The organism is Yinghuangia aomiensis (assembly GCF_039542225.1).
Classification (GTDB): Bacteria; Actinomycetota; Actinomycetes; order Streptomycetales; family Streptomycetaceae; genus Yinghuangia; species Yinghuangia aomiensis.
Map to the genome: position 1 here is coordinate 169965 of NZ_BAABHS010000004.1, position 115343 is coordinate 285307.

At 72.2% G+C, this 115343-nt stretch carries 93 protein-coding genes and 1 tRNA gene; 20 read left to right on the forward strand and 74 right to left on the reverse strand.

From position 1 onward, the window contains the following. Positions 1–18: 18 nt before the first annotated feature. The 4 genes from pgfA to polA all read right to left on the reverse strand — a co-directional run bounded on the left by pgfA (position 19) and on the right by polA (position 6892). Positions 19–1215: a cell envelope lipid trafficking protein PgfA gene (gene pgfA, locus ABEA93_RS07075; protein ID WP_345674440.1), complete on the reverse strand. Its 1197-nt coding sequence runs from the start codon at positions 1213–1215 to the stop codon at positions 19–21. Between the two features lie 170 nt (positions 1216–1385). Continuing rightward, positions 1386–1523, reverse strand: coding sequence for a hypothetical protein (locus tag ABEA93_RS07080; RefSeq protein ID WP_345674441.1), 138 nt, complete (start codon positions 1521–1523; stop codon positions 1386–1388). A 220-nt stretch (positions 1524–1743) separates the two neighbouring features. Further along, on the reverse strand, positions 1744–3930 hold the full coding sequence (locus tag ABEA93_RS07085) for a lytic transglycosylase domain-containing protein (protein WP_345674442.1): 2187 nt from the start codon (positions 3928–3930) through the stop codon (positions 1744–1746). Between the two features lie 169 nt (positions 3931–4099). Then, positions 4100–6892 carry a DNA polymerase I gene (gene polA / locus ABEA93_RS07090; protein ID WP_425584854.1) on the reverse strand — a complete coding sequence of 931 codons (2793 nt, stop codon included), beginning with the start codon at positions 6890–6892 and terminating at the stop codon, positions 4100–4102. Positions 6893–6980: 88 nt separating this feature from the next. On the opposite strand from polA, the gene ABEA93_RS07095 reads away from it, so the two are divergent. Further along, a complete protein-coding gene (locus ABEA93_RS07095; protein ID WP_345674443.1) occupies positions 6981–7421 on the forward strand; it encodes a PaaI family thioesterase in 441 nt (146 codons plus the stop codon). Positions 7422–7443: 22 nt separating this feature from the next. Then, positions 7444–7989: a hypothetical protein gene (locus ABEA93_RS07100; protein ID WP_345674444.1), complete on the forward strand. Its 546-nt coding sequence runs from the start codon at positions 7444–7446 to the stop codon at positions 7987–7989. Positions 7990–8071: 82 nt separating this feature from the next. Here the strand turns inward: ABEA93_RS07100 and ABEA93_RS07105 are convergent, their stop codons facing one another. The 6 genes from ABEA93_RS07105 to ABEA93_RS07130 all read right to left on the reverse strand — a co-directional run bounded on the left by ABEA93_RS07105 (position 8072) and on the right by ABEA93_RS07130 (position 14262). Next, the gene (locus tag ABEA93_RS07105) at positions 8072–8848 is read right to left on the reverse strand and encodes an ABC transporter ATP-binding protein (RefSeq protein ID WP_425584855.1); all 777 of its coding nucleotides are present in this window, start codon (positions 8846–8848) and stop codon (positions 8072–8074) included. Then, on the reverse strand, positions 8845–9747 hold the full coding sequence (locus ABEA93_RS07110) for an ABC transporter ATP-binding protein (RefSeq protein ID WP_345674446.1): 903 nt from the start codon (positions 9745–9747) through the stop codon (positions 8845–8847). The genes ABEA93_RS07105 and ABEA93_RS07110 overlap by 4 nt, the downstream gene beginning before the upstream one ends. Beyond that, positions 9744–11144 (reverse strand): branched-chain amino acid ABC transporter permease, encoded by a 1401-nt coding sequence (locus ABEA93_RS07115; RefSeq protein ID WP_345674447.1) that lies wholly within the window; start codon positions 11142–11144, stop codon positions 9744–9746. The genes ABEA93_RS07110 and ABEA93_RS07115 overlap by 4 nt, the downstream gene beginning before the upstream one ends. Further along, positions 11141–12061, reverse strand: coding sequence for a branched-chain amino acid ABC transporter permease (locus tag ABEA93_RS07120; RefSeq protein ID WP_345674448.1), 921 nt, complete (start codon positions 12059–12061; stop codon positions 11141–11143). The genes ABEA93_RS07115 and ABEA93_RS07120 overlap by 4 nt, the downstream gene beginning before the upstream one ends. Positions 12062–12192: 131 nt before the next feature. Beyond that, positions 12193–13326: a branched-chain amino acid ABC transporter substrate-binding protein gene (locus ABEA93_RS07125; RefSeq protein ID WP_345674449.1), complete on the reverse strand. Its 1134-nt coding sequence runs from the start codon at positions 13324–13326 to the stop codon at positions 12193–12195. Positions 13327–13653: 327 nt separating this feature from the next. Then, on the reverse strand, positions 13654–14262 hold the full coding sequence (locus tag ABEA93_RS07130) for an ANTAR domain-containing response regulator (RefSeq protein WP_345674450.1): 609 nt from the start codon (positions 14260–14262) through the stop codon (positions 13654–13656). A 112-nt stretch (positions 14263–14374) separates the two neighbouring features. On the opposite strand from ABEA93_RS07130, the gene ABEA93_RS07135 reads away from it, so the two are divergent. Together ABEA93_RS07135 and ABEA93_RS07140 are read left to right on the forward strand one after the other, a co-directional pair. After that, positions 14375–14450 (forward strand) — tRNA-Leu (locus tag ABEA93_RS07135). An 80-nt stretch (positions 14451–14530) separates the two neighbouring features. After that, on the forward strand, positions 14531–15286 hold the full coding sequence (locus ABEA93_RS07140; RefSeq protein ID WP_345674451.1) for a terminase gpP N-terminus-related DNA-binding protein: 756 nt from the start codon (positions 14531–14533) through the stop codon (positions 15284–15286). Positions 15287–15358: 72 nt separating this feature from the next. On the opposite strand, the gene pyk is transcribed toward ABEA93_RS07140, so the two are convergent. The 13 genes from pyk to ABEA93_RS07205 all read right to left on the reverse strand — a co-directional run bounded on the left by pyk (position 15359) and on the right by ABEA93_RS07205 (position 31859). After that, entirely contained in the window at positions 15359–16783 is a 1425-nt protein-coding gene (pyk, locus tag ABEA93_RS07145; RefSeq protein ID WP_345674452.1) for a pyruvate kinase, read from the reverse strand. 293 nt (positions 16784–17076) lie between these two features. Beyond that, a complete protein-coding gene (locus tag ABEA93_RS07150) occupies positions 17077–18537 on the reverse strand; it encodes a glutamate synthase subunit beta (RefSeq protein ID WP_345674453.1) in 1461 nt (486 codons plus the stop codon). Further along, positions 18530–23089, reverse strand: coding sequence for a glutamate synthase large subunit (gene gltB / locus ABEA93_RS07155; protein WP_345674454.1), 4560 nt, complete (start codon positions 23087–23089; stop codon positions 18530–18532). Before gltB ends, ABEA93_RS07150 begins: the two co-directional genes overlap by 8 nt. 379 nt (positions 23090–23468) lie before the next feature. Then, positions 23469–24155 (reverse strand): VIT1/CCC1 transporter family protein, encoded by a 687-nt coding sequence (locus ABEA93_RS07160; RefSeq protein WP_345674618.1) that lies wholly within the window; start codon positions 24153–24155, stop codon positions 23469–23471. A 308-nt stretch (positions 24156–24463) separates the two neighbouring features. Further along, positions 24464–25549, reverse strand: a complete 1086-nt coding sequence (lgt, locus tag ABEA93_RS07165; RefSeq protein WP_345674455.1) for a prolipoprotein diacylglyceryl transferase — start codon at positions 25547–25549, stop codon at positions 24464–24466. A gap of 97 nt (positions 25550–25646) precedes the next feature. After that, the gene (locus tag ABEA93_RS07170) at positions 25647–26492 is read right to left on the reverse strand and encodes a DsbA family protein (protein WP_345674456.1); all 846 of its coding nucleotides are present in this window, start codon (positions 26490–26492) and stop codon (positions 25647–25649) included. A 98-nt stretch (positions 26493–26590) separates the two neighbouring features. Then, complete coding sequence (locus ABEA93_RS07175; protein ID WP_345674457.1) at positions 26591–27100, reverse strand: MauE/DoxX family redox-associated membrane protein; 510 nt, start codon at positions 27098–27100, stop codon at positions 26591–26593. A 211-nt stretch (positions 27101–27311) separates the two neighbouring features. Next, positions 27312–28112 (reverse strand): tryptophan synthase subunit alpha, encoded by an 801-nt coding sequence (gene trpA / locus ABEA93_RS07180; RefSeq protein ID WP_345674458.1) that lies wholly within the window; start codon positions 28110–28112, stop codon positions 27312–27314. Continuing rightward, on the reverse strand, positions 28109–29335 hold the full coding sequence (trpB, locus tag ABEA93_RS07185; RefSeq protein WP_345674459.1) for a tryptophan synthase subunit beta: 1227 nt from the start codon (positions 29333–29335) through the stop codon (positions 28109–28111). Before trpB ends, trpA begins: the two co-directional genes overlap by 4 nt. A 105-nt stretch (positions 29336–29440) precedes the next feature. Beyond that, a complete protein-coding gene (trpM, locus tag ABEA93_RS07190; RefSeq protein ID WP_345674460.1) occupies positions 29441–29593 on the reverse strand; it encodes a tryptophan biosynthesis modulator TrpM in 153 nt (50 codons plus the stop codon). Positions 29594–29606: 13 nt separating this feature from the next. Next, complete coding sequence (gene trpC / locus ABEA93_RS07195; protein WP_345674461.1) at positions 29607–30413, reverse strand: indole-3-glycerol phosphate synthase TrpC; 807 nt, start codon at positions 30411–30413, stop codon at positions 29607–29609. Between the two features lie 237 nt (positions 30414–30650). Further along, positions 30651–31208, reverse strand: a complete 558-nt coding sequence (locus tag ABEA93_RS07200) for a DUF2752 domain-containing protein (protein WP_345674462.1) — start codon at positions 31206–31208, stop codon at positions 30651–30653. Between the two features lie 96 nt (positions 31209–31304). Then, positions 31305–31859 (reverse strand): CD225/dispanin family protein, encoded by a 555-nt coding sequence (locus ABEA93_RS07205; RefSeq protein WP_345674463.1) that lies wholly within the window; start codon positions 31857–31859, stop codon positions 31305–31307. 117 nt (positions 31860–31976) lie between these two features. On the opposite strand from ABEA93_RS07205, the gene ABEA93_RS07210 reads away from it, so the two are divergent. Continuing rightward, the gene (locus ABEA93_RS07210; protein WP_425584856.1) at positions 31977–32891 is read left to right on the forward strand and encodes a pentapeptide repeat-containing protein; all 915 of its coding nucleotides are present in this window, start codon (positions 31977–31979) and stop codon (positions 32889–32891) included. Between the two features lie 136 nt (positions 32892–33027). Here ABEA93_RS07210 and ABEA93_RS07215 read toward each other — a convergent pair whose 3' ends face one another. The 4 genes from ABEA93_RS07215 to hisI all read right to left on the reverse strand — a co-directional run bounded on the left by ABEA93_RS07215 (position 33028) and on the right by hisI (position 36099). After that, positions 33028–33234: an HGxxPAAW family protein gene (locus ABEA93_RS07215; RefSeq protein ID WP_345674465.1), complete on the reverse strand. Its 207-nt coding sequence runs from the start codon at positions 33232–33234 to the stop codon at positions 33028–33030. A gap of 131 nt (positions 33235–33365) precedes the next feature. Continuing rightward, positions 33366–34085: a TIGR02234 family membrane protein gene (locus ABEA93_RS07220; RefSeq protein WP_345674466.1), complete on the reverse strand. Its 720-nt coding sequence runs from the start codon at positions 34083–34085 to the stop codon at positions 33366–33368. Beyond that, the gene (locus ABEA93_RS07225) at positions 34082–35623 is read right to left on the reverse strand and encodes an anthranilate synthase component I (RefSeq protein WP_345674467.1); all 1542 of its coding nucleotides are present in this window, start codon (positions 35621–35623) and stop codon (positions 34082–34084) included. The genes ABEA93_RS07220 and ABEA93_RS07225 overlap by 4 nt, the downstream gene beginning before the upstream one ends. An 86-nt stretch (positions 35624–35709) precedes the next feature. Next, complete coding sequence (gene hisI, locus ABEA93_RS07230; RefSeq protein ID WP_345674468.1) at positions 35710–36099, reverse strand: phosphoribosyl-AMP cyclohydrolase; 390 nt, start codon at positions 36097–36099, stop codon at positions 35710–35712. Positions 36100–36238: 139 nt separating this feature from the next. Between hisI and ABEA93_RS07235 the strand changes: the two genes are divergently transcribed. Both ABEA93_RS07235 and ABEA93_RS07240 read left to right on the forward strand, forming a co-directional pair. Next, positions 36239–37120: a septum formation family protein gene (locus tag ABEA93_RS07235; protein ID WP_345674469.1), complete on the forward strand. Its 882-nt coding sequence runs from the start codon at positions 36239–36241 to the stop codon at positions 37118–37120. 103 nt (positions 37121–37223) lie between these two features. Next, positions 37224–38096: a septum formation family protein gene (locus ABEA93_RS07240; RefSeq protein ID WP_345674470.1), complete on the forward strand. Its 873-nt coding sequence runs from the start codon at positions 37224–37226 to the stop codon at positions 38094–38096. A 103-nt stretch (positions 38097–38199) separates the two neighbouring features. Here ABEA93_RS07240 and ABEA93_RS07245 read toward each other — a convergent pair whose 3' ends face one another. Then, positions 38200–40029: an ABC transporter ATP-binding protein gene (locus tag ABEA93_RS07245; RefSeq protein ID WP_345674471.1), complete on the reverse strand. Its 1830-nt coding sequence runs from the start codon at positions 40027–40029 to the stop codon at positions 38200–38202. Further along, on the reverse strand, positions 40026–41873 hold the full coding sequence (locus tag ABEA93_RS07250; protein WP_345674472.1) for an ABC transporter ATP-binding protein: 1848 nt from the start codon (positions 41871–41873) through the stop codon (positions 40026–40028). The genes ABEA93_RS07245 and ABEA93_RS07250 overlap by 4 nt, the downstream gene beginning before the upstream one ends. A gap of 488 nt (positions 41874–42361) precedes the next feature. Between ABEA93_RS07250 and ABEA93_RS07255 the strand changes: the two genes are divergently transcribed. Then, positions 42362–43594 carry an alpha/beta hydrolase gene (locus tag ABEA93_RS07255; protein ID WP_345674473.1) on the forward strand — a complete coding sequence of 411 codons (1233 nt, stop codon included), beginning with the start codon at positions 42362–42364 and terminating at the stop codon, positions 43592–43594. Positions 43595–43691: 97 nt separating this feature from the next. Next, entirely contained in the window at positions 43692–44336 is a 645-nt protein-coding gene (locus tag ABEA93_RS07260; RefSeq protein ID WP_345674474.1) for a TIGR03085 family metal-binding protein, read from the forward strand. 93 nt (positions 44337–44429) lie between these two features. On the opposite strand, the gene ABEA93_RS07265 is transcribed toward ABEA93_RS07260, so the two are convergent. Together ABEA93_RS07265 and ABEA93_RS07270 are read right to left on the reverse strand one after the other, a co-directional pair. Further along, on the reverse strand, positions 44430–45827 hold the full coding sequence (locus ABEA93_RS07265) for an MFS transporter (protein WP_345674475.1): 1398 nt from the start codon (positions 45825–45827) through the stop codon (positions 44430–44432). 42 nt (positions 45828–45869) lie between these two features. Next, complete coding sequence (locus ABEA93_RS07270) at positions 45870–46454, reverse strand: helix-turn-helix domain-containing protein (protein ID WP_345674476.1); 585 nt, start codon at positions 46452–46454, stop codon at positions 45870–45872. Positions 46455–46605: 151 nt separating this feature from the next. Between ABEA93_RS07270 and ABEA93_RS07275 the strand changes: the two genes are divergently transcribed. Next, on the forward strand, positions 46606–47514 hold the full coding sequence (locus ABEA93_RS07275) for an undecaprenyl-diphosphate phosphatase (RefSeq protein ID WP_345674477.1): 909 nt from the start codon (positions 46606–46608) through the stop codon (positions 47512–47514). 75 nt (positions 47515–47589) lie between these two features. Here ABEA93_RS07275 and ABEA93_RS07280 read toward each other — a convergent pair whose 3' ends face one another. From ABEA93_RS07280 to hisD, 10 genes are all read right to left on the reverse strand, one after another. After that, entirely contained in the window at positions 47590–47958 is a 369-nt protein-coding gene (locus ABEA93_RS07280; protein WP_345674478.1) for a YbjQ family protein, read from the reverse strand. Positions 47959–48052: 94 nt separating this feature from the next. Next, positions 48053–48823: an imidazole glycerol phosphate synthase subunit HisF gene (hisF, locus tag ABEA93_RS07285; protein WP_345674479.1), complete on the reverse strand. Its 771-nt coding sequence runs from the start codon at positions 48821–48823 to the stop codon at positions 48053–48055. Next, positions 48820–49215 (reverse strand): RidA family protein, encoded by a 396-nt coding sequence (locus tag ABEA93_RS07290; RefSeq protein ID WP_345674480.1) that lies wholly within the window; start codon positions 49213–49215, stop codon positions 48820–48822. The genes hisF and ABEA93_RS07290 overlap by 4 nt, the downstream gene beginning before the upstream one ends. Beyond that, positions 49212–49946, reverse strand: coding sequence for a bifunctional 1-(5-phosphoribosyl)-5-((5-phosphoribosylamino)methylideneamino)imidazole-4-carboxamide isomerase/phosphoribosylanthranilate isomerase PriA (gene priA, locus ABEA93_RS07295; RefSeq protein WP_345674481.1), 735 nt, complete (start codon positions 49944–49946; stop codon positions 49212–49214). Before priA ends, ABEA93_RS07290 begins: the two co-directional genes overlap by 4 nt. A 47-nt stretch (positions 49947–49993) precedes the next feature. Further along, complete coding sequence (gene hisH, locus ABEA93_RS07300; RefSeq protein WP_345674482.1) at positions 49994–50623, reverse strand: imidazole glycerol phosphate synthase subunit HisH; 630 nt, start codon at positions 50621–50623, stop codon at positions 49994–49996. Positions 50624–50655: 32 nt separating this feature from the next. Further along, positions 50656–50808 carry a hypothetical protein gene (locus ABEA93_RS07305; RefSeq protein ID WP_345674483.1) on the reverse strand — a complete coding sequence of 51 codons (153 nt, stop codon included), beginning with the start codon at positions 50806–50808 and terminating at the stop codon, positions 50656–50658. Next, on the reverse strand, positions 50805–51575 hold the full coding sequence (locus tag ABEA93_RS07310; protein WP_345674484.1) for a hypothetical protein: 771 nt from the start codon (positions 51573–51575) through the stop codon (positions 50805–50807). The genes ABEA93_RS07305 and ABEA93_RS07310 overlap by 4 nt, the downstream gene beginning before the upstream one ends. Before the next feature lie 2 nt (positions 51576–51577). Then, a complete protein-coding gene (gene hisB, locus ABEA93_RS07315; RefSeq protein WP_345674485.1) occupies positions 51578–52174 on the reverse strand; it encodes an imidazoleglycerol-phosphate dehydratase HisB in 597 nt (198 codons plus the stop codon). Continuing rightward, complete coding sequence (locus tag ABEA93_RS07320) at positions 52175–53278, reverse strand: histidinol-phosphate transaminase (protein ID WP_345674486.1); 1104 nt, start codon at positions 53276–53278, stop codon at positions 52175–52177. It abuts the gene before it with no gap. After that, entirely contained in the window at positions 53275–54603 is a 1329-nt protein-coding gene (gene hisD, locus ABEA93_RS07325) for a histidinol dehydrogenase (RefSeq protein ID WP_345674487.1), read from the reverse strand. The genes ABEA93_RS07320 and hisD overlap by 4 nt, the downstream gene beginning before the upstream one ends. A 104-nt stretch (positions 54604–54707) precedes the next feature. On the opposite strand from hisD, the gene ABEA93_RS07330 reads away from it, so the two are divergent. The 3 genes from ABEA93_RS07330 (at position 54708) to ybaK (ending at position 57575) form a co-directional block, all read left to right on the forward strand. Beyond that, entirely contained in the window at positions 54708–56249 is a 1542-nt protein-coding gene (locus ABEA93_RS07330; RefSeq protein ID WP_345674488.1) for an oxidoreductase, read from the forward strand. Between the two features lie 81 nt (positions 56250–56330). Beyond that, entirely contained in the window at positions 56331–57011 is a 681-nt protein-coding gene (locus ABEA93_RS07335; RefSeq protein WP_345674489.1) for an LON peptidase substrate-binding domain-containing protein, read from the forward strand. A 63-nt stretch (positions 57012–57074) separates the two neighbouring features. Then, positions 57075–57575, forward strand: a complete 501-nt coding sequence (gene ybaK, locus ABEA93_RS07340) for a Cys-tRNA(Pro) deacylase (protein WP_345674490.1) — start codon at positions 57075–57077, stop codon at positions 57573–57575. Positions 57576–57595: 20 nt separating this feature from the next. Here the strand turns inward: ybaK and ABEA93_RS07345 are convergent, their stop codons facing one another. The 4 genes from ABEA93_RS07345 to dnaE all read right to left on the reverse strand — a co-directional run bounded on the left by ABEA93_RS07345 (position 57596) and on the right by dnaE (position 64438). After that, positions 57596–58330: a hypothetical protein gene (locus tag ABEA93_RS07345; RefSeq protein WP_345674491.1), complete on the reverse strand. Its 735-nt coding sequence runs from the start codon at positions 58328–58330 to the stop codon at positions 57596–57598. Between the two features lie 78 nt (positions 58331–58408). After that, on the reverse strand, positions 58409–59254 hold the full coding sequence (locus ABEA93_RS07350; protein WP_345674492.1) for an ABC transporter permease: 846 nt from the start codon (positions 59252–59254) through the stop codon (positions 58409–58411). Continuing rightward, positions 59251–60270, reverse strand: coding sequence for an ABC transporter ATP-binding protein (locus tag ABEA93_RS07355; protein ID WP_345674619.1), 1020 nt, complete (start codon positions 60268–60270; stop codon positions 59251–59253). Before ABEA93_RS07355 ends, ABEA93_RS07350 begins: the two co-directional genes overlap by 4 nt. Positions 60271–60907: 637 nt before the next feature. Continuing rightward, positions 60908–64438, reverse strand: coding sequence for a DNA polymerase III subunit alpha (dnaE, locus tag ABEA93_RS07360; RefSeq protein ID WP_345674620.1), 3531 nt, complete (start codon positions 64436–64438; stop codon positions 60908–60910). Positions 64439–64813: 375 nt separating this feature from the next. On the opposite strand from dnaE, the gene ABEA93_RS07365 reads away from it, so the two are divergent. Then, the gene (locus tag ABEA93_RS07365; protein ID WP_345674493.1) at positions 64814–65980 is read left to right on the forward strand and encodes a mechanosensitive ion channel family protein; all 1167 of its coding nucleotides are present in this window, start codon (positions 64814–64816) and stop codon (positions 65978–65980) included. Between the two features lie 23 nt (positions 65981–66003). Here the strand turns inward: ABEA93_RS07365 and ABEA93_RS07370 are convergent, their stop codons facing one another. The 6 genes from ABEA93_RS07370 to ABEA93_RS07395 form a co-directional block, all read right to left on the reverse strand. Beyond that, positions 66004–66477, reverse strand: a complete 474-nt coding sequence (locus tag ABEA93_RS07370; RefSeq protein WP_345674494.1) for a DUF4240 domain-containing protein — start codon at positions 66475–66477, stop codon at positions 66004–66006. A gap of 96 nt (positions 66478–66573) precedes the next feature. Next, the gene (locus ABEA93_RS07375) at positions 66574–67152 is read right to left on the reverse strand and encodes a dienelactone hydrolase family protein (RefSeq protein WP_345674495.1); all 579 of its coding nucleotides are present in this window, start codon (positions 67150–67152) and stop codon (positions 66574–66576) included. An 84-nt stretch (positions 67153–67236) separates the two neighbouring features. After that, complete coding sequence (locus tag ABEA93_RS07380) at positions 67237–68841, reverse strand: Na+/H+ antiporter (protein ID WP_345674496.1); 1605 nt, start codon at positions 68839–68841, stop codon at positions 67237–67239. Between the two features lie 95 nt (positions 68842–68936). Beyond that, complete coding sequence (locus ABEA93_RS07385; RefSeq protein ID WP_345674497.1) at positions 68937–69884, reverse strand: RluA family pseudouridine synthase; 948 nt, start codon at positions 69882–69884, stop codon at positions 68937–68939. 30 nt (positions 69885–69914) lie between these two features. Then, positions 69915–70655: a signal peptidase II gene (lspA, locus tag ABEA93_RS07390; RefSeq protein ID WP_425584870.1), complete on the reverse strand. Its 741-nt coding sequence runs from the start codon at positions 70653–70655 to the stop codon at positions 69915–69917. Between the two features lie 68 nt (positions 70656–70723). Then, a complete protein-coding gene (locus tag ABEA93_RS07395; protein ID WP_345674621.1) occupies positions 70724–71323 on the reverse strand; it encodes a TraR/DksA family transcriptional regulator in 600 nt (199 codons plus the stop codon). A 994-nt stretch (positions 71324–72317) separates the two neighbouring features. Between ABEA93_RS07395 and ileS the strand changes: the two genes are divergently transcribed. Continuing rightward, the gene (ileS, locus tag ABEA93_RS07400) at positions 72318–75497 is read left to right on the forward strand and encodes an isoleucine--tRNA ligase (RefSeq protein WP_345674498.1); all 3180 of its coding nucleotides are present in this window, start codon (positions 72318–72320) and stop codon (positions 75495–75497) included. Between the two features lie 624 nt (positions 75498–76121). On the opposite strand, the gene ABEA93_RS07405 is transcribed toward ileS, so the two are convergent. The 17 genes from ABEA93_RS07405 to mraZ form a co-directional block, all read right to left on the reverse strand. Then, positions 76122–77414 (reverse strand): DivIVA domain-containing protein, encoded by a 1293-nt coding sequence (locus tag ABEA93_RS07405; protein ID WP_345674499.1) that lies wholly within the window; start codon positions 77412–77414, stop codon positions 76122–76124. 46 nt (positions 77415–77460) lie between these two features. Continuing rightward, positions 77461–77745: a YggT family protein gene (locus ABEA93_RS07410; protein ID WP_345674500.1), complete on the reverse strand. Its 285-nt coding sequence runs from the start codon at positions 77743–77745 to the stop codon at positions 77461–77463. Positions 77746–77826: 81 nt separating this feature from the next. Then, positions 77827–78465 (reverse strand): cell division protein SepF, encoded by a 639-nt coding sequence (locus ABEA93_RS07415; protein WP_345674501.1) that lies wholly within the window; start codon positions 78463–78465, stop codon positions 77827–77829. A 68-nt stretch (positions 78466–78533) separates the two neighbouring features. After that, on the reverse strand, positions 78534–79253 hold the full coding sequence (locus ABEA93_RS07420) for a YggS family pyridoxal phosphate-dependent enzyme (RefSeq protein WP_345674502.1): 720 nt from the start codon (positions 79251–79253) through the stop codon (positions 78534–78536). 24 nt (positions 79254–79277) lie between these two features. Continuing rightward, a complete protein-coding gene (pgeF, locus tag ABEA93_RS07425) occupies positions 79278–80060 on the reverse strand; it encodes a peptidoglycan editing factor PgeF (protein ID WP_345674503.1) in 783 nt (260 codons plus the stop codon). Between the two features lie 146 nt (positions 80061–80206). Beyond that, on the reverse strand, positions 80207–81382 hold the full coding sequence (gene ftsZ, locus ABEA93_RS07430; RefSeq protein ID WP_345674504.1) for a cell division protein FtsZ: 1176 nt from the start codon (positions 81380–81382) through the stop codon (positions 80207–80209). Positions 81383–81713: 331 nt separating this feature from the next. Continuing rightward, the gene (locus ABEA93_RS07435) at positions 81714–82553 is read right to left on the reverse strand and encodes a cell division protein FtsQ/DivIB (protein ID WP_345674505.1); all 840 of its coding nucleotides are present in this window, start codon (positions 82551–82553) and stop codon (positions 81714–81716) included. 91 nt (positions 82554–82644) lie between these two features. Beyond that, on the reverse strand, positions 82645–83733 hold the full coding sequence (gene murG / locus ABEA93_RS07440; protein WP_345674622.1) for an undecaprenyldiphospho-muramoylpentapeptide beta-N-acetylglucosaminyltransferase: 1089 nt from the start codon (positions 83731–83733) through the stop codon (positions 82645–82647). A gap of 5 nt (positions 83734–83738) precedes the next feature. Next, the gene (gene ftsW, locus ABEA93_RS07445; protein ID WP_345674506.1) at positions 83739–85082 is read right to left on the reverse strand and encodes a putative lipid II flippase FtsW; all 1344 of its coding nucleotides are present in this window, start codon (positions 85080–85082) and stop codon (positions 83739–83741) included. Between the two features lie 13 nt (positions 85083–85095). Further along, positions 85096–86580, reverse strand: a complete 1485-nt coding sequence (gene murD / locus ABEA93_RS07450) for a UDP-N-acetylmuramoyl-L-alanine--D-glutamate ligase (RefSeq protein ID WP_345674507.1) — start codon at positions 86578–86580, stop codon at positions 85096–85098. Next, positions 86577–87641, reverse strand: coding sequence for a phospho-N-acetylmuramoyl-pentapeptide-transferase (gene mraY, locus ABEA93_RS07455; protein WP_345674508.1), 1065 nt, complete (start codon positions 87639–87641; stop codon positions 86577–86579). Before mraY ends, murD begins: the two co-directional genes overlap by 4 nt. Continuing rightward, positions 87638–89050, reverse strand: a complete 1413-nt coding sequence (locus ABEA93_RS07460; protein ID WP_345674509.1) for a UDP-N-acetylmuramoyl-tripeptide--D-alanyl-D-alanine ligase — start codon at positions 89048–89050, stop codon at positions 87638–87640. The genes mraY and ABEA93_RS07460 overlap by 4 nt, the downstream gene beginning before the upstream one ends. After that, the gene (locus tag ABEA93_RS07465; RefSeq protein ID WP_425584861.1) at positions 89047–90759 is read right to left on the reverse strand and encodes a UDP-N-acetylmuramoyl-L-alanyl-D-glutamate--2,6-diaminopimelate ligase; all 1713 of its coding nucleotides are present in this window, start codon (positions 90757–90759) and stop codon (positions 89047–89049) included. The genes ABEA93_RS07460 and ABEA93_RS07465 overlap by 4 nt, the downstream gene beginning before the upstream one ends. Before the next feature lie 114 nt (positions 90760–90873). After that, positions 90874–92763, reverse strand: a complete 1890-nt coding sequence (locus ABEA93_RS07470; RefSeq protein WP_345674511.1) for a peptidoglycan D,D-transpeptidase FtsI family protein — start codon at positions 92761–92763, stop codon at positions 90874–90876. A 1891-nt stretch (positions 92764–94654) separates the two neighbouring features. Beyond that, complete coding sequence (gene ftsL / locus ABEA93_RS07475) at positions 94655–95143, reverse strand: cell division protein FtsL (protein WP_345674512.1); 489 nt, start codon at positions 95141–95143, stop codon at positions 94655–94657. Then, the gene (gene rsmH, locus ABEA93_RS07480; RefSeq protein WP_345674513.1) at positions 95140–96147 is read right to left on the reverse strand and encodes a 16S rRNA (cytosine(1402)-N(4))-methyltransferase RsmH; all 1008 of its coding nucleotides are present in this window, start codon (positions 96145–96147) and stop codon (positions 95140–95142) included. The genes ftsL and rsmH overlap by 4 nt, the downstream gene beginning before the upstream one ends. A 245-nt stretch (positions 96148–96392) precedes the next feature. Further along, positions 96393–96821 carry a division/cell wall cluster transcriptional repressor MraZ gene (gene mraZ, locus ABEA93_RS07485; RefSeq protein ID WP_425584862.1) on the reverse strand — a complete coding sequence of 143 codons (429 nt, stop codon included), beginning with the start codon at positions 96819–96821 and terminating at the stop codon, positions 96393–96395. 399 nt (positions 96822–97220) lie between these two features. Between mraZ and ABEA93_RS07490 the strand changes: the two genes are divergently transcribed. The 4 genes from ABEA93_RS07490 (at position 97221) to ABEA93_RS07505 (ending at position 104679) form a co-directional block, all read left to right on the forward strand. Continuing rightward, on the forward strand, positions 97221–98447 hold the full coding sequence (locus ABEA93_RS07490; RefSeq protein ID WP_345674514.1) for an AAA family ATPase: 1227 nt from the start codon (positions 97221–97223) through the stop codon (positions 98445–98447). Between the two features lies 1 nt (position 98448). Then, positions 98449–99762, forward strand: a complete 1314-nt coding sequence (locus ABEA93_RS07495) for a DUF58 domain-containing protein (RefSeq protein WP_345674515.1) — start codon at positions 98449–98451, stop codon at positions 99760–99762. A 91-nt stretch (positions 99763–99853) separates the two neighbouring features. Further along, the gene (locus ABEA93_RS07500; RefSeq protein ID WP_345674516.1) at positions 99854–102184 is read left to right on the forward strand and encodes a transglutaminase TgpA family protein; all 2331 of its coding nucleotides are present in this window, start codon (positions 99854–99856) and stop codon (positions 102182–102184) included. Positions 102185–102360: 176 nt separating this feature from the next. Further along, positions 102361–104679 carry a hypothetical protein gene (locus ABEA93_RS07505; RefSeq protein ID WP_345674517.1) on the forward strand — a complete coding sequence of 773 codons (2319 nt, stop codon included), beginning with the start codon at positions 102361–102363 and terminating at the stop codon, positions 104677–104679. Positions 104680–104806: 127 nt separating this feature from the next. On the opposite strand, the gene ABEA93_RS07510 is transcribed toward ABEA93_RS07505, so the two are convergent. The 6 genes from ABEA93_RS07510 to ABEA93_RS07535 all read right to left on the reverse strand — a co-directional run bounded on the left by ABEA93_RS07510 (position 104807) and on the right by ABEA93_RS07535 (position 113868). After that, entirely contained in the window at positions 104807–105211 is a 405-nt protein-coding gene (locus ABEA93_RS07510) for a DUF3040 domain-containing protein (RefSeq protein WP_345674518.1), read from the reverse strand. Between the two features lie 336 nt (positions 105212–105547). After that, positions 105548–106780 carry a DNA polymerase IV gene (gene dinB / locus ABEA93_RS07515; protein ID WP_345674519.1) on the reverse strand — a complete coding sequence of 411 codons (1233 nt, stop codon included), beginning with the start codon at positions 106778–106780 and terminating at the stop codon, positions 105548–105550. Positions 106781–106881: 101 nt separating this feature from the next. After that, positions 106882–107613 (reverse strand): methyltransferase, encoded by a 732-nt coding sequence (locus tag ABEA93_RS07520; RefSeq protein ID WP_345674520.1) that lies wholly within the window; start codon positions 107611–107613, stop codon positions 106882–106884. Positions 107614–107665: 52 nt separating this feature from the next. Then, the gene (locus tag ABEA93_RS07525; RefSeq protein WP_345674521.1) at positions 107666–111292 is read right to left on the reverse strand and encodes a DNA polymerase III subunit alpha; all 3627 of its coding nucleotides are present in this window, start codon (positions 111290–111292) and stop codon (positions 107666–107668) included. A gap of 160 nt (positions 111293–111452) precedes the next feature. After that, positions 111453–112025: an SAV_6107 family HEPN domain-containing protein gene (locus ABEA93_RS07530; RefSeq protein WP_425584871.1), complete on the reverse strand. Its 573-nt coding sequence runs from the start codon at positions 112023–112025 to the stop codon at positions 111453–111455. Positions 112026–113454: 1429 nt separating this feature from the next. Then, entirely contained in the window at positions 113455–113868 is a 414-nt protein-coding gene (locus tag ABEA93_RS07535; RefSeq protein ID WP_345674522.1) for a DUF6504 family protein, read from the reverse strand. Between the two features lie 377 nt (positions 113869–114245). Here ABEA93_RS07535 and ABEA93_RS07540 point away from each other — a divergent pair, with 377 nt between their 5' ends. Further along, positions 114246–114602, forward strand: coding sequence for an arsenate reductase family protein (locus ABEA93_RS07540; RefSeq protein WP_345674523.1), 357 nt, complete (start codon positions 114246–114248; stop codon positions 114600–114602). Positions 114603–115343: the final 741 nt, after the last annotated feature.

Genomic DNA, 115343 nt, shown 5'->3' on the forward strand with positions numbered 1-115343 from the left:
GCCGGGTCGTGCGGGAGGTCAGACCGCGGGCGGGGGCGTCTGCGGGCGTTCCGGGTAGGCCGTGGCCGGGGTCTTGCCGTTGCTCGACGGGGCGGGTGCCTCGGCGGCGACCTCCGCGACGCTGGACACCGCCGGAACCCGCGGCAGGACGGTGGTCTCGGCGGAGCGGGACGCCGCGGAGAGCGCACCGACCGGGACGGGCGCGGCCGCGGACTCGGCGGGGGCCGCCGCGGCGGCATCGCCGCCGCCCGGACCACCGTCGCCGTCGGCGGGCACGGCCGCCGGCCCGGCACCGCCGGCCGCTTCGCGCTCACGCTTGCGGCGGCCGAGGAACTCCAGCAGCAGCGAGGCGAGGAAGAGCACGATGCCGATCACGACGAACGCCAAGGGCAGCTTGTCGTGCAGGAGCAGCATCTGCGCCTTCTGCTCCTTGGCGTCCTCGATGAGCTTGTTCGACCACTCGGCCTTCATCTTGACGTTGCCGTCGAACACCACGAGCTTCGCCGGGTTGGCCGGGTCGTCGGGGTTCGGCGTGCGCATTTCCTCTTTGTGCTGCTCTTCGGCGTAGACCGGGGCGCCGGTGACCGGCTCGACCCAGAACTTCCGCACCGTCGTGTACCAGCGCTCCATGCCGGCCGCTTCGACGGTTTCCGGGGTCAGGCCGCCGGGGAGCGAGCTGGGCACCGGCACCTTGGTCCACGGCACGGTCTGCTCGAAGAGGTAGACGGGGAGGCCGTTGAAGTTCTCCGTGCGCACGTAGTTGATGGTGGACGCGGTGTGGGCCTGCGCGTCGTAGTAGTTGTAGCCGCGCTTCTCGGTGAAGAAGGGCCACTTGTACTGGATGCCGGTGTGCGCGACCGGCTTGTTGTCGATGTGCTCCCCGCAGCAGTTCTTCGGGGTCTGGGAGACCGCGTCGAAGGCGTAGCGCTCGGGGATCTGGGTGACGACCTTGCCCTCGCTGTCGACCATCGCGAGGTTCATGTCCCACACGACGGTCTGTCCGCTGCCCTCGTCGGGGTTGGGGCGGACGGTCTGGATGATGGTCGCCTTGGCCTTGCCCTCGCCTTCGGGTGCGCCGAAGAGCGTCGCGTTCTGGGCTTCGAGGACCATGACCTTGTACGCCTTGTCGCCCTTCAGCGCCTTCGCGACGAGCCGCGGAAACGCGTACTCGCGGACCAGCGGAGCGAAGGCCACGAAGAACACTGCAAAGGTCAACAGGACCAAGCTGGACCTACGACGCATCGAGAATTTCCCCTTGCCATGGAACGAGCTGAACGTGCCGGACGGACGGACCGGTCCGGATTGCGATCGTGCTGAGTGGTGCGGGGTGCTGCGGGGTGCTGCGGTGCTGCGGGGTGGTGTGCGGTGGGGGCCGGTGTCGGTCCTCAGGGCTTCGCGGGCACCTGGGTCACCTGGAGCGGCTTGTCGATGGCCTTGGGCTCGGGGACCGCGAAGGTCGTCAAGGCCCAGGTGGCCAAGCCGGCGAGAACCAGGCCGGTGAGGACCGCGGCGAAGGCACGCATCAGAAACTCTCCTTGTGTTCGCTCACGGAGACGGCACGGTAGCAAGGAAGCCACAAAATAAGAACACGTTTCAGATTTTTGGCGGCTTGATTCTGTGGACAGTTGGCGACGGGTCACTCCCACCCATCCCCAACTGCGAATTCGTCGATACGGATACTCCCCCGCCGGGACGAGCCCGACGGGGGAGCAGCGAGAACACGTTTCTGTTACTGGCCGGTCACTAGCCGCTCGGCTTGGTCGTGGCCGCGCTGGTCTTCGTGGTCGCCTTGGTCGCGGGCGGGGTGGTCGTCGCGGGGACGGCGCGGACGCCGTTGCCGTAGAACTGCATCCACGCCTTGACGGTGGAGACGTACTCGGTGGATTTGTTGTAGCTGTAGATGGCCCGGTCCAGGTCCGCGGGGCGGCTCAGGTCGCGGTCGCCCGCGCACAGGTAGCGGGCGGCGGCGAGGCTGGCGTCGTAGACGTTCTCCGGGTCGGACTTGCCGTCCTTGTTGCCGTCCATGCCGTAGCTCTTCCAGGTGCTCGGAATGAACTGCATCGGGCCGACGGCGCGGTCGAACTCGGGGTCGAGGTCGTAGGCGCCCTTGTCGGTGTCCCGGATGACGGCGGTGGAGTGGCTGCCGTCGAGGCGCGGGCCGAGGATCGGCGTGACCGCGGTGCCGTTGGCGGTGACCTGGCCGTTGTTGGCGTGCGAGGACTCGACGCGGCCGATGCCGGCGAGGAGCTGCCACGGCAGCTTGCACGCCGGGTCGGCCTTGGCGGTGGTCGCGGCGGCCTGCTGGTAGGCGGCGAGCACGATCTGCGGGATGCCGTTGGACCCGGCGTTGACCGGGGCGGCCGGAGGCGGGGCCGTGGTGCGGGTCGGCGACGCGGAGATGGTGCCGATGACCCCGCTGGGCTGCGGCGAGCCGGCGGAGCCGGGGGCGGCCGCGGGCAGCACCGGCGGCAGCTCCAGGTCGCGCGCGGAGCCGCCGTCGACGGGGGCGCTGTCCTTGGGCGGTTCGGGGTCGGACATGCGCGGGACGTCGGACTGCGGGACGCGCTGCGCGGTCGCCATCGTGAACGGGTTCTGGACGACGGCGGCGCCCGCGAGCAGCAACGCGGCGACACCGGCGGCGGCCATCCAGGGGTTGACGAGCCGCCGCCGCTTCCCGGACGGCTCGCTGCTCTCCTCGGCCTTCTCGGTCTCGTCGCCGTCGCCGCCGTCACCGGACTCGTCGGGCTTGGCTTCGAGTTCGGCGGGCCGGTTCCCGAGCGATGCGACCCAGGCGTCGAGTTCGTCCTCTTCGCCGTCGGCCTTGGCCTTCCCCTTGCCCACAGGCCGCAGCAACGCGGTGTCGGGATCGGCTGCCGGGACGGCGGAGACGGGGGCGAGGAGCGCGGTGTCGGGGTCGTCGGCGGGGGGCTGGACGGCGGCGTCCGACGCGCCGAGCAGGGACGCCTCGGCCGGTTCGACTGCCGCGTTCGAGCCTTCGGCCGCGTCGGCGCCGGACGCCACAGCGGCGGAAAGCTCTCCCGGCTCGGCGGATTCGGCTGCCCCGCCGACACCTTCACCGTCTTGCATTCCGCGCGCAGGAGAGTCCGCCGTGGGGGTGGGAGACTCCGCAGGCAGAGCAGCATCCGCCGGGTCGGCCGCGAGGTACGCGTCGGAGACGACGAGCGGGGTGGCGCCAGAGGCGGCTGTCGGACCAGCGTCGGCCGACTGTGCCGGTTGGTCGACATCGGACGAGCGCGGGCCTTCGGCCGCGTCGGCGACCGACGCCGCGGCGAGGGAAAGCCCGCCCGGCTCGGCGGATTCCGCTGCGAGCGGGGTGGCGTCGGAAACGGCGGCCGCACCGACGTCTTCGCCGTCCTGCGGCTCGCCCGGCGCCTCGGACGCGCGCGGCCCTTCGGCCACGTCGGCAGCCGACGCCGCGGCGGGGGAAAGGCCGCCCGTTGCGGTGGATTCCGTGACGAGCACGGTGGCGGCGGGAGCCTCCGCGGACAGAGCGGCTTCCGCCGGTTCGGCCGCGGGGTCCGCGTCGGCGGGGGTTGCCAGGCCGGCGCCTTCACCGTCCCGCGCCCCTTCCGCACCCGGGCGCTCGGCCCCGTCGGATTCCTGCGCGGCCGACTGCTCGGCGGTCTCGTCGGCCGTATCGGCCGACGTATCGGCCGCCGGAGCCTCGCCCGTCTCCGCCGCGCGCGTCGCGTCGGACTCATCGGGGCGGTCCGCGACTTCGTCGGCCCGGGTCTCGGCGTCCGGTTCCGCGGGTCCCCCGCGGCCCTCCGCGTCATCCCCCGCCGCGCGCGGGCGCGGCGGTACCACCGCGACCGTGGTCAGGTTCCGGGCCCAGCCCGGCTTCGTGGTTCCTGTGTGGTGCGGTATCTCCGGATCCCGCGGACCAGGCCCCTGATCGGCCACGTCCACGAACCGCCCCCTTCGCCCGGCTGCCAGGTCCGCCCGCCGCGCCGCGGGAAACGCGGTCGGACGACAGGCGGACACGAACCTACGGCAGGTCGGGCCCCGGCTCTACCCCCTGGCTAGAATTTGTTCTAGTTACGGTGTCTTTGTCGGCAAACCGGCAGCGGGCCGGGCCTCAGTGCCCGGCGTCCTCCCACGTCGCACCGAAGCCGACCGACACGTCCAGCGGCGCGGACAGCGGGTAAGCCCCCGCCATCTCCTCCCGCACCAGCGCCTCGACCCGCTCCCGCTCCCCCGGCACGACCTCGAGCACGAGTTCGTCGTGCACCTGGAGCAGTATCCGCGACCCGAACCCGCCCGCGCGCAGCGCCTTGTCGACGCCCAGCATCGCGACCTTGACGATGTCCGCCGCCGACCCCTGGATCGGCGCGTTCAACGCCATCCGCTCGGCCATCTCGCGCCGCTGCCGGTTGTCGCTGGTCAGGTCCGGAAGGTAGCGGCGGCGGCCGAACACCGTCTCCGTGTAGCCGGTCTGCCGCGCCTCCTCGACCACCGTGCGCAGGTAGTCCCGTACGCCGCCGAAGCGTTCGAAGTAGTTCGCCATCAGCTTCCGGGCCTCGTCCGGCGTGATGTCGAGCTGCTGCGACAGGCCGAACGCGGACAGGCCGTAGGCCAGCCCGTACGACATCGCCTTGATCTTCCGCCGCATCTCCGCGTCGACCCGGTCGCGCGGCACCGCGAACACCGCCGACGCGACCGTGTTGTGCAGGTCCTCGCCGGACGCGAACGCCGCGATGAGCGCCTCGTCGTCGGACAGGTGCGCCATGATGCGCAGCTCGATCTGGCTGTAGTCGGCCGTCATCAGGCCTTCGTAGCCCTCGCCGACCACGAACGAGCGGCGGATCAGGCGGCCTTCGTCGGTGCGGATCGGAATGTTCTGCAGGTTCGGATCGGACGACGAAAGCCGCCCGGTCGCCGCGACGGTCTGGTGGAACGTCGTGTGGATCCGCCCGTCGTCGGTGACCGTCTTGACCAGGCCTTCGACGGTGGTCCGCAGCTTCGTCTGGTCGCGGTGCCGCAGCAGCGCGGCGAGCAGGTCCTGCGCGGGCTCCGGGATGCCCGGCTGGGTGGCGAGCCAGGTGAGCGCGTCGGCGTCGGTCGTGTAGCCGGTCTTGATCTTCTTGGTCTTCGGCAGGTCGAACTCGCCGAACAGGATCTCCTGCAGCTGCTTGGGCGAGCCGAGGTTGAACTCCCGGCCGACCGCCGTGTGCGCCTGCTCGGTGGCCTGCTTGACCGCTGCACCGAACTGCGTCTCCAGCCGGTCCAGGTACTCGCGGTCCGCGGCGATGCCGAGGCCTTCCATCGCGCACAGCACCCGCATGAGCGGCAGTTCCATGTCGCGCAGCAGCTTGAGCTGGCCGAGGCTCTCCAGCCGCTCGTCGAGCGCGTCGGCGAGGTCGACGACCGCGCGGGCCGCGAGCATCAGCGCCTCGCCCTTGGCCGCGGTCTCGTCGTCCTCGGCGCCCGACATGTCCAGCGCCAGCTGCCCGTCGGCGGCCTCGTCGACCTTCAGCTCGCGGTGCAGGAACCGCTGCGTCAGCGTCTCCAGCGCGAACGACCGCTGGCCGGGCAGCACCAGGTAGGCGCCCAGCGCGGTGTCCGACGTCACCCCGTCCAGATCCCAGCCGTGCGCGCGCAGCGCCAGCATCGGGCCCTTCGCGTCGTGCACCGCCTTCGGCCGCTCCGGGTCGGCCAGCCACGCGGCCAGCGCGGTGTCGTCCGCCTCGTCCAGCACGGTCGGGTCGACATACGCGGCGGTGCCGTCGCCGGCGGCGAACGCCAGCCCGGTCACCGCGCCCGTACCGCGGCCCCAACTGCCTTCCACCGCAACGCCGGTGCGCGCCGCACCGGACGCGTGCCCGGCCAGCCACGCGGCGACCTCGCCGGTCTCCAGCACCGTCGTGTCGAGCACGAACCCGTCCTCGACCACCACGGCCTCTTCGGCACTCGCGACGGCCGCGCCCGGGTCGACCGCCCACAGCCGGTCGCGGAAGTTGTCGTTGCGGAACTCCAGGCTGTCCAGCACCCGTTCGACCTCGGGACGGTCGTACGCCACCCGCGCCAGATCCCCCGGCGCCACCTCCAGCGGCACGTCCCGCACGAGTTCGGTCAGCTCGCGGTTGAGCTTCACCGACTCCAAGTGGTCGCGCAGGTTCTGCCCCGCCTTGCCCTTGACCTCGTCGGCCCGCTCCACCAGCTCCTGGAACGACCCGAACTCACGGATCCACTTCGCCGCGGTCTTCTCCCCCACGCCCGGAATCCCCGGCAGGTTGTCCGACGGGTCGCCGCGCAGCGCCGCGAAGTCCGGGTACTGCTGCGGCGTCAGCTGGTACTTCTCCTCCACCGCCGCGGGCGTGAACCGGTGCAGCTTGCTGACGCCCATCATCGGATACAGCACCGTGACGTCCGGCGTGACCAACTGCAGCGAGTCGCGGTCGCCGGTCAGGATGAGGACCTCGAAGCCCTCCTCGGCGGCCTGCGTCGACACCGTCGCGATCACGTCGTCGGCCTCGAAGCCCTCCACCCGCATCGTGCGGATGCCCATCGCCTCCAGGACCTCGACGATGAGTTCGACCTGCCCCTTGAACTCGTCCGGCGTGGCCGACCGGTTGGCCTTGTAGTCCGGGAACCGGTCGGTGCGGAACGACTTCCGCGACACGTCGAACGCCACCCCGAGGTGCGTCGGCGCCTCGTCCCGCAGAACGTTCGCCAGCATCGACGTGAACCCGTACACCGCCTGCGTCGGCTGCCCCGTGGCCGTCGACATCGCGGCCTCCTTCAGCGCGTAGAACGCGCGGTACGCCAAGGAGTGCCCGTCGAGCAGGAGCAGCCGGGGCCGGACACCGGACGAGGTGCCGGACGCCGCGCTGGAGGTTACGGAAGCCTGGGGTGCGTCAGTCGAAGCCACCCCCAGATCCTAGGCTGGTAGGCCGACACATCCGGTCATGTCCCTCCCCGCGCGTGGCCGAACACGACCAGCGTGACAGGAGAAACCCATGGCCAGCGGCTCGCCCGTCGATTTCCCCGTGCCGGTCGACGAACTCGGAAAGGTCTTCGGCACCGACTTCCCCGTCACCCTCGGCAGCAAAATGGGCATCGTCGTGCACGAGGCCACCCCGCAGCGCCTGGTCGCGACCATGCCGGTGGAAGGCAACATCCAGCCCTACGGGCTGCTGCACGGCGGCGCGTCCTGCGTCCTCGCGGAGACCCTCGGCTCCATCGGCTCCGCGCTGCACGCCGGACCCGACGCCATCGCCGTCGGCATCGAGATCAACGCCACACACCACCGTTCCGCGACCTCGGGTCTGGTCACCGGCACCGCCACCCCGGTACACCTGGGACGCACGCTCGCCACCTACGAGATCGTCATCACCGACGAAGCCGGCAAGCGCGTCTGCACCGCACGTCTCAGCTGCCTGATCCGCCGCAACGAGTAACCGCCACCGCGGGAGGTTCGGTATGGGATTACGCAAGACGACCGCGATCACCGCCGCCCTGGGCCTCCTCGCGGGCGCGGGCGCCGCCGCCGGAACCGCGGCGGCGCTGTGGCCCGGCACCGCGAAAGACTCCGTCCCCTACGTCTACGAGGGCGACAAAGTCGTCGACTCCGCCCCGGTGAAAAGCGCCTTCCTCGAAGTCCGGGTCACCGCCTACCACTGCGGCCTTGCCTACATCACCGGCACCCACGCCGAGTACTACGCACACGGCCAGCTCTGCCGGGTCGGCGTCCGCCTCGACAACCAGCAGCTCGTCACCGCCAACATCGACAGCCGCATCCAGAAAATCGTCCTGGCCGACGGCACCGAACTGATCCCCGACGACATCCCCATGCAGATCAAACGCCAAGAGCAAGTCCAGCAGATGGGCGCCCGCAACATCGTCGTACTCAGCTACTGGTTCGACATCCCCGCCGACGCCGTCCCCGTCGCCGTCCGCATCCGCGCCACCCCCGAAGCCCCGCCCGCCGAGATACGGCTGCCCAAAGCCACCTGGGACCGCCAATAACCTCCGAAGGCCGCCGCCCACAACGCGAAGCGGGGTGCCCCGCGGACCGACGCCCGCGGAACACCCCGCCCACCGCCCTCGCTCAGGCCGCGCCCTCACCCAGATACGCCTCGCGCACCCGCGGATCCGCCAGCAGATCCGACGCCGGACCCGACATCATCACCGAACCCGTCTCGAGCACATACGCGCGATCGGACAACGCCAGCGCCTGCGCCGCGTTCTGCTCGACCAGCAGCACCGTCGTCCCCTGCGCGTTGATCTCCTGGATGATCGCGAAGATCTGCGCCACGATCAGCGGCGCCAAACCCATCGACGGCTCGTCCAACAGCAGCAACCGCGGCCGCCCCATCAACGCGCGGCCGATGGCCAGCATCTGCTGCTCACCACCCGACAGCGTCCCCGCCATCTGGGTCCGCCGCTCGTGCAGCCTCGGGAACAGCTCGTAGACGCGCTCCAGCTCCGCCTTCGGAACGTCCTTGAACCGGTACGCCCCCATCTGCAGGTTCTCCAGCACCGTCATCGTCGGGAACACCCGCCGCCCCTCAGGGGAATGGCCGATGCCCAAACCCACCACATGGTGCGCCGGGATCCCGTCGATCCGCTCGCCTTCGAACACCACCTCGCCCACACGCGGCCGCAGCAGACCCGAAACCGTCCGCAACGTCGTCGTCTTGCCGGCGCCGTTGGCGCCCAGCAACGTGACGATCTCACCCTCACGCACCGTCACATCGACGCCCTTGAGCGCCTGGATCGCGCCGTAGAACACCTCCAGGCCGCGCAACTCCAGCAACGCGGTGGTGTCCTGGCTCCCGGCCGCGGACGGCGCGCTGCCCACATCCGGAACCTTCGTCGTGCTCATTCGCCCTCCCCGCGCGCCGCCGGGACGCCGCCTTCCACGGCACCACCGTCCGCATCGCCGCCGTCCAGAACCTCGTGCGCCATCTCGGCACCGAGATACGCCTCCACGACGGCCCGGTTCCGCTGCACCTCCGACGGCGTGCCCGAAGCAATCACCTTGCCGAAGTTCAGCACCGTCACGCGGTCCGCCACCGACATCACCAACCGCATGTCGTGCTCGATCAGCAGCACGCTGATCCCCAGCTCACGGTTGATGTGCTTGATCAGCTCCGCCAGTTCGAGCTTCTCCGTCGGGTTCGTACCCGCCGCCGGCTCGTCCAGCAACAGCACCTGCGGATCGGTGGCCAGCGCCCGCGCAATCTCCAGACGCCGCTGCTCGCCGTAACTCAACGACGCGGCAAGCTCGTTCAGCTTGTCCGCCATACCGACGAAGTCCAGCAGCTCGTGCGCGCGCCGATCGCTCTCCCGCTCGTTCCGCCGAGCGTGCGGCAACCCGAACATGATCCCCAGCGGCCCCGACTTCTGCCGGGTCTCCGCGGCGATCTTCACGTTCTCCAACGCCGTCAGCGCCCCGAACAGCCGGATGTTCTGGAACGTCCGCGCCATACCCAGCCGGTTGACCACATGCGTCTTCCGACCCAGCAGCGGATGCCGCGCCCCGTCCGGGTCGGTCAGCGTGATGCTGCCTTCCTGCGGGACGTACACACCCGTCAGCGAATTGAACAGCGACGTCTTCCCAGCCCCGTTCGGGCCGATCACCGCCAGGATCTCCCCACGGCGCAACGCCAGTTCCACATCCGACAGGCACACCAGGCCACCGAAGCGCAACGTCAGGCCGCTGACGCTCACCACGGTGTCCGCAGCCGTCTTCCCGGCCGCCTCCGCCATCGCGGCACTCATGCGATCCTCCCGCCGACCGGCTCGGACATCGCGTCGGCGTCCCCGATGCCTTCCTTCGCCATGATCAACTCGCGCTTGCGCCGACGCGACGGAATGAGGCCCTGCGGACGGTAGATCATCATGATCACCAGCAGCGCGCCCAAGTACATGAACCGGTCCTTCGGGTCCACATAGTCCTTGAGGAACTGCGGCAACCACGCCAGGAACGCCGTCCCCAGAATGACGCCCCACAACGAACCCATGCCGCCGAAGATGACATACGCGAGCACCAGAACCGAGTACATGAGAATGAACGACTCAGGCGAGAACGACCCGATCTTCGACGCGTACACGACACCCGCGATACCCGACGTCGACGCACCGATGGCAAACGCCATCAGCTTGTACTTCACCGTGTTCACGCCGTTCGCCGCCGCCGCGACCTCGTCCTCCCGGATCGCCGTCCACGCCCGGCCCACCCGCGAATGCTCCAACCGCCGGAACAGGAAGATCAACAACCCGCCCAGCACCAGGATCAGCCACCAGTACTGCTTCGGACTCAGACCCGAATCACCCCACGTGTACGACCAGAACCCCAAGTCCAACTTGAACGGCGGCACACCGATCACCCCGCGCGGACCGTTCGTGAAATCCTCGCGGTTCTTTGCCACCAGATAGATGATCTCGTGGAACCCCAGCGTCACAATCGCCAGATAGTCACCGCGCAGCCGCAGCGTCGGCGCACCCAGCAACAGCCCCGCCAGCAGACACGTGAGCATCGCCACCGGAATCACCAGGAACGGCGTCAACTTCACCGGCGGATCCACCGGCAGCGAACCCGTCCAATACGCCGAGCTGTACGCACCCACCGCGAAGAACGCGATGAACCCCAGATCCAGCAGACCCGCCCAGCCGACCACCACGTTCAAACCCACGGCCAGCAGCACATAAATCGCGATCTCACCGACCAGAATCTGCTGCCAGTAGGTCGCCAGGAACTCCGGAAGCAGCACCAGCACGAGCCCACCCGCAGCCAGCAACGGCCACTTCACCACAGGCCGCGCCACCCCCGACCGCACCACCGAACCCGCCTGCTTCTGCCGCGCCCCGACCGCCTCCAGCACGGGCCGCGCCCGCTCCCGCAACGGCGCCCCGAACTCCATGAACGCCCAGACCGCGGTCATCAGCACGAGCCACATCAGCGTCGGCAGCGGGTCCTCGTACAACTGCTTCAACGCGAAGAACACATCGTCGACGCTGCCCTGCTCGCCGAACATCAGCGTCAACACGATCCCGGCGAACAAGAGTCCGCCCAGACGCGTCCACCGTGCGTTCTGATACCACTTCGGCGTACGCAGCGCCGCAATCCGCCGCGCCGTCTCCGACCGGGCCGGCGCTTCAACCGTCGTCCCGCTCATGCGGACCTCCCCAGGCGCTCACCCAGAATGCCCGTCGGCCGGAACATCAGCACCAGCACCAGCGCGGCGAACGCACTCACATACCGCCACTCTTCCCCGAGCTGCCAACTCGAAAAGCTCTCCACGATCCCCAGCAGCATCCCGCCGATCATCGCCCCACGGATGTTGCCGATCCCGCCGACCACCGCCGCCGCGAACGCCGTGATACCCGGCGCGAAGCCCATCGTGAACACCACCTGCGAGTTCATCCCGAACAGGAAACCCGCGACCCCGCCCATGAACCCGCCGACCAGGAACGTCCGCGACACCACCCGGTCGATGTCCACGCCCATCAGGCTCGCCGTCTCGGCGTCCTGCGCCACCGCCCGGATCCCCGCACCCATCTTCGTGCGGTTCACCAGAAGGTCCAGCGCCAGCATCATGGCCACCGCGGTACCCAGGATCAGCAGCTGAAGCACCGTCACCTGCGCGCCGAAGACCGAGAACACCTTCTTGTTCCGGAAGAGTTCCGGCATCGACTTCGAGTCGTGGCCGAACATCTTCCCGGCCAGGTTCTGCAAGAAGAACGACGCGCCGATCGCACTGATCAGAAACGCCAGCCGCGGCGCGTTCCGCCGCCTCAGCGGCCGGTACGCCACCTTCTCCAACGCGAACGCCGTGCCCGCCCCCGCCGACGCGGCCGCCAGCATGCCCACCGCGACCAGCAGCACCGACATCGCCGCCGACGGATGGGAGGCGTCGATACCGGTCAACACCAGCAGCGACGCGAACGCGCCCATCATGAACACCTCGCTGTGCGCGAAGTTGATGAGCTGAAGTACGCCGTACACCAACGTGTACCCGATCGCGATCACGGCGTACAAAGCGCCGAGTGCGATCCCTGGGATCAGATAGTCCCAGAACTCAGAACTGATCATTGCGAAGGCTTCCTGAGACGGGAGAGTCGATCGGACTCCACAACCCGGCACAAACGGCGCGGGGCCCGGACCCGGCGGTTCCGGACCCGAGCCCCGCATCCACGGACGAAGATTCGACTGCTAAGCCGGCGTCAGCTCTTGGCCAACTGCTCGATGTTGCCCTCGTACTCGATCTTCCCGGACTTCACCTGGTACAGGTAGATGCCCGCGCCCGCGAACTCGCCCTTCTCGTCGAACTTGAAGGTCTTCGTCAGACCCTTGTACTCCGCCGTCTTGAGCTTGCTGAGCATCAGCTCGCGGGTGATCTTCGTGCCCGCCGCGTCCAAGCCCTTGATCTGCTCGATGACCATGTTCGTCAGGTCGAACGACTCCGCCGAGTAGGTGCTCGGCGCCGTGTTGAACGCCTTCGTGTAGTCGGCGGTGAACTGCTTCGTCGCCGCCTCCACGTTCGCGTCCGTGCACGGGCAGGTCAGGTACCAGTTGTTCGAGGCGTCGCCCGCCAACTCGATGAACTTCGGGTCGTTGGTGCCGTCACCCGAGATGATCGGTATGGAGACGCCCTGTTCCTTCAGCTTCTTCGCGAACGGCGCGGCGTCCTGGTAGTAGCCGGCGTAAACCATGCCGTCCACACCCGCGTTCTTCACCTTCGTCGCCGCCGACGTGTAGTCCGGGGTGCCCTTCGGCACCGACTCCGTGACCACCTCGACGCCGGCCTTCTTCAGCTCGGTGGCCGCCACACCGCCCAAGCCCACGCCGTACTCCGACTTGTCGTCGACGACGAGGACCTTCTTCAGCTTCAGCTTCTGCGCGTAGTAGGTGGCCATACCGCCGCCCTGCGCGAAGTCGTTCGGCACACCGCGCAGCAGCGACGTGAAGCCGTTCGCCGGGTCGGTGAGCGCCGGGTTCGTCGCGGACGGCGAGACCGTCGCGAGCTTCGCCGCGGCGTACAGCTTGCCCGACGCCTTGGTCGGTCCCGAGAACGCGGGGCCGACGACCGCGAGGACCTTGCTGTTGTCGATCAGCTTCTGGGCAGCCGCAGGCGACTTGCTCTCCGAAGCCTCGTCGTCGGACTTCTCCAGCTTGAGCTTGAACGGGAGCTTGCCCGAGGCGTTGGCCTGGTCGACGGCCAGCTTCGCACCGTTGTACTCGTTGATGCCCAGCTGGGCGTTCTCGCCCGAAAGACCCGCCTGGAAACCGATGGTGTACGTCTTGCCGTCGTCGCCGTCATCGCTGCTACAGGCACTAAGCACAAGTGCCGATGCCACGACTGGCAGCGCGATTTTGATCATGCTTCGCTTCAGCACAGCCCAACCCCTTGAGTGTGATGCCTGAAAAGCAGTGAAAAACGCTGTCCCGATCCCGCGCGTTGCTGCACGGGTGCGCCGAAATGTAGCCCTCGCGAGTCACGGCGCAGAAGTCCACGTCATGAGATGTGATGCGCCCGTAATCAAACCTGCGGAACCGGTTCCCGAAACCTCAGAGGAACCTCAGATCGCCCACGAAACCGGCACGGATCTGCTAAGCACGACAAAACCGCCCCGATACGGTCGTATCGGGGCGGCCTAATGGGGTCTACGCGCGAAAAGCGGGGCCTATTCGCCCACATCGCCCCCGCTGACCACGGCTTCGGCCACGGCCTGCATGGACAGCCGGCGGTCCATCGAGGTCTTCTGGATCCACCGGAAAGCCTCGGGTTCGGACAGTCCGTACCGCTCCTGGAGCACCGACTTGGCCCGATCGACCAGCTTCCGGGTCTCCAGACGCTGCGTCAGGCCCTGGACCTCGCGCTCCAATGCGGCGAGTTCGGTAAACCTCGAAACGGCCATCTCGATTGCCGGAACGAGGTCACCCTTGGTAAACGGCTTCACCAGGTATGCCATCGCCCCGGCATCCCGGGCCCGTTCCACCAATTCCCGCTGCGAAAAAGCGGTCAGCATCAGCACGGGCGCCAACCGGGCCCCGGCGATCTGCTCGGCAGCCGAGATCCCGTCCAGGATCGGCATCTTCACGTCCAGAATGACCAGATCCGGCCGATGGTCCTCGACCAACCGCACCGCCGTCGCCCCGTCCCCGGCCTCGCCGACGACCCGGTAGCCCTCCTCCTCCAGCATCTCCTTCAGATCCAGCCGGATCAGCGCCTCGTCCTCCGCGATCACGACACGGATGACCGAGGACTCCTGCGACTGCGCGGCTGACGTCACGGCACTCCTACCTCGGGGCGATACCTGCAGGCAGAAGGGTACCGAGAGGCGGTAAGGTGAGCGTCGTCGAGGCTCGCCTCGACAGCCACGTGGGAGTTGTACGTCATACCATGCCCCGGTAGCCCAACGGCAGAGGCCATGGATTCAAAACCCATACAGTGTCGGTTCGAATCCGACCCGGGGCACCAGTGAAGAGGATCACTCGGCCATCCGAGTGATCCTCTCGCGTTTTCCGGACATGCGTTCGACGACGTTTCATCGTGGCCTCATGCACGACATCACCACGCGCCGCCAAGCGCTCACCCTCCTCGCCCAAGGCCGCAGCATGCTCTCGGTGAGCCGCGAAATGGGCATCGCCCATGCCACCATCCGCTACTGGCGCGCACACCCGGAGCCGAAACGATCACCTGGTTGCATCCGCTGCCAGGACTCACCCGAGCTGCCCAACTCGCCGAGCGGCTACGCCTACTTGCTCGGCCTCTATCTCGGCGACGGCTGCATCAGCAGCTACCGCCGCGGCGTCCACGGCCTGCGCATCGCCTGCGGAAACACCTGGCCCGGGCTCATGGACGAGTGCGAGGCCGCAATGCGCGCGGTCCGGCCGGAAGGCCGCGTGTTCCGCGTCCCGCAGCAAGGCTGCCACTCGGTGACCTCGCTGTGGAAACACTGGCCGTGCCTCTTCCCCCAGCACGGCCCCGGCCCGAAGCACCACCGAAAGATCGAACTCGCCGACTGGCAGCACGAGATCCTCAACGACCACCGGTGGCCACTGGTCCGCGGCCTCATCCACTCCGACGGGTCCCGCTTCACCAACTGGACCACCCGCACCGTCGCCGGCCAGACCAAGCGCTACGAGTACCCGCGCTACATGTTCACCAACGCGTCCACCGACATCATGGGGATCATGACCACGACCCTCGACTCGCTCGGGGTTCAGTGGCGGCACACGGACAAGCGCAACATCTCCATAGCCCGCCGCGACTCCGTCGCTCTCATGGACCGCCACGTCGGCCCCAAGTACTGACCGTCCGCACACACCGACGGGCCCCGAGACCGAAGTCTCGGGGCCCGTCGGTGTGTTCGTGTCGGCGGAGGTCTACTTGCCGAGCATTTCTCCTATGTGGTGCACGCGGATCATGTTGGTCGACCCCGGCACGCCCGGCGGGGAGCCGGCCGTGATGATGACCACGTCGCCGGGGCGGCAGCGGCCGATCTCCAGGAGGGCGGCGTCGACCTGGCGGACCATCTCGTCGGTGTGCTCGCAGAGTTCGCCGAGGAAGGTCTCCACGCCCCAGGTCAGCGACAGCTGGCTGCGGACCGACGGCTCCGGGGTGAAGGCCAGGGTCGGGATCATCGGCCGGTAGCGGGAGAGCCGCCGGGCGGTGTCGCCGGACTGGGTGAAGGCGACGAGGTACTTGGCGCCGAGGCGCTCGCCGATCTCGGCCGCGGCGGAGGCGATGACACCGCCCTGGGTGCGCGGCTCGGGGAGGCTGCGGAGTTCTTCCTTGAGGGCGGAGGACTCCTCGGCGGCGGTGATGATCCGCGCCATCGTCTTGACGGTCTCGATCGGGTACTTGCCGACCGAGGTCTCGCCGGAGAGCATCACGGCGTCGGTGCCGTCGAGCACCGCGTTGGCGACGTCGGAGGCCTCGGCGCGGGTCGGCCGCGAGGCGCTGATCATCGAGTCGAGCATCTGGGTGGCGACGATGACCGGCTTGGCGTTGGCCCGTGCGAGGGTGATGCAGCGCTTCTGGACGAGCGGGACCTGTTCGAGGGGCATTTCGACGCCGAGGTCGCCGCGGGCGACCATGATGGCGTCGAAGGCTTCGACGATGCCTTCGAGGTTGGCGACGGCCTGCGGCTTCTCGATCTTGGCGATGACCGGGACGTGGTAGCCGATCTCGTCCATGATGCGGTGGACTTCTTCGATGTCCGCGGCGCTGCGGACGAAGGAGAGCGCGATGAGGTCGCAGCGCAGGCGGAGTGCCCAGCGGAGGTCTTCCATGTCCTTGTCGGACAGTGCGGGGACGCTGACGGCCACGCCGGGGAGGTTGAGCCCCTTGTGGTCGGAGACCATGCCGCCTTCGATGACCATGGTGTGGACGCGGGGTCCTTCGACGTCGGTCACTTCGAGGGTGACGCGGCCGTCGTCGACGAGGATGCGTTCGCCCTTGGCGACGTCGCCGGGGAGGCCCTTGTAGGTGGTGGAGACCTCGTTGCGGTCGCCGGGGACCTCGTCGGTGGTGATGGTGAATTCGTCGCCGCGTTCGAGGAGGACGGGGCCTTCGGCGAAGTTGCCGAGCCGGATCTTGGGGCCTTGGAGGTCCATGAGGATGCCGACGCTGCGGCCGGACTCGTCGGAGGCCTTGCGGACTCGGTGGTAGCGCTCCTCGTGTTCGGCGTAGGAGCCGTGGCTGAGGTTGAAGCGGGCTACGTCCATGCCTGCGTCCACGAGCGTGCGGATCTGCTCGTAGCTGTTGGTCGCTGGGCCCAGGGTGCAGACAATCTTCGCTCGACGCATGGGTCAACCCTAATTCCTACCGGAAAGTAACGAGTCAGCGGTGTCCGGTTTGCCGCTAAAGGTTCGTCAACATTCTGTTGAACAGTACGGGAACCGCACACAGACAAGGCCCCCGTGCCGTGAATAACGACACAGGGGCCCTGGTTGGTTCTGCGGTCCGTCCGCCCGACCGGGGTTCCGGGGGCGCACGGTGGTGAGGGTGGGTGGCGAGGCGAGCGGGCCGGCGCGCCCGAGGGAGGGCGGCGCCGGGCGCCGGGCGGGGCCTGCGAGAGGCCCCGTCCGGCAGGGAGCTGTCAGACCAGCAGTTGCCGGTCGGTCGGCTTGATCGGCCGCGGCAGGTTGGTGCTGCCGGTGAGCCAGGCGTCGACCTCGGCGGCGCAGGAGCGGCCTTCGGCGATGGCCCAGACGATGAGGGACTGGCCGCGGCCGGCGTCGCCGGCCGCGAAGACGCCGCCGACGTTGGTGGCGTAGGCGCCGTCGCGGGCGATGTTGCCGCGTTCGTCGAGGGCGAGGCCGAGCTGTTCGACGAGGCCGTTGGCCCGGTCGGTGCCGACGAAGCCCATGGCGAGGAAGACGTAGTCGGCGGGGATTTCGCGTTCGGTCCCCTCGACCGGCTGGAACCGGCCGTCGACCATTTCGACGTCGACGATGCGCAGCGCGCGGACGCGGCCGTCTTCGCCGCCGGCGAATTCGAGGGTGTTGACGGCGTAGACGCGTTCGCCGCCTTCTTCGTGGGCGCTGGCGACGCGGTAGGTCATCGGGTAGGTCGGCCACGGCTGGCTGTCGGGGCGCTCCTCCGGCGGCCGGGGCATGATCTCCAGCTGGGTGACCGAGGCGGCGCCTTGGCGGTGTGCGGTGCCGAGGCAGTCCGCGCCGGTGTCGCCGCCGCCGATGATGACGACGTGCTTGCCTTGCACGTCGATCGGCGAGGTGACGAGGTCGCCTTCCTGCACCTTGTTGGCGTAGGGCAGGTATTCCATGGCCTGGTGGATGCCGCCGAGTTCGCGGCCGGGGGCGGGCAGGTCGCGCCAGGCGGTGGCGCCCGCGGCGACGACGACGGCGTCGTAGCGGTTGCGGAGCTTGGCGGCGTCGACGTCGGTGCCGATCTGCATGCCGGTGTAGAACTTGGTGCCTTCCGCGCGCATCTGCTCGATGCGGCGGTTGATGTGGCGCTTCTCCATCTTGAACTCGGGGATGCCGTAGCGGAGCAGTCCGCCGATGCGGTCGGCGCGTTCGTAGACGGCGACGGTGTGGCCGGCGCGGGTGAGCTGCTGGGCGGCGGCGAGGCCGGCGGGGCCGGAGCCGATGACGGCGACGGTCTTGCCGGAGAGGCGCTCGGGCGGCTGGGGGGCGACGTTGCCGTCGTCCCAGGCCCGGTCGATGATCGACACCTCGACGTTCTTGATGGTGACGGCGGGCTGGTTGATGCCGAGCACGCACGCGGCTTCGCACGGGGCCGGGCAGAGGCGCCCGGTGAATTCGGGGAAGTTGTTGGTGGCGTGGAGGCGTTCGGCGGCGCCCTCCCAGTCTTCGCGCCAGGTGAGGTCGTTCCACTCGGGGATGAGGTTTCCGAGGGGGCAGCCGTTGTGGCAGAAGGGGATGCCGCAGTCCATGCAGCGGCCGGCCTGCTTGGTGATGATCGGGAGCAGGGTGCGCTCCTCGTACACCTCCTTCCAGTCGCGGAGGCGGACGTCGACGGGGCGACGGACGCCGTGCTGCTGGGGGGTGGTGAGGAATCCCTTCGGGTCAGCCATGTGCCGCCTCCATCATCTTCTGGACGGTCTCGGACTCGGTGAGTCCGGCCTGCTCGGCGGCGTCCTTGGCGGCGAGCACTGCCTTGTAGTCCCTCGGCATGATCTTGCCGAAGCGCCGGGACGACGTGTCCCAGTCGGCGAGGAGGGCTTCCGCGACGGCGGATCCGGTCTCCTCGTGGTGGCGCCGCACGACGTCGTGCAGCGTCTGCCGGTCGGTGTCGTCGAGTTCTTCGATGCCGGCGAGTTCGGTGTTGACGTGGGCCGGGTCGAGGTCGAGGAGGTAGGCGACGCCGCCGGACATGCCGGCCGCGAAGTTGCGTCCGGTGGGGCCGAGGACGACGGCTGTGCCGCCGGTCATGTATTCGCAGCCGTGGTCGCCGACGCCTTCGGAGACGACGGTGGCGCCGGAGTTGCGGACGCAGAAGCGTTCGCCGACTCGGCCGCGGAGGAGTATTTCGCCGCCGGTGGCGCCGTAGGCGATGGTGTTGCCGGCGATGACGTTGTCTTCGGCGGCGAAAGTGGCGGTGCGGGCGGGGCGGACGATGATGCGGCCGCCGGAGAGGCCCTTGCCGACGTAGTCGTTGCCGTCGCCTTCGAGGCGCAGGGTGATGCCGCGCGGGACGAAGGCGCCGAAGGACTGGCCTGCGGAGCCGGTGAGGGTGATGTCGATGGTGTCGTCGGGGAGGCCCGCGCCGCGGTACCGCTTGGTGACCTCGTGGCCGAGCATCGTGCCGACGGTGCGGTTGATGTTCTGCACGGGGAGCTGGATGCGGACGGGTTCGCCGTTGTCGAGGGCGTCGGCGGCCAGTTCGATGAGCTGGTTGTCGAGTGCCTTGGCGAGTCCGTGGTCCTGGGCGGTGGTGCGGTGCAGGGACGCGCCCTCGGGGAGTGCCGGGACGTGGAAGAGCGGGGCCAGGTCGAGGCCGGCGGCCTTCCAGTGGTCGACGGCGGCGGTGGTGTCGAGGAGTTCGGCGTGTCCGATGGCTTCGTCGAGGCTGCGGAAGCCGAGGGCGGCGAGGTGTTCGCGGACTTCTTCGGCGATGAACTCGAAGAAGTTGACGACGAATTCGGCCTTGCCGGAGAACCGGGAGCGCAGCTCGGGGTTCTGGGTGGCGACGCCGACCGGGCAGGTGTCGAGGTGGCAGACGCGCATCATGATGCAGCCGGACACGACGAGCGGTGCGGTGGCGAAGCCGTATTCCTCGGCGCCGAGGAGGGCGGCGACGACGACGTCGCGGCCGGTCTTGAGCTGGCCGTCGGTCTGCACGACGATGCGGTCGCGGAGGCCGTTGAGCAGCAGGGTCTGCTGGGTTTCGGCGAGGCCGAGTTCCCAGGGGCCGCCCGCGTGCTTGAGGGAGGTGAGCGGGGAGGCGCCGGTGCCGCCGTCGTGGCCGGAGATGAGGACGACGTCGGCGTGGGCCTTGCTGACGCCCGCCGCGACCGTTCCGACGCCGACCTCGGCGACGAGCTTCACGTGGATGCGCGCCTGGGGGTTGGCGTTCTTGAGGTCGTGGATGAGCTGGGCGAGGTCTTCGATGGAGTAGATGTCGTGGTGCGGGGGCGGCGAGATGAGGCCGACGCCGGGCGTGGAGTGCCGGGTCTTGGCGACCCACGGGTAGACCTTGTGGCCGGGCAGTTGGCCGCCTTCGCCGGGCTTGGCGCCCTGGGCCATCTTGATCTGGATGTCGTCGGCGTTGACGAGGTATTCGGAGGTGACGCCGAAGCGGCCGGACGCGACCTGCTTGATCGCCGAGCGGCGGGCGGGGTCGTGGAGGCGCTCGGGGTCTTCGCCGCCTTCGCCGGTGTTGGACTTGCCGCCGAGCTGGTTCATCGCGATGGCGAGGGTCTGGTGGGCCTCCATGGAGATGGAGCCGTAGGACATGGCGCCGGTGGAGAACCGCTTGACGATCTCGCTGACGGGTTCGACCTCGTCGATGGAGATGGGGGTGCGGGCGTCCTTGAACGTGAAGAGGCCGCGGAGCGTCATGAGGCGCTCGGACTGCTCGTCGACGCGCTGCGTGTACTTCTTGAAGATGTCGTAGCGGCGCGTGCGGGTGGAGTGCTGGAGGCGGAAGACCGTCTCGGGGTCGAACAGGTGCGGTTCGCCTTCGCGGCGCCACTGGTATTCGCCGCCGATTTCGAGGCGGCGGTGGGACGGGGCGATGCCGCTGGGCGGGTAGGCCTTGGCGTGCCGCTGGGCGACCTCGCGGGCGATGACGCCGAGGTCGACGCCGCCGAGCTTGCTGGTCGTGCCGGTGAAGTACTCGGCGACGACGCCGTCGGAGAGGCCGATCGCTTCGAAGACCTGCGCGCCGCGGTACGACGACACGGTGGAGATGCCCATCTTGGACATGACCTTCAGGACGCCCTTGCCGAGCGCCTTGATGAGGTTCGCGATGGCCTTCTCGGCGGCGATGTCCTGGAGGAACACGCCTTCGCGGACGAGGTCTTCGACGGACTCCATGGCGAGGTACGGGTTGACGCCCGCGGCACCGTAGCCGATGAGCAGGGCGATGTGGTGGACCTCGCGCACGTCGCCGGCCTCGACGATGAGGCCGACCTTGGTGCGGGTCTTGGTGCGGATCAGGTGGTGGTGGACGGCGCTGGTGAGCAGCAGCGACGGGATCGGCGCGTGCTCGGCGTCGGAGTGCCGGTCGGACAGCACGATGATGCGGGCGCCGTCGGCGATGGCGGTGGTGGCTTCGGCGCGGATCTCTTCGAGGCGCTTGCCGAGCGCGTCGCCGCCGCCGTCGACGGGGTAGAGGCCGGAGATGGTGACGGCCTTGAGGCCGGGCTGGTCGCCGTCGGCGTTGATGTGGATGAGCTTGGCGAGCTCGTCGTTGTCGATGACCGGGAACGGCAGGACGACGTTGCGGCAGGCGGCCGGGGTCGGGTCGAGGAGGTTGCCCTCCGGGCCGACGAAGCTGCCGAGGGAGGTGACGAGTTCTTCCCGGATGGCGTCCAGCGGCGGGTTGGTGACCTGCGCGAACAGTTGCACGAAGTAGTCGAACAGCAGGCGGGGCTTCTCGGACAGCGCGGCGATCGGGCTGTCGGTGCCCATGGAGCCGAGGGGTTCGCCGCCCATGCGGGCCATCGGGGCGAGGATGACGCGGAGTTCTTCCTCGGTGTAGCCGAAGGTCTGCTGGCGGCGGGTGACGGACGCGTGGGTGTGCACGACGTGTTCGCGCTCGGGCAGGTCGCCGAGGTTGATGAGGCCGGCGTGCAGCCAGTCGCCGTACGGGTGTTCGGCGGCGAGCGCGGACTTGATCTCGTCGTCCTCGACGATGCGGTGGGCCGCGGTGTCGACGAGGAACATGCGGCCGGGCTGGAGGCGGCCCTTGCGGACGATCTTCGCCGGGTCGATGTCGAGGACGCCGACCTCGGAGGACAGCACGACGAGGCCGTCGTCGGTCACCCAGTAGCGGGACGGGCGCAGGCCGTTGCGGTCGAGGACCGCGCCGATCTGGGTGCCGTCGGTGAAGGTGACGCAGGCGGGGCCGTCCCAGGGCTCCATGACGGTGCCGTGGAAGCGGTAGAAGTCGCGGCGGGCGGCGTCCATGGAGGCGTGGTTCTCCCAGGCCTCCGGGATCATCATGAGGACCGCGTGCGGGAGGCTGCGGCCGCCGAGGTGGACGAGTTCGAGGACCTCGTCGAAGGACGCCGAGTCGGACGCGCCGGGGGTGCAGATCGGGAACAGCCGGGACAGGTCGCCGGGGATGAGGTCGGTGGCGAGCATCGACTCGCGCGCGGCCATCCAGTTGCGGTTGCCCATGACGGTGTTGATCTCGCCGTTGTGGGCGATGAACCGGTAGGGGTGGGCGAGCGGCCAGGCCGGGAACGTGTTGGTGGAGAACCGCGAGTGGACGAGGCCGATCGCGGACGCGAAGCGCCGGTCGGACAGGTCGGGGAAGAACGGCTCCAGCTGGCCGGTGGTCAGCATGCCCTTGTAGACCAGGGTCCGGGCGGAGAGGGAGGCGAAGTAGACCTCGACCTCGCGCTCGGCGCGCTTGCGCAGGCAGAACGCCAGGCGGTCCAGCTCGACGCCGGACCGGGTGGCGGTGGCGTCGGCGACGAAGACCTGGGCGAACCGCGGCATCGTGGCGCGGGCGGTGGTGCCGACCAGCTCGGGGGTGGTCGGGACGTCGCGCCAGCCGAGGACCTTGAGGCCTTCTTCGGCGGCGATGCGCTCGATGGACGACTTGGCGCGGCCCGCGTGGACGTCGTCGTCCGGCAGGAAGGCGAGGCCGGCCGCGTAGGAGCCGTGCGCGGGGAGGTCGATGCCGGAGACGGCGCGGAAGAACGCGTCCGGGATCTGGGTGAGGATGCCGGCGCCGTCGCCGGTGTCCGGTTCGGCGCCGGTGGCGCCGCGGTGCTCCATGTTGCGCAGCACGGTGAGGGCCTGCTGGACGATGTCGTGGCTGGGCTCGCCGGTGAGCGTCGCGACGAAACCGACACCGCAGGCGTCGTGCTCGTTCTTCGGGTCGTACAGGCCCTGGGCCGCGGGAATGGCGGAGAAGAGAGGGCCGCGGGGGGTGGCAGAAGCAGGAAGCATGGGCGCTCCCGTCGTCGTCGTGGCGTGTGGTGCGCAACAGGGACGACGTTGGCCCTCTGCGATTTCGTGCAGGTTACACGATCAGTTGTGGCATCCGGAACACAAGACACCGTTGTCTCGGAATTCGGACACCTTGGGTGGATCCGTGGGGGATCCGGGGTCGTTCCGGGGGCCGGTGTCCGACCGGCTGCCACCGCCGCCTCCGCGCCCAGGGCTCATTCCCGGCGACCCGTTCACCGAAACGGTCGCGCTTCGTACCGAAGGTGATCGTTTTCGGTCGCGGGTCGGCGTATGCCGGTGACGGCGGTGTTACGGATGTCTCACAAGCGGCCGAAGCCCGCCGCGATCGGGCGGGGACGCAGGTCGGGCCCGGCGGGAATCAGCCGAGGCCCTGCCCGATGGCCATGCCGAGGAGGTAGGTGAGGCCTCCCGCCGCGGCGCCGAGGAGGAGCTGGCGCAGGCCGCCGAACCACCACGGCCGGGCGGTGACCTTCGACACGACGGCGCCCGCGACGAACAGGCCGATGCCGGTGAGGATCAGCGCGGGCCACAGCGCGGTCGCGCCGAGCAGGTAGGGCAGCAGGGGCAGCAGCGCGCCGACGGCGAAGAAGAGGAACGAGGATCCGGCGGCCACCCAGGGCGACGGCAGGTCGTGCGGGTCGACGCCGAGTTCTTCGCGCGCGTGGACTTCGAGGGCGAGTTCCGGGTCGCGGGAGAGCTGGCGGGCGACCTCGAAGGCGAGGTCCTCGTCGAGGCCGCGGGCGACGTAGATCTCGGCGAGTTCGCGCATCTCCGCCTCGGGCGCGCGGACCAGCTCGCGGCGCTCGACCTCCACCTCGGCCTTGGCCAGCTCGGACTGCGACGCGACCGAGGTGTACTCCCCCGCGGCCATCGAGAACGCGCCGCCGGCCAGGCCGGCGAGGCCGGTGACGGCGATCGTCTTCGCGGTGGCGTCGCTTCCCGCGACGCCCGCGATCAGCGCGAAGTTGGAGAGCAGGCCGTCCATCGCGCCGAACACCGCGGGCCGCAGCCAGCCCCCCGCGATGTCGCGGTGGGTGTGGTCGATCTCCGGTTCGGAGACGGCTCCGAGGCCGGCCTCGGAGGCTGCCCCGGGGTCGGCGGCAAGCGGTTCGGGCGCCTCGGAGCGCGCGTCTATCTCACCGATGCTCGTCAACGTCGGGCCTTCCTCCGCGGTGTGGTCCCTTGACGCTACCGTGCCGCAGGGCACCCCCACCAGCAAGGGAAGGCTGCCCAAACGCGCAGGTCAGAGCACTCCTGGCAAGACTTTGACCCAGTCAAATGAGACCGCCCCCGGCAACGCCCGAGGGTGGCCGCACCACCCCCACCCCCGCAACCAAGCCTGTGGACGGACCGTCAGGCCTTGGTGTTCCGCGCGGTCTTCCCGCCGCCGGCCTTGGCGCCTTCCCCGGCCTCGTCCTCCGGCTCGGGCTCCGCCTCGGGCCCGGGCTCGTCGGCACCCTCGTCCACGGCCCGGTCCTCGGGCTTGTCCTCGGGCTCGTCCTCGGCCCGGACCTCGGCCCGGACCTCGGCCCGGTCCTCGGGCTCGTCCTGAGCCTTGCCGTCCGCCTTCTCCAGCACCACCGGAGCCGCGTCCTCTTCGTCCTCCGGGTACACCCGCGTCCCGCGGAGCGTCTCCGGCGCCTCGCGGCCGGGGCGCTTCCGCGCGGAGACCACGATGTACGCGACCGCGCCGAGGAAGACCAGGATCGACGTCCAGTTGTTCAGCCGCATGCCCAGGACGTGCTCGGCTTCGTCGATCCGCAGGTACTCGAACCAGAACCGGCCGACCGTGTACGCCGCCACGTACAGCGCGAACGCCCGCCCGTGCCCGAGCGTGAACCGCTTGTCCGCCCACAGCACGAGCAGCGCCACGCCGATGCACCACAGCGACTCGTACAGGAACGTCGGGTGGAAGGTCCCCGCGACCCCGTCCGGGCTGTGCGCGGCGTCGATCTTCAGCGCCCACGGCAGGTCGGTCCGCTTGCCGTACAGCTCCTGGTTGAACCAGTTCCCCCAGCGCCCCACCGCCTGCGCGAGCACGATGCCCGGGGCGATCGCGTCGGCCATCGCGGGCAGCGGGATGCCGCGCCGCCGGCAGGCGATCCAGGCGCCGACGCCGCCGAGCAGGATGGCGCCCCAGATGCCGAGGCCGCCCTTCCAGATGGCGAAGGCCTGGAGCGGGTCGCCGTCCTTGCCGAAGTACGGCTCGGGCGTCGTGAAGACGTGGTACAGCCGTCCGCCGATGAGGCCGAACGGAACCGCCCACACGGCGATGTCCATGACGGTGCCGTGCCGGCCGCCGCGCGCGGCCCAGCGGCGTTCGCCGAGCCAGATGGCGATGACGACGCCGATGATGATGCACAGGGCGTAGCCGCGGAGCGGCAGCGGTCCCAGGTGGATGACACCGCGGGACGGGCTGGGGATGTATGCGAGGTCCATGGCAGGCACGACGGTACACGTGCCGCGGCCCGGGTGGAGGGCGAGGAGCCGGTCGAGGCCGGCCGCCGCGCGCCGCCCGCCCGGGCCGCGGGCGGGCTTACGGGGCGGGGGTCGCGGACGGGGCCGCGTTCATGCCGGCGATGATCTGCTCCACCTGCGCCTTGAAGACGTCGGGGGCCATGATCGACTTCTTGTCGGCACTGACGTAGTCGAGCTTCTTGTTGTTCATGGCGATGGTCGGGGTTCCGGTGACCTGCTGGTCGCCGACCTTGGCGTTGTTGAAGTCCTCCTGCGAGGCCTTCACCCACGGAGCGTAGGTCAGGTTGTTGACGCATGCGTCGAAGGTCGGGCTGCGCAGGCCGTCGACCTTGCTCGCCAGTTCGAGCAGGTAGGCCTTGTTGCCGAATTTGTCGCTGGTCTCGTCGGGCTGGTTCGCGTAGAGCACGTCGTGGTACTGCTTGAACTTGCCCGCGTCGACCGCGCAGGCGGCGGCGTTGGCGGCGTACTTGGAGCCGTTGCCGCCGAGGTTGCGGTCGAGGAACGACGCGATGTGGTAGTCGACGCGGATGGTGCCGGCGTCGGCCATTTCCTGGATGGTGCCGCCGAGCTTGCCTTCGACCTGGTCGCAGATCGGGCAGCGGAAGTCCTCGTACACGGTCATGACCGGGGCGTTGGGGTTGCTGCCGTACGAGATGACGGTGCCGTTGACGCCGGCGGGCGCCTTGAGCGGCTGGCTCGCGGCGGCGGACCAGCCGCTGTTGTTGCTGTCGGACTTGTTGTTGCCGACCACGATGCCGATGGTGGCGGCGACGGCGAGGACCGCGACCACGGATCCCCCGATGATCAACGCCCGCTTGCGCTTGTCCGCGGCCTGCCGGCGGGCTCGCTCCGCCGCCATGCGGTCGCGTGCGGTGCGCTTGCCGTCGCTGTTCTTCTTGCTCATGTCCTCAGGTCACCGTCTATCTGTCGGATGGTTTTCGGTGCGGCCGGCGCCGCGGGGTGCCGGTCGCGGCGGCGCGGGCGCTGGGGTGCGGTGGGGCGTCAGTCCTCGATGGCCAGCCACGCGTCCGCGGAGAACCGGGTGCGCGGGAAGAAGAGCAGCCAGCCGGCGAGCACGATGAAGCCGATGTCGCGGAGGATTTCCTCGAGGTACTTGGTCTGGTCGGGGGCGATCGGGCCGCCCCCGCCGAAGCAGCCGCAGTCGATCGCGAGGCCGCGGGCCCAGGCCTGCGAGATGCCGGCGATGAAGACGAGGAGCAGCAGGGCGGAGATGCCGGCCACGATGCGGGTGCCGAGGCCGATGACGAGGAGCGCGGCGAGGCCCAGTTCGAGGTAGGGCAGGGCGTAGCCGATGGGCTCGACGAGGCTTTCCGGGAGGACGTCGTAGGCCCGGACGGCCTGGGCGGCCTGGGCCGGGTTGGTCGCCTTCTCCCAGCCCGCGAACGCCCAGACGGCGGCGAGGCCGAGGCGTGCCGCGAGGCCGATCCAGGGGATCGCGCGGCGGAAGGCGGTAGGGCCTGTGGAGCGGTCCACGGCGACGGCCGCATTCATGGGTTAGACCTCCGGCACGGATGGGTGGGGTGCCCTTGTTTAACCGTTTCGGAGGGCCCGAGGTTCCTCGTACGGAGTAACTCGTTGAGGTCAGTTGAGGTCAAACAGTGACGGGCGGCCGCTGCCGTGAAGGCAACAACCGCCCGCCATGATGCCATCTATGGAGCTATGTCCGAAATAAAGAGCCGTTCGAGAACCCCGGCCGCCGGGGTCAGCGTCCGGCGCGGACCCCCTGCGCGAGTTCGGCGGCCAGAGCGCGGACCGCGTCCAGGCCGGCTTCTTCGCTGGGGGCGTCGAGCAGGGCGCGGACGAAGGCCGAGCCGACGATGACACCGTCGGCGTAGCCGGCGATCTCCGCGGCCTGGGCGGCGTTGGAGACGCCGAGGCCGACGCACACCGGAAGGTCGGTGGTCTTCTTGGTGCGCGCCACCAGTTCGGCGGCCTTGTCGCCCACCTGGGTGCGGGTGCCGGTGATGCCCATCGTGGATGCCGCGTAGACGAAGCCGCCGGCGGCGTCGGTGGTGAGCTGGATCCGCGCGTCGGTCGACGACGGGGCGACCAGGAAGATCCGGTCCAGGCCGTGCTTGTCGGTGGCCGCGATCCAGTCGGCGGCCTCGTCCGGAATCAGATCGGGGGTGATGACGCCGGAGCCGCCCGCGGCGGCGAGTTCGGCGGCGAACCGCTCGACGCCGTAGCGCTCGACCGGGTTCCAGTACGTCATGCACAGGGCCGCGGCCCCGGTCTCGGCGACGGCGCGCACGTTGTCGATGACGTGGTGGGTGTTGGTGCCGTGCGCGAGGGCGTGCTCGACGGCGCGCTGGATGACCGGGCCGTCCATCTGGGGGTCGGAGTAGGGCAGGCCGATCTCGATGATGTCGCAGCCCCCCTCGACCATGGCGCGGGCGGCCGCGGCGGAGCCCTCGTTGCTGGGGTAGCCGGCGGGCAGGTAGCCGACGAGGGCGGCGCGGTTCTCGGCCTTGGCGGCGGCGAGGACCTCGGTCAGGCGGGTCACTGCTGGTCCTCCTCGCGGACGTCGGCGTCGAACAGTTCGAAGTAGCGCGCGGCGGTGTGCATGTCCTTGTCGCCGCGGCCGGACAGGCTGACCAGGATGGTCGCGTCCGGGCCGAGTTCCTTGCCGAGCTTGAGGGCGCCGGCCAGGGCGTGCGCGGATTCGATCGCCGGGATGATGCCCTCGGTGCGGCACAGCAGCCGGAAGGCTTCCATGGCTTCGTCGTCGTTGATCGGCCGGTATTCGGCGCGGCCGGTGTCGTGCAGCCAGGCGTGCTCGGGGCCGACGGCCGGGTAGTCCAGGCCGGCGGAGATCGAGTGGCTCTCCTGGGTCTGGCCGTACTCGTCCTGGAGGAGGTAGGTGCGGGCGCCGTGCAGGACGCCGATCGCGCCGCCGGTGATCGAGGAGGCGTGCCGCCCGGTCTCGACGCCGTCGCCGCCCGCTTCGAAGCCGTAGAGCTTGACGCCCTCGTCGGGGATGAAGGCGTGGAAGATGCCGATGGCGTTGGAGCCGCCGCCGACGCACGCCGCGACCGCGTCGGGCAGCTTGCCGGTGAGGTCGAGGACCTGCTGCCGGGCTTCGACGCCGACGATGCGCACGAAGTCGCGGACCATCGCCGGGAACGGGTGCGGTCCGGCGGCGGTGCCGAGCAGGTAGTGGGTGTCGTCGACGTTGGCGACCCAGTCGCGGAGCGCCTCGTTGATGGCGTCCTTGAGGGTGCGCGAGCCGATCGAGACCGGGATGACCTCGGCGCCGAGGACGCGCATGCGGGCGACGTTGAGGGCCTGCCGTTGGGTGTCGGCCTCGCCCATGTAGACGACGCATTCGAGGCCGAGGAGCGCGCAGGCGGTGGCGGTCGCCACGCCGTGCTGGCCCGCGCCGGTCTCGGCGATGACCCGGGTCTTGCCCATGCGCTTGGTGAGCAGCGCCTGGCCCAGCACGTTGTTGATCTTGTGCGAGCCGGTGTGGTTGAGGTCTTCGCGCTTGAGGATGATGCGGGCGCCGCCGGCGTGCTCGGCGAAGCGCGGGGCCTCGGTGATGATGCTGGGGCGGCCCGCGTAGTCCTTGAGAAGGCCGGTGAACTCGGCCTGGAACTCGGGGTCGGTCTTGGCCTTCTCGTACGCGGCGTTCAGTTCGTCGAGCGCGGCGATGAGCGCCTCGGGCAGGAACCGCCCGCCGAAGACGCCGAAGTGGCCGGACGGGTCCGGCTGTGCAGCTTGGGACATGGTGACGATCCTCTGGGATCTTTGGTGGTCTCTGTGGAAATGACGCGGCCGGCGGTCCGGCCTGTCGGGCAGGCCGGGCCGCTGCGGACGGCTACTGACGCAAGGTCAGTAGCGGCGCCATCGCCGTCCCTGGACCTGGCCGGGCTCGCACCCGATGACGAACCGGACCCGGCGGCCGAGCACGCGGCGCGCGGGGGCGCGGCAGCCGCGCGGCTTGGCGCCGCGGGCGAAGCGCCCGACCAGGTCCCGGCAGTTCACGGCGTCCTCCGGTTCAGCGCCCGTGGCGCAGCGCCGGGTGGGCGCCCGCGGCGACGAGGTCGGCGACGCTGCTGCGCGGGTCGCGGCCGGTGACGAGGGATTCGCCGACCAGGACCGCGTCGGCGCCGGAGTTGGCGTAGGCGATCAGGTCGTGCGGTCCGCGCACGCCGGATTCGGCGATGCGCACGACGGTGTCGGGGATCATCGGGGCGATCCGCGCGAAGTTCGACCGGTCGACCTCGAGGGTCTTCAGGTTGCGCGCGTTGACGCCGATGATCTGGGCGCCGGCTTCGAGGGCGCGCTCGGTCTCTTCCTCGTCGTGGACCTCGATGAGCGGCGTGAGGCCGATCGTCTTGGCGCGTTCGATGAGCGAGACCAGGGCGTTCTGGTCGAGGGCGGCGACGATCAGCAGGGCCAGGTCGGCGCCGTGCGCGCGGGCTTCCCACAGCTGGTAGCTGGTGACCATGAAGTCCTTGCGCAGGACCGGGATGTCCACCTTGGCGCGGACCGCGTCGAGGTCGGCGAGCGAGCCGCCGAAGCGGCGCTCCTCGGTGAGGACGCTGATGATCGCGGCGCCGCCCGCCTCGTAGTCGGCGGCGAGCCCGGCCGGGTCGGCGATCGCGGCGAGCGCGCCCTTGGACGGGCTGGAGCGCTTGACCTCCGCGATGACCGAGACACCGCCGGTGCGCAGAGCGGCGAGCGCGTCCTTGGGCGGTGGCGCCGCCGCCGCCAAGTCCTTGATTTCATCAAGGGATACGCGGGCCTGTCGCTCGGCGAGGTCGGCGTTCACACCGTCGATGATCTCGTCGAGCACGCTCACTCTTCGCATCCCCTCGTCACTGGCGGCGGGCCGGGAACACGTTGTGACTGGTCGGACCGGGCATCCCCCGGACCAGGCCATCCACAACGCTCCGCGTCGCCCGATGGTTCCGGCCCTTCGATGGTATCGGCCCGCCGGAGCGCCCGGCGTCCCGTGTCCCGTCGAACAGGTGGGGGCAGCATACGGCGTCTCGGAAAGCCGCCGCGCCACAGGTCCACGGAACGGGCAAACCGCCGCTCAGGGGGCGAGGAACGCGCCGAACGGCAGGTTCCGTACCACCGCAAAGAGGATGATCCCGGCGACCAGGGCGCGGACCAGCCGCGGATCGGCAATGGTGGTGCGGGGCAACCCGCGTACCGTGCGCACCGCCCAGCGCAGCCACACCACCGCCACCACGGGCAGCATCGCCACCGCGAACGCGTTGAACCCCAGCGCCGCGGGGATGTCGGCGTGCGCGAGCGCGTGGACGCAGCGCAGGCCGCCGCAGCCCGGGCAGTACAGCCCGGTGAAGCGCAGCAGCGGGCACACCGGGTAGTGCCCGGGCCGGTTCGGGTCGACGAGCCCGACGTAGGTCGTGGCGGCGGCGAGCCCGGCGAGCGAGACGACGGGCGCGAGCAGGCGGACGGGGAGGCTGCGGGGCGGCGGGGGGACGTACGGATACGCGCCCCAGCCGGCGGCCACCGGCGGCCCCACGGGGACCTTGCGCCAAGGCCGCGGACGCGGCGGCGGGGCCTGCCGGACGGCCCGGGCGGGCAAGCGTGCCGCGTCCGCCGTGTTGTGCGTGTCTTCCGGCACGGTCGCCGCCCCGCCTTTCCGATCGTCCGCGGCAGCCGGGCCCGCGTCGGCCGCGGCCGGGTCCGGCCCGCACCGCCGCGGCGTCCGCTTCGCCGCCTACAGGTCCCCCAGGGTTTCCTTCCACCCCAGGACGAAAACCCCCAGCATCCACGTGGTCCAGAAGATCACGCCGAGCAGGACCGCGCCGATCGTCCAGTTCCGGGCGCGGAGCGACGCGTCGCGGGCACCCGCCTGATCGCCTTGCAGCCAGCGTTCGTTGACCGACGTCGCGGCGTAGAGCGCGGGGATGCCGGCCAGGAAGCAGCAGAAGACGGTGGCGAGGATCGCCGGGACGAGGTAGTTGTCCGGCGGGGCCGGCACGGGGACGTACGGGTTCGGCGCGCGGCCCGGATAGCCGAACGGCGACGGGGCGGCCCCGTACGGGCGTGTGGGCCCGCCGTAGGGCGTCGTCGGGGCGCCGAACGGCGTGGTCGGCGGGCCCCCGTACCCGGGGGCCGCATGCGGCGCGGTGGGCTGTGACAGTCCCCCCGGCGCACCGGTCGGCGGATTGCCTGGTGGATTGCCCGGCAGGTTGCCTGGTGGATTGCCCTGCGGCGCCGCGGGCTTGGCCCACGGAGACGGCTCGTCGGGCGGCGGCTGTCCTTCGCTCACGCGCCCACCCCGCACCGTCGCGGCGGGCACGGGAACGCCGCCGCGCCCCCGTCCGCGAACCCCCCGCGGCCTCGGCGTGGCGCTCCCCCGCCGCCGATCCGCTCGCTGCGCTGCCTCATGCGCACACCTTATGGCCTGGTCGTGCGCCCGGTCCGGGCGCGGACGGACGGCGTGGACAATGGGCCGGTACACGCAAGCCCGTTCGTCAGGAGATCTCCCCCGTTGGCCGCTTCATCCGAGCTGCACGCCGACTGCTCCCGCTGTTTCGCGCTGTGCTGCGTGGCCTTGCCGTTCGCCAAGTCCGCCGACTTCGCGGCGGACAAGCCCGCGGGCAAGCCGTGCGGCAACCTCCGCGCCGACTACCGCTGCGGCATCCACGCCGACCTGCGCACGAAGGGCTTCTCCGGCTGCACCGTCTTCGACTGCTTCGGAGCCGGCCAGAAGGTGTCGCAGGTGACGTTCGGCGGGCGCGACTGGCGGCAGGACGCGGGCACCGCGCGGGCGATGTCCGCGGCGTTCCCGGTCATGCGCCAACTGCACGAACTGCTCTGGTACCTGGACGAAGCACAGGGCCTCGCGGGCGCCGAGCCGCTGCGCGGCGCGCTGCGGAAGGGCTACGCGGACGTGGACCGGCTGACCCGGCAGGACCCGGCCGCGCTGGCCGGCACCGACGTCGCCGAGGTACGCGGCACGGTCAATCCGCTGCTGCTGGAAGCAAGTGAGCTGGCCCGGGCGCGGGTGCCCGGCAAGAAGCGCAGCCACCGCGGCGCGGACCTGATCGGCGCGAAGCTGCGCAATGCCAAGCTGCGCGGGGCGAACCTGCGGGGCGCGTGCCTGATCGCCGCCGACCTTGCGGGTGCGGATCTGCGGGAGGCGGACCTGATCGGCGCGGACCTGCGCGACGCGGCGCTCGGCGGCGCGGACCTCACCGGGGCGATCTTCGTGACGCAGTCCCAGCTCGACGCGGCCCGCGGCGACGCGAAGACCCGCCTGCCGCACGGCCTTTCCCGGCCCGCGCACTGGAACGCCTGACGCGGGCAACGGGCGTCGGCACGCAGGCGCCGCCCGCGGACACCCGGGCACGCCGAAGCCCCGGAGCACGCCGCTCCGGGGCCGGGCGAAGTTCGGGTCCGGCACGGCCCGCCGGAAGCGGCGGGCGCCGGTGGCGTCAGCGGCGCGCGGGAGCGGTGCCGAGGCCTGCCATGCGCATGGCCTGTCCGGCGACGCAGCCCACGAGGACGACGGCCAGACCGGCGAAGAACAGCCACGGCGTGGCGGCGATGACACCCACGCCGGAGACGGTCGAGCCGATCAGCGCAAGTATCGTGAGGGTCCAGGCGGCGGGAGTGTTGCCGTGGTGGGCGCCCTGCGACATCGTTGCTCCTTGGTTCACATCTGCAGTGACGGGCCGCATGGCGGGCCCGAAGGTTCCATTGTCCGGCATGCTCGGAGTGCCTCTGCGGCCGGGGTGGTCACACGGTGTTCCGGGCCGGTGTCAGGGCCGTGTCAGGGCCGGGGGTCCTCGCCCGTGGGGTCTTCGCCGCGGTCGAGCGCGTTCCACAGATCGGCGGACATACGGGGGCGCTTGGCGGCCGCGCGGCCCGTCCCGGGCGTCGCGCCGGGGGCTTCGTAGCGGCTGGACATGCCGGGCCAGCGGCGCCCGCGGACCATCACGGCGACGCCCGCGAGCAGGATCAGCAGCCCGCCGAGGAACGTCGCCCACGGCCACGCGGTGTGCGTGACGTCGATCGCCTTCACGCCTTCGACGGCGGCCTTCGACGCGGCCGCCGCGTTCACCGCGGACGTGTCCGACGCCCCGGCCACGGCGATCGCCGCGACCCCCGCGCCCGCGGCGGCGAGCACCAGGCCCACCAGGACCCGCCACACGCCGCGGGTGGCGAGCACGGCGACGAAGCCGGCCAGGGCCACCAGGCCGAGCGCGGTCGGCGCCTTGCTGACCGCCGAACCGGTCGCCTCGATCGCGAAGAGCGAGCCGTGCGCGGGCGCCTTGCCGCGCGCCCACACGCGCCCGGCGAGCGAGAGCACCACCGCGGCGCCGACCAGGAGCAGCACCAGCGCCGCGCTCATCTCCCGGCGGCCCGGGTTCTTGGCCGACCCGGGCGCGGCGACCTCGGCGGCCTCCGCGACGGGTTCGGTCGCCACCGAACCCGCGGCGCCGGCCGTGCCGTTCGCCGTCGGGTCCGCCGCGGTCTCGTCCGCGCTCATCCTGCCGCCTCCAACGTGGCCGCCTTGGCGACCGCGCGCAGCACCGCGGCGGCCTTGTTGCGGCATTCGGTGTCTTCCCCGAGCGGATCGGAATCGGCGACCACGCCGGCGCCGGCCTGCACGTACGCGACGCCGTCGCGGATCAGTGCGGTGCGGATGGCGATCGCGGTGTCGAGGTCGCCCGCGAAGTCGACGTAGCCGACGCAGCCGCCGTAGAGCCCGCGGCGGGTCGGCTCGTACTCCTCGATGATCTCCATCGCGCGCGGCTTGGGCGCCCCGGACAGGGTGCCCGCCGGGAAGCACGCGGCCAGCACGTCGAGGGCCGTGCGGTCGTCGGCGAGTTCGCCGACGACCGTGGAGACGATGTGCATGACGTGGCTGTAGCGCTCGATGGACATGAAGTCCACGACCTCGACGCTGCCCGGCGCGCACACCCGGCCCAGGTCGTTGCGGCCCAGGTCGACGAGCATGAGGTGCTCGGCGCGTTCCTTCGGGTCGGCGAGGAGTTCGGCGGCGAGGTCGGCGTCTTCCTCGGGTCCCGCGCCGCGCGGCCGGGTGCCGGCGATCGGGTGCAGCATCGCGCGGCCGCCGGTGACCTTGACGAGTGCTTCGGGGCTGGAGCCGACGATGTCGAAGCCGCCCTCGGCGCCGCCGTCCGGGCCGGGCAGCCGGAACAGGTACATGTACGGGCTCGGGTTGGTGGTGCGCAGCACGCGGTACACGTCGAGTGCGCTTGCCGCGGTGGGCATTTCGAAGCGCTGCGAGAGGACGATCTGGAAGGCTTCGCCGGCCCGGATCTCTTCCTTCGCGGCCTCGACGGCCTTGCGGTATTCGGGGCCGCCCCACGGGCTTGTCCACTGCGGTTCGTCGCCGCCGCGCACGTACGACGCGGTGCCGTCGGCGGGCCGGGCGAGGTCGGCGGTCATCGCGTCGAGGCGGGCGACGGCGTCGCGGTAGGCCTCGTCGACGCCGGCCGGGAGGCCGTTCCAGTTGATCGCGTTGGCGATGAGCAGCACGGTGCCGTCGGCGTGGTCGAGGACCGCGAGGTCGGTGGCGAGCAGCATCATCAGCTCGGGCACCCGCAGGTCGTCGCGCGCGAGGTCGGGGAGGCGCTCGAGGCGGCGGACGACGTCGTAGCCGAGGTAGCCGACCATGCCGCCGTGCAGCGGCGGGAGGTCGGGCAGGCCGGGGATCTCGTGCGGGGTGTGCAGGGCTTCGACGGTGGCGCGGAGCACGTCGAGCGGGTCGCCTTCGCGGGGGATGCCGGCGGGCGGGTCGCCGAGCCAGCGGGCGGCGCCTTCGTGCTCGGTGAGGGTGGCGGCGCTGCGGACGCCGACGAAGGAGTAGCGCGACCAGGTGCGGCCGTTCTCCGCGGATTCCAGCAGGAAGGTGCCGGGGCGTTCGGCGGCGAGCTTGCGGTAGAGGCCGACGGGGGTGTCGCCGTCCGCGAGGAACCGCCGGGTGACGGGGATGACCCGCAGGTCGCGCGCGAGGTCGCGGAACGCGGCGAGGTCGGGGGTGACGGTTCCGGTGGTCATGGGTTCGCGGGCTCCCGGGGTGGGCGGCGGGGCGGTGGGCGGGGCGGTCCGGCCGGCGCGCGCGGCTGGGCGCGGGCGGCCGGGGGTCACGACGTGACGGTGAGGGCGCCCGCGTCGAAGCAGGTGCGGTCGCCGGTGTGGCAGGCGGCGCCGGCCTGGTCGACCTTGACGAGGACCGCGTCGCCGTCGCAGTCGAGGGCCACGGAGACGACCTTCTGGGTGTGGCCGGACGTGTCGCCCTTGACCCAGTACTCGCGGCGGCTGCGGCTCCAGTAGGTGCAGCGCCCGGTGGTGAGGGTGAGATGCAGGGCTTCGTCGTCCATCCAGCCGACCATGAGGACTTCGCCGGTGTCGTACTGCTGCGCGACGGCGGCGAAAAGTCCGTTCTCGTCCCGCTTGAGGCGGGCGGCGATCGACGGGTCGAGCCGCGTCGGCCGGACGGGACGGCCGGGGTCGGGGGAAGGGGCGCCTGTCATATCCGCATTCTCGCAGACCTGCTATCGCACACCGGCCGCGCCGTCGACGTGGTCACTGTTACGGCACGGGCACGTACTGGTTGTCAAGGCGTGACACCCATGCGTGCGAGACCTTCACCCCATCGGGCAAGCTTTGCGCATGACGATGCCTCCACCGCCGGGCCAGGGAGGCTTCCCGCCTGGCTACGGACAGCAGCCCAATCCGGGCTATTCGAGCAATCCCGCTTACCCCGGGGGCTATTCGGCCGGACCCGGTGGACCGCCGCCGGGCGGCTACCCCGGCGGCGGTCCGCAGTACCCGAGCGGTCCGCCCGGAGGCGGGCCCCAGTACCCGGGCAACTACGGGGGCGGCTACGGCCCCGGCGGCCCGACCGGGCCCGGCGGGTTCCCCGGCCCGCCCGGACCGCCGAACGGCGGCGGCCGCGGCCCGCTGATGTTCGCCGTGATCGGCGGCCTGGTGGTCGTCGGCGGCGTGATCATCGCCCTGGTGTTCCTCCTCGGCGGCGGTGACGACAAGAAGGACAAGGCGGACAGCACCGGTTCGCCGACGCCGACGTCGACCGGCACGTCGACGAAGTCGCCCACCGCGACGCCGACGGCCACGCCGACGGCGACCCGGACGACATCCCGCCCGACCACGGCGCCGCCGTCGCCCACGTCGACCGACGAGCGCCAGACCGTGGACAACACCCCGCTCTCCGAGGGCGACTGCATCAACTTCAACGAGATCACCGGCCGCATCACCAAGGTCTCGTGCACCACCCCGCACGACAAGCAGGTCTTCAAGAACTTCAACGCGACCGGCACCTCGTTCCCCAGCACGTCGGAGATCGAGGACCAGATCGAGGCCGCGTGCTACCCGACGTACCAGTCGATCCTCAGCAAGGAGTCGGCCAGCTCGAGTTCGCTGACGATCTACTACCGTCAGCCGGCACAGGACAGCTGGTCGCTGGGCAACCGCCAGGTCAACTGCATGGTGCAGTACACGGACGGGACCAAGCTGACGAAGAAGCTCGGCTGACGGACCGCGCAGCCGGCCGCCGCGGCGCCCGGTGCCCGGCCGCAGCAAACGACAACCAGGGCACGCACCGCGGGTGCGGGGCCCGGCGAATCGAGGTGGGGGCGTGAGCACTCCGCAATACCCCGGAGGCGGGTGGCCGCCGGGCCAGCCGCAGGGCGGCGCGGGCAACCCGTACGGGAGCGGAGGCCCGTACGGCGGGGGCTACCAGGGCAATCCCGGCGGCGGCACATACCCGGGCTACTCCGGCGGAGCCGGCTCCCCGGGCTACCCGGGGGCGCCGGGCGGACCCACATATCCCGGTGCGCCGGGCGGACCGGGCTACCCGGGCGGGCCTCCCGGCTATCCGCCGCAGCCGCCGCCCGGCGGCGGCAGCGGCAAGGTCGTGGCATGGATCGTGGTCGGGGCGCTGGTGGTGGCCGGCATCGTGATCGGCGTGGTGTTCAGCCTCGGCGGCAAGGACGACAAGAACAACGACGCGTCGTCCAGCGGTTCGCCGTCGGCGTCGTCGTCCGCGACGACCGGCCGGCCGACGCCCACCCGGACGCGCACCACCGCGCCGCCGACGACGGATTCGCCGGACCCGACCACCGCGGCACCGACGTACACGACGACCGCGACCGCGCCGAACGACACCGTCCACAAGATCACCTTGTCGCCCGGCGACTGCGTGGTCTTCCCGCCGGGGACGTCGGACGTCGACAAGGTCTCGTGCTACACGTCGCACGACGCGGAGCACGTCGCCAACCTGAAGATGCCGGACGGGTCCTGGCCGGGCGACACGCAGGCCGAGAAGCAGGCCGGCGACCTGTGCGACGACGCGATCGCCCCGGTCGTCGCCAAGCAGTCGAACGGCGACCGCATGGTGGCGGACTTCATCTACCCGTCGTCCCGCAGCTGGCAGACCGGCGACCGCGAGGTCCAGTGCATGGTCCGCCTCAGCGGCGGCCAGAAGCTGACGGCCCCGCTGAAGAAGTAGCACGCACAAACGCAGCTGGGGGCGGACACGCCAAGCGTGTCCGCCCCCAGCTGCGTTCCGGAGCGGGCTTGCCCGCGCCTGAAATCCCCGGCTGCCCGGCCCCTCAGTCTTCCTTCACGGGCTTCTGCTGGGCCGTCCACGAGGCGTGCAGGCGCGTGTAGACGCCGTCGGCGCCGACCAGACCGGTGTGGGGGCCGCGTTCGACCAGGCGGCCCTGGTCGAAGACCAGGATCTCGTCGGCGGATTCCGCCGTGGACATGCGGTGTGCGATGAACACCGCGGTGCGTCCCCGGGTCAGGCCGTCCAACGCGCGCTGGATGCGGACTTCGGTGGCCGGGTCGACCGCGGAGGTGGCCTCGTCGAGGACGAGCAGGTCCGGGTCGGCGACGTAGGCACGGGCCAGCGCGACGAGTTGGCGCTCGCCCGCGGACAAGGACTCGCCGCGCTGCCCGACCGGGGTGTCGATGCCGAGCGGCAGGCCGTCGAGCCAGTCGGCGAGGCCGAGGTCGGCGAACGCGCCCGCGACGACCGCGTCGTCGGCGTCCGGACGGCCGTAGCGCACGTTGTCGCGGATCGTCGCGTCGAACAGGAAACCGTCCTGCGGCACCATCACCACGCGGGCCCGCAGCGACGCGAACCGCACGTCGGTGAGCGGGATCCCGTCCAGCAGCACCCGCCCCTCGTCCGGGTCCACGATGCGGGTGAGCAGCTTGGCGAACGTGGTCTTGCCCGAGCCCGTCTCGCCGACCACCGCGACCCGGGTCCGGGCGGCGAGCGTCACGTCGACGTCGTGCAGCACGCGCGGCCCTTCCGGGTACGCGTAGGCGACGGAGTCGAACCGCACCTCGACCGGGCCGCGCGGCAGTTCCGCCCCCTGCTCCCCCGGGTCGGCGATGTCCGGCTCGGCGTCCAGGATCTCCAGCACCCGCCGCCAGCCCGCGAGGGCGTTCTGCGCCTCGTTGAGCACCTCGACGGCGAACTGCACCGGCGTCACGAACAGCGTGACGAGGAACAGGAACGCCACCAGCTCGCCCAGCGTCAGCTGCCCGTCGACACCCAGCAGCACGCCGACCACCACGACGAGCGCGTTCGCCAGGCCCACCGCGACCTCGCCCATCGGGAAGGTGAGCGCGACCAGCGTCTGCGCCCGGGTCTGCGCCTTGCGGTGCCCGTCGATCGCCTCGTCGATGCGCTTCGCGGTGCGGTCCTCGATGCCGTGCGCGCGCACCACGGACGCCCCCACGACCGGTTCGGAGATCGCCCCGAGCATCCGCCCGGCGTGCACGCGGACCGCGTCGGCGGCGGCGCCCACGCGCTTCTGGAACGCCTTGAGGCTGACGAACAGCGGCCAGAAGCACACCCACACGATGAGCGTGAGCTGCCACGAGTACGCCAGCATCAGCGCGCTGACCACGGCCATCTGCGCGACGTTGACGATCAGCATCAGCCCGCCCTGCTGGATGAACCGGGTGATGGTGTCGACGTCGCCGGTGACGCGCGAGACGAGCGAGCCGCGGCGTTCGGACTGCTGGTGCAGCGTCGAAAGGTCGTGCACGTGGCGGAAGGCGCGGACGCGCAGGGTGGCGAGGCCGCGTTCGCTGGCGTTGTAGACGCGCACGTTCATCGCGTACGAGCACAGCGCCGTGACGATCACGGCGAGCGCCGAGCCGGCGACCATCCAGCGCACCAGCGCCAAGTCCGGTCCGCCGTCGCCGCGCAGGCCGTTGTCGATCGTCTGCTGGACGGCGAGGGGCACGACGATGCGCCCGACGGTGGCGAGCGCGGCCAGCACCAGGGTGACGGCCAGCCCCTGGGTGAACTCCGGGGACAGGTCGAGGCCGCGGCGCAGGACCGCCCAGCCCGACGGGCGGGGCGGGGCGGCAGCCGCCGGGTCCTCGGTGTCGCGCGGCGGGGCCGCGGTGGCGGTGGTCATGCGGGGACCTCCTCGTCGCGGGTCTCCGCGGCCGTTGTCGGGTCGGGGCTCTCCGGTCCGGTGCCCGCGGCCTGGTCGCGTTCCCGTGCGGCGCGTTCGTAGGCGTTGACGAGGCGCCGGTAGCCGACCGACGCGTCGAGGAGTTCGCGGTGCGTGCCGCGGGCCTGGATGCGGCCGTCTTCGAGGAAGACGACTTCGTCGGCCAGCGCGATGGTGGCCTTGCGGTAGGCGACGACCACGACGGTCGACGGCCCGGCGTCGTCCCGGAGTCCGGCGAGGATGGCGGCTTCGACGCGCGGGTCGACGGCGGAGGTGGCGTCGTCCATGACGAGCAGCCGGGGCTTGCGGACCAGCGCGCGGGCGAGCGCGATGCGCTGGCGCTGGCCGCCGGACAGCGACGTGCCGCGCTCGCCGACCTTGGTGTCGAGGCCGTGCGGCAGCCGGTCGACGAACTCCTCGGCCTGCGCGGTGCGCAGCGCGGCGCGGACCGCGTCGTCGTCGACGTCGAGGCCGAGGGTGATGTTGTCGCGGACCGTGTCGTCGAAGAGGAACGCCTGCTGCGGGACGAGCGCGGCGGTCGCGGCGATGCCGCCGTGCCGGTAGTCGCGCAGGTCGACGCCGTCCAGCAGGACGGCGCCGGAGCCGGGGTCGACGAGCCGGACGAGCAGTGACGCGAGGGTGGACTTGCCGGAGCCGGTGGGGCCGACGACGGCGACGGTGCGGCCGGGGGCGACGTCGAAGGTGACGTCGGTGAGGACGTCGGCGCCGTCGAGGTAGCCGAACCGCACGGTGCGCGCTTCGAGTCCGGCCGGCCCGGACTTGCCGGCCGCGGTGTCGCCGTATACGGATTCGCCGTCGGCGTCGAGGACGTGCTCCACGCGTTCGAAGCCGACGACGGCGCGCGGCATGTCGCCGAGCAGCCAGCCGATCGCCCGGACCGGGAAGGCGAGGAGGGTGAAGAGGTAGGCGATCTGCACGAGTTCGCCGGCTTCCAGGTCGCCGTGCGAGATGCGGATGCTGCCCGCGAGGAGCACGAGCAGCACGCCGAGGCTGGGCAGCGCTTCGAGGAGCGGGTCGAACAGGGCGCGGACCCGGCCGACGGCGATGTTGGCGTCGGCGAGTTCGGTGGAGGCGGCGGCGAACCGGGCGGCTTCCTCGTCTTCGCGGCCGAGGGTCTTGACGACGAGGGCGCCGTCGAAGCTCTCGTGGGCGATGGCGCTGACGTCGGCGCGCAGTTCCTGGGCACGCATCGCGAGGGGGCCTTGGCGGCGCTGGTAGACGACGTTCAGCACGAAGATCGCCGGGAAGATCACGAACCCGACGAGGGCGAGCGCCCAGTCGGTGGCGACCATGGCGGCCGCGGCGAGCAGCAGCATGACGACGACGCCGGTGGCCATGGGCAGCGGCGCGATCGGGTACCACGCGGCCTCGACGTCGGCGTTGGCGTTCGACAGCAGCGCGCCGGTCGGGTGCTTGTGGTGCCAGGCGAGCGGCAGTCGCAGGTACTGCCGGGTGACCCGGCGGCGGTAGGTGGCCTGGAGCCGGTACTGCATGATGCCGGCCCACAGCCGTCGCCCGACGATGCCGAGGGCCTTGAGGATCGCGATGCCGAAGACCACGAGGAACGCCCCGGTCAACGCGCCCGTGCTGGTGTCCCCGTCGTGGAACGCGGGGACGACGACGTGGTCGGTGACGCGGCCGATGACGAGCGCCGAGCCGACGGTGGTGGCGCCGTACAGGGCGCTGGCGCCGACGGCGGCCGCGAACACGCGCGGCTCCTCGCGGATCGCGATGCCGAGGATCCGCATTCCGCGGCCGAGGACATCCCTGTCGGTCTTCGTCACGCGATCCCTCTCGATCCGGCTGCCATCCCCGCTCGCTTTCCCTGTCCCGCTGTCCTGGTGTGCCGTGCCCGGGTGCGCACGTTCCGGTGTCCCGCGCCTCCGCACGGCCCCGGGGCCGGCGCCGCCGCCGGGCGCGCGGCAAGGCCGGCGCCGACGACGCCGGCCCGGGGCAGTGCAGGACATCCTGCTGTGCACAAGCGCGGCGGCCCGGAGCGCATTCCCGGCGCCCGCCTCCACGCCCCCCACGCGGCGCGGATCCCGGTGCGGACTTTGCCGGACCGCGGGTGCAACCTAGGCCGAGGCCGGTGCGTGGTGTCAACAGGCACGGCCGCGGGGCGGGTCCCCGGCCGGCCCGCCGATCCCGCAGCACCCTCGGCACCACGGTCCGAACCACCACGTTTTCCGCGCAGGCCGCGGCCTGCGCGGCGGCATGCCCGGGCCCGCGCCCGGGCCGGACGGCCGAGAACGGATACGAGAGCGAGCATCACGTGGGACTCACCAGCAGGACGTTCCTGGTGGCGTTGAGCGTCTTGGCGATCGCGCTGATCGTCGCGCTCGTGTGGCTTTGGCCCAAGCTCGCGGGCCGCGGCTGGAAGCCGGTGCTGGGCCGAATAGGCGCACTGCTGCTCACCCAGGCCGTGCTGGTGGGGCTGCTGGCCGCGATGGGCAACCGGTACTTCCTCTTCTACACGTCCTGGGACGATCTGATGGGCAAGACCGGCAAGCCGAAGCTGCACAACGGGCCCGGCGGCCCGGAGGCGCCGATCCAGGCGATCAAGCTCAAGGACACCGAGCGGGTCGACATCGCCAACGGCGGCAACCCGCCGACCGCCGGGCAGATCGTCGGCATCGACGTGACCGGCCGGCGCAGCGGCCTGGACACGTCCGGCTACGTCTACCTGCCGCCGCAGTACTTCCAGCCGCAGTTCAAGGACCGCCAGTTCCCGGTGGTCGTCACGCTCACCGGCTACCCGGGCGACGCCCGCAACCTGATCACCCGGCTCCAGGTGCCGCGCCTCGCCGCCGAGGAGATCACCGCGGGCCGCGTGCAGCCGACGATCTACGTCATGCTGCGCCCGTCCCAGACGCCGGGCCGGGACACCGAGTGCACGGACGTGCCGGGCGGTCCGCAGTCCGGCATGTTCTTCACCCAGGACCTGCCCGAGGCGATCCGCGCCACGTTCCGCGCCGCGCCCGGCGCGAAGGCCTGGGGCATGATGGGCGATTCGACGGGCGGCTACTGCGCGCTGAAGCTCGCCATGCTCAACTCGGACCGGATCGCCGCGGGTGCGTCCCTGTCCGGTGACTACGGCGCCCCGCAGGACGGCGACACGGGCGACCTGTACGGCGGCAGCAAGGAGTACCGCAACTCCCAGGACCTGATCTGGCGCCTGAAGAACCTGCCCCCGGCGCCCGTCAGCCTGATGCTGACGACCAGCCTGGACGAGTCGAACTACGGCGCGACCCAGGAGTTCCTCAAGCTCGTCAAGTCGCCGACGAAGGCCGACCAGCTGGTGCTGCCCACCGGCGGGCACAACTTCAAGACGTGGGTGGCGCTGCTGCCGGACGTCATGCGGTGGATGAGCACGCACCAGGAAGTCCCGGGTGCTCCCGGCGGACCGGGCGGCGCCCCGGGCGGACCGGGGGGCGCGGGGGGACCGGGTGCGCCCGGCACGCCCGCGGGGGCGGGGAACGTGCCGGCCACGGCGCCCAAGCCCTGACACCCGCGCCGCGCCGCGTCACACCGGGCGCTCCCCGCCCGGTGTGACGCGCGGCACGTGCCTTGACCGGGCGGCGTCGCCCGGCCACGATGCGCGCATGCCTTCCTACGCCCGTACGGAGCGTGCCGCGCTCGCCGATCTCCTCGACCGGGTCGGCCCCGACGCCCCCACCCTGTGCGCGGGGTGGACCACGCGCGACCTGGCCGCGCACCTGGTGATCCGCGAGCGCCGCCCGGACTCGGGGCTCGGACTCGTCCTCAAGCCGTTCGCCGGACACACCGAACGTGTGCTGAAGGCCCGGGCCGCGCGCCCCTACGAGGAGACCGTGGACCTCGTGCGCAACGGCCCCGGCCGCCTGTCGTTCTTCGGCATCCCCGGCGTGGACGCCGCGGCCAACACCATGGAGTACTTCGTCCACCTCGAGGACGTGCGCCGCGCGCAGCCCGACTTCACCGCGCGCGAACTGGAGCCCGGCCTCACCGAGTTCCTGTGGAAGCGGGTCCGCGGCGGGGCGAAGCTCATGCTGCGCAAGGTGCCGGTCGGGGTGTCCCTGTTGCGCACCGACACCTCGGGCGAGGCCGAGCCGGTCCGGGTCCGCAAGGGCGAGCCGGTCGTGACCATCGCCGGACCGCCCGGGGAACTCCTGCTGTTCGTGTACGGCCGCAAGGACCAGGCCCTGGTCACGGTCGACGGCGACGCGGACGCGGTTCGGAAGCTGCGGGAGACGCCGACGGGCATCTGACCGTGGTGCGGCCCGGACCCGGCGCTGTCCCGCCGGGCCCGGGCGCGGATCCCCCGCGTCCGCCCCGCGGTCGCGTCCGCGGGGCGCGGGAGTTCACGTGGCCTGGCGCGTGACCGCGTCGGCCGTTTCCGGGCGCGGCAGTTCGGCGCGGCGCACGGGTGCCGACAGGAAGCCGGCCAGGACCGCAAGGCCGCTGATCGCCGCGCCGGCCCCGAACACCGCAGCGGATCCGGCCGCGTCGGCCAGCAGGCCGGCGGGCGCGTACGTCAGCGGGACGAGACCGACCGCGCCGAGCATCTGCAGGGACACGACGCGGCCCAGCATGCGGGTGTCCGTGTACGTCTGGAGCATCGCCGAATAGACCCCGCCCCACAGGCCTGAGCCGAGGCCCAGCACGAACGCCCCCAGGGCGGCGAGCGGCAGGGTGGGGCCGTAGCCGATGAGCGCCAACCCGCCCGCGCCGACCGCACCGGCGGCGAGGGCGACCCGGCCCGCGTGCGGCAGATGCCCGCGGACCGACAGGACGAGCCCCGTGGCAACCGCCCCCGCGCCCCACGTCCCCACGAGGGTGCCGAGACCTCCCGGGCCCCAGCCGCGCTCGTCGGACAGCAGCACGACACCGATGTTCATCGGCGCGGAGAAGCCGAGTTCGGCCAGGATGCAGACCGCGATGATGCCGCGGACGACGGGCACCGAACGGACGTAGCGCAGGCCCGCGCGGACACCTTGGTGCTCGGCCGATGGTTCCGCCGGCGGTTCGGCCTCGACGGCCGAGGTCTCCGGCGCTTCGCTCGCGGCTCGGCACGGTGCCGTGTTGCGCGCCACGATCTCCGGGTGCAGCGGCCGCACTTGCAGCAGCAGGACCAGCGACACCAGGAACAGCCCGCCCGACGTCGCGAACGCCGCGCCGACCCCGCCCTGGGCGAGCACGAACCCGCCCACCGGCGCCCCCGCGATGGCCGCCGCCCGCTGGGCGAGACTGCGCAGCCCCTGCACCCGGGCGAACTGGTCGCGGGTGGTGAGCGTCGCCGGCAGCGCCCCCACCGCGGGCATGAACAGCGCGTCGACGGCACCGAACAGCAGCGCCACCGCGGCCAGCAGCGCGATGCCCGGCGACGCGGACACGACGAGCGCGGCGGCCGCGACCATCACGGCACAGCGCACGAAGTCGCTGCCGATGACGATGCGCCGCGCCCCGAACCGGTCGGCGATCGCGCCGCCACTGAGCATCAGCGCCGCGCGCGGCAGCGTGCCCAGGGTCAGTACGAGACCCGCGGCCCCGGAGCCGCCGGTCTGCACGGCGCTCCAGGACAGCGCCAGGAACCACACCTGGTCGCCGACCAGGGACGCGGTGAACGCCCACAGCCAGCGGTGGACGGCGGCTCCCGGCCCGCGGCGGGGCTTGGCCTCGGCCGGGGAGAGCGCGGCCCCGGCGGTGTCCGGGCCGGAGACGGACGGGGTCGGTGCGGTGGTGCGTCGTGAGCGGTGCACGGTCACCTCGCAGGCGGCGGGTCCTCGGAGGGGTCGGGCGGTTCAGGGCTCGTACGGGAAGCCGATCATTTCGAGCAGGACCCGTTCGCGCGGTTCGCCGTCCTCGCTCACCGCGGGACGCCCCCGGTAGCGGTCGACGACGGCCATCAGCTCTTCGGACAATTGCGCGAGTTCGGCGGCGGTCAGACGCACGGTCGGGCCCGCGCCGAAGGTGGCGTCCTGCCACTCGCGGCTCATGGACCGGAGACGGCGCATCGCTGCTTCGTAGCGCTCGTTCCGCTCGGAATGCAGCACTTGGACGACGGTGTTGGCGACTTCCCACGCGGCCGGGTCGTCGGCGAAGTCCGTGTGGTTGAACCGCAGATCGCGCTCGACGCGCCAGCGCCGCTCCCGGCCGTCGCCGGACGCCTCGGGGGCTTCCGCGATGAAGCCGTGCTTGGCCATCGTCCGCAGGTGATAGCTGACCAGCGACGGCGTCGCGTCGACGAGACGGCCGAGTTCGGACGCGGTCGCCGGGCCGTCGGTGTAGAGCAGGCGGAAGAGCCGGAAGCGCAGCGGGTGCGTGAACACCTTCAGCGCCTCCACGTCGCGGACGAGGCGCGGCGGCTCGGGTCGGTCGTCGGGCATACCTGAACGCTAGATCCGAAAGATAATTTTCGCAACGAATCTTTCGCAAATTCTCTTTCGGATCTTGCCGCCCCCTCGGCCGGATCCGCTCCGTCCTCCCCTATCGCCGTCTCTTGACCCGCCGTCCGCATTCCGTTCATCTGGCGCTGGCATGCTCCCCACGCCGTCCCCGTCCCGTCCGAAGACCCCCGAGGAGTCAGCGTCCGTGAGTGCGAGCATCGGCGTCGTGGACGCCGTGGTCCTGGGCATCGTCGAGGGCCTCACGGAGTTCCTGCCGGTGTCCTCGACGGGCCACCTGAAGATCACCGAAGGCATCCTCGGCATCGACGTCGGCGACAAGTCGGTGGTCGGCTTCACGGCGGTGATCCAGGTCGGCGCGATCGCCGCGGTCCTCGTCTACTTCTTCAAGGACATCGCCCGAATAGTCGGCGCGTGGTTCGGCGGCCTCACCCACAAGGAGCGCCGGGCCGAGCGCGACTACAAGTTCGCGTGGTGGGTGGTCTTCGCGACGGTCCCGATCGTCGTCGTCGGCCTCGCCATGAAGCCCCTCATCGACGGGCCGCTGGCCAGCCTGTGGGTGGTCGCCGGTTCGCTGATCGCCGGGTCGGCGGTCATGTGGTACGCCGAGTCCTCGTCCGGCGGCAGCAACCGGGCCCGGCGCCGCGGTGAAGCCGAGGTGACGTTCAAGGACGCCATGTGGGTGGGCAGTTCGCAGATCCTCGCGCTGCTGTTCCCGGGCTTCTCGCGGTCCGGCGCGACGATCTCCACGGCGCTGATCCGCGGCCTCGACCGCGTCGCGGCGACCCGGCTGTCGTTCTTCCTGTCGATCCCGGCGCTGACCGGCGCGGGACTGTACGAGCTGAAGGACGCCACCGGCGGCGACACCAGCCTCGTCGCGCTGGCGGTCGGCACGGTCGTGTCGTTCGTGGTGGCCTACGCGTCGGTCGCGTGGCTGCTGAAGTTCGTCTCCAAGCACACCATCAACGGCTTCGCCGTGTACCGCATCATCGTGGCGATCGCGCTCATGGGGATGCTCGCCTCGGGCTACCTCGACGCCTGATCCCGCGAACCGGGCACACGCGAGCCCGCACCCCGCGACGGCCAGGGCACGGGCTCGACGGCACCGCGAAGCGGCTCAGCCGGCCGGGCTGATCACCACCGCCGTCCCGTACGCGCACACCTCGGTGCCGTTGCCCGCCTCCGCCACGTCGAAGCGGAACATCAGGACGGCGTTGGCGCCGCGCGCCTTGGCCTGCTCCACCAGCCGGCCCATCGCCTCGTTGCGGCTCTGCACCAGGGTCTTGGTCAGGCCGCGCAGTTCGCCGCCGACGATGGACTTCAGCCCGGCGCCGATCTGGCTGCCGAGGTGCCGCGAGCGCACGGTCAGACCGAACACCTCGCCGATCACCTGGTCGACGTGGTAGCCGGGCACGTCGTTGGTCGTGACCACCATGACGCCGGCGCTCCGATCGAGGCCGCCGCCGAAATCGTTGAGTTCCGTCATGCACCCCAGCCTGGGCCGCAACGCCGACCGGCGCACCCCGGAAACCCCTCGGGATGCGCCGGTCAGGTGGCACCTGCGGGAAAAGCCGCGCCGGTCAGCGCACCGGGTAGCCCTCGTCCCGGAGCGCGTCCTTCACCTGCGGGATGCGCAGCATCCCGAAGTGGAACACGCTCGCCGCGAGCACCGCGTCGGCGCCCGCCTCGACGGCCGGGGCGAAGTGCCCGAGGGCGCCCGCGCCGCCGGACGCGATGACCGGGACCTTCACGGTGGCCCGCACCTGGCGGATCATCTCCAGGTCGTAGCCGTCCTTGGTGCCGTCCGCGTCCATCGAGTTGAGCAGGATCTCCCCCGCGCCCAGCTCGGCGGCGCGAGCCGCCCACCCGACCGCGTCGATGCCGGTGCCCTTCCGGCCGCCGTGCGTGGTGACCTCGAACCCGGACTCCGTCGACACGCCTTCCGGGCAGCGGCGGGCGTCCACCGACAGCACGAGGACCTGCGCGCCGAACCGGTCGGCGATCTCCGCGATCAGCTCGGGGCGGGCGATCGCCGCGGTGTTCACGCCGACCTTGTCGGCGCCCGCGCGCAGCAGTTTGTCGACGTCCTGCACGGTGCGGACGCCGCCGCCGACGGTCAGCGGGATGAACACCTGCTCCGCGGTGCGGCGCACCACGTCGTAGGTGGTCTCGCGGCTGCCCGACGAGGCGGTGATGTCGAGGAAGACCAACTCGTCGGCGCCTTCGGCGTCGTAGACGCGGGCCATCTCGACCGGGTCGCCGGCGTCGCGCAGGTTCTGGAAGTTGACGCCCTTGACCACGCGCCCGGCGTCGACGTCCAGGCACGGGATCACACGTACCGCAAGGCTCACTTCGCCCCCCGGTACGCCTCGACCTCGACCTCGACCAGCATCCGCGAGTCGATGAGCCCGGCCACCACGACCATGGTGGCCGCGGGGCGGGCGGTGTCGAACATCGCCTTGTGCGCGCGGCCGACCTCGTCCGCGTCGCGGGCGTGGGTGATGTACATGCGGGTGCGAACCACGTCGTCGCGGGAGAGCCCGGCCTTCTGCAGGGCCTTCTCGGCGATGCCGAACGCGGTCAGCGTCTGCTCGAAGGGGTCGCCCTCGCCGACGAACACCCCGTCGACGACGGACGTGCAGCCGGACACGAGGACGAAGTCGCCCGCCGCGACGGCCCGCGAGTAGCCGATCACGTCCTCGTAGGGACCGCCGGACGAGATCCGCTCCACGCCGCCCGTCATCGCGACACCGCCTCCAACGCCTCTTCCAGGGTGAACGCCTGCGCGTACAGGGCCTTCCCGACGATGGCGCCTTCGACGCCCTCCGGCACCAGGGTGGCAATCGCGCGCAGGTCGTCGAGCGACGACACGCCGCCGCTGGCCACCACCGGGCGGTCGGTCGCCGCGCAGACGTCGCGCAGCAGCTGGAGGTTCGGGCCGGTGAGCGTGCCGTCCTTGTTGACATCGGTCACCACGTAGCGGGCACAGCCGTCCGCGTCGAGGCGGGCGAGGGTCTCGAACAGCTCGCCGCCTTCGCGGGTCCAGCCGCGGCCGGCCAGGGTCGTGCCGCGCACGTCGAGGCCGACGGCGATCTTGTCGCCGTGCCGGCCGATCGCCGAACGCACCCAGTCCGGGGTCTCCAGCGCGGCGGTGCCGAGGTTGACGCGGCGGCAGCCGGTGGCCAGCGCGGCCTCCAGCGACGCGTCGTCGCGGATGCCGCCGGACAGCTCGACCTTGACGTCGAGCTTGCCGACGACCTCGGCGAGCAGGTCGCGGTTCGAGCCGCGGCCGAAGGCGGCGTCCAGGTCGACCAGGTGGATCCACTCGGCGCCGGCGTTCTGCCAGGCCAGGGCGGCGGCCAGCGGGTCGCCGTACGAGGTCTCGGAGCCGGCCTCGCCCTGGACGAGCCGGACGGCCTGCCCGTCGGCGACGTCGACGGCGGGCAGCAGTTCCAGGCGACGCGTCTCGCTCATGTTCTCCAGCGTCCTTACCGGTAAGTGAGGGGGTTCAGCGGGGGGGTTCAGAGGGTGTCGATCCAGTTGCGGAGCACCGCGGCCCCCGCGTCGCCGGACTTCTCGGGGTGGAATTGGGTGGCCGACAGGTACCCGTTCTCGACGGCGGCCACGAACGGCGTGCCGTGCGTCGACCACGTCACCAGCGGCGGCGCGAGCGTCTCGTTGGGGACGAGTTCCCACTTCCGGACGCCGTACGAGTGCACGAAGTAGAACCGGGTGTCCGCGTCCAGGCCGCGGAACAGCACGGTGTCCTCCGGCGCCTCGACCGTGTTCCAGCCCATGTGCGGCACGACCGGCGCCTCCAGGCGCTCCACCGTGCCGGGCCACTCGTCGCAGCCGGGCGTCTCGACGCCGTGCTCGACGCCGCGTTCGAACAGGATCTGCATGCCGACGCAGATGCCGAGCACCGGCTGCCCGCCGGCGAGCCGGCGGTCGACGATGCGATCGCCGCGCACCGCCTTCAGCCCGGACATGCACGCGGCGAACGCGCCGACACCCGGCACGACCAGCCCGTCGGCGTTGAGCGCGGTCTCGTAGTCCGCGGTGACCTCGACCTCGACGCCGAGCCGTGCCACCGCCCGCTCGGCGGACCGCAGATTCCCCGACCCGTAGTCGAGGATGACGACCTTCTTCATACGTGTCCTCTGCCCGGATCCGGTGCCCGGATCTAGATCTGGCTCAGGCCGGCGGTGACGAACAGCACCGCGCCGATCGCGAGCACCGCGATGATGCTCTTCGAAATGCCCTGCTTGGCGAATGAGATGACCCCGCCGGCGAAGAAGAGCCCGACGGCAATCAACGCAACTGAGGAACCGCTCATGTGATGGTGCTTTCGCTCGGGGTGGGAGGGGGGATCGGGAGGGCGTCGCCGAGAGGGTACGCCGAGGTGAAATCCGCACGTCGGGCGGCGCGATGCTCGCGGTTGCGGCGCTGCGCGATCGCGAAGGTCTCCGGCAGGCCCTCGTAGGACGGCTCCGGCTCGACGGCTTCGCGGGCCATCGCGTCCAGCTCCGCGAACGGCGTGAACGCGATGCCGCGCGGGAAGCCGAGCGCGGCGAGGACGTCGCCGTAGACGCCTTCCGCAGAGGCATGCGGCTTGCCCGCCCCCGGATCGGCCGGGTCGCTTTCCCGGGCGGTCAGCGCCTGCGCCACCGTGTGCGGGGAGGCCTCGGGTACGCCGAACGGCAGGAACCAGGCCGGGTCCGCACCCGAGGGCGGGGTGCCCGGGGCTTCCGGATCGAAGCGTGTGCCGTCCTCGTAGCGCAGCACGCCGAAGGCGTCCTTGGTGATCTTCCGGTCGTGGTCCGGCGCCGAGCAGTACTCGTGGACGGGTGTGCCGTCCCGCACCACCGTGAGCCACAGCACGTCGGAGTCGGACACCGACGCCACGCACACGTCGGCCTCGACGTCCCGGCTCAGCCGGGACGCTATCGAGTCGACCTTGTAGTCGTGCGCGTGCTCGTCCAGGATCACGGCGCTCGTCCGGCGGCCCACCGGTATCGCATACCCCCGCCGCACCGCGGTGAGGGCGGCCACGACCGGTCCCAAGGGCGCCGCCACCAGGAACTGCTCGTAGGACAGCCCCATCCCTACAGCGCGCCCTTCGTCGACGGGATGACCCCGGCGCGCCGCGGGTCGATGGCGCACGCGTCGGAGAGCGCGCGGGCCAGCGCCTTGAACTGGGCTTCGACGATGTGGTGGGCGTTGCGGCCGTACGGGACGTGCACGTGCAGGCAGATGTGCGCCTGCGCGACGAACGACTCCAGGATGTGCCGGGTCAGCGTCGTGTCGTAGGCCGGGCCGATCATCGGCGCCATGCCTTCCGGCTCGCTGTGCACCAGGTACGGGCGGCCCGACAGGTCGACGGTGACCTGCGCGAGCGCCTCGTCCAGCGGCACCGACGCGTTCGCGAACCGGCGGATGCCCGCCTTGTCGCCGAGCGCCTGCCGGAACGCCGCGCCGAGCGCGAGCGCGGTGTCCTCGATCGTGTGGTGCGAGTCGATGTGCAGGTCGCCGTCGGTCTTGACGGTGATGTCGAACAGGCCGTGCTTGCCGAGCTGGTCGAGCATGTGGTCGAAGAACCCGACGCCGGTCGCCACGTCGACGCGGCCGCTGCCGTCCAGGTCGACCTCGACGAGGACGGACGTCTCCTTGGTGGCGCGCTCCACGCGGCCGATCCGGGACATTTACTGCATCTCCTTGAGTACGGCGCGCATCGCGTCCAGGAACGCGGTGTTCTCCGCGTCCGTGCCGGCGGTGACCCGCAGCATCCCGGGCACGCCGTTGTCGCGCACCAGGACGCCGCGGTCGAGGATCGCCTGCCACACGGCGCGCGTGTCCTCGAACCGGCCGAACTGGACGAAGTTCGCGTCGGATTCCGTGACCTCGCAGCCCATGCCGCGCAGTTCGCCGACCAGCCGGTCGCGCTGCGCCTTCAGCTCGGCGACGTACCCCAGCAGCGTGCCGGTGTGCTCCAGGCACGCCAGCGCGGTCGCCTGGGTGACCGCGGACAGGTGGTACGGCAGCCGCACCAGCTGTACGGCGTCGACCACCGCCGGGTCGGCGGCGAGGTAGCCGAGCCGCAGCCCGGCCGCGCCGAAGGCCTTGGACATGGTGCGCGAGACCACCAGGTTCGGGCGGCCTTCGAGCAGGGTCAGCAGCGAGGCGTGGTGCGAGAACTCGACGTACGCCTCGTCCACGATCACCAGCGACGGCCGGGCGGCCTGCGCGGCCTCGTAGACGGCCTCCACGACGGAGCCGTCGAGGGCGGTCCCGGTCGGGTTGTTCGGCGAGCACAGGAACACCACGTTGGGCCGGTGCTCGGCGATGGCCGCGAGGGCCGCGTCCAAGTCGATCGAGAAGTCGGCGCGGCGCGGACCGGAGATCCACTCCGTGCCGGTGCCGCGCGCGATGAGCGCGTGCATCGAGTACGACGGGTCGAAGCCGAGCGCGCTGCGCCCGGGGCCGCCGAACGCCTGGAGGAGCTGCTGGAGCACCTCGTTGGAGCCGTTCGCCGCCCACACCTGGCCGGTCGCCAGCTCGACGCCGCCGGTCGCGGACAGGTAGTCGGCGAGCTTGGTGCGCAGCTCGACCGCGTCGCGGTCCGGGTAGCGGTTGAGCTGCCGGGCGGCTTCCGCGACGCGTTCGGCGATGCGGTCGACCAGCTCGTCGGGCAGCGGGTACGGGTTCTCGTTGGTGTTGAGCAGCACCGGCACGTGCAGCTGCGGCGCCCCGTACGGCGACTGCCCGCGCAGCTCGTCCCGGATGGGAAGGTCGTCGATCCGTGTCACTCGGGCAGCCCCCACTCGAACCGTGCCTTGATCGCCGCGCCGTGGCCGGGCAGGTCCTCCGCCTCGGCCAGCGTCACGACGTGGTGCGCGACCTCGGCGAGCGCGTCGCGGCTGTAGTCGATCACGTGGATGCCGCGCAGGAACGACTGCACGGACAGGCCCGAGCTGTGGCAGGCGCAGCCGCCGGTGGGCAGCACGTGGTTGGAGCCCGCGCAGTAGTCGCCGAGCGAGACCGGCGCGAAGGCGCCGACGAAGATCGCGCCCGCGTTCCGGACGCGCGCGGCGACCGCGGACGCGTCGGCGGTCTGGATCTCCAGGTGCTCGGCGGCGTATGCGTCGACGACCTTGAGGCCGTCGTCGACGGAGTCGACCAGCACGATGCCGGACTGCCGTCCGGACAGCGCCTCGGTCACCCGCGCGGTGTGCTTGGTCGCGGCGACCTGCGCCTTCAGCTCGGCCTCGACCGCGTCGGCCAGCTCGGCCGAGTCGGTGACCAGCACGGACGCGGCGAGCGTGTCGTGCTCGGCCTGGCTGATCAGGTCGGCGGCGACGTGCACCGGGTCGGCGGTCGCGTCGGCGAGGACCGCGATCTCGGTCGGGCCGGCTTCCGAGTCGATGCCGATGCGGCCTTTGAGCAGGCGCTTGGCGGAGGCGACGTAGATGTTGCCGGGGCCGGTGACCAGGTTGACCGGCGCGCACGGGCCCGCGCCGTACGCGAACATCGCGATGGCCTGGGCGCCGCCCACGCTGTAGACCTCGTCGACGCCGAGCAGCGCGCACGCGGCCAGGATCGTCGGGTGCGGCAGGCCGCCGAACTCCTTCTGCGGCGGGGAGGCGACGGCGAGCGAGCGGACGCCCGCTTCCTGCGCCGGCACCACGTTCATCACCACGGACGACGGGTACACCGCCAGCCCGCCCGGCACGTACAGCCCCACGCGCTCCACGGGCACCCACCGCTCGGTGACCGTGCCGCCCGGCGCGACCGTCGTGGTCACGTCGGTGCGCCGCTGGTCGCGGTGCACGATGCGGGCGCGCCGGATGGTCTCCTCCAGCGCCGCGCGGACCTTCGGGTCCAGGTCGCCGAGGGCCTTGGCGATGGTGTCGGCCGGGACGCGGATGTCGGTGAGGCGGACCCCGTCGAAGCGCTCGGTGATCTCGATCAGCGCCTCGACCCCGCGATGGCGTACGTCGTCGCAGATCGGGCGGACCTTCTCCAGGGCCGCCTCGACGTCGAACTCGGCGCGGGGCATCACGTCGCGCAGGGCCGCGGGGCTGTCCAAAACAGCACGCCCGGCGGAGCCGCGCAGATCGATACGGGAGATCACCCGTCCCAGTGTAGGGAGCCCGCGGGAGCGGGGTCCGCACGTGTCGGCTGCTGAGACACGATTGGATGGCAGCCACGACGGCACGACCTCGCGGGGGGACGGCAGTGGCGGCGATACCGAGTGACCTGAGTGATGCCGAGCGGCAGGTGTGGGAGGCGTTCCGCACCGGCGACGTATGCGACTTCGCCGGACGCGGCGTCACCTACTCCGCGGACTGGGCGCTGCCGCGCGGCGACTTCGGAGCCGATTGGGGGCCCGAGCGCACGATTCGCGCCGAATTCCTCGCCCGGCTGCTGCTCGACGGACCCGCCCCGGTGGCCGGCCGCACGCCGGGGCTGCACCTGACCGGGGCGCGGATCGTCGGCGACCTCCGGCTGCGCGGGGCCCGCGTCGACGCCTACGTCGACCTGCGCGGCTGCCGCTTCGAGAACCGCATCGACCTGGGCGACGCGACCACCGGCACGCTGCGCATCATCGGCTCCGTCCTCAACGGGGTCCGGGCCCGGCGCGCCCGCGTCGACGGCGACCTGTGCCTCACCACCTGCCGGATCCGCGAGGGTCTTCTGCTGACCGACGCGCACGTCGCCAACGACGTGGTGCTGAACGGCTCGCGGATCCGCCCGATGCGCGACGGCGACGCGGTCAGCGCCGACGGGATCCAGGTGACCGGCGACATCAGCGCGCACGGCCCGTTCCACGCGCTCGGCACGGTGCGCATGCGCAGCGCCCGGGTCGGCGGCCGGGTCACGTTCTACCGGGCCCGGCTGGACGCCCCGGACGGCCTGGACAGCCGCGGCCACAGCAACCTGGCGTTCGACGGCGCGGGCATGAACGTCGAGCAGTCGCTGCACATGAGCGACCGCTTCACCGCGACCGGTTCGATCCGGCTGATCGACGCCCGGTTCGGCGACGCGTACATCCTCGACCACGCCGCCGTTCTGGGGCGGGAGACCGACACCCTCGCGCTGTGGCGGGCGACCGGGCGCACCCTGTCGATCGTGGTCGAGCCGACGCCGCGCGGCCGCGTGCTGCTGAGCGGGGCGCAATGGGGCGCGCTCACCGACGTGCCGGGCACCTGGCCCGAGGATCCGGGGCGGATGGCGATCGGCGGCATGACGTACACGGTGCTGCGCTCGACGCGGCCGATGGACCTCGCGCAGCGGTTGCGGTGGCTGGCCGCCGCGACTCCGGACTACGAGCCGCAGCCGTACGAGCAGCTCGCGCTCGCCTACCGCGCGTCCGGCCAGGACGAGGAGGCCCGCAGCGTGCTGCTCGCCAAACAGCGCCGCAACCGCGAGACGCTGCGCGTGCCGGGCCGGCTGTGGGGCTGGGTGCAGGACGTCACGATCGGGTACGGCTACCGCCCGGCGCGGGCGCTGGCCTGGCTGGTCGCGCTGATCGCGATCGGCACCACGGTCTTCGGGCTCGACCGGCCGAGCCCGTTGAAAGCCGACGAGGCGCCGCACTGGAACCCGTTCTTCTACACGATCGACCTGCTGCTGCCGGTGCTGTCGCTCGGGCAGGAGTCGGCGTGGAATCCGGGCGGGTGGACGCAGTGGGTCGCGTACGTCCTGGTGATGCTCGGCTGGATCCTCGCGGGCGCGGCCGCGGCGGGCGCGACGCGGGTGCTGAACCGGGGGGCTTGAGGCGGGTTCGCCGGTCATTCGAGCCGGTCACTCGCAAAACCCTCCCGAACCGGTGGCGGGGACGCCCTAGTCTTTGCTCTTGTGACCGACCGGCTCCCGCTCTTCCCGCTCAACTCGGTGCTCTATCCGGGCCTCGTGCTGCCGCTCAACATCTTCGAGGAGCGGTACCGGGCCTTGGTCCGCGACCTGCTCGCGCGCCCCGAGGACGACCGCCGTTTCGGCGTGGTCGCGCTCCGCGCCGGACGCGAGGTCGGCGACCTGCCGGTGGACACCGTCGACGCGGTGTTCCCGCTCGGCTGCACCGCCCAGGTGGCGACCATCCGCCCGCACGCGGACGGGCGCTTCGACGTGGTGGCGACCGGGGCGTCGCGCTTCCGGCTGCTGTCCGTCGACGAGTCGGGCCCCTACCTGGTCGGCGAGGTCGAGTACCTCGACGAGCCGAAGGGCGACGACGCGGTGGTGCTCGGGCACGCGGTGACGCGCGCGTTCACCGAGTACCAGCAGCGGCTGCTCGGTGCGCAGGGGCGCAGCATGGTCGAGCTGCCGGAGCTGCCGGAGGACCCGGTGGTGATGTCGTACCTGGTGGCCGCGGCGATGGTGCTGGACCTGCCGGACAAGCAGGGCCTGCTGGTCGCGCGCGACGCCACGCTGCGGCTGCGCGAGGAGCTGTCGCTGCTGCGGCGGGAGAACGCGCTGCTGGAGCACCTGCGGTCGCTGCCGGCGGTGGAGCTGGTGCAGCAGGGCGGGGACCAGCCCAACTAGGCCGACCTGCCCGACCAGACCGTGCCGGGGCACGGGTCCCGGGACGCGACGGAGAGGGCCGCTGTGGCCAGGAACAAGGCCGCCCAGGGCGGCAAGGGCACGCCCGCGACGGTGGCGCTGACCCGCGCGGGCGCGGAGTTCACGCTGCACGCCTACAGCCACGACCCGGACGCGGCGTCGTACGGCGAGGAAGCCGCCGCCGCGCTGGGGGTGTCCGCGGACCGGGTGTTCAAGACGCTGCTGGCGGACGTCGACGGCGCGCTGACCGTGGGCGTGGTGCCGGTCGCGGGCAAGCTCGACCTGAAGGCGTTGGCCGCCGCGGTCGGCGGCAAGCGGGCGGCGATGGCCGACCCGGCCGCGGCCGAGCGCGCGACGGGCTACGTGGTGGGCGGCATCAGCCCGCTCGGCCAGAAGAAGCGGCTCGCCACGGTCGTGGACGCGACCGCGCTGACCCACCCGACGGTGTTCGTGTCGGCGGGGCGGCGGGGGTTGGAGATCGAGCTGGCGGCGGCGGTGCTGGTCGAGCTGACCGGGGCACGGACGGCCGCGATCGGACGGGCCTAGGGCGGGTCCTAGGGCGGGTCCTAGGCGCCCGTCCCCTCGGGCGACGCGTCGTCGGCCGACGGAGCGTCCGACTCCCCCGCCGCGGGCGTCGCGCCGTGCGGCCCGCCTTCGCCCGCTCCCGGCCAGGCCAGCAGTTTCGGGGCCGGGTCGCGCGGGCCGAAGCCGGCCATCAGGATCGCCCACACGATCATCGACGCCATCGGCCACAGGTACAGCACGCCCATGGCCTGGATCCGCAGCGGCTCGTCGAACGGGATCTGCTCGGTCGGGGCCGCGTTCGGGTGGGCCTTGTCGACGGCCTGCCAGAAGTGGTCCGGGCCCAGCGCCCCGCCGACCTTGTACGCCACGTAGGACCCGAGCAGCCCGCCGAGCCCCAGCCCGAACGCGACGCCGATGCCGTACTTGCGGCCCTTCCAGAACCCCAGGCCGGCCAGGAGCAGGCCCGCGACCACGCCCACGACGGCGAACCAGCCGTCCCGGGCGATGTCGCCCTCGGTCGGCGTCTTCGCCGTCGAGTACGCCTGGTGCCCGACGACCACCCGCGGCAGGTCCGGCGCGAGCGCGTGCCAGATCGCCCCCGCCCCCACGCCGACCACCGCGCACACCAGCAGCACGATCAGGCCGGCCACCACGTCGCCGCGCACCGCGGGCCACGACAGGTCCAGGCGCCGCACGGGCGCGGCGAAGCCCCCGGCATGCTGCTCGGGGGACGGGACCGCGTCGGACGTGCGGTCGAACTGCCAGGGCGACGTCATACGGTCAGCGTCCCATGCTCGTGGTCGGGTTGCCGGTCAGGCGGTGCGGGGCACGGCCACGACACGGCCTCGTCAGGACTAGTCGCGTGCCGTGCGGCGGAACGCCCAGGTGGCGAGCGTCAGCATGACGACGCCGACGGCCGCGCACACCGCGAGGTTCGCGGCGAACGACGCCCAGTCGGGACTGCCGTACGTCGCGATGAACGCGTCCACGCCGTAGGACGACGGCAGCACGTCGCGGCCCAGCTCGATCGCCCACGGCATCCGGTCCGCCGGGATGACGCCGAGCAGCAGCGCCACCGACATGCCCAGCTGGCCGAGCAGCGTGGCGAGTTCCTGCCGGGGCGCGAGCAGCCCGCACACCGCGCCGACGCCCGCGAGCGCGGCGCCGGACAGCGGCACCACGAGCAACAGCGCCCACAGGTTCGCCAGCGACAGCTGGAACATCACCGCGCCGATCACCGCAGTCACGACGGCACCGGGCAGGGTGAACGACGCGTAGGCCGCGGCGATGCCGAGGACCACGGCGGCCGGGCGCACCGGCAGCGTCTGGTAGTAGTCGAGCGAGTTCGCGGCGCGCAGCGCGCCGAAGTGCTGGGCGAGCAGGTTGAGCGCGACGAACGCGACGACGAGCACGCTGGACCCGGCGACGACGGCTTCGCGCGCCGAGTCCGAGCCGGTGTCGACGACGCCGCGCATGAGGATCATGATCCCGACGGACTGGAACACCGCGACGAACAGCAGCGGCACCCGCGAGACCCGGACCCGGGACAGCTGCGCCCGGTAGACGGTCAGCAGCCCCGCCCACAGCGGCGTGGCCGGGGCGAGCGGCACGGCCGGGAAGGCGGCCGCCTCAAGGCCGGCGGCCGGGGCCGCCGGGCGCGCCGTGCCGCCGGCGATGTCCGCGTCCTGCCCCACGCTCATCCCTTGACCAGCCCTTCGTGGCGTCCGCCGAGCGCCAGGTACACGTCTTCCAGGCTCGGCGTCGACAGTGTGAAGTCGTCCAGCACGTCGAACGCCGGTCCGGAGGTGACCGCGGCGAGGAGTTCGCGCGCGGTGCCGGGGTCCATGCGGGTCGTCCAGCGGCGCCCGGTGCGGACCGCGTCGCGGGCGAGGATGGCCACGGCAGGTTCGGTCATCGGCGGGTCGGAGCGCCAGACCAGGTCGAGCCGGACCTCGTCGCCGACGGTGGCTTTGAGGCCGCCGGGGGTGTCGCAGGCGATGACCCGGCCCTCGTCGAGGACCGCGACCCGGTCCAGGACGGTCTCGGCTTCGATGACGTTGTGGGTGACCAGCAGCACGGTGGTGCCGTACTCGGCGCGGCGGCGGTCGATCGCCGCCCACACCGCGCGGCGCGCGACCGGGTCCATGCCGGTGGTGGGTTCGTCCAGGACCAGCACCGGGCGGTCGCCGACCAGGGCGGTGGCCACGCAGGCGAGCCGCCGCTGGCCCCCGGACAGCTTCTTCAACGGGCGTTCGGCGAGGTCGCCGAGGCCGAGCTCGGCGACGACCGCTTCGCGGGCGGCGCGGGCCGCGGCCGGCTCGACGGCGCGCAGCCGGGCGGTGGTCTCGATGGCGAGGGCGACGGTGAGTTCGTCGAGCGCGCCGGAGTCCTGGCCGAGGTAGGCGACCAGCCGGGACGCGGCCTCGGGGCGGCGCACCAGGTCGTGGCCGAGCAGTTCGACGCTGCCCGCGTCGGGGCGCAGGAGTCCGGTGAGCTGGCGGACGAGGGTCGACTTGCCGGCCCCGTTGGGGCCGAGCAGCCCGAAGATCTCGCCGCGGCCGATCTCCAGGTCGACGGCGTCGTTCGCGACGACCTCGGTGCGGGCGCTGCGGCGCCCGGTGCGGTACGTCTTGGTCAGTCCCGCGACCCGGTAGCAGACCGCGCCGGGCGTGCGCGGCGCCGCGGCGTGCGGGATCGCGGCGGTCTCGCCGAGCATGGCCACGCGGTGCCTCTCCTGCCCCGGCGCGGGCTCGCCGCCGGGGGTCTCTCTCGGGTCGGTCGGTGTCGCGGTGCGACGGGGGCACGAGTGTGCCCGCGTGTGCCATCGGTGGGGCACGCGGGCACGACGGAATCCGTGCCGGAAAACTCTACGCGCCGTCCGCACCCTGCCGTGCCGCGCCCCTCGCCTTCTCCCGGCTTCCCCTCGGCACTTCCCTCGGTTCCCGCCGTCGGCGCCCCGGGCGGTTGTGCTCCGCACACCGGCGACCGGCGTCCGGCGGCGCTCCGCCGGACGCCCGCGGAGCGGGTTGCGGGCCGGTGCCCGGTCAGGCGGTCTTGGCGGGCCGCGGGTCCGGGCGTTCGGTCCGCAGGTCGGGCTTCGGTGCGGGCTGCTGTTCGGACGGGTGGGCGTGCTGGCGTCCGTTGGTCATGGTGCTCCCCGTTTCCCCCCGGAGCACGGCCCGGGGCATCGGCGGCCGCGGTCGGCCGCGCCTGGCCGCGCGACCGCAGACGACCACATAGGGGAAACGACTCTACGTGCACGAAGGTTCACGCAGATGGCATTTGGCCGTATCGAGCCGTATCAAAATGCACCGATTCCGGTACCGGTGCACGCCGAGTCGATCACCAACCGATCAGACCAGGCAGCCGGGGCCGAGGAGTTCTTTCAGGTCGCCCATCAGCGCCGGGCTCGGGTTGACCGAAAGCCGTGCGTCCAGGCGCATCAGGGTGGTCTTGTCGCGCGAATGGAGCTTCAGCCGGACCTCGGTGTTGCCGTGGTGGTGGCGCAGCACGTCCTTGAGTCGGGCGACCAGCGGCGGCGCGATCCGGGCCGTGGGCAGGGTGATGACCAGCGGCTGCGACGCGTCCAGTTCGGACATGTCGGGCACGATCAGTTCCATCGCGACCAGCCGCGGCACGTCTTCGCGCTTGTCCAGGCGGCCCTTGACGAAGACCACCGCGTCCTCGACGAGCTGGGTGGACACCAGCGCGTAGCTCTGCGGGAAGAACATGCAGTCGATGGCGCCCGCGAGGTCCTCGACCGTGGCGATCGCCCACGGGTTGCCCTGCTTGGTCATCTTGCGCTGAAGGCCGGAAATGATGCCGCCGATGGTGACGATCGCCCCGTCGGGGCGCTCGTCACCGGTGAGCGCGGAGATCATGCAGTCGGACTTCGACTCCAGCACGTGCTCGATGCCGAAGAGCGGGTGGTCGGACACATACAGGCCGAGCATCTCGCGCTCGTTGGCGAGCAGGAACGTCTTCTCCCACTCCTCCGTGGAGAACTCCACGTCCAGGCCGAACGCCGGCCCGCTGTCCTCGTCGCCCCCGCCGAACAGGTCGAACTGGCCCTCGGACTCCTTGCGCTTGACCGCGACGACGGCGTCGATCATGCCTTCGTACTTCTCGGTCAGGCCCTTGCGGGTGTGCTCCAGCGAGTCGAACGCACCGGCCTTGATGAGCGATTCCACGGTCCGCTTGTTGCAGACCACCGCCTCGACCTTGTCGAGGAAGTCCGGGAAGGACGTGAACTTGCCCTTGGCGCGCCGGGTCTGCGCGATCGAGTCGACGACGTTCGCGCCGACGTTGCGGACCGCGGACAGGCCGAAGCGGATCTGCGTGTCGCCCTGCGGGGTGAAGTCCGCGTCGGACTCGTTGACGTCCGGCGGCAGCACCTTGATGCCCATGCGCCGGCACTCGTTGAGGTAGATCGCCGACTTGTCCTTGTCGTCGCGCACCGAGGTGAGCAGACCGGACATGTACTCGGCGGAGTAGTTCGCCTTGAGGTAGGCGGTCCAGTAGGAGATCAGGCCGTACGCGGCGGAGTGCGCCTTGTTGAACGCGTAGCCGGCGAACGGGACGAGGACGTCCCACACGGTCTGGATGGCTTCCTTGGAGTAGCCGTTCTCCAGGCAGCCCTTCTGGAAGGGCACGAACTCCTGGTCGAGGATCTCCTTCTTCTTCTTGCCCATCGCGCGGCGCAGGTTGTCGGCCGCGCCCAGCGAGTACCCGGCGAGGATCTGCGCGGCGCGCTGCACCTGCTCCTGGTAGACGATCAGGCCGTAGGTGGGTTCGAGGATCTCCTTGAGGGGCTCCTCCAACTCCTTGTGGATCGGCGTGATCTCCTGCTGGCCGTTCTTGCGCAGCGCGTAGTTGTTGTGCGAGTTGACGCCCATCGGACCCGGCCGGTACAGCGCCAGGACCGCGGAGATGTCCTCGAAGTTGTCGGGGCGCATCAGCCGCAGGAGGGACCGCATGGGCCCGCCGTCGAGCTGGAACACGCCCAGCGTGTCGCCGCGGGCAAGGAGGTCGTAGGTCGGCTTGTCGTCGAGCGGGAGAGCGAGAAGGTCGAGCTTGATGCCCTTGTTCTTCTCGATCGCCTTGACGGCGTCGTCCATGATCGTCAGGTTGCGCAGGCCGAGGAAGTCCATCTTGAGAAGACCGAGGTCTTCACAGGTGGGGTAGTCGAACTGCGTGATGACGGTGCCGTCGGAGTGCCGGGTCCACACCGGGATGTTGTCGGTGAGCGGCTCGGCGGACATGATCACGCCCGCGGCGTGCACGCCGGGCTGGCGGATCAGGCCCTCGATACCGCGCGCGGTGTCGATGACCTTGCGGACGTCCGCCTCGTTCTCGTACATCCCCCGGACCTCGCCCGCCTCGTTGTAGCGGGGGTGCGACGAGTCGGTGATGCCGGACAGCGGGATGCCCTTGCCCATGACGTCCGCGGGCATGGCCTTGGTGATGCGGTCGCCCATCGCGTACGGGTAGCCCAGCACGCGGCCGGCGTCCTTGATGGCCGCCTTCGCCTTGATGGTGCCGAAGGTGACGATCATCGCCACCTTGTCGGACCCGTACTTTTCGGTCACATATCGGATGACGTCGCCGCGCCCGCGCTCGTCGAAGTCGATGTCGATGTCGGGCATCGAGATGCGCTCGGGGTTGAGGAACCGCTCGAAGATCAGCCCGTGCGGGATGGGGTCGAGGTCGGTGATGCCCATCGCGTAGGCGACCAGCGAACCCGCCGCGGAGCCGCGGCCCGGGCCGACCGCCACGCCGTTGTTCTTGGCCCACATGATGAAGTCGGCGACGACCAGGAAGTAGGCCGGGAAGCCCATCTCCTGGATCATCTTGATCTCGTAGTCGGCCTGCTTGCGGTGCTCCTCGTCGTAGCCGTCCGGGAAGCGCCAGTCCATGCCGCGCCACACTTCGGCCTCGAAGAACGAGTCCTCGGTCATGCCCTCGGGCACGTCGAACTTCGGAAGCAGGTCCCGCTTCCCGAACATCCCGGTGGTGTCGACCTTCTCGGCGACCAACAGGGTGTTGCGGCAGCCCTCCTGCCAGATGTCGGACGAGTCGTGCCCGTACATCTGCTCGGCGGACTTCAGGTAGTAGCCGGTGCCGTCGAACTTGAACCGGTCCGGGTCGGACAGGTTCTTGCCGGTCTGGATGCACAGCAGCAGGTCGTGCGCCCCGGCGTCGGACTCCCGCGTGTAGTGCGAGTCGTTCGTGACCAGCGGCGGGATCTTCAGCTTGCGGGAGATGTCGATCAGGCCGTCGCGGACCCGGCGCTCGATGTCGAGGCCGTGGTCCATGATCTCCATGAAGTAGTTCTCGGCCCCGAAGATGTCGCGGTACTTCGCGGCCGCTTCCACGGCCTTGTCGAACTGGCCCAGGCGCAGCCGGGTCTGGACCTCCCCGGACGGGCAGCCGGTGGTGGCCATCAGGCCGTCGGCGTGCTCGGCGATGATCTCCGCGTCCATCCGCGGCCACTTGACCAGGTAGCCCTCGGCGTACGAGCGCGAGGTCAGCTTGAACAGGTTGTGCAGGCCGGTCTTGTCGCGCGCCCAGATCGTCTTGTGGGTGTACGCGCCGGACGCCGAGACGTCGTCCTTCTTCTGCGCGGGGGTGCCCCACAGCACGCGCTTGGTGAGGCCGCGGGACTCGGGGGCGACATACGCCTCGATACCGATGACCGGCGTGACACCGGCGGCCACCGCCTGCTTGTAGAACTCACGGGCGCCGAACATGTTGCCGTGGTCGGTCATCGCCACGGCGGGCATGCCCTGTTCCTGGCACTCCTTGAACATCTCCTTCAGGCGTGCCGCACCGTCCAGCATCGAGAACTCGGTGTGGACGTGGAGATGAACGAACGAGTCGGCCACGGCGCCGTCCTCCCGAAGTATCCGGTTGGGCTGAACCTTGCCCGCGGTGAGGCCGTTCGACCTGGTCACCAGGCTAGTCGGCGGCACCGACACGAAGCCGGGAGGGGCCGTACGGAGCCTGGGCGCAAGCCGGGGAGACCCGGACGGAACCCGCCCGGGTCTGAAGCTCTCACGCGTGCAGCCCCCGAGTCTAAGTCACGACCGGATGGGTGGCCGGGACCCCACGCCATGTCGACGACCCGTGTGGACGTCACCCTTGGGGGTGACTAGCGTTGCGAATTCGTCACCCGGCAACCGCCCCCGCCGGAAACCCCCGGCAGACCCCGGGAGGGAGCCCTCGGGAGAACCCGCGGGAGAAAGGGAGAACCACCAGCCATGGACGTCTGGGAGATCCTGCGCCCCCTGATCGTTCTGGTCGCGGTCCTCGCCGGCACCGGCATCATTTCGTGGCTGCTCGCCAAGGTCGCCCGCGAAGTCCAGACCCGGCGCCCCGGCTCCGGGGCCCTGTGGCCGATGCTGCGCCGGTCGCGCGCATCCTGCGTAGTGGCGCTCGGCACCGTGCTGATGCTCGCCGCCGAACCGGCCGCCGACCTGCCCGAGAGCAGCCGCGGCTCAGTCCGCCACTTCCTCGTGCTGGCCGTGATCGGCGCGTGCGCGTGGCTCGCCATCCACGCCGCCAACGTGCTCGTCAACACCTCGTTCGAGCGCTACGCCGCGGTCGCCACCGACGCGGCCCGGGTGCGCCGGGTCCGCACCCAGATCGACCTGATCCGCCGGGTCGCCGCCGCGGTCGTCGGCGTCATCGCGATCAGCGCGATGATCATGACCTTCCCCGGCATGCGGACGATCGGCACCAGCCTGCTCGCCTCCGCGGGCCTCATCGGCGTGGTCGCCGGTCTCGCCGCGCAGTCGGCGCTGTCCAACCTGTTCGCCGGACTGCAGATCGCCTTCAGCGACATGGTGCGGATCGGCGACTCCGTCGTGGTCAACAAGGACATCGGGCTCGGCACCATCGAGGAGATCACCCTCACCTACCTGGTGATCAACACGTGGGACCAGCGGCGCATCGTCATGCCGGTGTCGTACTTCACGAGCCGGCCGTTCGAGAACTGGTCGCGCACCGACATGCGGATGACCGGCACGGTCTTCCTGCACCTGGACCACTCGGCACCGGTCGGCGAACTGCGCGAGGAACTGCACCGGATCCTCAAGGAGAGCGGGCTGTGGGACGGGCAGGGCTGGAGCCTGTACGTCACCGACACCACGCCGTCCACGATCGTGCTGCGCGCCGTGGTCACCGCACGCGACTCCGACGACGTGTGGACGCTGCGGTGCGAGGTGCGCGAGAAGCTGCTCGACTTCGTGCGGCGCAAGCACCCGTACGCGCTGCCCCGGATCGCCACCGCGGCTGTTCCGGCCGCCCCGATGTACGGCGACGACGCGCACCACGAGGAGCAGTCCGCGGCCATCCCGGCGCAGGACGGCCCGCGCCGCTTCGTCGAGCTGGCCAAGAAGCCCCGGGTCGACCTCAACCGCCGCTGAGCGTCCGGCCGGCCCCGCCCGGGTCAGCGCGGCGCGAGGCCCGGCCAGCCCTCCGGGTTCGAACCGGTCTCGTAGTCGTAGGGCTCCTCGTGCTCCCACGGGCGGCCGGTGAGCTGCTCCCACGCGTCCTCCGCGACGTAGAGGAGCGGTTCGCCGTCGTACTCGGCGGCGGTATAGGAGCAGAAGCCGCTGGGGTCGGCCAGCACATGCGTATAGGCCTCGCGGCCGGCGGCGACGACCCCGCAGCGCGCGTACAGGAACCCGTCGGCGGACATCGGCACGGGCAGGCCGTCCCGGTCGGTCACGTCGATGTACGGCAGAGCCGCCAGGTCGGCGCGATCGAGCCGGTACAGGGCCTCCGCCAGCAGGTCGGCAAACCCGACGACGGCCGCTTTGGACCGGGTCGCCAACACGTCGGTCAGCCGCTCGCACGCGTCATCGTCCGCGCGACCGCCGAGAAGGTCGATCAGCTCCCAGAACTCATCCCATCCGAACACGGGTAAATCGTCACATACGCGTCAAGCCCCGATGGTTGCCTGCCGGGTCGGAGGGCTGGTGTCGCGGCACGGCTGAGCCGATCGGCGGCGGTGCGCTCAGCCCTGGGTGTCGAGTTCCTCGAGGAAGGCCAGGGCGGTGGACCAGGTGGCCTCGGCGGCTTCCCGGTCGTAGTCGGGCAGCTCCGGGTCGGTGTAGATGTGGCCGGCGCCGTGGTAGCGGAAGACCTCGACGTCGGCGCCCGCGGCGAGCATGCGGAGGTACCAGGCGTTGAGCCAGTCCTCGGTCTCGAACGGGTCGGGTTCGGCGACGTGCAGCTGGACGGCCATCTCGGTCTCGGCGTCGTCGCGCAGGTCGGAGGTGCCGTGCATCATCAGCAGGCCGGCGGCGTGCTCGTCGGACAGGGCGACGGTCTGGGCGATCGACGCACCCAGCGAGAAGCCGCTGTAGACGACGCCCTTGCCGAGCGGGCCCGCGGCGGCGACCGCGCGGCGCAGCAGCTCGTCGCGGCCGATCTCCTCGCGCAGCTCCATGCCTTCCTCGACGGTGTCGGCGACCTTTCCGTCGTACAGGTCGGGGACGGTGACCTCGTGCCCGGCCGCGCGCAGCCGCTCGGCGGCTGCGTGGACGGCGGGGCGAAGGCCGTAGGCCGAGTGGAAGAGCAGGACGCGGGCCACGGGTTCCTCCGGGTACGGGACGGGTGTGCACGGGTGCGCACGGGTGTGCGGGGTGCGTGCGGGTGCGTGTTCGACGCGGGTGCTTCAGCCCCAGCCTTTCATGTCGATCCGGCGCAGCAGCTTGTCCACGACGGCGGGGTCGACCCCGGGCTCGTTGCGGGCCGCCTTGATCGCCTCGCGGGCGGCCTCGTTCAGCTCGGCGTCGACGCGCGCGAACTCCTTCTTGCGGCGGCGGCGCTCCGCGAAGGCCGCGCGGGCCTCGTCTTCGTACGCGTCCGGGTCGACCTGCGCGATGAGCCCCTGGCAGCGGTTGCGCAGGCTGTCGATCAGGTCTTCCGGGATGTCACCCCGGGATTCCAGCTCGCGCAGCCGCGCGAGCGCGGCCACCAGCGAGCGGACCCGCAGCTCGTCCTCGGCCTGCCCCAGCCGGTCCTCGGATTCCCGGACGCCGAGCAGCTTGACCAGCCCCGGCAGCGTGAGCCCCTGCACGACGAGGGTGACCATCACCACGGAGAAGGCGATCACCACGAGCCGGTCGCGGGCCGGGAACGGGTCCCCCGCGTCGGTGGTCGCGGGCAGCGCGAGGGCCAGCGCGACGGTCGCCACTCCGCGCATGCCCGCCCACCACAGCACCGCGGTCTCGCGCGGCCCGACCGGGGCCAGGTCGCGCTCGTCCGGGTCCTCGGCTTCGTTGGCGAGCCGGTTGCGGCGCCGGGCGAGGACCGCGGCGGGGAACAGCCATGCGCCGCGGACCAGGATCACGGTGCCGACCACCGCGGCGGCTTCGGCGAGCACCGCCCCGACGTCGGTGCCGAGCACGTCGAGGACGGTCCGCAGCTCGATGCCGATGATCCCGAAGGTCAGCCCGGTGACCATCAACTCGGTCATCGCCCAGAACACGCTGCCGGACAGCCGGCCGAGCGCGTCCTCCGCTTCGGTGCCGCGGGCGCGCAGCACGAGCACTTCGACGATGACGGCGAGCACCCCGGAGCCGCCGAGTTCGTCGGACAGCGCGTAGGCGACGTACGGCACGAGCAGCGTCCCCAGCGCCCGCAGCCGCGCGTCGGTGAAGAACTGGAAGCCCCACGCGGCGATCATCGCCACGCCGTAGCCGACCGCGCACGCCACCACGGCGGACAGCAGGAACTTGCCCACCGCGACCGGTGCCGAGAACTCGCCGGTGACCACCGCGGACACCGCCACCTGGTAGAGCACGATCGCGGTGACGTCGTTGAAGAGCCCCTCGCTCTCCAGGATCGACACCAGCCGCCGCGGCAGCCGCAGCCCCGCCGCGACCGCGGACGCGGCCACCGGGTCGGGCGGCGCCACCAGCGCGCCGAGCGCCACCGCGGCGGCGACCGGCAGGCCCGGGACGACCGCGTGCGCGACGTACGCCACCGCCGTGGTGGTCACCAGCACCAGCGCCACCGCGAGCAGCAGGATCGGCTTCGCATTGGCGAGGAACTCGCGCCAGCTCGTCCGCCATCCCGCGGTGTGCAGCAGCGGCGGCAGGAGCAGCGGCAGCAGCAGTTCGGGCTCGATGCGCAGTTCCGGCACCCCGGGGATCACCGCGAGCAGCAGCCCGCCGAGGGTGATCACCACGGGGTACGGCATCCGGATCCGCGTCGCGAGCGGCACCGCGATGAGCGTGACCAGGAACAGCAGGAACAGGACGGTCAGCTGGTCCACGGGAGCACGCTACGCGGGAAATGCCGGAATCCGCGGGAGGCCGCGGCGGGACGCCCGGGGCGCGCCGTCCGCGCCGTGCCCCCGGGCGGGGCGCGTCAGCCCTGGTCGGCGACCCGCTCCAGCGCCCCGGCAAGGTCGTCCGGGTAGGTGCTGTCGAACTCGACCCACTCGCCGGAGCCGGGGTGCTCGAAGCCGAGGTGCACCGCGTGCAGCCACTGCCGGGCGACGCCGAGGCGCTTGGCCAGGGTCGGGTCGGCGCCGTACATCATGTCGCCGACGCACGGGTGGCGCAGCGAGGACATGTGCACGCGGATCTGGTGGGTGCGGCCGGTCTCCAGCTTGATGGACAGCAGGCTCGCGGCGCGGAACGCCTCGACGGTGTCATAGTGCGTGACGCTCGGCTTGCCGCTCGCCACGACCGCCCACTTGTAGTCGTGCTTGGGGTGGCGGTCGATGGGTGCGTCGACGGTGCCGGACAGCGGGTCGAGGTGGCCCTGCACGAGCGCGTGGTAGCGCTTGTCCACGGTGCGGTCCCGGAACTGCTGCTTGAGCAGGCTGTACGCCCGTTCGGACTTGGCGACCACCATGAGGCCGCTGGTGCCCGCGTCGAGCCGGTGCACGATGCCCTGGCGCTCGGCGGCGCCGGACGTCGCGATGCGGTAGCCGGCCGCGGCGAGCCCGCCGACGACCGTGGTGCCCTGCCAGCCGGGGCTGGGGTGCGCGGCGACGCCGAGCGGCTTGTCGACGACGACGATGTGGTCGTCGTCGTACACGACGCCCATGCCGGGCACCGGCTCGGCGACGACCCGCACGGGGGCGGGGGCCGCGGGCATCTCCACTTCGAGCCACGCGCCGCCGGAGACCCGGTCGGACTTGCCCGCCGGTCGCCCGTCGAGCAGCACCTTGCCCGCGGCGGCGAGTTCGGCGGCGCGGGTCCGGGAGAACCCGAACATCCGCGCGAGCGCGGCGTCGACCCGCTCGCCTTCGAGGCCGTCCGGGACGGGCAGGGTACGGATCTCGGGGGTTCCGGTGGAGGCAGTCACCCGTCGAGTATGCCGGGTCCCGCGGACGGGTCAGTCCGCGCGGGGGCCGCGGTCGTCGGCTTCGGCCTCGCCGGCGTCCTCGCCGTCCTCGCTGTCGTCGCTGTCGTCGCCTTCGCGGGTGCCGTCCGGCTGGAGGCCGAGGAACGACAGCAGCACGATCAGGCAGCCGCCGACCACGATCGCCGAGTCCGCCATGTTGAAGACCGCGAAGTGCTTGGGCGCCACGAAGTCCACCACGTGGCCGCGCAGGAACCCGGGCGACCGGAAGATCCGGTCGGTCAGGTTGCCGAACGCGCCGCCGAGCAGCAGCCCGAGCGCGATCGCCCACGGGACGCTGTAGAGACGGCGGGACAGCCGCAGGATCACCACGACCACAGTGGCGGCGATCAGCGAGAAGACGATCGTGTACGCCTGGCCCATGCCGAACGCGGCGCCCGGGTTCCGCGTACCGCGGAGTTGCAGCCAGTCGCCGAGCAGGTCGATCGGGTCGTGCCCTTCGAGCTTGGCGACCACGAGGAGCTTGGTGACCACGTCGAGGACGTACGCGAACGCGGCGACGCCGAGCAGGACCGCGATGCGGCGGCGCTGCGGGCGCGCGGACGGCGCGGCGGTTCCGTCCGCCGCGCCGTCTCCGGCGCGGCCGGGCTCGTCCGGCCCGGCCGCCTGGTCGTGCGTATTCGTGGTGCTGTCCTTGTCGGTGCTGTCCTGGCCGACGCTGCCCTTGTCGACGAGGGGCGCGCTGCCGTCCCGCCGTTCCGCTCCGGTACCGATGACTCGCTCCGCTTCTCGGGTGGGTTTCCCAGGTCAGCGGAGAGCACCGGTCCCGGGCGGACCGGGTGTTATCGGCGTTCCTCGCGCTGTTTGCAGGTGACACACAGGGTCGCACGCGGGAAAACCTGGAGACGAGCCTTCCCGATCGGCGACCCGCAGGACTCGCAGGCTCCGTACGTGCCGTCCGCGAGCCTGCGCAGGGCCCGTTCGGACTGGCTCAGCATGTTACGGGTCTGGTTGGTCAGGGCCATCTCGTGCTCGCGCTCGAAATTCTTGGTCCCGGTGTCCGCCTGGTCGTCGCCCGCGCCGTCGCCGGAGTCGCGCAGCATGTCGGCGATCTCGTGCTCGGCGTAGCGGATCTCGTTGGTGAGCCGGGCGACCTCGTCGAGGAGGCCGTCGCGCAACTCGTGCACTTCCTCCTCGGTCCAGGCGTCCTCGCCCGGGCGCACCGGGTAGGTGGACGCGGGATGTACGCCGCCGGGCGGCGGGGCCAGTGCCGTCGCCGTCGCGGTGGCGGCCGGCGCGGCCTTGGCCTTCGCGCCGGCGGTGTTCGCGCGCGATGCGCTGCGCGAACCGGTCGCCCTGGTCGCCGGGCCTCCGGAGGCCGTGGACCTGGCCGTCGCCGCGCTCTTGGTCCGGCCTCCGGCCGCCTTGCCGCTTTCCGCCATGGTCACGGCCCCCTCGTTCCGTAGGGTCTGTTCGGTCGTCATGCCTGCGCTATCCGGAGCAGTGATTCGGACATTTCCTATGAAATTTCGCAAACAGCTGGGGAAGCCTACGCGATCCGGCCCCCACAAGCCCCGAACACGCAGGACGCGTCACCGGAATCCGGCGTTCGGCAGGCCCAGGTCCCGGCAACGTAAGTCGGTTCTGCCCAGAACCGGGCGCGACTATCCCTGTTGTGCGTGTCCGCTTCGTTACCGGACGGGATACGGATCGTTGAACAGGAGTGGACAGGGGGTGACAAGCCCGAGGGGCGGGCCGCGAGGCGCCTGGGGGCCGGGCGGCCGGGCTCTCGGAGTCGTGACGGGCCTCGGGGCCCGGGTGGCTGGGTGCTCTCGGAACGGCGAGACGCCTCGGGGCCGGGTGGCTGGGGCTCTCGGAGCCGCGAGGCGCCTGGGGCCGGGCGGCCGGGCTCTCGGAGCCGTGGCACGCAGTCCTCCCGCGACCCCACCCCCGCGCCCCCACCCCGCCTCGCACCCACACCGCAGGCCACCCCTCCACACCGCAAGCCCACCGCACCGCCCCGAACCCGCCCCCGAACCCGCCCGCGGGCCCTCCCGCCACGCCGCCCGCAAACCCGCACGCGGGGCGGCCTCGGATGCCCGTAGACTTTCCGCAGCGAGAAGGCGTCGATGGGGACGAGTAGGTCCGTACGCAGCCCGTAGCGAGCCGGGGACGGTGGGAGCCCGGTGGCGTGCACGGTCCGAATATCACCCCGGAGCCGCCGGAAGAGCGCCGGCCGCGCCCACGCACGGCTGCCCCCGGGCAGCCTCCCGAGCACCACCCCGCCGCGGCCGACGGGTAGACCCGGCTCTCGCCGACCTCGAGTGGGTCGCGCACCCGACGATGCGGTGGGCGGCCAAGAAGGGTGGTACCGCGGGGCGTGATGCCTCGTCCCTTCGCCGGCTAGGCAAACAAGCCCGCGGAAGGAAGGCACCTATGTACCGCCCGGTACCGGCGCAGGTCGATCTGCCCGCCATGGAGCACGAAGTCCTCGCGTTCTGGCAGGACAACGACATCTTCGCCCGGAGTCTGGAGCGCACCGCCGACGGCCCGCGCTGGGTGTTCTACGAAGGCCCGCCGACCGCCAACGGCATGCCGGGCGCGCACCACATCGAAGCCCGCGTCTTCAAGGACGTGTTCCCGCGCTTCAAGACGATGAAGGGCCACTACGTCCGCCGCAAGGCCGGCTGGGACTGTCACGGCCTCCCCGTCGAACTCGCCGTCGAGAAGGAGCTCGGCTTCTCCGGCAAGCAGGACATCGAGGCCTACGGTGTCGGCCCGTTCAACGCCAAGTGCCGCGAGTCGGTGCTGCGGCACGTGGACGCGTTCGAGGAACTCACCCGGCGCATGGGCTACTGGGTCGACATGTCCCAGGCCTACCGGACGATGGACCCCGAGTACGTCGAGTCCGTCTGGTGGTCGCTCAAGCAGATCTTCGACAAGGGCCTCCTCGTCCAGGACTACCGCGTGGCGCCGTGGTGCCCGCGCTGCGGCACCGGCCTGTCGGACCACGAGCTGGCGCAGGGCTACGAAACGGTCGTCGACCCGTCGGTCTACGTCCGCTTCCCGCTGACCTCCGGCCCGCTCGCCGGCGACGCCGACCTGCTGGTCTGGACGACCACGCCGTGGACGCTGGTGTCCAACACCGCCGCCGTCGTCCACCCGGACGTGGCCTACGTCGTCGCCCGCAAGGACGGCGCCCGCCCGGTCGTGGTCGCCGAAGCCCTCGTCGAGAAGGCCCTGGGCGAAGGCTGGACCGCCGACCCGGCGCACCGCTTCACCGGCCGCGACATGGAACGCTGGTCGTACGGCCGTCCGTTCACCCTGGTCCCGCTCGAGGGCGCGAACTTCGTGGTGCTCGCCGAGTACGTCACCACCGAGGACGGCACCGGCATCGTGCACGCCGCCCCCGCGTTCGGTGCCGAGGACCTCGCCGCGGTGCGGCCGTACGACCTTCCGGTCGTCAACCCGGTCCGCACCGACGGCACGTTCGAACCGGAACTCCCGCTCGTCGGCGGCGCGTTCTTCAAGAAGGCGGACGAGGCGCTGGTCGCCGACCTGGACGCCCGCGGCCTGCTGTTCCGGCACATGGAGTACGAGCACAGCTACCCGCACTGCTGGCGCTGCCACACCGCGCTCATCTATTACGCGCAGCCGTCGTGGTACATCCGCACGACCGCGATCAAGGACGCGCTGCTGCGGGAGAACGACCGCACGAACTGGTTCCCGGAGAACGTCAAGACCGGCCGCTACGGCGACTGGCTGAACAACAACATCGACTGGGCGCTGTCCCGGAACCGCTACTGGGGCACGCCGCTGCCGATCTGGCGCTGCGCCGAGGGCCACCTGACGTGCGCGGGCTCGCTCACCGAGCTGTCCGAACTGACCGGCCGGGACCTGTCGGACCTGGACCCGCACCGGCCGTACATCGACGAGGTCACGTTCGCGTGCCCGGTGAAGGCCGGCGACGCGGCGTGCGGGGCCGAGGCGGTGCGCGTTCCCGAGGTCATCGACGCGTGGTACGACTCGGGCGCGATGCCGTTCGCGCAGTGGGGCTACCCGTACCGGAACCGGGAGATCTTCGAGCAGGCGTACCCGGCGCAGTTCATCTGCGAGGCGATCGACCAGACGCGCGGCTGGTTCTACACGCTGATGGCGGTCGGCACGCTGGTGTTCGACCGGTCGTCGTACGAGAACGTGGTCTGCCTCGGGCACATCCTGGCCGAGGACGGCCGGAAGATGTCCAAGCACCTGGGCAACATCCTCCAGCCGATCCCGCTGATGGACCAGCACGGCGCGGACGCGGTGCGCTGGTTCATGGCCGCGGGCGGTTCGCCGTGGGCGGCGCGCCGGGTCGGGCACGGCACGATCCAGGAGGTGGTGCGCAAGACGCTCCTCACCTACTGGAACAGCGTCAGTTTCCAGGCGCTGTACGCGCGCACGTCCGGCTGGACGCCGTCGGTGGACGATCCGGCGCCGGCCGACCGGCCGCTGCTCGACCGCTGGCTGCTGTCCGAACTGAACCAGCTCGTCGCCGATGTGGACGCGGCGATGGAGGCGTTCGACACGCAGCGGGCGGGCAAGGCGCTGTCCGCGTTCGTGGACGACTTGTCGAACTGGTACGTGCGGCGTTCCCGGCGGCGCTTCTGGAACGGCGACGCCGCCGCGCTGGCGACCCTGCACACCGCGTTGGAGACGGTGACGCGGCTGATGGCGCCGCTGACCCCGTTCATCACCGAGCGGGTGTGGCAGGACATCGTGGTGCCGGTGGCGCCGGATGCCCCGGCGTCGGTGCACTTGGCGGACTGGCCGGTGTCGGATCCGGCGCTGATCGACGCCGAACTGTCGGGCCAGATGGTGCTGGTGCGCCGTCTCGTGGAGCTGGGCCGGGCGACGCGCGCGGATTCGGGCGTGAAGATCCGGCAGCCGCTCGGCCGCGCGCTGGTCGGCGCGCAGGGCTGGGAGGCGCTGTCCGACGAGCTGCGGGCGCAGATCGCCGAAGAGCTGAACGTGGTGTCGCTGGCGTCGCTGTCGGAGGCGGGCGGCGACCTGGTCGAGTACAGCGCGAAGGGCAACTTCCGGGCGCTGGGCAAGCGGTTCGCGAAGGAGACGCCGAAGGTGGCGGGCGCGATTGCGGCGTCGGACGCGGCGGCGCTGTCGGCCGCGCTGAAGGAGTCGGGCAGCGCGGCGGTCGTCGTCGACGGTGCCGAGGTCGCGGTCTCGGCGGACGAGGTGATCATCACCGAGACGCCGCGCGAAGGCTGGACGGTGGCGAGCGAGTCGGGTGCCACGGTCGCGCTCGACCTGCACCTCACCGACGAGTTGCGGCTTGCGGGCACGGCGCGTGAGGCGGTCCGGCTGATCCAGGAGGCCCGCAAGAACTCGGGCTTCGACGTGGCCGACCGGATCGTCGTGTGGTGGAGCGCGGACGAGGACGAGCACACCCGCACCGCGCTGCTGGAGCACGGCACGACGATCTCCGAGGAGGTCCTCGCTCTGGCCTTCGCCGAAGGCGCGCCCGAGGACGAGAACCTGACGGTGCACCAGGACGAGGGCCTCGGCCTGATGTTCTGGCTCCGCAAGATCGGCACCGAGCCGGTCCGCGACGCGGGCTGAGCCGGTAGCGGCGAAGGGGAGGGTCCGCACGGTGTGCGGACCCTCCCCTTCGGCGTGCCGGCTGTCGGCCGGTGCGGCCGGCGGTGCTGCCGGTCGGTCGCGCGGCATGCTCCACTTCGCGTTCGTGAGCACGGTCCGCATGCGCTTGGCGAGGGGGCGTTCGACGAAGCGTTCCAGCAGGGGGACCGCGACGAGCATGCCCGCGGTCAGCACCGCGACGACGGCGTCCGGGGCGACCGCGGGGACGGCCGCGAGCGTCCGGACGCCGCAGAAGATCACGATCCGCCGGTAGGTGACGCCGCGCCACACGACGATGGCAACAGGACGTAGAACATCAGCTCGGCCCGGAGGGTCCAGTACACGCCGTCGACGGACATTGCGCCCAGCGGCTTCCGGAGCATCGTCAGGTTCGCGATGACGGTGCGACCGTCGGGGTAGCAGCCGTCGCGGCCGATGAAGAAGGCGACGGCGGTGTCGAGGACGGCTCGCTGCGGCGGCCGTCGGGTCCGCCGTCACCCCGCCGTCCGGAATCCGCCGCATGCCGACCCGACGCGAACGCGCCGAGGCCCGCCCCCGTTCGGGGCGGGCCTCGGCGCGTGGTGCGGGACCGGTGTCAGTCCGTTGTCAGTTGTCGCCGTCCTCGTCGATGAGGAAGCCGCGCATCGGCGAGGCCTGCTGCATCGGCTGGGGCTGCGGGGCCTGCGGGCGGACCGGGGCCATCTGCGGGGTCATCGACGGCTGGCTCATGGCGGGTGCCATCTGCTGGCCGATCGACGGCGTCATGGCCGGGGTCATCGACGACGGCACCGGGGAGGTGGACATCGCCGGCGGCAGCGACGCGGTCGCCGGAGTGCGCGGCGGGGCGAGCGAGTCGTCCGCCTGCGACTCCAGCTGGCGAAGCTGGCTGTCCAGGTAGGACTTCAGGCGCGTGCGGTACTCGCGCTCGAACGCCCGCAGGTCGTCGACCTTGCGCTCGAGGGTCGCGCGGGCGCTCTCCAGCGAGCCCATCGCGACGCGGTGCTTCTCCTGCGCGTCCCGCTCCAGGGCGTCGGCCTTGGCGCGCGCGTCGCGCTCCATGCCTTCCGCGCGGGTACGGGCCTCGCCGACGATCTTGTTGGCCTCGGACCGCGCTTCGGCGATCGCCTGGTCGGCGGTCTGCTGCGCGAGGGCGAGGACGCGGGCCGCGCTGTCGCCGCCCGGGTTGCCGAGCTGCTGCGGGGCGCCGCCGAGTTGCGGGGCACCGCCCATCTGGCCCGGACCCATCGGGCCGCCGAGCTGCGGGGGGCCGCCGAGCTGGCCCTGCTGCTGCATCGGGTGCTGCTGCTGCATCGGACCGGCGGGCAGCTGGTGCTGCTGCATCTGCTGCTGACCCGGGAACTGCCCCGGCCCGGCGGGCAGCTGGTGCTGCTGCGGACCGCCCGGCATGCCGGCGGGGCCGAGCTGCGGCTGACCCGGCATCGGGCCCTGCCCCTGCATCGGACCCTGGCCCTGCATGGGCCCCTGGCCCTGCATGTGGCCCGGACCCTGCATCGGACCCTGGCCGGGCATCGGGCCCTGGCCCTGCTGCGGCATCATCTGCGTGGCCGCCGCGTTCGGGTGCATCTGCTGCGGACCGCCCATGGGGCCGCCGGGCGGAACCGGGTTGGGCCCGGATATGGCGGCGGGCGCGGGGGCGTCGCGGCGCTCGTTCTCCTTGCGCTGCTGCTGCACGGCCTGCTGGGCCTGCTGCTGGCTCTGCGCCGCGGCGCGCGTGGCGGCCGCGAGTTTGGCCCGCAGGTCTTCGTTCTCGCGAAGCAGGCGGGTCAGTTCCGCCTCGACCTCGTCGAGGAACGCATCGACCTCGTCCTCGTCATAGCCCTCACGGAGACGGACGGTCGTAAACTGCTTGTTACGCACGTCCTCGGGGGTCAACGGCATTTCTTCACCTCAACGTGATCGTCGGCATCCGGACAGACCGTACCGCTTACAGCCTGCCCACGACGGAGATCAGGATGTAGACGATGATGATCAGTACGAAGAAGGACAGGTCGAGCGCTACGCCCCCGAGGCGCAGGGGTGGGATGAACCTGCGCAGCAGCTTCAGCGGTGGATCCGTGACGGAGTAGGTCGCTTCCAACAGCACGACCATGACCCCGCGAGGCTCGTAGGACCGTGCGAACTGGAACACGTAGTCCATGATCAAACGGAAGATCAGCAGGCCGAGGAAGCAGTACAGGACGATGGTGAAAACCTCGCCCACGACGCTCATGCTCCTGCCCCCTCATTTGCGTTCCCGGAAGACCCGGTCCCTCTCCTCAGTGGTCGCACCCCTCTGACACCAACCAGGATTTCAGCTCTGGTTGAAGAACCCGCCCTCTGCGATGCGGGCCTTGTCCTCTGCTGTCACGTCGACGTTAGCAGGCGACAGCAGGAAGACTTTCTGGGTCACCCGCTCGATGCTGCCGTGGAGGCCGAAGACGAGACCCGCAGCAAAGTCGACAAGTCGCTTCGCGTCGGTGTCCTCCATCTCCGTCAGGTTCATGATGACCGGTGTTCCTTCACGGAAGTGCTCACCGATCGTACGGGCTTCGTTGTAGGTACGCGGGTGCAGCGTCGTGATGCGGTAGGGCTCACGCTCGCTGACGACTTTGTGTACGGTCACCGGTGCACTGCTCTCGGGGCGGCGGTCGGGCATGGTCGACACGGTGGCCCGATGCTCGTCGAGGCTGCGGTCCAGGCCGCGTTCGACATGCAGGGCCGGCACGGAACGGGGGATCTCGTCGCGGCGTTCGCGGGGTTCCTCCCGCCGCTCCTCGCGTCGCTCCGCCGCACTCGGCTGTTCGGGCGCTTGCTGCGGCCGGCGCGGTTCGGAGCCTCGATCGGCACGGCCGTCCGAGCCGATGTCGTCCTCATCGTAGTCGTCGTACTCGTAGACATCGTCCTCCACGAGGCCGAGGTAGACCGCCATCTTGCGCATCGCGCCGGCCATTGTCAGGGTCCTCCATGGTGGATCGGCTGTGGGTCACCGTGGGTCGTGCGATCCACTTCATGGCGACGCTACCGGAGCGAGCGCCTGACTCCGAGCACCGCAGTACCGATGCGTACATGTGTCGCCCCGGCCTCGACGGCGGCTTCGAGGTCGTTGCTCATCCCGGCGGACACCATGGTTGCAGCCGGATGCGATTCGCGCAGGCGCCTTGACATTTCCGCCAAATCCGCGAAAGCCCGACCCGGTTCCGCACCGAGCGGGGCGACCGCCATCAGCCCGCCGAGCCGCAGGTGGGGAGCCTGCGCGATGGTGTCGGCGAGAGCCGGAACGTCCTGCGGCAAGGCACCCCCGCGGGCGGCGTCGCCGTCGAGGCTGACCTGGATCAGGCAGTCGAGTTCGCGGCCGCGCCGCACCGCGCCGGCGGAGAGCGCGGAGACCAGCCGAGCCCGGTCGACGGACTGCACGACGTCGGCGTACGAGGCCACCGAGCGCGCCTTGTTCGTCTGCAATTGCCCGATGTAATGCCACCGCAGATCGAGGTCCGCACACGCCTCGGCTTTGGGACCCGCTTCCTGGTCGCGGTTCTCGCCGACCTCGCGCACACCGAGCCCGGCGAGCAGCCGGACGTCGGATGCGGGATAGGTCTTGGTCACCACGATCAGCGTCACCGAGTCGCGGGTGCGGCCGGCCGCATCGCACGCCGCGTCGATGCGCGCGCGGACGTCGGCGAGGTTGGCGGCCAGGTCCGAGCGGCGGGCTTCGGCGGCGGCGTCGGGTTCCGAACTCATGTGCTTATCGTCCCCGACGAAGGTCTAGCGGTCGCGCACCGGGGCGCTGTCGGCCGCCGCGTCGCCCGCGGACCCGGCCCTCGCGTCGATCCACACATAACCGGCGATGCGCCCGGTCTTTCCGTCCCGGCGATACGAGAAGGAATCGGCGGATTCGCGCGTACAGATGTGCGATTTCTCACCGAACGGCACGCCCGCGTCGGCCAGTTGCGCCCACACTCCGGCGACGATGTCGAGCGCCGGGGTGCCTTCGCGGGTGACCGACCGGGCCGCCCGGATCCGACCCGCGACCTCGTCGCGCATCTCCGCGGGCACTTCGTAGCACGGACCGCACACCGCGGGCCCGGTCTTCGCCACGATCCGGTCGGGCCGGGCGCCGAGCTTCACCATCGCCTCGACCGTGGCCGGGATCACGCCGGCGAACAGCCCGGGGCGGCCCGCATGCGCGGCCGCGACGACGCCGGCTTCGGGATCGGCGAGCAGGACGGGGGTGCAGTCGGCGACCAGAACGGCGAGCGCCAGTCCCGGAGTCCGGGTGGCCACCGCGTCCGCCTCCGGAACCGCGCCGGTCCACGGGCCGTCCACCACCTCGACGTCGCGGCCGTGCACCTGGTTCATCCACACCACGCGCGCCGGGTCGAGGCCGAGTCCGGCCGCGGCGCGGGCCCGGTTCTCCCGGACCGCCGCGGCGTCGTCGCCGACGTGCCCGCCGAGGTTGAGTTCGGCGTAGGGCGCTTCACTGGCCCCGCCCCACCGGTCGGTGAACGCGAAGCCGACGCCGTCGGCCTGCGCGCGGTGGGCGAACACGGGTCCTCCTGAAAGGCGGTGGAGCGGAGCGGGCCGGGGGGTCGGGGGGCGCGCACGCCCCGGGAAAGCACCGCGCCGGGCATCTCCCCCGCCCCGACAAGGAGGCTCCTCCTTCCGGAGGCTGGGGAAATGCCCGGCGCCGGGCGTTACTTCATGAACGGCGGGACGTCCAGGTCGATGTCCTCGCGGACCGGCTCCGGCACCAGCGGGGCGCGCGGGCCCGGCGGGTAGGCCGGCGGCGAGTCGACCGGGCCGAGCAGGCTCTGGCCGCCGGGGGGCGCCGGAGTCCGCTGCTGCTGCTGCGGCTGCGGGTCGGCCGGGGGCTGCGGCTGCTGCGGGCGGTTGAGCTTGCCCAACTCGCTCTTCGACGGCGGCTGCCCGCCGTCGAACCCGGCGGCGATGACGGTCACCCGGACCTCGTCGCCGAGCGCGTCGTCGATGACCGCGCCGAAGATGATGTTCGCCTCGGGGTGCGCCGCTTCGCTGACCAGCTGGGCGGCTTCGTTGATCTCGAACAGGCCGAGGTCCGAACCGCCGGAGATGGACAGCAGCACGCCGCGGGCGCCGTCGATGGACGCCTCGAGCAGCGGGCTGGAGATCGCCATCTCGGCCGCCGCGACCGCACGGTCGTCGCCGCGCGCCGAGCCGATCCCCATGAGCGCGGAACCGGCCTCGGACATCACGGACTTGACGTCCGCGAAGTCGAGGTTGATGAGGCCCGGCGTGGTGATCAGGTCGGTGATGCCCTGGACACCGGACAGCAGGACCTGGTCCGCCGAACGGAACGCGTCGAGGACGCTGACCTGGCGGTCCGAGATGGACAGCAGGCGGTCGTTCGGGATGACGATGAGGGTGTCGACCTCTTCGCGCAGCTGCGCAATGCCGTCCTCGGCCTGGTTCGCCCGGCGGCGGCCCTCGAACGTGAACGGGCGCGTCACCACGCCGATGGTCAGGGCGCCGAGGTTGCGGGCGATGTTCGCCACGACCGGCGCGCCGCCGGTACCGGTGCCGCCGCCTTCGCCCGCGGTGACGAAGACCATGTCGGCCCCCTTGAGGACCTCCTCGATCTCCTCGCGGTGGTCCTCGGCGGCCTTGCGGCCGACCTCGGGGTTGGCGCCGGCGCCGAGGCCGCGGGTCAGTTCCCGGCCGACGTCGAGCTTCACGTCCGCGTCGCTCATGAGGAGCGCCTGGGCATCGGTGTTGATCGCGATGAACTCGACGCCCTTGAGACCGACCTCGATCATGCGGTTGATGGCGTTGACACCACCGCCGCCGATGCCTACGACTTTGATGACTGCGAGGTAGTTCTGGGGTGCTGCCACGCCGAAGGCCTCTCGCCTCGATTCCGGTCGCCACGCCTTGGACGTGCCGACATTGCCGACAGGGGGAAGTCCCGGGAGACGGCTGTCAGCCCCCGAACCCTCACCCTCAGGTATAGAGTTAGGCCTGCGTTGCCGCGCAACCGCTGTCCACCTGGGGCTACGCAGGACACTAAGTGCCCGAAGGGACAGGTTCAACGAACACGCCGAGCGGTCCCCCCTACTTTTTGCCGTGGTGTTTTTATCGCACCAACCTGGCACGGGCGCGCGGGACCCCTCAAGCGCCACCCGCAACCGGTCCCCCCGTTCACCCGATCGTGTGCGGATCGACCGCTCACAACGGGCTGTTCCGGGTGGCCGGCGCCTCGGCGACGCTGACGTCGTACACCTTCGCCTTGTGCTTCATCAGTGCCGAGAGCACCTCGGCCTTGCGCGGAGAATCCTCCGCCCCGCCCCACAGCACCAGCACTCCGTCGTCCAGAGTGATGGCGATGTCGTCCCTCGTCCGCGCCGTGATGTCGCGGACCCTGGGGGCGACGGCGCTCGGCAACGCCCCGACGACCTGCGCCACTCCGCGCAGCATTTCCTGGTCTGCGGCGGGGTCGGCGTTGACGATCGGGACGCCTTGCGGCGCCGCGTCCACCGTACCGAAGCGTACGCCGCTTTTGTCGATCTCCGCGAAACGCCCGGAATCCGGCAGCAGCAAGGCGACTTGGCGTTCCGTCACCCGAATGGCTACGGTGTGCGGCCAATCGCGTTCGACACTGACCGACTCGACGCGCGGAATTGCCGCAATGCGGCGGCGGATCGCGTCCAGGTCCACCCGGGCGAGTGGCCGCCCGCGCGGAACCTTGGCAACGTCCTTCACTTGCTGGGGAGTCAGCTGCGCGGTGCCGCGCACGGAGACCGTGCGCGCGTCGAACAGAGGCGAGTACATCACGACCGCGTAGGCGACGCCCAACAGCGACACCACGATGCCGATGATCATCAACGGCCTGACGTTGGTCCACTTCCGCTTGCCCGGCTTCCCGGGCTTCCCGGCCTTTCCGGGCCGTCCCGGCGCGCCGGACCTGCCCGACGCACGGATTCGGCCCAGCAGTCCGCCGCGCGCGGCAGGCCCGCCGCCGGACGGCCGCGGACGTGCCGGGCGTTCGGCGGTTCGGCTGTCGCTCACGGATCGGGCTCCTCGGCGGGCCGGGCGGTCGGGTCTCGCGGTCGGGTCGGACGGTCGGGTGGTCAGACGGTCGGGCTGACTGGCTCTCGGGTCAGGCGTGGGCCGCCGCGACGGCCTCGTGGACCATGCGGACCAGTGCCTCGTCGGCGTCCCGGCGGCCGAACTCGGCGGCGGCGCGGCCCATCGCGTACAGCCGCTGCGGGTCGGTCAGGACCGGCAGCACGTGGTCCGCGATCCAGTCCGGGGTCAGGTCGGCGTCGTCGACCAGCAGGCCGCCGCCGGCCTTGACCACGGGCTGGGCGTTGAGCCGCTGTTCGCCGTTGCCGATGGGCAGCGGGACGTACGCGGCGGGCAGCCCCACGGCCGAAAGCTCGGCGCAGGTCATGGCGCCCGCGCGGCACAGCACCATGTCGGCGGCCGCGTAGGCGAGGTCCATCCTCTCCAGGTAGGGCAGGACGACGTACGGAGGCGCGCCGGGCGGCGGTGTGATGGTCAGCTCGTTGTTGGGTCCGGCGGCGTGCAGCACCTGCACGCCGGACGCGAGGAGTCGCTCGGCGGTCGCGGCGAGTGTCTCGTTGAGGCGCCGGGCGCCCTGTGAGCCGCCGAAGACCAGCAGCGTGGGCCGGCCCGGGTCGAGGCCGAACGCCGCGCGGGCCTTCTCGCGCTCGGCGGCGCGGTCGAGGGTCGCGATGGCGCGGCGCAGCGGGATGCCGATGTAGCGGGCGTTGCGGAGCTTGCTGTCGGGGGTGCTGACGGCGACATGGCGGGTGTACCGGGCGCCGATCTTGTTGGCGAGGCCGGGGCGGGCGTTGGCTTCGTGGACGACGATCGGGACGCCGGCGCGCTTGGCGGCGAGGTAGCCGGGGAGGGCGACGTAGCCGCCGAAGCCGACGAGGCAGGCGGCGTTGGTGCGTTCCAGGACGGCGGCGGCTTCGCGGATGGTGCCGCGCAGGCGTCCGGGCACGGTCATGAGTTCCGGGGTCGGCTTGCGGGGCAGCGGGACGGCGGGGATGAGCGCCAGTTCGTAGCCGCGGGCGGGGACCAGCTTGGTCTCCAGGCCCTTGGAGGTGCCCAGGGCGGTGATGCCCACATCGGGGTTCTCCCGCCTCAGCGCATCAGCGAGGGCGAGGGCCGGCTCGATGTGCCCGGCGGTTCCCCCGCCGGCGAGGACGACATGCACCTTTTTCACCGCTCCCTGCGCGGCAGGACCCGCGCGAACGCACGGCGGACCGCCCCGGGACCCTGCGCCGCGAGCTGCTTGGCCGCTCCCGGTTCGGTTCGGGCGAACGACAGCAGCATGCCCACGGCGAACATGGTCGGAAGCAAGGCGGAGCCTCCGTAGGACACCAACGGCAAGGGCACTCCGGCGATCGGCAGGAGGCCGAGCACCGCACCGACGTTGATCGTGGCCTGGGCCATGATCCACGCGGTGGCGCCCCCCGCGGCCAGTCGCACGAAGGGGTCCTTCGTCCGTCCGGCGACGCGGATACCCGCATAGCCTAGAGCCGCGAAGAGGGTGAGGACCGACAGCGTCCCCACCAGGCCCAATTCCTCCCCGATGACGGCGAAAATGAAGTCGGTGTGGGCCTCGGGCAGGGTGCCCCATTTCTCATAGCTGGTTCCGATTCCGCTGCCGAAGAAGCCGCCCGTGGAGAGGGCGTAGATGCCGTGGGCGGCTTGCAGGGTGCTGCCTTGCGGGTCGGCGAACGGGTCGAGGAAGCCGGTGAAGCGGGCCGCGCGGTGCGGCTTCATGAGGATGAAGAGGGTGGCGAGGACCGCGGCGGAGGAGAGCGCGAGGACGAAGAGGCGTCCGGGGGCGCCGGCCACCCAGAGCAGGGCGAGGATGACCACGGTGATGATCATCGAGGTGCCCATGTCGCCGCCGAGCATGATCAGGCCGAGGACCAGGAGCGCGCCGGGGAAGAGCGGGATGAACAGGTGCCGCCATTGGCCGAGGAGGCGCTGTTTGCGCGTGAGGAGGTCGGCGCCCCACAGCACGAGGCCGAGTTTGGCGAATTCGGAGGGCTGGATCTGGAAGGCGCCGCCGATGTTGATCCAGTTGCGGTTGCCGTTGACGGTCATGCCGACGCCGGGCACCAGGACCATGCAGAGCAGCACGATCGCGGCGATGAGCAGCGGGTAGGCGAGCACGCGGTAGGTGCGTACCGGCAGGCGGGCGCCGATCCACATGAGCGGCAGGCCCATGGCGACGGCGATGCTCTGTTTGAGGAAGACGGCGCTGAAGTCGCCGTAGGTGACGCGGGAGAAGATCTGCGACGCGGACAGCACCATGACCAGGCCGAGCACGCTCAGCAGGAGTCCGGAGCCGAGGATCAGGTAGTAGGAGGTGAGCGGCCGGTCGAAGGCGCGTTTGACGTCCTTCAGCCGGGCGCGGGCCGGGCGCGGGCCGCGGCCTTTCCCGCCGCGGGCGGCGGGGAGCCCGGACCGGCCGCGGTCGGCGGAGCCGGACGGGCCCGTTCCGCCCCGCCGCGGGCCGGGCTTGAGCGCTTCGGTGGTGCCCCCGGGCATCGGCGCGCGCCCGTCAGGAGTCGGCGCCGGGGAGCCTGTGGACGGCATCGGCGAACGCGTCGCCGCGGGCGCCGTAATTGCTGAACATGTCCATCGAGGCACACGCCGGGGCGAGGAGCACGGTGTCCCCCGGACGGGCCAGTTCCGCCGCCTTGCGCACCACGAGTTCCATGGCCCCAGTGTCCGTCTCGGCGACCTCGGCGACGGGGACATCCGGGGCGTGTCGCGCCAGTGCGTCGCGGATCACAGCGCGGTCGGCGCCCAACAGGACGACGGCGCGCAGGTGTTCGCGGGCGCCGACGACGAGGTCGTCGAACGAGGCGCCCTTGGCGAGGCCGCCCGCGATCCACACGATGGACTCGTAGGCGTTGAGCGATGCGGCGGCCGCGTGGCCGTTGGTGGCCTTGGAGTCGTCGATGTAGTCCACATCGGCGACCGTGGCGACGTGGGCGATGCGGTGTGCGTCGGGCCGGAAGGCGCGCAGGCCGTCGCGGACGGCCTTGGCGCTGACGCCGTGCGCGCGGGCGAGCGCGGCGGCGGCCAGGGCGTTGGCGATGTTGTGCGGCGCGGTCGGCACGACGTCGGCGGCGGCGCCGAGTTCGGCGGCCTCGTTGCGCATGTCCGGGACGAACGCGCGGTCGACGAGGATGTCTTCGACGAGCCCGAAGGTGCCGGGCGCGGGAGCGCCGAGGCCGAAGCCGACGGCTCGGCAGCCTTCGGTGACGTCCGCGTCGCGGACGAGCTTCTCGGTGGCCGGGTCGGCGAGGTTGTAGACGCAGGCGACCTCGGCGCCGGCGAAGATGCGGCCCTTGTCCAGCGCGTAGGCCTCGGGCGAGCCGTGCCAGTCGAGGTGGTCGGGCGCGATGTTGAGGACCGCCGCGGCCTTCATGCGGACGGCGGTGGAGCCTTCGGTCCACGGGTCGAGCCAGTGCAGCTGGAAGCTGGACAGTTCGAGGGCGAGGACGTCGAAGGCGGGGGCGCCGTGTTCGTCGCGGGCGAGGACCGCGTCGAGGACGGGGGTGCCGACGTTGCCGACGGCTTCGGCGCGGTGCCCCGCGGCGTCCAGGATGCTGGCGAGCATCCGGACCGTGGTGGTCTTGCCGTTGGTGCCGGTGATCGCCAGCCAGGGCGCGGCGCCTTCGCGCGGGCGCATGCGCCAGGCGAGTTCGACGTCGCCCCAGACCGGGACGCCGGCCGCGGCGGCGGCCGCGAACAGCGGGGACTCGGGCCGCCAGCCGGGCGAGGTCACGACGACGTCGACACCCTCGGGGAGGGTGTCGGCGTCGCCGAGGCGGACGGTCGCTCCGTGCGCCGCCAGGTCGGCCGCGCGGGAGCGCGCGGCGTCGGTGTCGGCGCCGTCCACCACGACGACGCGGGCCCCGAGCGGGGCGAGCGCCCGCACGACGGAGGCACCGGTGATCCCGGTGCCCGCGACGCACACGGACAGCTCGCCCCAGGGGGCGTCGTAGTGGGTGAACAGCCGGAGGTCTTGCGTCACTTACCGGTCACCCAGCCTGCGTAGAAGATGCCGATCGCGAGGATCACGCACAGGCCGGCGATGATCCAGAAGCGGACGACGATGAGGACTTCGGGCCAGCCTTTCAGCTCGAAGTGGTGTTGCAGCGGTGCCATGCGGAATACCCGTTTGCCGGTCATCTTGAAGAAGCCGACCTGGATGATCACGGACAGCGAGATGATGAGGAACAGGCCGCCGATGAGCGCGGAGAGCAGCTCGGTCTGGGTGCAGATCGCCAGGCCGGCGAGCGCGCCGCCGAGGGCGAGCGAACCGGTGTCGCCCATGAAGATCTTGGCGGGCGAGGTGTTCCACCACAGGAAGCCGAAGCAGGAGCCCATCATCGCGGCGGCCACGATCGCCAGGTCGAGCGGGTCGCGGACGTCGTAGCACGCGGAACTCGCCGAGCTGACGTAGGCGCAACTCTGTCCGTGCTGCCACACACCGATGAAGGTATAGGCGCCGAACACGATCACCGAGGCACCGGTCGCGAGTCCGTCGAGGCCGTCGGTGAGGTTCACCCCGTTGGAGTGCCCGGCGATCAGGATGTACGCCCAGATCACGAAGACGACCGGTGTCAGGTCGAGCGCGGTATCCGTGACGAACGACAGATGTGTGGACGCCGGGGTGACCCCGCGCGAGTCCTTGAACTGCAGCGCGAGCACGGCGAAGGAGATGCCGACGAACGACTGCCCCGCGAGCTTGGCCTTGGCCCGCAGGCCGAGGCTGCGCTGTTTGACGATCTTGATGAAGTCGTCGACGAAGCCGACCAGGCCGAGGCCTGCCATCAGGTACAGCACCAGGATCGCCGATGCGCTCGGCCGCTCCAGCGTGATCGCTTTCGCGCCGGCGTAGCCGAGGAGGGCGGCCAGGATGATGACCGCGCCGCCCATCGTCGGCGTTCCGCGCTTGCTGTGGTGGCCCTGCGGGCCGTCGTCCCGGATCAGCTGGCCGTAGCCGCGCTTGACCAGGATGCGGATCGCGAGCGGTGTGCCGATGAGCGACAGCACCAGGGCGATACCGCCGGACAGCAGCACTGCCCTCACTGGCGCACCTCCCCGTCGGCCACCGCGTCATCCTCCAGCAGCGCTTGAGCGACCCGCTCCAGTGCGGCGCCGCGAGACGCCTTCACCAGCACGATGTCGCCCGGGCGTAGCTCGGACCGCAGCAGGTCGACGGCCGCCTGCGTGTCGGGTACCAACACCGACTCCTCACCCCAAGAACCCTCGTTTTTGGCCGCGATGTCCATCCATCGGGCTTCCCTGCCCCCTACCGCCACGAGGCGGCCGATGTTCAGCCGCACCGCAAGGCGGCCGATCGTGTCGTGTTCGGCCAGCGAGGCGTCCCCGAGTTCGCGCATCTCGCCGAGCACCGCCCAGGTGCGGCGGCCGCCCGCCATGGCGGCGAGCGCCTTGAGCGCGGCGCGCATCGAATCGGGGTTGGCGTTGTACGCGTCGTTGACCACCGTCACGCCGTCCGCGCGCTCGGTGACCTCCATGCGCCAGCGCGAGAGCGTCCCGGCTTCGCCGAGAGCCGCCGCGATCTGGACGACGTCCATGCCGACCTCGCGTGCCACCGCTGCGCAGGCAAGGGCGTTGGACACGTGGTGCTCACCGTACAGGCGCAAGATCACCGGCGCATCGCCGTCCGGTGTGCGAAGGGTGAAGGAGGCGCGGCCGGCGGCGTCGAGCTGCACGTCTTCGGCGCGAATGTCCGCAGTTGCGCCCTCGCCGAAGAACACCACGCGGGCGCGGGTGCGTTCGGCCATGGCGCGCACGAGCGGGTCGTCGGCGTTGAGGACCGCGACGCCGTCCTCGGGGAGGCTCTCCACCATCTCGCCCTTGGCCTTGGCGATGGCGGCCTGGTCGCCGAACTCGCCGAGGTGCGCGGTGCCGACGTTGAGGACGACGCCGATGCGCGGCGGGACGACGCCGCACAGGTAGGCGATGTGCCCGATTCCGCGGGCGCCCATCTCCAACACGAGGTGACGGGTCGTCAGATCGGCGGACAGGGCGGTGAGCGGCAGACCGATCTCGTTGTTGAACGAACCGGGCGGCGCGATGGTGGTTCCGGCCCGCGCGAGGACCTGCGCGACGAGGTCCTTGGTGCTGGTCTTGCCGGACGAGCCGGTGATGCCGACGACGGTGGTCTCCGGCAGCCGGTCGGTCACCGCTCGGGCGAGCTTGCCGAGCGCGTCCACGACGTCGTCGACGACGATCGACGGCACGCCGGTCTCGCGGGTGGCCAGGACCGCGACGGCGCCGTCGCGGACCGCTCCTGCGGCGAAGTCGTGCCCGTCCGCGTGCTCGCCGACGACCGCGGTGAACAGGGCACCCGGGGTGACCTTGCGGGAGTCGACGACCACCTCGGCGGTGATCCGGGCGTCGGGGTCTGCGCCCCCGGCAAGCCGCCCGCCGACGGCCGCTGCGGCGTCGGCGAGTGTCGTGGGAATCACTGTTGGGTCTCCTCGGCCGGCGAACCGGCGCGGTCGGCCGCGCCGGCGTTCGCCGCAGGGTCGGTGGTCGGGGCGGCGACGACGATCCTCCCACCGGCCCCGGCGGCGGCGCCGCCCGCCCCGGGGGCCGAACCGCCGGTTGTGGCCGAGCCGAAACGATCGCGCAGTGCGCGCCGCACCTCGACGCGGTCGTCGAACGGCCGGACTTCGGCCCCGATCTTCTGGCCTTGCTCGTGGCCCTTGCCGGCCACCACGACCACGTCGCCGGGCCGTGCCTGGTGGATCGCCCACGCGATCGCCACCGCGCGGTCCGGTTCGACCACCAGTTCGCCGTGCGGTTCCGGCACCGCCTCGGCACCTTCGACCATCGCGTCGAGGATCGCGTTCGGGTCCTCCGAGCGCGGGTTGTCGCTGGTCAGCACCGCCACGTCGGCCAGACGCACAGCGGCGGCGCCCATCAGCGGGCGTTTGGTGCGGTCCCGGTCGCCGCCGCAGCCGAGCACCACGAAGAGCCGGTTGTCGGTGACCTCACGCAGCGCGCGCAGCGCCGTCTCGACCGCGTCCGGGGTGTGCGCGAAGTCGACGATGGCGGCGAACTGCTGGCCTTCGTCGACGCGTTCCATCCGGCCGGGGACGCCGGGCACGGCGGCCACGCCCGCCGCGGCGGCGTCGAGCGGCACGCCGGCCATGGTCAGCGCGACGACGGCGAGCGCGGCGTTGGCGACGTTGTAGGGGCCGGGGAGGCGCACGGCTGCCTTGGTGTGCTGCCCGTCGGGGCCGACGAGGCGGAACCGGCTGCCGTCGGGACCGAGTTCGGCGTCCTCGACGCGCCAGTCGGCGTCGGGCGCACCGGTCGGCGAGACGGTCGCGACGGGGATGCCCGCTTCGGCGGCGAGGCGGCGCCCGTACGCGTCGTCCACATCGACCACGCCCGTGCGCGCCCGGGCCGGCGTGAACAGGTCGGCCTTGGCGCGGAAGTACTCCTCCATCGACCCGTGGAAGTCGAGGTGGTCCTGGCTCAGGTTGGTGAACAGCGCGATGTCGAACACCGTGCCGTCGACGCGGCCGAGCGCCAGCGCGTGGCTGGACACCTCCATCGACGCCGCGGTCACGCCGTGCTCGGCCATCGCCGCGAACAGCGCCTGCAGGTCGGTGGCCTCCGGCGTGGTCATCGCGCTCGTCTCGACCAGGTCGCCGATGCGCGTCTCCACCGTGCCGACCAGGCCGGTGGTGTGCCCGGCGGACCGCAGGCCGCCGTCGAGCAGGTACGCGGTAGTGGTCTTGCCGTTGGTGCCGGTCACCCCGAAGAGCAGCAGTTTGTCCGCCGGATGGCCGTAGACCCACGCGGCGACCTCGCCCAGCCGGCCCCGCGGATCGGGCACCACGAGCACCGGCAGCCCGGTCGCGCGGACCCGCTCGGCGCCGTCCGGGTCGGTCAGCACCGCCGCCGCGCCGCGCTCGGCGGCCTGCGCGGCGAAGTCCGCGCCGTGCGCCCGCGCGCCGGGCAGCGCCGCGTACAGATCGCCCGGCCGCACCGCCCGCGAGTCGTGCGTCACGCCCGTCAGGACGCCGTCCGGGGCCGCCGCGGCGGGCTCGGCGGGCAGGCCCAGCAGTGCGTGCAGGCCGGTCAGCGGACGGGGCGCGACCAGGCGGGGACGGCGGGGCAGTGGTTCGGACACGGCCGTGAGGCTACCTGCTTTTTCTGCCATGCGATTCTTGCCGGCGACGTGCCGGACGTCCCTCCGCTCGCTCGGTTCCGGGTCTGGTGTCACGGTCTGTGCCGGGTCGGGCACACGATGCGCGCCGGCCGTCCGGCGCGGCGGTCACGACTTGAACTCCACCGGGATCTCCGGCGACTTGGTGCCGTTCGGCGGCACCTTGCGGGTCTGCAGCGCGAACGACATGACGTCCTTGAACACCGGCGCGCACAGGTTGCCGCCCCACTTGCCGTTGGTCGGCGCCTGGATCGTCACCGAGACGACGATCTGCGGGTTGTCGGCCGGCGCGAAGCCGATGAACGACGACGTGTACCCGTTGTAGGTGCCCGTCTTCGGGTCCACCCGGTTGGCCGTGCCCGTCTTGCCCGCGACCCGGTAGCCCGGGATCTGTGCCTTGTTGCCGGTGCCCTCGTCGTCGGCGACGACCGACTCCATCATGTCCGCGACGGTGCGGGCGGTCTGCGGGCTCACCACCTCGGTGCGCTGCGGCGGCGCGTTCGGGGTGAGCTTGCCCTTCTCGTCGAGCGTGCCCTTGACCAGCGTGGGGGCGATCCGCACGCCGCCGTTGGCGATGGTCTGGTACACCGACGTGGCCTGCAGCGAGTTGACCGACAGGCCCTGGCCGAACGGGATCGTGTACTGCTGCGCGCCGTCCCACTTCTGCGGCTGCGGCAGCAGGCCCGCGGTCTCACCGGGGAAGTTGATGCCGCTCTTGGAGCCGATGCCGAACTTCGTGAGGTACTCGTACAGCTTGGCGTTCGCGGCGGTCTGGTCGGGGCCGAGGTGCTCGGCGGCCAGGATGGTGCCGATGTTGCTGGACTTGGCGAGCACGCCGTTGAGGGTGAGCTGCCAGGTGCCGTGGTCGACGTCGTCGTGGAAGACCCGGTCCGCGCGCGGCAGCACGCCGGGCACGGTCACCTTGGTCTCGGGAGTGGCGACGCCTTCCTGGATGACCGCGGCCATGGTCATGACCTTGCTGGTGCTGCCCGGCTCGTAAGCCTCCTGCATCGCCCGGTTGCCCATGTTGTCGCGGTTGGCGGAGGCGAGCTGGTTCGGGTCGAAGCCCGGGCTGGTCGCCATCGCGAGGACTTCGCCGGACTTCACGTCCTGGACGACGACCGTGCCGCTTTCGGCGCCTGCTTCGGCGACCTTCTGGGCGATCATCTGCTCGGCGTACCACTGGATGTTGCGGTCGATGGTGAGCTGCACGTTCTCGCCGGGGACGGCGTCCTGGCCCTTCTTGCCGCCGGTGGGGACCTGGCGGCCGAGGGAGTTCTCGTACGTGGCGCTGCCGTCCTTGCCCGCGAGGAGCTTGTCGAAAGCCAGCTCCATGCCGCCCGCGCCGTGGTCGGTGGCGTTGACGAACCCGACGAGGTTGGCGCCGACGGGGCCCGCGGGATAGATGCGCTTGCTGTGCGGACTGGCGTAGATGCCGACCAGGTCGTCACGCTTGGCGGCGGAGAACTCCTTCTGGGTCTGCTTGATCTTCGTCCACACCGAGGGGTCGACCTGCTTGGCGACGACGACGTAGCGGGACTTGGGGGTGCGCAGCTGTTCTTCGATCTTGACCGGGTCACCGCCGACGATCGGCGCGAGGGCGGCGGCGGTCGCGGTCGGGTTGTACTGCTGGACCTGCGTCGGGTCGGCGGTGATGTCGAACGCGTCGACGCTGTCCGCGAGCGTCACCCCGTTGGCGTCGACGATCGACCCGCGCTCGGCGGGCAGCCGCACGGTCTGCATCCGGAGGCTGTTCGCGTCGGCGGCGTAGGCGGAGGCGTCGAGCGCCTGAAGCTGCACGATCCGCCCGACGAAGAGGGTCAGGACGACGGCGAGGCCGATGAGCCCGAAGCGGAGGCGCCGCTTGGGGTCGCCGAGACGCAGGGTCCGCACGCGGTGCGGCCCGCGCCGCACCTCGCGGGGCCCGCCCTGCGCCGCTGCCGCCCGCACGAACCGGCGCTGGGCCGGGTCGCCCGAGCGGGCGACGGGCCGGGCCACGCCCCGGGGAGCGGCGTCGTTGCGGAGGGTGCGGCGGGGGGTGGGGCGGGTGGCGTCCTCGTGGGGGGCGTCGTCGTGGAGTGCGTCGTCGTGAAGGCCGTCGTCGTGGGGGTCGGCGGGCCGACGGGGGCCGTGCGGGCGTGCGGCGTCGCCGGGGCGGCGGAGGCGTTCGTCGCGGTCCCGGGCGCCCTGGCCGTCGGCGGGCCGCCGGAATCCGGCGGGACGGCCGTACTCGCGGTCGTCTTGGCCGCGGACGCGGCGCCGGGCACCGTCGTGGTCGGTACCTCGGTCGCGCGGGATCGCCCGGTCGCCCTGGGCGGAGCCAGGGGCGGGGCGGCCGGTGCGCGGGCGCGGACTCTCGCGGTCGGTGCCTTCCCGCCGCCGGGGCCGGTCGCCGCCCGCGGCGCCGCGCAGGCGCGCGCGGATTCCGTCGCGGGGGCCGCCGTCGTCGCCGGAGCGGGGTGTTCCGGCCCCGTCGCGCGAGGCCGCCCGGCGCGCGTCGTCGGCGCGGACGTCGTCGGCGTCCTGGCCGACGCGTCGGCCTTCGCGTGCGAGACGTTCGTCGTCGCGGCCGTTGCCCGGGCGAGGTCGGGGGGCGTCGCCCCTGGAGGGCCCCGAACCGGGGCGCCCCGGGTGCCGGCGCGGTCCGTCGCCGCCGTCCGCGCCGCCGCCCGGGTCTCGGTGAGCGTCCCCGCGGGCGGAACCGGGCGCCGGACGCCCGGCGCGGCGGTCGTCGTCGGCGTCCCTGCCGGAGCCCGCGGGGCGGGCCGGGCGCCGGACGTCGCGGCCGGACGCCCCACGCGCGGCTCCGGCGCGGTCGCGCGGGTCGCCGGAGCGGGATCCGGGGGTGCCGCGTTCCGCGTCCTCGCGTCGCAGCGGTCGGCCGTCGCGCGAGGGTGCCCGTCGGGGAACACCGGCATCACGACCGGCCGTTCCGGAGCGCCGGTCCGCGCCGCCCGAGCCCCCGGCGCCGGGTCGTTCCCCGGCGCTGTCGCGGCGTGTCCGCTGGCGGTCCTCTCCCCCACGGCCGTCGCTTGTCCCACGGCCGTCGCTTCCGGAGCGGTCCGGCCGAGGCCGCCCGCCATCGGCGCCCGCCGCGGAGCCGCGCCCTGCGGCCGCGCCGCCGGCGCGGCCACCGCCGGCGCCCGACGCCCTGTCACCGCCGCGTCCGCCCTCGATCAGCCGCAGGAACCGCCCCCGCCCGCCGCCGCCGGAACGTCCCGCGCCGTCCGCGCCGCCGCGCCCCGGATCGCCCGAGCCCGACCCCGGCCGGGCCGGTCGCCCTCGTCCCGCGTCGTCTCCGGAGCCCGGCCGCGGCCGGCCCGTGCCTCCGCCGTCCGGCGTCGCGCGCCGGTCGCGCGGCTCACCGCGCCGGGGTCCCTGCGCGTCGTTCCCGTCCGAGCCGCCGCGCCCCGCGCCGCCACCCGAGCCCGTTCCGGGACGTTCCGACAACTCCGCACCTCCACAGCCCGGACCCGTCCACCGGACGCGCCACCCGTCACGCCAACACCGGCGGCCTCCCGGCCGCGGAACCCGTCACCGGTCCCGGCCGCCGCCCGCCGCCTTGTCTGCCATCACGCCGCCGCACCCCTGGCGGGTTGCGGCCCGCACGGCCGCTCACCCGCCCGGCCCCGCGGCCGCATGCCACCGGCCGGGCGGTCGACGCCGTGCCCGACGCCCGGCTGTCGACCCGCGGCCGCCCGATCCCGCCCCGGCACCGCGACCCGTCCAGCCTGGCCGAAACGCCCGCCGCGGCCCGACACGCCACGCCGGGGCGGCCGAAGCCGGGGGGGTACGGGCCCGCACACCCGGCCCCCGGCCACCGGCCCCGCCCCGAGCACGGGGCCGGTGGGGTCTACAAAAGCCGCATGGGTACCGCGGCACCGCGCGTTCAGTGCGGCGGGGCCTGCGTCACCGGCGGCGCGGCCGTCGCCGGTGCCCCGGCGGGCGGCGCCGTCTGCCCGGGCACCACGGGCGCCGTCGGCACCACCGGGGTCCCGGGCGGCACCGGTGTCCCCGGCGGCAGCGACGGCGCGGCCGTCGTCGGCACCGGCTTCGGCGTCGCGGGCTTCGGCGACCCGTACACGTCGCCGGTCACCGGGTCGAGGAACGCCGGCGCACCCCCGGGGATCATGCCGAGTTCGGCCGCCCGCCGCGCCAGTTCCCCGGGTGCGGACAGCCGGTCGAGTTCGCGCTGCAGTTCCTGTTCCTGGTCGCTCAGCTTGGCGTTCTGCTTCTCCAGCCGGGACTCCTCGAACGAGCCCTGGTTGAGCGCGGTGTTGAGCAGCAGCAGCCCGAGCAGGCCCCCGCCGAGCAGCAGCACCATCAGCAGCACGAACGGCGTCTTGGACGTCGGGGTCCGGCGCTTGGCCGTCGTCACGCGTCCTCCCGCACCCGTTCGGCGGCCCGCAGCCGGGCCGACGCCGCGCGCGGGTTCTCCGCGATCTCCTCGTCCGTCGCGCCCTCCGACGCGCGCGTGAGCAGCTTGAGGGTGGGCTTCAGTTCCTCGGGAACCACCGGCAGGTCCGGCGGCGCCTTGCTGGTCGCACCGACCGCGAGGGCGCGCTTCGTCATGCGGTCCTCGAGCGAGTGGTAGGACAGCACGACGATCCGCCCGCCGACCGCCAGCGCGCCGACGGCCGCCGGCAGCGCCCGCTCCAGCACCGCGAGTTCCTGGTTGACCTCGATCCGCAGCGCCTGGAACGTGCGCTTGGCCGGGTTGCCGCCGGTGCGCCGGGTCGCCGCCGGGATCGCGTTGCGCACCAGCTCGACGAGCCGGGCGCTGTCGGTGAACGGCTCCCGGGTGCGTTCCCGGACGATCGCGTCGACGACCCGCTTGGCGAAGCGCTCCTCGCCGTACTCGCGCAGGATCCGCACCAGGTCCCCGGGCGGGTAGGTGTTGAGCACCTCGGCGGCGGTGATCCCCCGTGTCGGGTCCATCCGCATGTCCAGGGGCGCGTCCTGCGCGTAGGCGAACCCGCGCCCGGCCTCGTCGAGTTGCAGCGAGGAGACGCCGAGGTCGAACAGGATGCCGTCGATGCGCGGGACGCCGAGCCGGGCCAGCACCTCGGGGAGTTCGTCGTACACCGCGTGCACGAGGGTCGCCCGGTCGCCGAACGGCGCGAGGCGCCGGCCGGAGCGGGCGAGGGCCTCGGGGTCCCGGTCGAGGCCGACGAGCCGGGCGTCGGGGAACCGGCGCAGCAGGGCTTCGCTGTGCCCGCCCATGCCGAGTGTGGCGTCGACGACGACCGCGCCCGGCCGCGCTTCGAGCGCGGGGGCGAGCAGGTCGAGGCACCGGCGCAGGAGCACGGGGACATGGGCGTGGACCTCCCCCGATTCGCCGCCCGCGGGATCGGCGGTGCGGTCGGGCTTGGTCGCGTTCATGTCGACCCTTTCGGTGCAGCCGCCGGCATGCGGCGGGTGGTGCGCGCAGGGGAAATACCGCGGACAAGACTCCCACGGTTGTGCGCGCTCGCCCGGCAGCGCCGGGGGCCGGTGCGTCCCGGGGAGGGTGTCCGGTACGTCCATGCCGCCAGGTCCCCGCCCGCCCGCTTGGGGAAGTGACCGTCTGGCGCCGGGGAAGGAGCGCCAGAAAGCTCGGAGCGGGTGGAGGCCTCACGGCACGTCCGTCAGGACAGCACCTCCTCGGACAGCTCGGCGAAGGAGTCTTCCTGTTCGGCCAGGTAGACCCGCCACGCCTCGGCGTCCCAGATCTCGACCCGGGCGCCGGCGCCGATGACGACGCAGTCGCGGCCGAGTCCCGCGTACGTGCGCAGTGCCGGCGGGACCAGCACGCGGCCCTGCTTGTCCGGCACCTCGTCGGACGCGCCGGCGAAGAACACCCGCAGGTAGTCCCGGTGCGACTTGGAGGTCAGCGGGGCTTCGCGCAGTTGCTCGGTGATCCGGTGGAACTCGGGGAGGGGCCACACGTAGAGGCAGCGCTCCTGCCCCTTGGTGATCACTAGGCCCTCCGCCAGCTCGTCACGGAACTTCGCCGGAAGGATCAAGCGACCCTTCTCGTCCAATCGGGGCTCATAGGTGCCCAGGAACACGGGCACCTCCGCACCGTCTGGAGCTTCACAGCCCCACTTCCCGCCACTCTACTCCACCAAACCCCACGGTCAACCCTTTGCGGAGCCGCCACACGCCCCCCAGCGGCCACAAAAGCGCAGGTCGGAGGGGGTGGGGCGGAGTGGAGGGCGCAGAGGGCGGGGGTGTGCGCCCCGGCCTCGCGGAGAGCCGGCCCGAGTGCTCCGCAATGCCTCGGTGGACTAGGCCAATCAGCGTGCAACCGAACGGGGCCGATCCGCCCTCCTAAGTCCCAGGGCGGCCCGTGCGCAGATCCGGCCGACCGAAAACGATCACTCTCGCGGGTGACACGGACGAGCGGTCACCTGTGACAATCGGCCTAGGTCCCGCGTCTGACAGCGGGAAACCATGGGGCAGGGAGGGCACGGGTGTCGACGTTCAACGATCAGGCCGGTCTCAAGGAGCTGACGGCTACCGCCGCACGCATCCGGGAGGCCATGGAGAGCGTGATCGAAGGCAAACCCGAGGTGGTCAAGCTGGCACTGACCGTGCTGCTCGCCGAGGGGCACCTCTTGGTGGAGGACGTGCCGGGTGTGGGCAAGACCATGCTGGCCAAGTCGCTCGCCCGCGCGGTCGACTGCTCGGTGCGCCGGGTGCAGTTCACGCCGGACCTGCTGCCTTCCGACATCACCGGGGTCAGCGTCTACGACCAGGAGCGCCGCGAGTTCGAATTCAAGCCAGGCGCGATCTTCGCCAACATCGTGGTCGGCGACGAGATCAACCGCGCGTCGCCGAAGACCCAGTCGGCGCTGCTGGAGTGCATGGCCGAACACCAGGTGACGGTGGACGGGACGACCTACGAGCTGCAGTCGCCGTTCATGGTCATCGCGACGCAGAACCCGGTCGAGATGGAGGGCACCTACCCACTGCCCGAGGCGCAGCGCGACCGGTTCATGGCCCGTGTGTCGATGGGCTACCCGGCGCCGGAAGCCGAGCTGCAGATGATCGGCGTGCACGGCGCGGGTTCGCCGCTGGACACGCTGGAGCCGGCCGCGGACGCGAACGACATCGTCAAGCTGACCGGGGCCGTGCGCGAGGTGCATGTGTCGCCGGGTGTCGCGCGGTACGCGGTCGACCTGGTCAACGCCACCCGCACCTCGCCGGAGCTGCGGCTGGGCGCGTCGCCGCGTGCGACGCTGCACCTGATCCGCGCGGCCCGCGCCGCGGCGGCCCTCGACAACCGCGGATACGTGCTGCCGGACGACATCCAGGCGCTCGCCGTGCCGGTCCTCGCGCACCGGCTGCTGCCGACCGCCGAGGCGCAGATGTCGCGGCGCAGCGTCGAGCACGTGGTCGCGGACCTGGTGCGGACGGTCCCGGTGCCGGGCGCGCCGGACGGCCGCCAGCCGGTCTCCGCACCGGCCGCGCAGCCGGTCGTTCCCCAGCCGATGCCGCAGCCGGCGCCGCAGTCCGCGCCGCCGCACGTCGCCGGCCCGCACATGCAGCCGGTGCACCCGCAGAACGGCTACCAGCAGCCGCAGTACCCGCAGCACCCGCAGGCCTACCCGGGGCAGGCGCAGCAGGGCGGCCACCCGCAGCCGTACGGCAGTTACTACGGCAGCCCGAACGGCGCCAACCACGGGCCGGCGCACTGACGTGCGCACCGCCCTGTCCGGGCTGACCACCCGGGGACGTTCCTTCCTCGCCGCGGGGATCGCCGCGGCCGTGTGCGCGCTGGTGCTGGGCCAACGCGACCTGCTGCGGGTCGGGTTCCTGCTGGCCGCGCTGCCGCTGCTCGCGGTGCTCGTGGTGGCCCGCACCCGGCACCTGGTGACCAGCACGCGCGCGCTGGACCCGGGCCGGGTCGCGGCCGGGCACGAGGCGCACGTGCGGCTGCGCGTGGACAACGTGTCGCGCATCCCGACCGGGCTGCTGATGCTCGAAGACCACGTGCCCTATGTGCTGGGGTCGCGGCCGCGGTTCGTGCTGGACAAGATCGAGCCTCACGGCCACCGCCAGGTCGCTTACCGGGTGCGGTCCGACCTGCGCGGCAAGTTCACCGTGGGCCCGCTGCGGCTGCGGCTCGCCGACCCGTTCGGGATGTGCGAGCTGACCCGGTCGTTCGCTGCCCGCGAGACGCTCATCGTCACGCCGATCGTGCAGCCGCTGCCGCCGGTCGACCTGGGCGGCGAGTGGACCGGGTACGGCGACGGCCACGCCCGGAGCCTCGCCTCCTCGGGCGAGGAGGACGTGGTGCCGCGCGAGTACCGGCACGGCGACGACGTGCGCCGCGTGCACTGGCGCTCCACCGCCCGCCGCGGCGAACTCATGGTGCGCCGCGAAGAGCAGTCCTGGCAGAACCAGGCCACCCTGCTGCTGGACACCCGCACCGGCGCGCACCGCGGCGACGGGCCCAGCTCGTCGTTCGAGTGGGCGGTGTCGACGGCCGCGTCGATCGGCGTGCACCTGTGCCGCCGCGGCTACACCACGCGCATGCTCGGCGCCGACGGCAGGCTCCTCGCGGGCGCGCCGGAAGGCATCCGGGTCGCCCCCGCGGAAACCGAGAGCTTCCTGCTGGACGCGCTGGCCGTGGTCGACGCCCGGCACCACGCGTCCCTCGTCGAGGCCGAGTCGGCGCTGCGGCAGCCCGGCGGCGAAGGCATGACCGTGGCGATCCTCGCCAACCTGACCGAGGACGACATCCGCCGCCTGGCCCGCGCCCGCGCGACCGGCGGCCGCGGCCTCGCGATCGTCCTGGACACCGCCGCGTGGGACGCGACCGCCGTGCCCGGCCAACTCCCGCACGGCGTCGCGGCGAACATGCTGCGGCAGGCCGGCTGGCGGGTACTGGCCGCGTCCGCGGCGACCCGGCTGCCCGAACTGTGGCGCGGCGCGGGCCGGCAAGGCGATGCCGCGCCGCGCATGTACGGCACCCCGGCCGCCGCGCCCCGCCCGGAGGCCGCCCCGTGACCCGCTTCCCCGCCGCCCCGTTCCCGCCCGCCGCGCGGCCGACGCCCGCTTCCGCGTCCCGCCGCGCCCCGGAGCCCCCGGAGTTCGCCCTATGACCGGCCGACTGCGCATGGCGGTCGCCGCGGCGTTCGCGACCGTGCTCACCTCGTCGTCGCTGCTGCCGCTCGTCCACAACGGCAACTGGATCGCGAAGGCCGTCGGCGCCGTCGTGTTCGTGGCCGCGGTCGGCGAAGGCGCCCGGCGCGTGTCCGTGCCGCGGCCGCTCATCGGCACGATCCAGCTCGTCGTGCTGATCCCGTACCTGCTGCTCGTGCTGGTCCCGGACGCGTCCGGGCCGCTCCCCACCCCGGACGCGCTGCGCGCCTTCGGCGACCTGCTGAACCAGGGCGGCGACGACATCCGCGGCTTTGCGCCGCCGGTCCCGGACACCGACGGCATGGCCGCGATCCTGGTGACCGTCGTCGGCGGCGTCGCCGTCCTCGTCGACGTGATCGCGGTGACGTACGGCCAAGCCGCCGCCGCGGGCCTCCCGCTGCTCGCCCTCTACAGCGTCCCCGCCGCCCTCGCCGACTCCGGCCTGGGCTGGGGCGTGTTCCTGGTCGCCGCCCTCGCCTACCTGGTGCTGCTCGTCGCCGAAGGCCGCGAACGCCTCGTGCGCTGGGGCCGCCCGCTCAGCCAACCCGGCGCGCGCCGCGGGCCCACCGGACCACAGCGGCCGTGGGTGCGCGGCAGCGGACGCATCGGCCTGGCCACCCTCGCGGTCGCCGTCCTGGTGCCCGCCGTCGTCCCGATGACCGCCAACCGGCTCGCCGACCGCGACAGCGGCACGGGCGGATCGGACCACATCACCACCATCAACCCGGTCGTCGACCTCAAGGACGAACTCAACCGTCCCGAGAACGTCGACCTGCTCACCTACACCACCGACGCGCCCGACCCGGACGGCATGTACCTGCGCATCGCCGCCCTCGACGTGTTCGACGGCAACGCGTGGCAGCCGTCCGAGCAGGCGCTCACCGACGTCACCCGGCCGTTGCCCACGCCGCGCGGCCTCACTCCGAGCGTCAGCGCGGGCAAGGTCACGACCGAGATCAAGGCGGTCAAGAACTACCGGCAGGGTTCGCTGCCGATGCCGTACGCCGCGTCCGAGGTCAAGGTCAAGGGCAACTGGCGGTACGAGGACGAAGGCCGCCTGCTGCTCGGCGACTCCGGGCAGACCACCGAGGGCCTGAACTACAGCGTCGTCAGCCTCGACATCAAGCCGACGGCCGACCAGCTGCGCGCCGCGGGCGGCATCCCGCCGGAGATGGAGAAGTACCGCGGCCTTCCCCCGGCGGTACGGCAGGCCCTGTCGGCCACCACGATGAAGGTCGCCGGCTACGGGACGCCGTTCGACCAGGCCGTGCGGATCGAGAAGTGGTTCACCGAATCCGGCGAGTTCCGCTACGACCTGCAGGTGCCCAAGGGCAACGGCCGCTCCCAGCTGGAGAACTTCCTCCAGGCGAAGGTCGGCTACTGCGAGCAGTACGCGTCCGCGATGGCCGTGATGGCGCGCATCCTCAACATCCCGTCCCGGGTCGCCGTCGGCTTCGTGCCCGGCCACCCCAACGCCGACGGCAGCTACACGGTCGGCAGCCGGGACGCGCACGCGTGGCCCGAGCTGTACTTCGCCGGCGTCGGCTGGGTCCGCTTCGAGCCCACCCCGTCGCGCGGCACCAGCCCCGCATACACCGACGAGTCCGCGCCGGTCGCGCCGACCACGCAGCCCGCGACCTCCGCGCCCGCCACCGCCAGTGCCGCGCCCTCGTCCCGGGACCCCCGCTGCAAGCTCGACGAGTGCGAGAGCAAGAGCCCGTCGGCGTCGGCCGCGCCCGCCAAGCACGACAGCGACGGCGACACGACCCGCAACGTGCTCGTCGGCGTCGGCGCGGGAGCGCTGGTCCTGCTGCTCCTCGCCATGCCCATGCTGCTGCGGCAGCGCGTGCGGCACCGAAGGCTCGCGGCCCTCGGCCGCGACGCCGCCGAGGACGGCGTCACCCGCGATCCGGGCGACGCGGTCCTCGGCGCCTGGCAGGAAATCCTCGACACCGCACGCGACCTCGGAATCCGCGTGCAAACCTCGGAGACGCCCCGCCAGTTGACCGTCCGGCTCGGCGAAGCGCTCCCGGACGACGCGGACACCGCCCGCGACGCCCTCCCGCGCATCGCCCTCGCCGCCGAGCAGATCCTGTACGCGCCCGAAGCACCGCAGCGGACCATCGGCTTGGCCGAAGACGTCCGCGTGGTCCGCGCCGCGCTCCTCGCCGCGGCCGGCCGCGGCACCCGGTTCCGCGCCACGGTCCTGCCCGGCTCGACCTTCCGCCGCGGCACCCGGGCACCGGAGCAGTCCGACCGGGGCGGTCCCGAACCGGAACCCGCCTGACCCGACGCGGCATCCGGGCCCGTCGGCCGGTCCTCGCGACCGGCCGCCGGGCCCGGCCGGTTTTCCGGAAGTCACGCACCGCAGACCGGTGATCGCCGTACCGTAACCAGGAAGCGCGGCCGCCGGGCGCGCCGCGGACGGGAACGACGGAGGCCGAACGAAGCGGGGGATACGCCATGACTCGTGTCTACCAAGCCCTTTTGCGCGGGTCGGGCGACCACCTGGGCCCCGCGCTGCGGCGCAGCTTCACCGCCGTGTTCGGCACCGCGGACGACCCCGTGGACGACTGGCGGCCGGTGCTGGGCGACGGCCCGTCCTACGGCCGCTACGCCGCGGCCCGGGACACCGCCCGCGTCACCGTGTTCTGGGGCCGCTCCGGACCCGCCGAAGCGTGGGCCGTGGTCGCCGTCGACGGCACCGACCCGGACCCCGACGCCGCGGACCAGGCGCGCGCCGTCGACATGATCGCCGGACTCCTCGACGCGGAACGCGCCTTCGACGGCACGATCCCGCTGGAGACCACGCCCGCCGAGATCGACGCGGACGGCGTCGGCGGCCTGCTGCGCTGGCTGTTCGACGCCCGGCGTCGTGTGCCGGTGATCGTGCAGAGCGTCGACGAGCGCGACCCGGCCCGCCCGGCCCGCCACGCCGCGGCCCTCGCCCGCGCCACCGCGGGCACCGCCGTCGTGGCCCTGCTCGCCGACAAACCCACCCAGGACCACCTCAACGCCGCCCTCGGCGACGCCTTCGGCGTCTACGGCGGCGCCCTGCGCACCTACCTCGCCGGCCTCGCCCCGGCCACCGAAGACCACCCCCTGCGCCACCCCGTCCGCAGCGGCTCCGCGTTACGCGACGCGGGCGTCCGCGCCCTCGACGTGGTCGTCACCGGCGTCGTCGGCGACGGCGTCCGCCGCCCCCTGCCGGCGGACGTACGGCGTGGGCTGCGCACAATCGGCGAGCTATTCGACGGGGGGAGGGCGCGGCGGGAGGACGGAGAGGGCGCCGCGGAACACCAGGGGGCGGCGACGGGCTCCGGGCCCGGGCGCCCGCGGCCCGGCAACGGAGCGCAAGGCGGGGCGGCCACAGTTCCGGCTCTCTGTCCCGCGTGCGGCAAGTCCGACCCACCGGCGCCGAACGCCGCCGGGCCGACCGCGCCCCGCAGCCTGCCCGCCCAGCCCGGCAGGCCGACCCCGGCGGCATTCCCGCGCCCCACCCCCGCCGTCGTCGCCGCCAAGCGCCCGCCCCGCGCTCACCCCGGCCCGAGCACCACCGCCCCGGCTCCTCCCGGAGCCGGGGGCCCACCCGAGGCGGCCTCCGACTTCTGCCCGCTCTGCCACGCCCCCGGAAGCTCCGGCAGCACAGCTCCGGACCGCGCCCGGCCTGTGCCGCCCCCGGCCGGAACCGCGCATCACCCGACCGCCCGAGCCCTCTCGTCCCCCGGTCCCGCTCTCCGCTCCGCCCCCGTCGTCCCCGCCGCCCAGCCGGCCAAGTCCACCCCGGCATCGCCGCCCGCCCTCCCCCGCCCCACCCCCGCCTGGCTCGCCCCGGCACCCTCGCTTCCTCCGCCGGACGACTCCCCCGGCACGCCGCTCGCCGCCTTGCTCGGGGCCGAGGTCGCCGACCGGGTCGTGGCCGCCCTGCGCGACGGCGGGCTCCTCACCCCGGACTTGCCGCGCCGCGTCGCCACCGAGCCGGACGTCGCCGAGCTGCGGCGGGCGCTGGCCGATCTACGCGAGCTGCGGCCGCTCATCGCGGAACTGCGGGCGATCGCGAGCCGCTTCGACCGGGCCGCCGGGCCCGGGGACGACGCCGAGTCCGAAGCCCTCGCCGCGGAGCTGGCCGAGCTGCGCGAGGACTACGGCACGCTCGCCCTCCAATACGAGGAGCTGGCCGACGAAGCCCGCCGCTCCGAGGCCCGCATACGCCGCCTCGACGGCCTCCTCGCCGAACTGTCCGCGGGCGCGCACGAGATACCCGAGTCCGAAGTGTGGATCCCGGAATGCCTGTCCGACGTCCTGCTCAAAGCCCGCGGCCAACTCCCCTACGTCGACCTCCCCGACTCCCTCGACGCGGGCGCCGCACTCCTCGACAAAGCCGAGCCCGGCCACACCCGCGTATGGGCGGGCGCCGCGTGGGACGCCCTGCGCGCACTCAACGCCTACGCGGCCGCCCGCTCGTCCAACACGTTCCGCGGCGGCTTCCGCGACTGGTGCCGCAACCCGCCGCACGGCCAGTACGCGATCTCGCCGAAGAAGTTCGCCATGAAGGAATCCGACGCGGTCGGCGGCCGCCCCAAGTTCCGCAAGGCCCGCACCTTCCCGGTCCCCGCCGATGTCTCCCCGGACGGCCACGTCTTCATGGAAGCCCACGTCAAACTCCGCGGCATCGGCAACCCGGCCCCGCGCATGCACTTCCACGACGACGCGGCCGGCACCACGGGCCGCATCTGGGTCGGCTACCTGGGCCACCACCTGGACAACACCCGCACGAACTGACCGCCCACGACGCGGCCCCGGGCGCGCGGAACCGGGGCCGTCGGCACCGGGGCATGCGAAAGCCGGGGCACCCGCGGCGTGCGGGACCCCGGCTCGGCTGTCGCGTGGGGCGGGCGGACCGGCCCGGTCAGCCCTGCTGTTCGTCGCGGCGGCGACGCCAGCGGTCTTCGATGCGGCTCATCATCCGCGCGCGGCGCGGCCGGCGCTGGGCCCGGCCGCCGCCTGCGGTCCCGGTTCCCCCGCCCGCGGCCCGGTCGTTCCCGGGCGAGCGGCGCCACCCGGTGACCGCCATGACGGCACCGGCCAGCATCAGCAGGAACCCGACCACACTGACCACGATGATCTGCGTCATCACACCGGTCATGAGCAGAACGACGCCGACGACGAAGCCGGCGATCGCCCAACCGGTCCGACGCCGGGTATGCGTGCGCATGCCGGCACCCTCGAGCGCTGTCGCGAACTTGGGATCTTCGGCGTACAGCGCTCGCTCCATCTGCTCGAGCAAGCGCTGCTCGTGCTCTGAGAGCGGCACGGCGTCCTCCTTCGTCGGCCGCGAGGCGACCGGTGCGGCCCTTCCAGGATAGGCAGGCAACCGCCGTCGGGAAAGCCACCCGCGGGAAAGACGACCCGGCCGGTACTGCCGCCTGGTCGACTCGTGGCGCGGATGACGGTCCGTCGGCGACGGCCCCCCACCTGTCCGATGCATTCCCTGTCCGGCGCGCGGTCATGTCAGCGGTCCGTCGGTCTGTCGATCACGTACGCGCCGACCACTGCGTGCCGGGGGCGGGCGGTGGTGCGCGGCCGGTGCCCGGCCGCTCCCTGGATGATATGCGTCCGCGCCCGATCCCACAGGGGCAGACGCGTGGGATCAGCGACGGGTTCCCGGACCGCGGGACCGGCCGTCGCGCCCCGGATCGGCGAGCAGGCTCGCGGGGGCGAGGGCGCGGCCGCCGAACCGGTCGCGGACCGCGTCGGCGGCGCGTTCCACCTCGGACCAACCGCGGGCGCGTTCGCCGAGCACCATCTGGCGGGGCCGGTCGCCCGGCACCAAGTGCTCGACGCGGACGCCGACCAGGCGCAGCCGGGCGCGTTCCAGGCCGAGCCCGGCGTGCAGCGCGCACGCGGTGGCGTAGATGTCGCGGCCCACGTCGGTGGCGTCGCGGAGGGTTTTCGACCTGGTCAGGGTGGTGAAGTCGGAGAACCGGACCTTGAGGGTGACGGTGCGCCCGGCCAGTCCGGCGGCGCGCAGCCGGGCGCCGGTGCGGCCGGCGAGTCGCAGCAGGGTGCGGCGCACCACGGCGGGGTCGTCGACATCGGCGGGGAAGGTCTCCTCGGTGCCGATGCTGCGTTCCGGTTCGGACGGCACGACCGGCCGTTCGTCGCGCCCCCACGCGAGCGCGTGCAGGTGCCGGCCGGCGGCTTGGCCGAGCGCGCGGCACAGGGTCGCGGCCGGGGTGTGGGCGATATCACCCACCGTGTGGAGGCCGAGGCGGGTCAGGGCGGCTTCGGTGCGTTCGCCCACTCCCCACAGCCGGTCGACGGGCAGCGGGTGGAGGAATTCGAGGACTTCGTCGTCCGGGACGACGCGCAGCCCGTCGGGTTTGGCGGTCGCTCCGGCGAGTTTGGCGACGAACTTGGTGGACGCGACGCCGACCGAGCACGTGATGCCTTGTTCGTCGGCGACCCGGGCGCGGATCTGCTCGCCGATGTGCGCGGGGTCGCCGCCGAGCCGCCGCAGCGATCCGGACAGGTCGAGGAACGCTTCGTCGAGGGACAGCGGTTCGACGACCGGGGTGACCGCGCGGAAGACCTCCATGACGTTCGCGGACACCGTCGCGTACTCGTCGTGGTCGGGCGGCAGGAACACGGCCTGCGGGCAGAGCCGGCGGGCCCGGCCGACGGGCTGGCCGGCCCGGACCCCGTACGGTCGCACGTCGTGGGTCGCGGACAGCACGACGCCGCGCGGCCCGAGCGCGCCGACCACGACGGGCTTGCCGCGCAGTTCGGGGCGGCGGCGGATCTCCACGGACGCGTAGAACGCGTCCATGTCGACGTGCATGACGGTCGGCGGACCGGCCGGGGAGGCGGACATGTCAGACATGGCGCCCCCCGGTGGCGCGGCCTACCGGGACAGGACCGGTGCCGGTGCCGGCTTCGGGGCCGGTTTCAGGGCCGGTTTCGGGGCGGGTTTCGGGGCGGGGGTCAGGGCTTGTCGGCGAGCAGGTGGATCTGCGTGGCCAGCGAGCGGTACTCGGGGAGTTCGGCGGCCGCCTTCTCCAGGTCGAGGAGGGCGTCGAAGGACGCCGGGTCGTCGACGAGGACGCCGGGCACCAGGTCGGAGAAGACCCGCACGGCGTGCACCGGGCCCGGCCGGAGGCCGACCTTGGCGAGTATGGCGACCAGCTCGTCGACGGTGAACCGGCGCGGCAGCGCGGCCGGGTCGGCCAGCGCCGCGGAAGCCTGCGCGAAATGGCCGGCGAGCGCGCGGGCCAGCACGGCGCCGGTGCGGTTGGCCGCGAGCAGGCTGAGCGTGCCGCCGTCGCGCAGCGCCGCGGCGACGGTGCCGAGCGCGTCGGCGGGTTCGTCGACGACCTCGAGGACGCCGTGGCACAGCACGACGTCGGCCGCCCCGGGCTCGACGACGTCGAACAGGGCCTGGGCGTCGCCCTGGAACGCGGCGACCCGGTCGGTGACCCCGGCTTCCGCGGCGCGCCGCTCCAGCGCGGCGAGCGCGTCGGGGCTGGGGTCGACGACGGTGACGCGGTGTCCGAGACGGGCCAGCGGGACCGCGAAGTTGCCCGTGCCGCCACCGGTGTCCAGCACGTCGAGCGCGGCGCGGCCGGTGTCCGCGGCACGGCGGTCCAGCGCGTCGCGCAGCACCTGCCACACCACGGCCGTCCGCATCGAGCTGCGCCGTCGCATCTGGTCGGACAAGGGGAGCCTCCTGAGATCTGCCCGGGGCTCCACCCTAGAACGTTCCCGCTGCTCATCCCGAACTCCCGGGGCTCGTGTGCCACAGCTTGCGCGGCGCGTCCTTGACGGGGGTGCCGGGCGTGCGCAGGTCGGCGTACGGGGACACCCGGAACCCGCTCGGGTGCACCAGCACGCGGTGCACGACCGGGCGCGTGGAGCGGCTCGCGGCGGCGCCTTCGACGGCGTCCTCGGCGGCCTGTCCGGCGGTGCGGCCGGCCGGGCCGGACATCAGGGCGTGCACGGCGTCGAGGCCGCCTTCGCGCCACGCCTCGTACAGCGCCCCCATCTCCCAGCAGCCGGTGGCCCGCAGCGACACGCCGCGCGGGCCGGTGCGGCGCAGCACGCCGCGGACGACCAGGAGCCAGGAGTGGAAGAGCGTCGCGGCGTAGGGGCCCTGCGCGTCCTCGAAGAAGGTGGCGTCGATGGGGCCGGTCGCGTCGTCGAGGGTGAGGAACACGACGCGGCGGCCGGAGCGGACCGGCGGGGTCTGGGTGGCGACCTTGACGCCCGCGACCAGGATTTCGCTGCGCGAGCGGCGGGACAGCAGGTCGCGGGCGCGGGTGGTGCCGAGGGCGTCGAGGAAGTCGGTGTAGAACTCGACGACGTGCCGGTCGGCGTCCATGCCGAGGATCTCCAGTTCGGCGCGGACCCGTTCGGCGGGCGTCATTTCGGGCAGGCCGGTCGCGGCGGGCACTTCGTGCTCGGCCAGGCCGAACGCGAGCTGGGTGTCGGCGCGGCCCTTCGCGGGCGAGGCCTCGCGGCCGTAGCGGTCCAGGTCGCCGAGCTGGAGCAGCAGGTCGCGGCGGGTCGGGACGGAGTCGTCCGCCGCGGTGCCGCTTCCGTCGCCGATGCCGTGCACGGTGTCGAATCCGCCGACCAGGATCAGCCGCTCCGCGACCGGGCGGGACGTCCCGGTGCGGTGCCAGAAATCGGCGAGCGATGTATACGGGCGGCCTTCCACGATGCGCCGCACCTCGGTCTCGCTGATGCCCTTGACCTCGGCCAGCGCGATCCGGATGCCGTCGCGCCCGTCCGGCGTGCGCTCCACCCGGTACACCGCGTCCGACACGTTGACGTCCACGCCCAGCACCGGCACGCCGAACTGGCGCGCGTCGTCCAGGATCAGCCGCTTGGGGTACATCCCCGGGTCGTGCGTCAGCACCCCGGCGACGAACGCCGCGGTGTGGTGCGCCTTCAGCCACGCCGACTGGTATGTCGGAACCGCGAACGCCGCCGCGTGCGCCTTGCAGAACCCGAACGACGCGAACGCCTTCAGCACCTCCCACACCCGCTCGACGACCGGCCGCGGATAGCCCCGCCGGTCGGCCTCCACGCAGAACCAGTCGCGGACCGCGGTCTGCCCGTCGATGCTGCCGAGCGCCCGCCGCGCCACGTCCGCACGGGCGAAGTCGCAGCCGGTCATCGTCGCGATGATGCGGATGACCTGCTCGTGGAACACCACCACGCCCTCGGTCTCGGCGAGCGCGGGCAGCAGGTCGGGGTGCAGGACGTCGCGCGGCTTCCAGCCCTGCCGGGCGTTGAGGAACGGCGTGACCATGTCGCTCTTCACCGGCCCGGGCCGGAACAACGAGATGTCCACGATGAGGTCGTCGAACGTCTCGGGCGCGAACTTGCCGACGAGTTCGCGCTGCCCGGGCGACTCGATCTGGAAGCAGCCCAGCGTGCGCGTCGACCGGATCAGCTCGAACGTGGCCTCGTCGTCGAACGGCACCGCGTCCAGGTCGACCCGCCCGCCGCCGGTGCGCCCGACCTCCGCGACCGCGTGCGCCATCGCCGACTGCATGCGCACCCCCAGGACGTCCAGCTTGAGCAGCCCCAGGTCCTCGACGTCGTCCTTGCCGAACTGGCTCATCGGGAAGTCCTGCGCGCTGGTCTCCACCGGCGTGCGGTCCAGCAGGGTCGTGTCGGACAGCAGCACGCCGCACGGGTGCAGCGCGAGGTGCCGGGGCAGCCCGTCGAGGCGCTCGGCGAGGGTCAGCAGCATCCCGAAGTTCGCCTCGGTGATGCCGGACGCCCGCAGCTCCGGCAGGTCGCGCAGCGCGGCGCGCAGGTCGCGGGCCCGGATGTGCGGGAACGCCTTGGCGACCGCGTCGATTTCGCCGGGCGGCAGACCGAGCGCGGCACCCACGTCGCGGATCGCGTGCCGGGCCCGGTAGGTCTCGGTCATCGACACCATCGCGCAGCGTTCCGGGCCGAACGTCGCCAGGATCTCCTCGTACACGTCGGTGCGGCGGGCCGACTCCACGTCCACGTCGATGTCCGGCAGCGCGGAGCGGCGGTCGGACACGAAGCGCTCCATGATCAGCCCGTACCGCAGCGGGTCCACGCCGGAGATGCCGATCAGGTGGTTGACCAGGCTGCCCGCCCCGGACCCGCGGGCGGCGCAGCGCACCCCCATGCCGCGGACGAGGTCGACGACGCCCGCCACGGTCAGGAAGTACGACTCCAGGCCGAGCCGCCCGATCAGCGCGAGTTCGTCGTCGAGCCGGGTCAGCGCCTCCGTCGTCGACGCGATCCCGCGGCGCCCCAGCCCGGCCTCGCAGCGCGCCCGCAGCTCGGCGGCGGCCCGTGCCGACGGCACCCCCACGACCTCGGGCTCGGGGTAGAACACCTTGCCCATGCCGAGGTCCTCGCGCGGATCCAGCACCAGCGACTCGGCCAGCGCCCGGGTCCGGCCGAGCAGCGCGCCCGCGGTGCCGCGGTCGGCCTGCTGGGCGATGTCGACGGCGACCCGCAGCATGTCGTTGGACGACTTGAGGTAGCCCTCGCTGCCGACCCGGTCGAGATGCCGGCGGTTCAGCGGGACGAGCCGCCGCGCGGCGTCCAGCACGTCGGCGACGGGGGCGTCCTCGCGGTCGGCGTACCGCACCGCGTTGGCGACCACGGACGGCACCCCGCACGCGTCCCCGAGCAGCAGCATCCGGGCGGCGCGCGAGGTCGACAAGGGGCCGTCGGGGCGGCCGAAGTGGCTGACCAGTTCGAGGAACAGGGCGTCGTGGTCCGGCGGTAGGGCGTCGCGGTAGGCGGCGAGCAGGCGGGCGGCACGGTCCTGGCGGCGGTCGGCCACGGCGCGGCCGACGTCGGAGTCGGGGCCCAGGAGGATCACAAGGTCGCCTGGTCGCCCTGCTCGTCCTTCTTGTCCTGCTCGTCCGGCGGTGTGTCCGGCGGCGTGTTCGAGGAGGGACTGGCGGGTGCACACCGGGGTGGGGCGGGGGCCGCCGAGCAGCCGCCCGCGCCGGTGGGCGTCGCTGACCAGCCGACACAGCGCCGCCCAGCCGGACCGGCCGCGTGCCAGGACGGTGACGCGGGGGTACCGGGGGTCGACGAAGGAGCCGCCGCGGACCGGGGACTTGCGGGTCGGAGCGTCGGGGTCGGGCCGGGCTGCTTCCCCCTCCGTGTCGGGGAGGAGGGCGAGGTCGGCGCCGAGGATCGGACGGATCCCGGCGGCGACGCAGGCTTTGACGAACGCGACCGCGCCGTAGACGCCGTCCCGGTCGGTGAGGGCAAGGCTGTCCATGCCCAGGTCGGCGGCACGCTCGACGAGGGCACGGGGGTGGGAGGCGCCGTACCGCATGGAGTGGGCGGAGGCGGTGTGGAGGTGGGTGAAGGGTGGGGTCATGGGGTGGGGTGGGGGTTGTGCGGGCGGTTCTTGGTTCTTCGGGGTCGGGGGGCGGGGTCCGGTGACGGGACGGTGGCCGTCGCTGCCTCCGGGTCCCGGGGGTGCTCCGGCGCCGGGACTTCCCGGACGCCGCCCTTCTCGGACTCAGCCCTTCTCGGACTCAGCCGTTCTCGGGCATCACGGTGAGTGGTGGCAGGCCCAGCAGCCGGATCACCAGCGTGGTGAACACCTCCACGTCGCGGATCAGGTCGTCGGCCTCACGGGCGGTGACGGCGTTGGGCAGGCCCGCCTCGGCGGCCGCGCGCTTGCGGGCGCCGCTGGCGAAGTAAGCCGCCCATTCGGTGAGTTCGGGCGCGACCTCGGGCAGCAGCTGCCACGCGCTGCGCGGCGCGCGGCGGCGTCCGGGCTTCTCCTGCTCCGGCCGGGCCCGGGCGGCGAGGACCGCGGCGGTGGTCCGCAACGCGGCCAAGTGCGCGGCGGCGTACCGCTCGTTGGGCGCGGTCGCCTCGCCGGCCTCGGCCAGCGCTCGCCGCGCATGCCCCAGCAGGTCCAACGCCCCGGGCGGGGCGCTGCTCCACCGCACGGGCGCGCGGGGGACCGCGGGGCGCGGGGTCTCCCGCCCGCTCCGCACCGGACTCGGGGCGGTGGAGGGGGTGATTCCCGCTCCCGCTGCGGACGCCGCGTTCCCCGACTGCCAGGCCGCCCGGCGCGGAACGGCGGCGGAGGCGACCACGGCGGGCGGGGCGATTCCCCCGGCGGTCCGGACTTCCGAACCGGCCCGGGAGCCGGGGACGCTCCGAGGCCCGCCGTGGATCCCCGAACCGGCCCGGCCCCATCCGGCTCGGGCCGCAGGCACAGCCGTCGCCGGGGCGACCCCCCGCTCCCCGGATGTGCCTGCCGCCCCGCCACCCGGGCCCGGCACGGTGCCCGCGCTCCACTCCGGTGCCCACGGCGCCAGGCCGCGCCGTCCGGCCGCCGGCTCCGCGCCGCCCCCGGGTATCCGGGTCCCGTCGGCCGCGGGCGCGTCGGCCCACGCAACCTCCTCCTCCGCATACGGCAGCGCCGTCGCGACGACGCTCCGCCTCCGCTTCACCCGCGCGGCCCGACGCCCTCGCCGCGCGACAGCCCCGGCCGCTTCGGCAAGCTCCGCCTCCCCCGCAAACGGCAACACCTCGGCGCCGCCCGCCGCGGCGCCGACCGGGCCCACGTCCACCACGAACGGCAGCACCAGAGCGGCCGAGGCATCGGAAAGGCCGTCGGCCGCACTCTGCAGCCGCGGGCGGCCCGGCACCGCGCGATGGCCCGCAGGGCCACTCGGCTCCGCGGCAGCGCCGCCCACGTCCATGACGAACGGCAGCGCAGGGCTGATCACCGCATTGGACGAAGCCTCTTCAGTGGTCCGCGGCTGCGGACGCCCGACCGAGCTCGCGGCGCCACTCGGCTCCGCGGCGCCGACGGGTCCGGCCTTGCCGAATCCAGGTGCGGATGCGGTGCCCGGGGCCGCAGCCACCCGCCCCGGCTCGGAGGCCGGTCCCGCAGCACCGGCCTTTGCCGCGGGGAGGGCAGCCAGCGCAAGCGGCAGCACGGCAGCAGCCGTCGCGGCCCCTTCGGGCTGCTCGGCTTCCTGCTGCTCGACTTCCTGCTTCTCGGCTTCCTGCTGCTCGATCGGCTCGCCCGCCGGGGTCGGCCCCGTGCCGCGCCCATTGGCGGTGCGGGGCCGGCCCGGCAGGGTTGCCGGGGCGGTGGACGGCTCGGCGGCAGGATTCCGGGCGCCACGCGATTCGCCGCCGGCCGCGAGGCCCGGACCGGCGTGCCCCGGGCTCACCGTCCGGCGTACCGGCCGTGCTGCCGTTTCCCCCGCAAACGGCAGCACGGCCGCAGTCACCGCGGCCGCGCTCCCTTCGCCCTCCTCGTACTTCTCGTGCTTCTCGACCGGGTCGCCTGCCGGAGCCGGCCCCGTACCGCGCCCATCGGCGGTGCGGGGCGGCTCCGGCGGGCTCTCCGGGGCAGCGGATATCCCGGCGGCAGGCCCTTGGGCACCACGCGATTCGCCCGCGGCCGCGCCGGCGTCCCCTGCCTCTCCGCGGGGCGATCCCGTCGGCTGGGTCGGCAGCATCAGCTGGCCGGCGGTGGTTTCCCGGGTGGTGCTCATGGCCGCCGCCTCAGTCCAGCGTCCGGGCGAGCGTCCACCCGCCGTGGGCGTCGAGGCGCAGGTCGAAGACGCCGAGCGGGGCGCAGCGGCCGGCCGCGGCCTCGACGCGCCAGACTTCGCGTTCGGTGGCGAACTCGGGGCCGCCGAGCACGGACGTCCGTTCGGGTGCTCCGGCGAGCATCGTGGTGCCGCCGGGCGCGGTCGCCCCGGCGGGTGCGGTGGTGGCGGTGCCGGCCACGGCGGTGCGGGCGACCGTACGGGTCGCGCTCGTCACACCGGTCGCCCTGCCCTGCCACCACTCCTCGTTTTCCATCCAGTGGTCCAGCACTTCGCGCACCACATACAGCCGGTCGTGCCACAGGAAACGGGCGGGCTCGCCGCCGCTCCGCAGCACCTCGACCGGGTCGATGTGACGTCGTGCCATGGCTTCTCCTCCTGTGCGGTGCCCCGGCCGGTGATGCGCTTCCCCTCGCACCTCCGGCCGGGGGCGGTTTCCGCCGCCGAACCCGAGTCGGCCGTCGGGCCGAGCCCCCGATCAACATCGAACTCAAGTTCGAACGATGCAGCCAGTAAACCTCTCGCCCGGGCGACAGTCAATGCCATAAGACGCGAGTCGCCGCATTGCCGCGATCTCCATCTGTTCGAACTCTTTTCGATCATCCTTGGAGAGACCGGTGCCCAGGTTCGAACACCGCTCCGCCCCGCTTTTCCGGGCACTTCCACGGTCGCACGCGGCACCGACATCGCCGGATCCCCGCCCGCGCACCCCGCCACCCGCGGCCGGGTCCCTAAGCTGCGCGCATGGAGATCTGGCTCAACCCGCGCTGTTCGAAATGCCGCACGGCCGCCGCGTTCCTCGACGAGGCGGGCGTCACGTACACGGTCCGCCGCTACCTCGAGGACCCGCCGAAGGCGGACGAGATCCGCGCCGTCCTGGGCCGCCTCGGCCTGGAGCCGTGGGACATCACCCGCACCGCCGAGCCGGCCGCCAAGGACCTCGGCATCTCCGGCTGGGGCCGCACGGACGCGGACCGCGACCGCTGGATCGACGCCCTCGCCGCGAACCCGTCGCTGATCCAGCGCCCGATCATCACCGCCGACGACGGCCACGCGGTCGTCGCCCGCGACGAGGAAACCCTCCGCTCGCTGGTCGACTGACCGCGCTCCGGACCGGACGACAACGCGAAGCGGGCCATGCCTCCCCCGTTGAAGGCATGGCCCGCTTCGATGCCGCCACGCCCCCGTGACAGTGGCGACGGCAGCATCCGAACCGCCGCCCCGTGCCGGCGGTGCGGATGCGGTTTCCGCACGCCCGGCTTCCGCCGGACGCTTCGTGCAGGGCTCCCCGGCCGTCCGCTCCCCCGTAAGCGGCCGTCCGGGGCGCCCGGTCCCCGTTCCCCCCACGCATCCCCGTGGTCCCCCCTGCCGGCGCCGCGCCCTCCCCCCGGAGTCGCGGCCCCGTTCCCCTGTGTGCTCCGCGGCCCTTCGCCCCCCGGCTCCGGACCGCGTTCCCCGTCGAGCACCACTCTGCCGGGACGGAGGGGCGCGGGTATCCGTACAGGTACTCAGATGCCAACCCGAGTACTTGTGCGGAGTGGCCGCGGGGGCGCTGAGTATCCGCGCCCTCCGCGGGGGGGCGAGTGCGGGGCGGGCGCGGGACGGAGACGGGCGGCGCAGACCCGCGCACCCGGCGCACATGCGGCGCGCTCGCCGCCGAATTTTTCCGCCGCCTCGCGCCCCCAGCCTCGGGCGGATCAGCATCGCCGCAGGTCAGAGCCACTTTTCGGGTGCCGGACCAAAGCCCCTCCCCGGCGCCGATGCCCGCCGCCCGAGAATTTCCAGAAAATATCGCGAGACGCACAACCCTTCCGGGGGCCCGCGAGTCAAACACATCGACGA

Coding starts and splice junctions, on each gene's coding strand:
- ABEA93_RS07080 (WP_345674441.1), bottom strand. CDS start 1,523: ATGCGTGCCTTCGCCGCGGTCCTCACCGGCCTGGTTCTCGCCGGCTTG.
- ABEA93_RS07095 (WP_345674443.1), top strand. CDS start 6,981: ATGGCCAGCGGCTCGCCCGTCGATTTCCCCGTGCCGGTCGACGAACTC.
- ABEA93_RS07100 (WP_345674444.1), top strand. CDS start 7,444: ATGGGATTACGCAAGACGACCGCGATCACCGCCGCCCTGGGCCTCCTC.
- ABEA93_RS07105 (WP_425584855.1), bottom strand. CDS start 8,848: ATGAGCACGACGAAGGTTCCGGATGTGGGCAGCGCGCCGTCCGCGGCC.
- ABEA93_RS07110 (WP_345674446.1), bottom strand. CDS start 9,747: ATGAGTGCCGCGATGGCGGAGGCGGCCGGGAAGACGGCTGCGGACACC.
- ABEA93_RS07115 (WP_345674447.1), bottom strand. CDS start 11,144: ATGAGCGGGACGACGGTTGAAGCGCCGGCCCGGTCGGAGACGGCGCGG.
- ABEA93_RS07120 (WP_345674448.1), bottom strand. CDS start 12,061: ATGATCAGTTCTGAGTTCTGGGACTATCTGATCCCAGGGATCGCACTC.
- ABEA93_RS07140 (WP_345674451.1), top strand. CDS start 14,531: ATGCACGACATCACCACGCGCCGCCAAGCGCTCACCCTCCTCGCCCAA.
- pyk (WP_345674452.1), bottom strand. CDS start 16,783: ATGCGTCGAGCGAAGATTGTCTGCACCCTGGGCCCAGCGACCAACAGC.
- ABEA93_RS07150 (WP_345674453.1), bottom strand. CDS start 18,537: ATGGCTGACCCGAAGGGATTCCTCACCACCCCCCAGCAGCACGGCGTC.
- gltB (WP_345674454.1), bottom strand. CDS start 23,089: ATGCTTCCTGCTTCTGCCACCCCCCGCGGCCCTCTCTTCTCCGCCATT.
- lgt (WP_345674455.1), bottom strand. CDS start 25,549: ATGGACCTCGCATACATCCCCAGCCCGTCCCGCGGTGTCATCCACCTG.
- ABEA93_RS07170 (WP_345674456.1), bottom strand. CDS start 26,492: ATGAGCAAGAAGAACAGCGACGGCAAGCGCACCGCACGCGACCGCATG.
- ABEA93_RS07175 (WP_345674457.1), bottom strand. CDS start 27,100: ATGAATGCGGCCGTCGCCGTGGACCGCTCCACAGGCCCTACCGCCTTC.
- trpB (WP_345674459.1), bottom strand. CDS start 29,335: ATGTCCCAAGCTGCACAGCCGGACCCGTCCGGCCACTTCGGCGTCTTC.
- ABEA93_RS07210 (WP_425584856.1), top strand. CDS start 31,977: ATGCGCACACCTTATGGCCTGGTCGTGCGCCCGGTCCGGGCGCGGACG.
- ABEA93_RS07215 (WP_345674465.1), bottom strand. CDS start 33,234: ATGTCGCAGGGCGCCCACCACGGCAACACTCCCGCCGCCTGGACCCTC.
- ABEA93_RS07220 (WP_345674466.1), bottom strand. CDS start 34,085: ATGAGCGCGGACGAGACCGCGGCGGACCCGACGGCGAACGGCACGGCC.
- ABEA93_RS07225 (WP_345674467.1), bottom strand. CDS start 35,623: ATGACCACCGGAACCGTCACCCCCGACCTCGCCGCGTTCCGCGACCTC.
- hisI (WP_345674468.1), bottom strand. CDS start 36,099: ATGACAGGCGCCCCTTCCCCCGACCCCGGCCGTCCCGTCCGGCCGACG.
- ABEA93_RS07235 (WP_345674469.1), top strand. CDS start 36,239: ATGACGATGCCTCCACCGCCGGGCCAGGGAGGCTTCCCGCCTGGCTAC.
- ABEA93_RS07245 (WP_345674471.1), bottom strand. CDS start 40,029: ATGACCACCGCCACCGCGGCCCCGCCGCGCGACACCGAGGACCCGGCG.
- ABEA93_RS07260 (WP_345674474.1), top strand. CDS start 43,692: ATGCCTTCCTACGCCCGTACGGAGCGTGCCGCGCTCGCCGATCTCCTC.
- ABEA93_RS07270 (WP_345674476.1), bottom strand. CDS start 46,454: ATGCCCGACGACCGACCCGAGCCGCCGCGCCTCGTCCGCGACGTGGAG.
- ABEA93_RS07275 (WP_345674477.1), top strand. CDS start 46,606: ATGCTCCCCACGCCGTCCCCGTCCCGTCCGAAGACCCCCGAGGAGTCA.
- ABEA93_RS07280 (WP_345674478.1), bottom strand. CDS start 47,958: ATGACGGAACTCAACGATTTCGGCGGCGGCCTCGATCGGAGCGCCGGC.
- ABEA93_RS07290 (WP_345674480.1), bottom strand. CDS start 49,215: ATGACGGGCGGCGTGGAGCGGATCTCGTCCGGCGGTCCCTACGAGGAC.
- priA (WP_345674481.1), bottom strand. CDS start 49,946: ATGAGCGAGACGCGTCGCCTGGAACTGCTGCCCGCCGTCGACGTCGCC.
- hisH (WP_345674482.1), bottom strand. CDS start 50,623: ATGAAGAAGGTCGTCATCCTCGACTACGGGTCGGGGAATCTGCGGTCC.
- ABEA93_RS07305 (WP_345674483.1), bottom strand. CDS start 50,808: ATGAGCGGTTCCTCAGTTGCGTTGATTGCCGTCGGGCTCTTCTTCGCC.
- ABEA93_RS07310 (WP_345674484.1), bottom strand. CDS start 51,575: ATGGGGCTGTCCTACGAGCAGTTCCTGGTGGCGGCGCCCTTGGGACCG.
- hisB (WP_345674485.1), bottom strand. CDS start 52,174: ATGTCCCGGATCGGCCGCGTGGAGCGCGCCACCAAGGAGACGTCCGTC.
- ABEA93_RS07345 (WP_345674491.1), bottom strand. CDS start 58,330: ATGACGTCGCCCTGGCAGTTCGACCGCACGTCCGACGCGGTCCCGTCC.
- ABEA93_RS07350 (WP_345674492.1), bottom strand. CDS start 59,254: ATGAGCGTGGGGCAGGACGCGGACATCGCCGGCGGCACGGCGCGCCCG.
- ABEA93_RS07355 (WP_345674619.1), bottom strand. CDS start 60,270: ATGCTCGGCGAGACCGCCGCGATCCCGCACGCCGCGGCGCCGCGCACG.
- ABEA93_RS07365 (WP_345674493.1), top strand. CDS start 64,814: ATGGACGTCTGGGAGATCCTGCGCCCCCTGATCGTTCTGGTCGCGGTC.
- ABEA93_RS07395 (WP_345674621.1), bottom strand. CDS start 71,323: ATGGCGGAAAGCGGCAAGGCGGCCGGAGGCCGGACCAAGAGCGCGGCG.
- ileS (WP_345674498.1), top strand. CDS start 72,318: ATGTACCGCCCGGTACCGGCGCAGGTCGATCTGCCCGCCATGGAGCAC.
- ABEA93_RS07405 (WP_345674499.1), bottom strand. CDS start 77,414: ATGCCGTTGACCCCCGAGGACGTGCGTAACAAGCAGTTTACGACCGTC.
- ABEA93_RS07410 (WP_345674500.1), bottom strand. CDS start 77,745: ATGAGCGTCGTGGGCGAGGTTTTCACCATCGTCCTGTACTGCTTCCTC.
- ABEA93_RS07415 (WP_345674501.1), bottom strand. CDS start 78,465: ATGGCCGGCGCGATGCGCAAGATGGCGGTCTACCTCGGCCTCGTGGAG.
- ABEA93_RS07420 (WP_345674502.1), bottom strand. CDS start 79,253: ATGAGTTCGGAACCCGACGCCGCCGCCGAAGCCCGCCGCTCGGACCTG.
- ftsW (WP_345674506.1), bottom strand. CDS start 85,082: ATGCCCGGGGGCACCACCGAAGCGCTCAAGCCCGGCCCGCGGCGGGGC.
- ABEA93_RS07465 (WP_425584861.1), bottom strand. CDS start 90,759: ATGGCAGAAAAAGCAGGTAGCCTCACGGCCGTGTCCGAACCACTGCCC.
- rsmH (WP_345674513.1), bottom strand. CDS start 96,147: ATGAACGCGACCAAGCCCGACCGCACCGCCGATCCCGCGGGCGGCGAA.
- ABEA93_RS07500 (WP_345674516.1), top strand. CDS start 99,854: ATGACCGGCCGACTGCGCATGGCGGTCGCCGCGGCGTTCGCGACCGTG.
- ABEA93_RS07505 (WP_345674517.1), top strand. CDS start 102,361: ATGACTCGTGTCTACCAAGCCCTTTTGCGCGGGTCGGGCGACCACCTG.
- dinB (WP_345674519.1), bottom strand. CDS start 106,780: ATGTCTGACATGTCCGCCTCCCCGGCCGGTCCGCCGACCGTCATGCAC.
- ABEA93_RS07525 (WP_345674521.1), bottom strand. CDS start 111,292: ATGACCCCACCCTTCACCCACCTCCACACCGCCTCCGCCCACTCCATG.
- ABEA93_RS07535 (WP_345674522.1), bottom strand. CDS start 113,868: ATGGCACGACGTCACATCGACCCGGTCGAGGTGCTGCGGAGCGGCGGC.
- ABEA93_RS07540 (WP_345674523.1), top strand. CDS start 114,246: ATGGAGATCTGGCTCAACCCGCGCTGTTCGAAATGCCGCACGGCCGCC.